Source organism: Bartonella callosciuri (genome assembly GCF_014203215.1).
Lineage (GTDB): Bacteria > Pseudomonadota > Alphaproteobacteria > Rhizobiales > Rhizobiaceae > Bartonella > Bartonella callosciuri.
Window position 1 is genome coordinate 28082 of record NZ_JACHIM010000003.1, and the last position, 115343, is coordinate 143424.

85 protein-coding genes, 1 tRNA gene and 11 pseudogenes (1 of these 97 cut by a window edge) are annotated in these 115343 nt (G+C 37.9%); 37 read left to right on the forward strand and 60 right to left on the reverse strand.

Features of this window, described 5'->3' with window-relative positions; all coding sequences use genetic code 11:
* Positions 1 to 131: 131 nt before the first annotated feature.
* The 4 genes from rpsP to HNQ69_RS03625 form a co-directional block, all read right to left on the reverse strand.
* Complete coding sequence (rpsP, locus tag HNQ69_RS03610) at positions 132 to 473, reverse strand: 30S ribosomal protein S16 (protein WP_183228727.1); 342 nt, start codon at positions 471 to 473, stop codon at positions 132 to 134.
* A gap of 33 nt (positions 474 to 506) precedes the next feature.
* A complete protein-coding gene (locus HNQ69_RS03615; protein WP_183228728.1) occupies positions 507 to 818 on the reverse strand; it encodes a chorismate mutase in 312 nt (103 codons plus the stop codon).
* A 24-nt stretch (positions 819 to 842) separates the two neighbouring features.
* Positions 843 to 2411 (reverse strand): signal recognition particle protein, encoded by a 1569-nt coding sequence (gene ffh, locus HNQ69_RS03620; RefSeq protein ID WP_183228729.1) that lies wholly within the window; start codon positions 2409 to 2411, stop codon positions 843 to 845.
* Positions 2412 to 2633: 222 nt separating this feature from the next.
* Entirely contained in the window at positions 2634 to 3284 is a 651-nt protein-coding gene (locus HNQ69_RS03625) for a carbonic anhydrase (RefSeq protein WP_183228730.1), read from the reverse strand.
* A 264-nt stretch (positions 3285 to 3548) separates the two neighbouring features.
* Between HNQ69_RS03625 and HNQ69_RS03630 the strand changes: the two genes are divergently transcribed.
* On the forward strand, positions 3549 to 8237 hold the full coding sequence (locus HNQ69_RS03630; RefSeq protein ID WP_183228731.1) for an NAD-glutamate dehydrogenase domain-containing protein: 4689 nt from the start codon (positions 3549 to 3551) through the stop codon (positions 8235 to 8237).
* Between the two features lie 16 nt (positions 8238 to 8253).
* Here HNQ69_RS03630 and HNQ69_RS03635 read toward each other — a convergent pair.
* The 4 genes and pseudogenes from HNQ69_RS03635 to HNQ69_RS03650 form a co-directional block, all read right to left on the reverse strand.
* Positions 8254 to 9240 (reverse strand): annotated as a pseudogene (locus HNQ69_RS03635) (DUF2125 domain-containing protein).
* Positions 9241 to 9453: 213 nt separating this feature from the next.
* A complete protein-coding gene (locus tag HNQ69_RS03640; RefSeq protein ID WP_183228732.1) occupies positions 9454 to 10200 on the reverse strand; it encodes a glutamine amidotransferase in 747 nt (248 codons plus the stop codon).
* A gap of 96 nt (positions 10201 to 10296) precedes the next feature.
* Positions 10297 to 11859 carry a heme biosynthesis protein HemY gene (locus HNQ69_RS03645; RefSeq protein WP_183228733.1) on the reverse strand — a complete coding sequence of 521 codons (1563 nt, stop codon included), beginning with the start codon at positions 11857 to 11859 and terminating at the stop codon, positions 10297 to 10299.
* 15 nt (positions 11860 to 11874) lie between these two features.
* A pseudogene (locus HNQ69_RS03650) lies at positions 11875 to 13063 on the reverse strand (COG4223 family protein).
* Positions 13064 to 13447: 384 nt separating this feature from the next.
* Between HNQ69_RS03650 and tsaD the strand changes: the two are divergent.
* Both tsaD and HNQ69_RS03660 read left to right on the forward strand, forming a co-directional pair.
* Positions 13448 to 14542 (forward strand): tRNA (adenosine(37)-N6)-threonylcarbamoyltransferase complex transferase subunit TsaD, encoded by a 1095-nt coding sequence (gene tsaD, locus HNQ69_RS03655; protein WP_183228735.1) that lies wholly within the window; start codon positions 13448 to 13450, stop codon positions 14540 to 14542.
* Positions 14543 to 14938: 396 nt separating this feature from the next.
* Complete coding sequence (locus tag HNQ69_RS03660; protein ID WP_183228736.1) at positions 14939 to 15373, forward strand: EVE domain-containing protein; 435 nt, start codon at positions 14939 to 14941, stop codon at positions 15371 to 15373.
* Positions 15374 to 15384: 11 nt separating this feature from the next.
* Here the strand turns inward: HNQ69_RS03660 and HNQ69_RS07825 are convergent, their stop codons facing one another.
* Complete coding sequence (locus HNQ69_RS07825) at positions 15385 to 15552, reverse strand: hypothetical protein (RefSeq protein ID WP_246348479.1); 168 nt, start codon at positions 15550 to 15552, stop codon at positions 15385 to 15387.
* A 432-nt stretch (positions 15553 to 15984) separates the two neighbouring features.
* Here HNQ69_RS07825 and HNQ69_RS03670 point away from each other — a divergent pair, with 432 nt between their 5' ends.
* Positions 15985 to 16668: a response regulator transcription factor gene (locus HNQ69_RS03670; RefSeq protein WP_183228737.1), complete on the forward strand. Its 684-nt coding sequence runs from the start codon at positions 15985 to 15987 to the stop codon at positions 16666 to 16668.
* 556 nt (positions 16669 to 17224) lie between these two features.
* Here the strand turns inward: HNQ69_RS03670 and HNQ69_RS03675 are convergent.
* The 5 genes and pseudogenes from HNQ69_RS03675 to argH form a co-directional block, all read right to left on the reverse strand.
* The gene (locus HNQ69_RS03675; RefSeq protein ID WP_183228738.1) at positions 17225 to 18007 is read right to left on the reverse strand and encodes a methyltransferase domain-containing protein; all 783 of its coding nucleotides are present in this window, start codon (positions 18005 to 18007) and stop codon (positions 17225 to 17227) included.
* Between the two features lie 230 nt (positions 18008 to 18237).
* Positions 18238 to 20673 carry a TIGR02302 family protein gene (locus HNQ69_RS03680; RefSeq protein WP_183228739.1) on the reverse strand — a complete coding sequence of 812 codons (2436 nt, stop codon included), beginning with the start codon at positions 20671 to 20673 and terminating at the stop codon, positions 18238 to 18240.
* Positions 20674 to 21093: 420 nt separating this feature from the next.
* Positions 21094 to 22374, reverse strand: coding sequence for a diaminopimelate decarboxylase (gene lysA / locus HNQ69_RS03685; RefSeq protein ID WP_183228740.1), 1281 nt, complete (start codon positions 22372 to 22374; stop codon positions 21094 to 21096).
* A gap of 9 nt (positions 22375 to 22383) precedes the next feature.
* The gene (lptM, locus tag HNQ69_RS03690; protein ID WP_183228741.1) at positions 22384 to 22563 is read right to left on the reverse strand and encodes an LPS translocon maturation chaperone LptM; all 180 of its coding nucleotides are present in this window, start codon (positions 22561 to 22563) and stop codon (positions 22384 to 22386) included.
* A 59-nt stretch (positions 22564 to 22622) separates the two neighbouring features.
* A pseudogene (gene argH, locus HNQ69_RS08135) lies at positions 22623 to 24040 on the reverse strand (argininosuccinate lyase).
* A 20-nt stretch (positions 24041 to 24060) separates the two neighbouring features.
* Here argH and HNQ69_RS03700 point away from each other — a divergent pair.
* Positions 24061 to 24735: a TlpA family protein disulfide reductase gene (locus tag HNQ69_RS03700; protein ID WP_183228742.1), complete on the forward strand. Its 675-nt coding sequence runs from the start codon at positions 24061 to 24063 to the stop codon at positions 24733 to 24735.
* A 13-nt stretch (positions 24736 to 24748) separates the two neighbouring features.
* Here HNQ69_RS03700 and HNQ69_RS03705 read toward each other — a convergent pair.
* The 7 genes and pseudogenes from HNQ69_RS03705 to HNQ69_RS08140 all read right to left on the reverse strand — a co-directional run bounded on the left by HNQ69_RS03705 (position 24749) and on the right by HNQ69_RS08140 (position 32204).
* Positions 24749 to 25203 (reverse strand): annotated as a pseudogene (locus tag HNQ69_RS03705) (DUF188 domain-containing protein).
* A 10-nt stretch (positions 25204 to 25213) separates the two neighbouring features.
* A complete protein-coding gene (locus HNQ69_RS03710) occupies positions 25214 to 26068 on the reverse strand; it encodes a YihY/virulence factor BrkB family protein (RefSeq protein ID WP_183228743.1) in 855 nt (284 codons plus the stop codon).
* A 641-nt stretch (positions 26069 to 26709) separates the two neighbouring features.
* Positions 26710 to 27642 (reverse strand): prephenate/arogenate dehydrogenase family protein, encoded by a 933-nt coding sequence (locus tag HNQ69_RS03715; protein ID WP_183228744.1) that lies wholly within the window; start codon positions 27640 to 27642, stop codon positions 26710 to 26712.
* Positions 27643 to 28492: 850 nt separating this feature from the next.
* On the reverse strand, positions 28493 to 29533 hold the full coding sequence (gene holA / locus HNQ69_RS03720; RefSeq protein ID WP_183228745.1) for a DNA polymerase III subunit delta: 1041 nt from the start codon (positions 29531 to 29533) through the stop codon (positions 28493 to 28495).
* Between the two features lie 4 nt (positions 29534 to 29537).
* Positions 29538 to 30337 (reverse strand): annotated as a pseudogene (locus HNQ69_RS03725) (ABC transporter ATP-binding protein).
* A gap of 13 nt (positions 30338 to 30350) precedes the next feature.
* Positions 30351 to 31228 (reverse strand): annotated as a pseudogene (locus HNQ69_RS03730) (ABC transporter permease).
* A gap of 62 nt (positions 31229 to 31290) precedes the next feature.
* Positions 31291 to 32204, reverse strand: a pseudogene (locus HNQ69_RS08140) (ABC transporter substrate-binding protein).
* A gap of 258 nt (positions 32205 to 32462) precedes the next feature.
* On the opposite strand from HNQ69_RS08140, the gene HNQ69_RS03740 reads away from it, so the two are divergent.
* Together HNQ69_RS03740 and HNQ69_RS08230 are read left to right on the forward strand one after the other, a co-directional pair.
* Positions 32463 to 32537, forward strand: a tRNA-Gly gene (locus HNQ69_RS03740).
* A 972-nt stretch (positions 32538 to 33509) separates the two neighbouring features.
* Positions 33510 to 34117, forward strand: a pseudogene (locus HNQ69_RS08230) (fumarylacetoacetate hydrolase family protein).
* Between the two features lie 860 nt (positions 34118 to 34977).
* Here HNQ69_RS08230 and thiD read toward each other — a convergent pair.
* Positions 34978 to 35841: a bifunctional hydroxymethylpyrimidine kinase/phosphomethylpyrimidine kinase gene (gene thiD / locus HNQ69_RS03750; RefSeq protein WP_183228746.1), complete on the reverse strand. Its 864-nt coding sequence runs from the start codon at positions 35839 to 35841 to the stop codon at positions 34978 to 34980.
* Positions 35842 to 35973: 132 nt separating this feature from the next.
* Between thiD and HNQ69_RS03755 the strand changes: the two genes are divergently transcribed.
* From HNQ69_RS03755 to HNQ69_RS03765, 3 genes and pseudogenes are all read left to right on the forward strand, one after another.
* On the forward strand, positions 35974 to 36780 hold the full coding sequence (locus HNQ69_RS03755; protein ID WP_183228747.1) for a lysophospholipid acyltransferase family protein: 807 nt from the start codon (positions 35974 to 35976) through the stop codon (positions 36778 to 36780).
* A 664-nt stretch (positions 36781 to 37444) separates the two neighbouring features.
* Positions 37445 to 38534 (forward strand): annotated as a pseudogene (locus tag HNQ69_RS03760) (D-alanyl-D-alanine carboxypeptidase family protein).
* A gap of 19 nt (positions 38535 to 38553) precedes the next feature.
* Positions 38554 to 39615, forward strand: a complete 1062-nt coding sequence (locus tag HNQ69_RS03765) for a CobW family GTP-binding protein (protein ID WP_183228748.1) — start codon at positions 38554 to 38556, stop codon at positions 39613 to 39615.
* A gap of 468 nt (positions 39616 to 40083) precedes the next feature.
* Here HNQ69_RS03765 and HNQ69_RS03770 read toward each other — a convergent pair whose 3' ends face one another.
* From HNQ69_RS03770 to HNQ69_RS03780, 3 genes are all read right to left on the reverse strand, one after another.
* Positions 40084 to 40827, reverse strand: a complete 744-nt coding sequence (locus HNQ69_RS03770; RefSeq protein ID WP_183228749.1) for a L,D-transpeptidase family protein — start codon at positions 40825 to 40827, stop codon at positions 40084 to 40086.
* 38 nt (positions 40828 to 40865) lie between these two features.
* Complete coding sequence (locus HNQ69_RS03775; RefSeq protein ID WP_183228750.1) at positions 40866 to 41822, reverse strand: acetyl-CoA carboxylase carboxyltransferase subunit alpha; 957 nt, start codon at positions 41820 to 41822, stop codon at positions 40866 to 40868.
* A 79-nt stretch (positions 41823 to 41901) separates the two neighbouring features.
* Positions 41902 to 42840 carry a site-specific tyrosine recombinase XerD gene (locus HNQ69_RS03780; RefSeq protein WP_183228751.1) on the reverse strand — a complete coding sequence of 313 codons (939 nt, stop codon included), beginning with the start codon at positions 42838 to 42840 and terminating at the stop codon, positions 41902 to 41904.
* Positions 42841 to 43097: 257 nt separating this feature from the next.
* Here HNQ69_RS03780 and HNQ69_RS03785 point away from each other — a divergent pair, with 257 nt between their 5' ends.
* The 4 genes from HNQ69_RS03785 to HNQ69_RS03800 all read left to right on the forward strand — a co-directional run bounded on the left by HNQ69_RS03785 (position 43098) and on the right by HNQ69_RS03800 (position 46061).
* A complete protein-coding gene (locus HNQ69_RS03785) occupies positions 43098 to 43733 on the forward strand; it encodes a shikimate kinase (protein ID WP_183228752.1) in 636 nt (211 codons plus the stop codon).
* Complete coding sequence (gene aroB / locus HNQ69_RS03790; RefSeq protein WP_183228753.1) at positions 43708 to 44841, forward strand: 3-dehydroquinate synthase; 1134 nt, start codon at positions 43708 to 43710, stop codon at positions 44839 to 44841. The genes HNQ69_RS03785 and aroB overlap by 26 nt, the downstream gene beginning before the upstream one ends.
* Before the next feature lie 414 nt (positions 44842 to 45255).
* Positions 45256 to 45651 carry an MliC family protein gene (locus tag HNQ69_RS03795; RefSeq protein WP_183228754.1) on the forward strand — a complete coding sequence of 132 codons (396 nt, stop codon included), beginning with the start codon at positions 45256 to 45258 and terminating at the stop codon, positions 45649 to 45651.
* A 17-nt stretch (positions 45652 to 45668) separates the two neighbouring features.
* Positions 45669 to 46061 carry an MliC family protein gene (locus HNQ69_RS03800; RefSeq protein ID WP_183228755.1) on the forward strand — a complete coding sequence of 131 codons (393 nt, stop codon included), beginning with the start codon at positions 45669 to 45671 and terminating at the stop codon, positions 46059 to 46061.
* A gap of 17 nt (positions 46062 to 46078) precedes the next feature.
* Here HNQ69_RS03800 and mnhG read toward each other — a convergent pair.
* The 7 genes and pseudogenes from mnhG to HNQ69_RS03835 all read right to left on the reverse strand — a co-directional run bounded on the left by mnhG (position 46079) and on the right by HNQ69_RS03835 (position 52864).
* Positions 46079 to 46490 (reverse strand): annotated as a pseudogene (gene mnhG / locus HNQ69_RS03805) (monovalent cation/H(+) antiporter subunit G).
* Positions 46487 to 46768, reverse strand: a complete 282-nt coding sequence (locus tag HNQ69_RS03810; protein ID WP_183228756.1) for a K+/H+ antiporter subunit F — start codon at positions 46766 to 46768, stop codon at positions 46487 to 46489. The pseudogene mnhG and the gene HNQ69_RS03810 overlap by 4 nt, the downstream one beginning before the upstream one ends.
* Positions 46768 to 47250, reverse strand: a complete 483-nt coding sequence (locus tag HNQ69_RS03815) for a Na+/H+ antiporter subunit E (RefSeq protein WP_183228757.1) — start codon at positions 47248 to 47250, stop codon at positions 46768 to 46770. The genes HNQ69_RS03810 and HNQ69_RS03815 overlap by 1 nt, the downstream gene beginning before the upstream one ends.
* Entirely contained in the window at positions 47247 to 48869 is a 1623-nt protein-coding gene (locus HNQ69_RS03820; protein WP_183228758.1) for a monovalent cation/H+ antiporter subunit D, read from the reverse strand. The genes HNQ69_RS03815 and HNQ69_RS03820 overlap by 4 nt, the downstream gene beginning before the upstream one ends.
* Complete coding sequence (locus tag HNQ69_RS03825; RefSeq protein WP_183228759.1) at positions 48869 to 49210, reverse strand: Na+/H+ antiporter subunit C; 342 nt, start codon at positions 49208 to 49210, stop codon at positions 48869 to 48871. The genes HNQ69_RS03820 and HNQ69_RS03825 overlap by 1 nt, the downstream gene beginning before the upstream one ends.
* Entirely contained in the window at positions 49210 to 52131 is a 2922-nt protein-coding gene (locus HNQ69_RS03830; protein ID WP_183228760.1) for a monovalent cation/H+ antiporter subunit A, read from the reverse strand. Before HNQ69_RS03830 ends, HNQ69_RS03825 begins: the two co-directional genes overlap by 1 nt.
* Positions 52132 to 52375: 244 nt before the next feature.
* Positions 52376 to 52864, reverse strand: coding sequence for a BA14K family protein (locus HNQ69_RS03835; RefSeq protein ID WP_183228761.1), 489 nt, complete (start codon positions 52862 to 52864; stop codon positions 52376 to 52378).
* Between the two features lie 170 nt (positions 52865 to 53034).
* Here HNQ69_RS03835 and HNQ69_RS03840 point away from each other — a divergent pair, with 170 nt between their 5' ends.
* A complete protein-coding gene (locus HNQ69_RS03840) occupies positions 53035 to 54132 on the forward strand; it encodes a carboxynorspermidine decarboxylase (RefSeq protein WP_183228762.1) in 1098 nt (365 codons plus the stop codon).
* Positions 54133 to 54187: 55 nt separating this feature from the next.
* Positions 54188 to 55426 (forward strand): saccharopine dehydrogenase family protein, encoded by a 1239-nt coding sequence (locus HNQ69_RS03845; protein WP_183228763.1) that lies wholly within the window; start codon positions 54188 to 54190, stop codon positions 55424 to 55426.
* Positions 55427 to 55564: 138 nt separating this feature from the next.
* On the opposite strand, the gene lpdA is transcribed toward HNQ69_RS03845, so the two are convergent.
* From lpdA to HNQ69_RS03885, 8 genes are all read right to left on the reverse strand, one after another.
* Complete coding sequence (gene lpdA / locus HNQ69_RS03850) at positions 55565 to 56971, reverse strand: dihydrolipoyl dehydrogenase (protein ID WP_183228764.1); 1407 nt, start codon at positions 56969 to 56971, stop codon at positions 55565 to 55567.
* A gap of 32 nt (positions 56972 to 57003) precedes the next feature.
* Entirely contained in the window at positions 57004 to 58242 is a 1239-nt protein-coding gene (gene odhB, locus HNQ69_RS03855) for a 2-oxoglutarate dehydrogenase complex dihydrolipoyllysine-residue succinyltransferase (protein WP_183228765.1), read from the reverse strand.
* Positions 58243 to 58274: 32 nt separating this feature from the next.
* Positions 58275 to 61274, reverse strand: coding sequence for a 2-oxoglutarate dehydrogenase E1 component (locus HNQ69_RS03860; RefSeq protein WP_183228766.1), 3000 nt, complete (start codon positions 61272 to 61274; stop codon positions 58275 to 58277).
* A gap of 155 nt (positions 61275 to 61429) precedes the next feature.
* Positions 61430 to 62332: a succinate--CoA ligase subunit alpha gene (gene sucD / locus HNQ69_RS03865; RefSeq protein WP_183228767.1), complete on the reverse strand. Its 903-nt coding sequence runs from the start codon at positions 62330 to 62332 to the stop codon at positions 61430 to 61432.
* Between the two features lie 3 nt (positions 62333 to 62335).
* The gene (gene sucC, locus HNQ69_RS03870; protein ID WP_183228768.1) at positions 62336 to 63532 is read right to left on the reverse strand and encodes an ADP-forming succinate--CoA ligase subunit beta; all 1197 of its coding nucleotides are present in this window, start codon (positions 63530 to 63532) and stop codon (positions 62336 to 62338) included.
* Between the two features lie 96 nt (positions 63533 to 63628).
* Entirely contained in the window at positions 63629 to 64591 is a 963-nt protein-coding gene (gene mdh / locus HNQ69_RS03875; RefSeq protein WP_183228769.1) for a malate dehydrogenase, read from the reverse strand.
* A gap of 281 nt (positions 64592 to 64872) precedes the next feature.
* Complete coding sequence (gene zapE, locus HNQ69_RS03880) at positions 64873 to 66054, reverse strand: cell division protein ZapE (protein WP_183228770.1); 1182 nt, start codon at positions 66052 to 66054, stop codon at positions 64873 to 64875.
* Between the two features lie 103 nt (positions 66055 to 66157).
* Positions 66158 to 66703: an AprI/Inh family metalloprotease inhibitor gene (locus tag HNQ69_RS03885; RefSeq protein ID WP_183228771.1), complete on the reverse strand. Its 546-nt coding sequence runs from the start codon at positions 66701 to 66703 to the stop codon at positions 66158 to 66160.
* 228 nt (positions 66704 to 66931) lie between these two features.
* Here HNQ69_RS03885 and dapF point away from each other — a divergent pair, with 228 nt between their 5' ends.
* The 6 genes from dapF (at position 66932) to HNQ69_RS03915 (ending at position 72225) form a co-directional block, all read left to right on the forward strand.
* A complete protein-coding gene (gene dapF, locus HNQ69_RS03890; RefSeq protein ID WP_183228772.1) occupies positions 66932 to 67783 on the forward strand; it encodes a diaminopimelate epimerase in 852 nt (283 codons plus the stop codon).
* Positions 67783 to 69066, forward strand: coding sequence for a tRNA (N(6)-L-threonylcarbamoyladenosine(37)-C(2))-methylthiotransferase MtaB (gene mtaB, locus HNQ69_RS03895; RefSeq protein WP_183228773.1), 1284 nt, complete (start codon positions 67783 to 67785; stop codon positions 69064 to 69066). Before dapF ends, mtaB begins: the two co-directional genes overlap by 1 nt.
* Positions 69067 to 69080: 14 nt before the next feature.
* Positions 69081 to 70295: a signal recognition particle-docking protein FtsY gene (gene ftsY / locus HNQ69_RS03900; protein WP_183228774.1), complete on the forward strand. Its 1215-nt coding sequence runs from the start codon at positions 69081 to 69083 to the stop codon at positions 70293 to 70295.
* Entirely contained in the window at positions 70292 to 70981 is a 690-nt protein-coding gene (locus HNQ69_RS03905; protein ID WP_183228775.1) for a septation protein A, read from the forward strand. Before ftsY ends, HNQ69_RS03905 begins: the two co-directional genes overlap by 4 nt.
* Positions 70982 to 71050: 69 nt before the next feature.
* The gene (gene gloB, locus HNQ69_RS03910) at positions 71051 to 71812 is read left to right on the forward strand and encodes a hydroxyacylglutathione hydrolase (protein WP_183228776.1); all 762 of its coding nucleotides are present in this window, start codon (positions 71051 to 71053) and stop codon (positions 71810 to 71812) included.
* 17 nt (positions 71813 to 71829) lie between these two features.
* On the forward strand, positions 71830 to 72225 hold the full coding sequence (locus tag HNQ69_RS03915; RefSeq protein ID WP_246348489.1) for a hypothetical protein: 396 nt from the start codon (positions 71830 to 71832) through the stop codon (positions 72223 to 72225).
* 106 nt (positions 72226 to 72331) lie between these two features.
* Here HNQ69_RS03915 and HNQ69_RS03920 read toward each other — a convergent pair whose 3' ends face one another.
* The 6 genes from HNQ69_RS03920 to rho form a co-directional block, all read right to left on the reverse strand.
* Positions 72332 to 73237 (reverse strand): ParB/RepB/Spo0J family partition protein, encoded by a 906-nt coding sequence (locus HNQ69_RS03920; RefSeq protein WP_183228777.1) that lies wholly within the window; start codon positions 73235 to 73237, stop codon positions 72332 to 72334.
* 46 nt (positions 73238 to 73283) lie between these two features.
* A complete protein-coding gene (locus HNQ69_RS03925; protein WP_183228778.1) occupies positions 73284 to 74081 on the reverse strand; it encodes a ParA family protein in 798 nt (265 codons plus the stop codon).
* 6 nt (positions 74082 to 74087) lie between these two features.
* On the reverse strand, positions 74088 to 74735 hold the full coding sequence (gene rsmG, locus HNQ69_RS03930) for a 16S rRNA (guanine(527)-N(7))-methyltransferase RsmG (RefSeq protein WP_183228779.1): 648 nt from the start codon (positions 74733 to 74735) through the stop codon (positions 74088 to 74090).
* Positions 74735 to 76603, reverse strand: coding sequence for a tRNA uridine-5-carboxymethylaminomethyl(34) synthesis enzyme MnmG (mnmG, locus tag HNQ69_RS03935; RefSeq protein WP_183228780.1), 1869 nt, complete (start codon positions 76601 to 76603; stop codon positions 74735 to 74737). The genes rsmG and mnmG overlap by 1 nt, the downstream gene beginning before the upstream one ends.
* 113 nt (positions 76604 to 76716) lie before the next feature.
* Complete coding sequence (mnmE, locus tag HNQ69_RS03940) at positions 76717 to 78024, reverse strand: tRNA uridine-5-carboxymethylaminomethyl(34) synthesis GTPase MnmE (RefSeq protein WP_183228781.1); 1308 nt, start codon at positions 78022 to 78024, stop codon at positions 76717 to 76719.
* A 32-nt stretch (positions 78025 to 78056) separates the two neighbouring features.
* On the reverse strand, positions 78057 to 79322 hold the full coding sequence (gene rho / locus HNQ69_RS03945) for a transcription termination factor Rho (RefSeq protein WP_183228782.1): 1266 nt from the start codon (positions 79320 to 79322) through the stop codon (positions 78057 to 78059).
* A gap of 621 nt (positions 79323 to 79943) precedes the next feature.
* On the opposite strand from rho, the gene HNQ69_RS03950 reads away from it, so the two are divergent.
* The 6 genes from HNQ69_RS03950 to polA all read left to right on the forward strand — a co-directional run bounded on the left by HNQ69_RS03950 (position 79944) and on the right by polA (position 86799).
* Positions 79944 to 80768 (forward strand): pyruvate, phosphate dikinase/phosphoenolpyruvate synthase regulator, encoded by an 825-nt coding sequence (locus HNQ69_RS03950; RefSeq protein ID WP_183228783.1) that lies wholly within the window; start codon positions 79944 to 79946, stop codon positions 80766 to 80768.
* A gap of 12 nt (positions 80769 to 80780) precedes the next feature.
* A complete protein-coding gene (locus HNQ69_RS03955; protein ID WP_183228784.1) occupies positions 80781 to 81377 on the forward strand; it encodes a Maf family nucleotide pyrophosphatase in 597 nt (198 codons plus the stop codon).
* The gene (locus tag HNQ69_RS03960; RefSeq protein WP_183228785.1) at positions 81370 to 82251 is read left to right on the forward strand and encodes a shikimate dehydrogenase; all 882 of its coding nucleotides are present in this window, start codon (positions 81370 to 81372) and stop codon (positions 82249 to 82251) included. Before HNQ69_RS03955 ends, HNQ69_RS03960 begins: the two co-directional genes overlap by 8 nt.
* Positions 82248 to 82835, forward strand: a complete 588-nt coding sequence (gene coaE / locus HNQ69_RS03965; RefSeq protein WP_183228786.1) for a dephospho-CoA kinase — start codon at positions 82248 to 82250, stop codon at positions 82833 to 82835. The genes HNQ69_RS03960 and coaE overlap by 4 nt, the downstream gene beginning before the upstream one ends.
* A gap of 4 nt (positions 82836 to 82839) precedes the next feature.
* Complete coding sequence (dnaQ, locus tag HNQ69_RS03970; protein ID WP_183228787.1) at positions 82840 to 83547, forward strand: DNA polymerase III subunit epsilon; 708 nt, start codon at positions 82840 to 82842, stop codon at positions 83545 to 83547.
* A 342-nt stretch (positions 83548 to 83889) separates the two neighbouring features.
* Positions 83890 to 86799, forward strand: a complete 2910-nt coding sequence (gene polA, locus HNQ69_RS03975; RefSeq protein ID WP_183228788.1) for a DNA polymerase I — start codon at positions 83890 to 83892, stop codon at positions 86797 to 86799.
* Positions 86800 to 86809: 10 nt separating this feature from the next.
* Here the strand turns inward: polA and HNQ69_RS03980 are convergent, their stop codons facing one another.
* From HNQ69_RS03980 to ihfB, 7 genes are all read right to left on the reverse strand, one after another.
* Complete coding sequence (locus tag HNQ69_RS03980) at positions 86810 to 87673, reverse strand: endonuclease/exonuclease/phosphatase family protein (RefSeq protein WP_183228789.1); 864 nt, start codon at positions 87671 to 87673, stop codon at positions 86810 to 86812.
* Positions 87674 to 87785: 112 nt separating this feature from the next.
* Positions 87786 to 88559, reverse strand: coding sequence for a Bax inhibitor-1/YccA family protein (locus HNQ69_RS03985; protein WP_183228790.1), 774 nt, complete (start codon positions 88557 to 88559; stop codon positions 87786 to 87788).
* 1122 nt (positions 88560 to 89681) lie between these two features.
* Entirely contained in the window at positions 89682 to 90185 is a 504-nt protein-coding gene (gene lspA / locus HNQ69_RS03990; protein WP_183228791.1) for a signal peptidase II, read from the reverse strand.
* Positions 90175 to 91029 carry a TrmH family RNA methyltransferase gene (locus HNQ69_RS03995; RefSeq protein WP_183228792.1) on the reverse strand — a complete coding sequence of 285 codons (855 nt, stop codon included), beginning with the start codon at positions 91027 to 91029 and terminating at the stop codon, positions 90175 to 90177. Before HNQ69_RS03995 ends, lspA begins: the two co-directional genes overlap by 11 nt.
* Before the next feature lie 2 nt (positions 91030 to 91031).
* A complete protein-coding gene (locus tag HNQ69_RS04000) occupies positions 91032 to 91964 on the reverse strand; it encodes a class I SAM-dependent methyltransferase (protein ID WP_183228905.1) in 933 nt (310 codons plus the stop codon).
* 168 nt (positions 91965 to 92132) lie between these two features.
* Complete coding sequence (locus HNQ69_RS04005) at positions 92133 to 92429, reverse strand: LapA family protein (protein WP_183228793.1); 297 nt, start codon at positions 92427 to 92429, stop codon at positions 92133 to 92135.
* Between the two features lie 8 nt (positions 92430 to 92437).
* Positions 92438 to 92716: an integration host factor subunit beta gene (gene ihfB / locus HNQ69_RS04010; protein ID WP_183228906.1), complete on the reverse strand. Its 279-nt coding sequence runs from the start codon at positions 92714 to 92716 to the stop codon at positions 92438 to 92440.
* Between the two features lie 198 nt (positions 92717 to 92914).
* Here ihfB and lptC point away from each other — a divergent pair, with 198 nt between their 5' ends.
* The 6 genes from lptC (at position 92915) to rlmN (ending at position 99886) form a co-directional block, all read left to right on the forward strand.
* Positions 92915 to 93559: an LPS export ABC transporter periplasmic protein LptC gene (gene lptC, locus HNQ69_RS04015; protein ID WP_183228794.1), complete on the forward strand. Its 645-nt coding sequence runs from the start codon at positions 92915 to 92917 to the stop codon at positions 93557 to 93559.
* 78 nt (positions 93560 to 93637) lie between these two features.
* Positions 93638 to 94246: an LptA/OstA family protein gene (locus HNQ69_RS04020; protein WP_183228795.1), complete on the forward strand. Its 609-nt coding sequence runs from the start codon at positions 93638 to 93640 to the stop codon at positions 94244 to 94246.
* A 6-nt stretch (positions 94247 to 94252) separates the two neighbouring features.
* Entirely contained in the window at positions 94253 to 95047 is a 795-nt protein-coding gene (gene lptB, locus HNQ69_RS04025) for an LPS export ABC transporter ATP-binding protein (RefSeq protein ID WP_183228796.1), read from the forward strand.
* A gap of 1193 nt (positions 95048 to 96240) precedes the next feature.
* Positions 96241 to 96705 carry a PTS IIA-like nitrogen regulatory protein PtsN gene (gene ptsN / locus HNQ69_RS04030; protein WP_183228797.1) on the forward strand — a complete coding sequence of 155 codons (465 nt, stop codon included), beginning with the start codon at positions 96241 to 96243 and terminating at the stop codon, positions 96703 to 96705.
* Positions 96706 to 98136: 1431 nt separating this feature from the next.
* The gene (locus tag HNQ69_RS04035; RefSeq protein WP_183228907.1) at positions 98137 to 98640 is read left to right on the forward strand and encodes an invasion associated locus B family protein; all 504 of its coding nucleotides are present in this window, start codon (positions 98137 to 98139) and stop codon (positions 98638 to 98640) included.
* Positions 98641 to 98680: 40 nt separating this feature from the next.
* Positions 98681 to 99886, forward strand: a complete 1206-nt coding sequence (rlmN, locus tag HNQ69_RS04040; RefSeq protein WP_183228798.1) for a dual-specificity RNA methyltransferase RlmN — start codon at positions 98681 to 98683, stop codon at positions 99884 to 99886.
* A gap of 6 nt (positions 99887 to 99892) precedes the next feature.
* On the opposite strand, the gene HNQ69_RS04045 is transcribed toward rlmN, so the two are convergent.
* Positions 99893 to 100531 (reverse strand): LysE family translocator, encoded by a 639-nt coding sequence (locus HNQ69_RS04045; RefSeq protein ID WP_183228799.1) that lies wholly within the window; start codon positions 100529 to 100531, stop codon positions 99893 to 99895.
* 212 nt (positions 100532 to 100743) lie between these two features.
* Here HNQ69_RS04045 and HNQ69_RS08145 point away from each other — a divergent pair.
* A pseudogene (locus HNQ69_RS08145) lies at positions 100744 to 101909 on the forward strand (argininosuccinate synthase).
* Positions 101910 to 102005: 96 nt separating this feature from the next.
* On the opposite strand, the gene HNQ69_RS08150 reads toward HNQ69_RS08145, so the two are convergent.
* Positions 102006 to 102137 carry a hypothetical protein gene (locus HNQ69_RS08150; protein WP_281380901.1) on the reverse strand — a complete coding sequence of 44 codons (132 nt, stop codon included), beginning with the start codon at positions 102135 to 102137 and terminating at the stop codon, positions 102006 to 102008.
* A gap of 200 nt (positions 102138 to 102337) precedes the next feature.
* Here HNQ69_RS08150 and HNQ69_RS04055 point away from each other — a divergent pair, with 200 nt between their 5' ends.
* Positions 102338 to 103999 (forward strand): lysine--tRNA ligase, encoded by a 1662-nt coding sequence (locus HNQ69_RS04055; protein WP_183228800.1) that lies wholly within the window; start codon positions 102338 to 102340, stop codon positions 103997 to 103999.
* Positions 103999 to 105576 (forward strand): peptide chain release factor 3, encoded by a 1578-nt coding sequence (locus HNQ69_RS04060; protein ID WP_183228801.1) that lies wholly within the window; start codon positions 103999 to 104001, stop codon positions 105574 to 105576. The genes HNQ69_RS04055 and HNQ69_RS04060 overlap by 1 nt, the downstream gene beginning before the upstream one ends.
* Positions 105577 to 105675: 99 nt before the next feature.
* Here the strand turns inward: HNQ69_RS04060 and trxA are convergent, their stop codons facing one another.
* The 5 genes from trxA to HNQ69_RS04085 all read right to left on the reverse strand — a co-directional run.
* On the reverse strand, positions 105676 to 105999 hold the full coding sequence (gene trxA / locus HNQ69_RS04065) for a thioredoxin (protein WP_183228802.1): 324 nt from the start codon (positions 105997 to 105999) through the stop codon (positions 105676 to 105678).
* Between the two features lie 110 nt (positions 106000 to 106109).
* Positions 106110 to 109583, reverse strand: a complete 3474-nt coding sequence (gene addA, locus HNQ69_RS04070) for a double-strand break repair helicase AddA (RefSeq protein WP_183228803.1) — start codon at positions 109581 to 109583, stop codon at positions 106110 to 106112.
* A gap of 2 nt (positions 109584 to 109585) precedes the next feature.
* Positions 109586 to 112702 carry a double-strand break repair protein AddB gene (gene addB / locus HNQ69_RS04075; protein WP_183228804.1) on the reverse strand — a complete coding sequence of 1039 codons (3117 nt, stop codon included), beginning with the start codon at positions 112700 to 112702 and terminating at the stop codon, positions 109586 to 109588.
* 613 nt (positions 112703 to 113315) lie between these two features.
* The gene (tsaE, locus tag HNQ69_RS04080; RefSeq protein WP_183228805.1) at positions 113316 to 114809 is read right to left on the reverse strand and encodes a tRNA (adenosine(37)-N6)-threonylcarbamoyltransferase complex ATPase subunit type 1 TsaE; all 1494 of its coding nucleotides are present in this window, start codon (positions 114807 to 114809) and stop codon (positions 113316 to 113318) included.
* Positions 114810 to 114860: 51 nt separating this feature from the next.
* A protein-coding gene (locus HNQ69_RS04085; protein WP_183228806.1) for an ATP-binding protein crosses the window boundary here: on the reverse strand, positions 114861 to 115343 show its 3' portion. 1989 nt of this gene lie beyond the right edge of the window; 483 of the gene's 2472 nt are visible here — the last part of the coding sequence; the start codon falls outside the window, past its right edge; it ends in the stop codon at positions 114861 to 114863.

Here is a 115343-nt window from a genome sequence, read left to right on the forward strand (position 1 = left end):
TTTAAAAGATTTATACTGACTTAAAAAATCAAACACCTTTTAAAGAAGATCCGTTTTTAACAAAAAACGGAGAATAATCACTCTTCTCTCTAAAAGTTTTTAAAAGCATAGGTGACTAAGTTTTAAAATAATCATGCTTCCTCAGCAGCTTGCTTTGCAGCAGCTATGCGTTCTTGTGCCTTTTTGCCAGGTTCACCTTTATGTGGATTATTGCGAGCTGGACGTTTTTTTAAGCCAGCTGCATCCAAAAACCGTAAAACGCGATCTGTTGGCTGAGCCCCTTGACCAAGCCAATATTGGATACGTTCTTCATCAAGTTTTACACGTGGTGCATCTTTAGGCAACATTGGGTCCCATGCACCAACACGTTCAAGAAACCGTCCATCACGGGGGCTACGAGCATCCGCAACAACAATATGATAGTAAGGACGCTTTTTTGACCCTCCACGGGACAAACGAATTTTCAATGCCATATTTTATCTCCTATTATTAGTCCTGGCTTTCGTTTAAATTGATTTACTTTGTTTTTGCTCTTGAACAATCACCTCATGGTGATGCACAACTTCTTTAATGACAAACCTTAAAAATCTTTCAGCAAAATCGGGATCGAGATGACTATCTATAGCCAATTGCCGCAACCGCGCAACTTGACGCTGCTCACGCAAAGGATCGACTATAGGCAAATCATAACGGGCTTTTAAATGCCCAACAGCCTTTGTACAACGAAAACGCTCTGCCAAAATATGAATCAACGTTGCATCAAAATTATCAATGGACGCTCGTAAATGCTCCAATTCATCCAATATTTTTTCTCGCATCACATTTCTTTCCCTCTTTGCATCTTATTTTTTCTTGGAATGCTGAGGAAATTTTCCCCTATCGGCAATGCTTTTAGAAAGACCAGGAAATGTAAGCCCACGCCCTGGAAGGCCAGGCAAAACTTTCCCTCCATGGTCACTTTCAATCTGCTTTTGAAATGTTGAGAGTTGCTTTGAATCAAACCCCGATAAATCAGGCAATGTTCCAGAATCTCCACCAACAGATCCCACACCACCAAGCCCCATTTTAGAGCCAAGTCCTCCCAACATTTTTCCCATCAAACCACCTTTGCCTTTACCTCCCATAGCTTTTATCATCTCAGCCATTTGGCGATGCATTTTCAAAAGCTTATTAATATCAGCAGCACTTGTACCAGAACCTTTAGCAATTCGTTGTTTACGACTATGTTTCAAAACTTCAGGATTAGCGCGCTCTAAGGGTGTCATTGAAGAAATAATAGCCAACTGACGATTAAACAAACGATCATCAAGTCCCGCAGCGGCAATCTGATCTTTTACCTTACCCAAACCGGGCAACATTCCCATAATGCCACCCATTCCTCCAAGTTTTTTCATTTTTTGTAATTGGTCTGCAAGATCATTGAGATCGAATTTTCCAGCCTGCATCTTTTTTGCAAAAGCCGCTGCTTTTTCATGATCCATTGTTTCAGCAGCTTTTTCAACCAAAGAAACAATATCGCCCATTCCGAGAATACGATCGGCAATGCGACTGGGATGAAACTCTTCCAGAGCATCTATTTTTTCACCGGTTCCAATTGCTTTAATTGGTTTTCCCGTAACAGCACGCATTGAAAGAGCGGCACCACCACGGCCATCACTATCCATACGTGTTAAGATAATCCCTGTAATTCCCACACGTTCATCAAAAGAACGGGCAAGATGAACAGCATCTTGACCAGTAAGACTATCGGCAACCAGCATAATTTCATGAGGAAGGGAACAGGCTTTAATTTCAGCCAACTCACACATCAAAGCTTCATCAATATGGTTACGCCCTGCCGTATCAAGAAGCAGCACATCATAACCACCTATTTTAGCTGCTTGCACCGCCCGTTTTGCAATATCAACAGGGAACTGCCCAGCAATAATGGGCAAACTTGCAAGTTTTGCCTGTTCTCCTAATTGACGCAATTGTTCCTGTGCAGCAGGACGGCGCGTATCTAATGACGCCATGAGAACTTTTTTATTATTTTTATCAGTTAAACGTTTTGCAAGTTTTGCAGTTGTCGTTGTTTTTCCGGATCCTTGCAACCCGACCATCATAATAACAACAGGTGCCGGTGCATTTAAGTCACTCAGAACGCTTTCATTTCCAAGAACACGAACCAATTCATCATGAACAATTTTAACAACCATCTGGCCAGGTTTAATTGATTTAACAATTTCAGCACCAACGGCTTTTTCACGAACCCTATCAGTAAAAGAACGGGCGACATCAAGTGCAACATCGGCTTCCAATAAGGCGCGACGAATTTCGCGCAATGCCGCTGCGACATCCTGATCTGACAAAGCTCCACGCCCTGTCAAATGAGACAGTATGGAGCCAATCCGCTCTTGTAAGGATTCAAACATTCTCTACCTCATTGCTGCATAACAAACAAACCAAAATGGCATCCGAGAACGCATCGCGCCGTCGGATGTTGACCTCTGAGATCTCTTTATACCCTTAACCGGGGTCTCAGTCGGTGGCTCCAAGTTAATTTGGTCACTGAAAGCTCGCTCTTTCAAACAATAAAACCCCACCTTTGTCAAGATTTATCATAACAATAGCCCAAAAGACAGCAAACATGACATTCATCTCCCTCTAACCTCAACACGCACAAAACAATCTGTTTCCTGTTTCATACTCCATAATTCACCACTTGAGATATCAAACCAGACCCCGTGCAAAGTCAAAATACCCTGATCTTTGCGTACTTTTATCCATGGAAATGTCTCTAAATTCTTCAACGAGCGATGTATAGAAAGCTGTTCTAATGCAATCTGCTGTTCTTGGGCAGTCAGCGATTTATTGCCAATAACTGTTTGCGCTGCTGGTGCCAAAAGACTTATCCATTGACCAACAAAATCATTTGACGATAAAGACTTGCATGTCTCCTTAAGGGCAGTGCTCACCCCTCCACAATGCGCATGGCCAAAAACAACAATATGCTTAACCTCAAGCAATTCCACAGCATATTCAATCGCTGCTGATGTTGCATGATATTGGTCATCAGGAGAAAAAGGGGGAACCAAATTTGCCACGTTGCGCAGGGTAAAAATTTCACCTGGCTTAGCATCAAAAATCGTTTCCGGTACTGCCCGAGAATCACAACAAGCAATGACCAAAACTTCAGGTTTCTGCCCTTCAATTGCCAATTGCTGATAACGAGCTGTTTTATATAAAAAATGATTTTTTACAAAGGATTGGTAACCATTTAAAAGTCTTGCAGGCAAATGCGTCATTCTCTCTTTACTTTCATTTTTTATATTTCTAAGAATAAACCATTAACATAAAAAATATTAAAAATGTTTTTTACCTATTATCGACGCGAACTTTTTCCTCAAGGTAACAGATTATTACTATAAAACTATTAAGAAACAAGTTTATCCTTTGCAAATAAATAACTATTCCCTGCAAGAAGAAGGTGCTAAACTGGAGGACATAGTATAAAGCCTAATTATTATGATGATGAAAAAAACACCAAGAACAAAAAAGGGAAAATCACTGTGTTAAAACAACAAACATCAGAGACAAAAAGTAATCAAAATAAAATAGAACAAATTCTCTTTGCTCATACCGATAAAGAAGATATCAACTGTTACAAAAACAAAGAACTCCAAAAAGCCACAACCATTGCCATTGAAGCTTTTAATCTCCATAAGGCAGGAAAAAGTATTATCTGTTTTGAACAAAATTTGACCCGCAACAACAAACCTATAACTGTTATCACACTCGTCAACGACAACAAACCCTTTCTCCTTGATTCTATTTTAAATATCTTTAATCAGCACAAAAACCACATTTATTTGATTGCACACCCCGTTCTTGATTGTGCCTCCGGACAACGCATCAGCCTTATGCAAATCCACATCGATTTCTTAAACGAACAACAGATAAAAAAGCTCAAAGATGAACTTACCTTGGTCCTTGAGCAAGTTAAGTCCGCTGTGCAAGACTGGCAACCTATGCTGGAAGAAATTAGAAAGCATATCCATGCCTATCAAACAAGCCTCCCACCACACTACAAACAAGAAGGTGAAAAAGCCGTTGAACTTCTCAACTGGTTGATGGATGATAATTTCATCTTTCTTGGCATGCGCACTTATGACTTTATCAAAGATCAGGAACCTACAAAAGCCTTTAAAGCTAGCAATATTGAACTTGGTATTCTCACCGATGCTTCTATTCGTATTATTGGCGATGCACGTGTGGAAGAACCTCCCCAAGAGATTCTCTCCTTTATGGAAAGTGATGACCTGTTTATTGTAACGAAAGCCAATAGCCGCTCAAAAATTCACCGTTCTGTTTGGCTGGATTATATTGGTCTTAAAATCTTTGATAAAGAAGGCAAACTGTGTGGAGAATTACGCATTGTAGGATTGTTTACCTCTTCAGCTTATACCCGCTCTATTTTGCAAATTCCTTTCTTAAAAGAAAAAGCGCAAATCATCATTAAACGCCTTGGATACAACCGGACTGACTATTCTGGAAAAGCACTGATAAGTGTTTTAGAAACCTATCCAAGAGATGAAATGTTTCGCTCCAACATTGACACATTGACAGAAAATGCCAAACTTATCCTGCAATTAGATGAACGTCCACGTTTGCGGGTGCTCGCCCATACGGATTCTTTTGGGCGCTTTGTTTCTATACTTTTCTACGTACCCCGTGACCAATACAGCAGCAATATTCGCGAAAAAGTTGGCGAATATTTTGTTGAACTTTACAAAGGTGATTTTTTTGAATCTTATCCGCTGTTTTTGGAAAGCAGCCTCATCCGTGTCCACTATATTATCCATCGCAAAGGGAGCGAAAGTGCTCCTTTTATCGAGCGTACCACACTTGAACAACATGTGCATTCTATCACACGAAGTTGGGAAGAATGTGTTCAAACTATAGCTCTTAGTCGTAAAACAACCGAGCAACAAACGCATTTGGCTAGCCAATTTCCCAACAGCTATCGTGACTTATTTTCAGCAGAAGACGCCATTGAAGATGCCGGCCATATTTTAAGTCTTCATGATAAAAAAACGCTTTTCGTTACTTTTTATCATACACACAACAAAGACAAACAAAGCATTTCTCTCAGGCTCTTTCACCGCCACGAAGCACTCGCCCTTTCCAGACGTGTCCCACTCCTTGAAAATATGGGATTTCGGGTTATTGCTGAACAAACCCTTGAATTACCAGATGGCAAAGGACACTCTGTGTATCTTCATGATACGCAACTAGAAAGCGCTTTCCAACTGTATATTGATTTCAACAAAAGCGGTAAAAAGCTCGCCGAAACATTCGAAGCCATTTGGGCCCAAGATGCTGATAATGATGCCTTTAATGCTTTAACCCAAACAGCCGGACTTAATTGGCGCGAAATTGTCATTTTGCGCCATTATGGACGCTATCTTCAACAAGCTGGAATTCCTTATTCACAAGACCGCGTTGCTCAAACTTTAAACACCTATCCTGACATTACTCAAGATCTTTATGCTTTGTTTCATTTGAAGTTTCATCAAAGCCATACAGAAGAAGAGCGAAAAAAAAACCAACCGGTTATTCAACAACGCATTGAAGAAAAATTACAGAAAGTCTCAGGTTTAGATGATGATCTCATCTTACGCCGTTATCGTAATCTTATCGATGCGAGTTTACGAACTAATGCCTTTACCCCTCTTGCAAATGGTCATCCTCGGCGTATTTTAGCAACCAAATTGGATCCGCGCCAAATTGAAGGCTTACCTGAACCACGCCCTTATCGAGAAATTTTTGTTTATGGACCAGAAGTTGAAGGCGTTCATTTACGCTTTGGTCCTATCGCTCGCGGTGGAATCCGTTGGTCTGATCGTGCACTCGATTATCGCACTGAAGTGCTCAGCTTAGTCAAAGCTCAACAAGTCAAAAATGCGGTTATTGTTCCTGTTGGCGCAAAAGGTGGATTTTATCCTCATCGCCTTCCCCAAACCAGTGATCGTGCCGTAATCATAGAAGCTGCACGACAAGCTTATATTGACTTTATCACAGCTCTACTTTCCATCACCGACAATCTTGTTAACGGCAAAATAAACGCTCCTCACGACATCATCTGCCATGATGAGCATGATCCTTATTTCGTTGTCGCTGCAGACAAAGGTACAGCAACCTTCTCTGATACAGCCAATGCACTCAGCCAAGCGAACCACTTTTGGCTCGATGATGCTTTTGCCTCTGGAGGATCAGCAGGCTATGACCACAAAGCCATTGGGATTACCGCGAAAGGTGCATGGGAAGCAGTTAAAAGACATTTTCGAGAATCTTTTAATCACGATATTCAAACAACCCCCTTCACCTGTGTCGGCGTTGGTGATATGTCCGGTGACGTTTTTGGTAATGGAATGCTTCTTTCCAAACAAACAAAGCTCATCGCCGCCTTTGATCACCGCGATATTTTTATTGATCCAGATCCAGACATAGCCGAAAGCTATACAGAACGTATGCGCCTCTTTAAACTTCCTCGTTCAAGTTGGCAAGATTACGATCAAAAAAAATTATCAAAGGGCGGTGGCATTTTCTCACGCACAATGAAAACAATTAAGCTTTCACCCGAGGCAGCACAAGCTATTGGTTTTGAGAAACAAATAGGAACACCCCTTGAAATTATCTCTGCACTTCTCAAAGCACCTGTTGATCTTTTATGGTTTGGTGGCATTGGTACATATATCCGTGCAACAACAGAAACTGATGCACAAGTAGGGGATCGTGCAAATGATACAATACGCATTACGGGTGAACAAGTTCGTGCAAAAGTCATCGGTGAAGGGGCTAATCTTGGCGTTACACAACGTGGTCGAATTGAATATGTCTTAAATGGTGGGCGATGCAATACGGACGCCATTGACAATTCCGCAGGTGTTAATTGTTCAGATATTGAAGTTAATATCAAAATTGTTCTGGCATCAGCACTTCGTGCAAAAAAGCTTACCCACGAAGCACGCAATGAACTCTTGAAAAAAATGACTCCACAAGTTGAGCAATTGGTCTTGCGCAACAATTATCTGCAACCTCTTGCTCTTTCTTTAGCTGAAAGCCAAAGCGTTGTTGATTTACCGTATCAAATACGCTTTATACATGATTTAGAACAGAAAAATCTTCTAGATCGTAGAATTGAAATTCTCCCTGATGAACAAATTTTGCGGCAAAGAATAGCACAAGGTCAAGGGCTTATACGTCCAGAGCTTGCCGTCATTTTGGCATATGCTAAATTAACTCTAAAAGAAGAAATTGCCCACAGTCCCATTGTTGATGATGATTATTTTGACACAATTTTGTTGAATTATTTTCCAACTCAAATTCAGACAAACTTTACGAAAGAAATCATTCATCATCAGTTGCGTCGCAATATTATTGCAACCATTATTGCCAACGATATTGTAAACCGTGGAGGGCCTACTTTTGTTAGTCGGTTACAAGATGCAACAGAACAAAAGATTGAAAATGTTATTCGCGTTTTCATCGCACTTCGCGATGGCTTTGAAATATTCCAATTGTCTGATCAGATTGATAAGCTTGATAATAAAATACCCGGTCTTGTCCAAAACAAATTCTACGCAGCCATTACGTCGATGCTCTTTGAAACAACAAATTGGGGGTTGCGTAATATGGATCCTTCTGTTCCATTAGAAGAACTTGTGAAAACAATAAAGCAATCTCGTACTGTTATTGAAAAATTGCTTACACATTCCAATGATAAAGATATCAATAAAAAAATTAAAGAAAAAGCGATGCATTATAGCGAAGAAGGCGCGCCAAAAGCTTTAGCAAAACAATTGGCTCTTTTGGAAGCTGCTCTAATAATTTGTGATATTTCTTTAATTGCTAAACAAAGCAATAGTGACCTTGTTAAAACCGCAGAAATCTATTTTTCACTTGCTCAAACCATGCGTATAAACCGCATTAATGAAGCAAGTCGGACAATTCCTGTACTTGATTATTATGATAGTATGGCTTTAAGCCAAGCTAAAGAAAATATTGCAGAAAGTTTACGGAAAATTGTTATGAAAATCCTGAAAAATTATGGAGCAAAAGAGGATTCATTCGCAATCTGGAGTAAAACAAAAGAAGATCAAATTCATAATGTAACAAACCGCATTGGTGCCCTCATTGAAAGCGATCTCAATATTTCTCGCTTTACTTTTGCAGCAAGCATGATTGCGCAACTTTAAAACACACCTTTCCAACTCAAAGCGGTGCAAAACGACCAAGTTTAAAGAATTTTGTTTTGCCCGCCCATGGGTAATCAGCAAGGAAAGAACGGGAAAGCCATCTGCATTTTTAGGCATAGCGCTCAAAACAAAAAATAAAGCTTGCAGATTGTTAGCTTGCTCAGGAAACAAGCGCTGTAGAGTCTTAAGAAGCTCCATATGTTGAACAAAGACAAGTTCAAATTTTGCTGTCAAATATCCCTCATCATCAAAAGAAAAAGGCCCATTGACACGCAAATACCACCTGTATGAAAAATTAATTCACCGCGCTTTAAAAGTCTACTTTTCCCATATAAATGCTGTTTCCAATTGCCTTCTCTATTTTCAAACAGATGAGGTAAATCATTGAAAATCCATTTTAAGTTGCCATCAATTTTTGGAACATCAACAAAATAAGGTGTAAAAAACATCGAATAGTCAAAATCATAGAAAGTTATATATCCCAATAAACTATTCTTCTTCTGTTTAAGATCAAAGTCGCAAAAATTCTGCCGTTATTTTTTTGGGCGCATAGTCTAACGGAGGCATAACCACATTCGAAGCATCTTTTAAAGGTGCTTGATTTCCAACATTTTCTTGTGTCGCCTTCTTGTTTTTCGTCTGTGATCCAAATTTTTCTTGAAGTTTCTAATCTTCAAGAGATGAGAAAATAGTGGAAATTTCAAGCCCTTCAGCCATCAATTTAAATGTTTTACCCGTTCTCCAATAAGGTTCTGTTTCAATCACCAGATTGCGCCAGTGCTACACAATAGAAGTTTTTCCAGCAAAAACAATTGATGCAGGAGAATGAACATTAAATTCTACCCAATGAGATGCATAAATTGGTGCACCAACCGTCAACCCCCCCAGTTGATAAGGAAAGCACATGCAAAGGCCAAGCAAACTGAAATTGATCACAAGCAATACCGATACGTAACGGATAACTATTCTTACGTAGATGCTCGCAACCAACGACCATATTCATGGACAGATGTCCTTGCGAATAAATCAGAAATATGGTCTTCTATTTTACGTGAAAAAAAACCAGAGCGAACTATAAATGAGTATCAGAATAAAACACAATAGCCCACAAAACAAATAACGCAAAGAAAAGTTTTTCCGTATTAATGTTAATTGAGAGAAGATAAACAAAATTAAAACTTTCCTTATCTCATGATATGATTAAAACTCTCAACTCTCACGTCTGTATGACAGAAACACAAAAGATCTGTTGCAATGCATTTTCAAACCATTGGCTCAAAGCCTGATCATAGATTAAACGACCTTTCAAATGTGCCGAAGCAGGTTGTGCACCTTTTTCAGTCAATTTATGTGCCGAACGAACCACTAAACGCCGCATCATAGCACGCGTAAACTCAGCATGAAATTGCCATCCCCATGCATTTTTTCCATAACGGAAAGCTTGTGTAGGATATGTGTGTCCTGTTGCCAAAAGCACTGCTTCTTTAGGTAAATCATAAATGCCTTCATCATGAAAATGATAAACCATTTCTGGCCAATTCATCAATGCCTTTCCTTGTGAGGTTGCTTCCAGTGGATACCAGCCAACTTCAACAATTCCATCACTTCTTGTATTAACACGCCCCCCCAGATTTCGCGCTAACATTTGTGCTCCAAGACAAATACCCAAAAAAGGCTTATCCTCTTTCAGTGACAAAGAAATCCAATCAATTTCCTCAGCAATATAAGCTTCTTTGTCATTCACACTCATCGGTCCCCCTAAAATAACGACACCGGCATAATGCTCCAATGTATCGGGGAGCTTTTGTCCCAAAATAGGGCGATAAATATCAAGAACAAAACCACTTTTTTGCAAAAATTTTTCCAAACGGCCAGTATATGTAGATCGACGATGAATAACCACCGCAATTCTTGGTTTGCTATTTCTTTGCTTTTTACCAAGACACCTTTGATTTAAAAACATCTTTTAACCAATCACTTTTGCAACCAAGTAGAGTTTTATTTTTTAAACACAAAATAATAATTCTAGCGAATAATATTCCAACTATAACCTTCTTTTTTAAAATAAACGAAATCTCTTTCTTGACAAAGATTCTCTCAGTTCTTCTGTTTTAATCCCTGGATCATCAACATTTAAGCGTGTTTGGCTGAATGTATTGACATCTTGTTTTTTTGTATCTTGTTTCTTTGTATGCGCATTCTGCAAAAGAGCATCCTCTATAGGAGGTAATTCTTTAAGCATCTTACCTTCAGCGCCAGTAGATTTTCCCGCAATATTGTCTTTATCTTGTTTTTTCGGCACAATATTAGCAGCTTCTAATGTCAAGGGAGGCATGCGGGGAGGTGCTTTCCATTCAAAGCAGCCCAAACGTCCACTTATTGGAGAAACTGCTGACCAACAAGGAAAAATAACACCATCACACATCCATACCGGATCACGTTCGGCACGAAGTGCCAAGGAAAGCCATTGTCGCACAGCTGCCTGATTATTCCCTTGTACTTCTTCAATATCTGCTAACAATAAATAAACACTTTCCCGTTGATGATACTGAAGTGCTTTTCGTGCCTGTTCCCTTGCAAGCCCTATCTCACCAGCATCCAAAGCAGCTTTGGCAATAAGGAAAACCGATTCAAATGTGTCTTTATTATAAGAAGAAAGTGTTTTAGCTTTTTTTAATCGCCCAACGGCTCCTTCTTCTCTTCCAAGATAGAGCGCACTCAAATCAGGATGAGGTTCTTTCTGCCAAGCCGTAATAATCATTTTATCAGCTTTACGTGATTCATTGAGTTTATAAAGAATATCGGCAGCAATAACCGTTATCGGCATAAAATCAGGCACCAATTTATGTGCTTTCAAAATGGCTGCACGCGCTTGTGCTGGATGTGTCTCAAACAGATGAAGAGCCTGCCCACTTAACAGCAAAGCCTGAGTATGTTGACGCTCTACAGTTGAACGGGTTGAGCGCGGTAAAGCTTTTTGCGCACGTTCAAAAACAGCAAGTGCTTTGTCCCATCGCCCGCTCGAGCTCAGCTGATCAAGCACAGCTTGATACGCCCACAAAAGTGCTGGTGATAAAGCCAGTGCTTCTTCTGCATATTGTTGTGCTGCTTCATAAGCCTTGCTCTTTATAGCTTCGCGAAATAAACCGTAAAGTCCAGCTAATTTTGTCGATGTTTCTTTTCTCATTTCTTCATAAAGACGGATGGCAGAAGCAGAATTATTTTGCAAAGACAAAGTTTGTGCTTGTAAGAGTTTTACCAACGACTCATCTCTACCTGCAAGATATTTGTCAACACGTACTTTCATTTGTTGCGCCAAAACACCATCGCCCGCAAAAGCTGCAAGAATCCCTTGTGAAAGGGCTTCATAACCGCGTTTTTTATGGCGTTTATAAAAATAATTGGAGAGGACACTCGGGATAGAAAAAAATACAGATAAAAGCCACCCTAAAAGCGCCAAAATTCCGAAAAATAAAATAACAACACTTAAAACTGTGAGCAGCGAAGCAGAAAAACGAAAATGCAAAAATGTTAGGATAAAAATACCATTGTGATTAGCAACCCACCCGAATGCGAGACCGAGCACACATACAACAAAACTATAAATAAAAACACGTATCATCTATCTGGAGCCTATTTACATCTTTGTTGCCTTAAAAAGACCCTTGTTGCGCAGACACCAACAACTTCTGAAGAAACTGATGAACAGCAATGTGTGTTTCAAGCTGATGAACAAAATCCACCGAAACATTTTTTGCATTTTGAGGCAATGTTTGCCATTCGCTCAAAGCCTTTTCATAATCACCTGCTTGGATAGCAACTTCCATCCGCGCCGCAATTGCCCCTAGGGTCATACCTTCAACATTTCCAATCGGCCTTGAAACAATGAGACCCTTTATCCATGCTAAAATCCGTTCAAAAAAACCAACATCTGAAGCAACGCTATTTTGCGTACCAACGATTGCATCTGCAACACGAGCAAAATGACTTGAAAGTTGCGCTGAACTTGGAAGACCTACAGTCGCTGTCTTTTGCAACAAATCAAGTCCATCAATCGAAGGTGATAGTTGCTGTAATAGTTTTAATTCATCGCTATAAGATCCACCACGCTCTACGGCATTTTTTAGAGAACTAATTGCAATAAACAAGGCAGTGTTCATTTCTTTTTTTGAATGTGTTTTAACAGCAACTTTTTCCTGCAGTGTTTCTAACCGTTGTTTTAATACAGCAAGAGCATTTGCATTGCTTTGTCCAATGGACAAAGCCGTTGCTGCCTCTTTTGAGACTTCAACGAAAGTTTGCACAGTCTTTTCAAGATCTTTTATTTTTTCCTCTAAGACAGTAAAAGCTTTTCTGCTTTCCTCTTGCGAGGTTTCATCACTTTGAATTGTTTCAACCTGTTGTGATGAAAAAGAAGAAAACTTTGTTTTCAAAGAATCAATTTCTTGAAGCACACGCCCCAATTGCTCTCTTGTTTCTTCACTTTGACTTTTGGCTATTTCAGCAATTTGTAAAGCTTTTTCCCCTCCAACACGATTTTCCACAAAAAAAGAAGGAAGAATACTCGCCCATTGAAGCCCCACCAAAAGCCCCAAAGCGATAAGACCACCCAAAATTCCTGAAATAAGCAAGTAAAGCCAAGCCATATGAGACATGCACTGCTTCTTCGTGCTTTTTCCCTTCTGTTTTTCTATTGCACTCAATTCTGCTGAAGTTTGCATTATTTGTTCTGAATCGTGGTTCACAGCTTCATGTTCAATCACCGGCTTTTTACGGTGCGTACCAGCGTAATGTGGTTTAACTTTTGGTTTTGAAGAATCCACCATATTAGTCACTTTTTGTGCACAATTTTTTTAACGATAAAATAATAAAATAAAAAAAGCTTTAAAAAATTAAGAATTTCTCAAATAAAATCACTCGTTTTAAACAATTTTTACAAATAATCTCCCTTCACAGAAATTTTCAACTCTGCATCTTCATGGAGAACATTTAAAATTATATAATTTAATGGACAAGACTTTAGAAGCATATCTGCATTTTACCCTGAAAAACACAGTTTTATTTTTAATCAACAGAGCAATTATATTAAAATAGCGCGTTAAAACGCATTTTTGTATAGAAAAAACAATTTCAAGAGAAGTTCTTTGCATCTTTGTCTGTCCATGATACCCACTCAAGGAAAGAAACTTTAACATAAGGTTTTGTCTGAAATGCGCCTATTAGGAATAGAAACAAGTTGCGATGAAACTGCTGCTGCTGTTGTTGAATACAATAATGAAGGAAACAGCCGAATTCTTTCCAATATTGTTTGGAGCCAAATTGATCATCATGCACCTTACGGCGGTGTTGTTCCTGAAATTGCTGCCCGTGCCCATGTTGAAATTCTTGATAGTTTAATTCTAAAAGCACTAACAGAAGCAAACACAAAATTAAAAGATATTGATGCCATTGCAGCCACAAGTGGCCCCGGTTTGATAGGAGGACTTTTGGTAGGCGTTATGAGTGCAAAAGCACTCTCTCTTGCCACGAAGAAACCTTTTATTGCCGTAAATCATCTTGAAGGCCATGCATTAACAGCCGTGCTAACGCATAATGTCCATTTTCCTTATTTACTGCTGTTGGTCTCAGGTGGCCATACACAAACAATCCTTGTTCACGAGGTAGGCAACTACCAGCGTTTAGGAACCACCATTGACGATGCCTTGGGAGAAGCTTTTGATAAAACAGCAAAACTCTTAGGTCTTCCTTATCCTGGTGGTCCAGCACTTGAAAAAGCTGCTTTATTGGGTGATAAAAATCGTATCCCTCTTCCACGACCTTTAAAAGGTGAAAAACGATTAGATTTTTCTTTTTCAGGTTTGAAAACCGCTGTTCGGAAAGCGGCAACAGCCATGGCTCCTCTTACAGAAAACGATGTTGCTGACATTGCAGCAAGCTTTCAAGCAGCAGTTACTGATACAGTGCATGATCGCGTTCATTTGGCTTTGCAACACTTTACCCACCAGTATCCCCTCTCGCATTATCAAGGGCGTCGACCTTATGCTCTCGTTGTTGCTGGCGGAGTAGCTGCTAACCAAGCCATTCGATTGACATTGCAAGAACTTGCGCATCAACATGGTTTTGAATTTATAGCTCCCCCTCTTTCCTTATGTACCGACAATGCTGCAATGATTGCTTTTGCTGGTGCACAAAAGCTTGCACGAGGAGAAACAAGCCCCCTCGATATTGTCCCTCGCTCACGCTGGCCATTGGATGAAAAATCCGTTCCCATCATTGGAACGGGACGTCGTGGAACAAAAGCATAACAAAAACAGATTGGTGTTTATACTCTCTAAAGCACAATATGAATCACCTTCATTGAACATCTTATCTGTGGCTATTGTTATTGCAGTCTTTGAGCTTCCTAGAAAGAATTTTCCTGATCCATTTTTTTCAACTCAACACAATCATAGACTGATCTTTCTAGACTAAAGTCAAAAAAAGACACCAAAGACAAAATACTTTCACGCAATCCACGCAATCATTAGAAGGAATCGCATATTATTCTAACACAATTTGATTCTTGCTAAAAAGAAGGAACAAATCAGTAAAGTGCACTCTTTAGCCCATTTTAAATTAAAAATCATACTTAATGGTGCTATACAGATGCATAGAAAATGCGTATCTTGTGAAAGACAGATAATCTATGAAAAGGAGGTTTCATGGCTTATTGGCTTTTTAAATCTGAACCCCATAAATGGTCATGGGACATGCAGAAGCAAAAAGGCGCTGAAGGTGAACAATGGGATGGTGTACGCAATTATCAAGCACGTAACAACATGCGCGCCATGAAATATGGCGATAAAGGCTTTTTTTATCATTCTAATAAAGGATTAGAAATCGTGGGCATTGTAGAAATATGTGCTGAAGCACATCCTGATTCTACGACCTCTGATCCACGTTGGGAATGTGTCGATATTCGTGCACTTTATGATATGCCAACCCCTGTTTCATTAAAACAAATTAAAGCGAACCCAAAACTGAAAGATATGGTGCTCGTCAACGCCAGTCGCTTATCAGTACAACCCGTAACAAAAGATGAATGGAACGAAGTCTGTTTTATGGGTAACCTTAAGAGAGAAGTGCTTTCAAGCTAAAACAATGTTCTTTATTCGTCGACTAATATACAGCAAGAGCTATTCCATATTACAGCGGGCAAATGCAATATATCCCCTTGTGGTTGCATATAATTTTCTCGTGCTAAATGCATAAAAACAGCACTCCCCCTTGCTATTTTCCGTTCTGTCATAATCGAATCAAGAGCCCAAAATTGCATAGAGGACACCTTCACGATATATCTTTTTAGCTCTCTACCATAAAGAAAACAGATAAAACGATTATAATTGGCATCACAACGCGCATTGCACAAACCATCTTGCATTCAAATACGGCAAAATAAAAATCAAACGTCAGAAAGAATGATTAAGAATTGCCACAAAATACACTTAAATAGCACATATATGTTAAAGGTGTTGCATCATTTCCTTCGCACTTAAAAGCACAAATACAACCCGCCCTAGAGAACAAGAAAATGATATTGACCAATGTACAAAATACCCCACACATCGGTACCCGTTTGCCGTTAAATAATCACAGAAATAACACAAGCCGGTTTTTTTTAAGGCTTTCTGTTTTAATTTTTCTTTCATGAAATTACTCTTCAACAATCGGTAGATCACCGTATTTTATGAATCTTATGAGCAAAAAAATGAACCGCTATACCCTTTTAATCGTTGAAGAAGACAATGATCTACGTCCCATTTTGGTAGAACAATTGCAAATGCATAAGGAGTTTGAAATATTCCAAGCAAAAACAGCTGAAGCAGGAATAACCATAATCCAAGAGAAAAATGTTGATCTAGCCATTTGGGGGATTGAACTGTCTGATCTTGATGGCTTACAAGCCGTTAAAAAGTTACGTTCTCAAGGATTTAGCGCTCCTATTATCATGATCACAAATCATGATACTGACTGCGATACCCTTTTAGATCTTGAAGCACACGCCAATGATTATGTAACAAAACCCTTTCCCTTTGCAGTACTTTTAGCGCGAATTCACGCCCAATTACGTCAATATGAACAAAATGATGATGCGATTTTTTATATTGGTCCCTATACTTTTAAACCCGGACAAAAACTCCTCATTGATCAACATAACAACAAAATACACCTTACAGAAAAAGAAACAGCGATTCTTAAATACCTCTATTACACCAATGCCAAAACTGTGAAGCGTGAAACGCTGCTAGAAGAAATTTGGGGTTACAATGAAAACATTGTTACTCATACCTTAGAGACCCATATTTATCGTTTGCGACAAAAAATCGAAAAAGATCCTTCCAATGCACAGATTCTCATTACCGATCAAAAAGGCTATCGCTTAAACCTTTAAAGTTTTTCCAACATTAACATCTTTACAAACGATTTTGATATCTTCAATTTTTCTGAAACATAATGAGGCCGAAAAAAGATAAAGTACATTTTTATAAAGATAATTCATCATTTTCTCACTTAAATAAAAGCCTAGAATAGAACAAGTTCTCTCATTCTAAACCCCTCTTATGATGAATTAATCAAAATCGTTTCTTGCACATTATAAATGGGATCTGCATTTGGATAAAATCATTTGAACCCAGACTCAATATACCTCTCATGAACCATCTCAATGCAAAAGTTATCGCAAGATTGGAAGCTGACAAATAAAATTATGGTGTCGGCTTGTTTCAAAATCCCATCTCATAATGCTCTCTATCCACAATGGTTAACGCAAAATTCATTGGATATCATCATTTTACTTCTGCAAAATACACCGGCGTTATCATTTTATTTGTCAGCTTCCAATCTTGCGATAACTTTTGCATTGAGATGGTTCATAATAAGCTAGCTTTAAAATGAAAGAATTTATGATATTCGGAACTCTCGTTCAACATGCAGCATGATAAATTATTTTATAAATCAATATTTTGTACAAGGTGAGAAGATCTCTTATAGGCTTGAGGCGATAATGCAGGAATAAAAACACGCCGTGACTGACGGCGCTGTACAAGCAAACCTTGATAAACACGTTTCTGCGCTTGACACATTAAAAGTCCACCAAAATAAGGCAAAAGATGACGTGCAAACGGCTCATAAAAAAATGAGAATAACTGCGAAATATAACCTGAAGAAGGCGTATAATATATAATTTCTTGTATTGGCCCAGAAATAAAATTTGTTTTTTCAAATAAACGAACGATCTGTTGTCGACTATAAGGCTCGCCGTAACCAAAAGGTGTGCAAGCATTGCGCGCCCAAAAACCAGAGCGATTAGGAACAATAACAATCAAACTGCCATTGGGCGCTAAAACACGCCATATTTCATTAAGCGTTTCGCATGAATTTTCTGTATATTCCAGTGCATGTACCAATAAAATACAATCAATCGAAGCATCGGGAAGTGGCAAATCTTCTTCAAAAACGAGCACTGCAGCAACCTTATCAGCACAAGGCCAAGGGGAAGCACCTTGAGAAGCGGGCATAAAAGCAAAACATTGTTGTGCACGTGCACGCAACATAGAAAGGTAAGGAAGCGCATACCCAAACCCCATCACCCGTTTATCAGTAAGATCCGGCCACCATAAATTTAATTGGTCACACAACGTCCCCTGCACGCGCAGCCCAAGTGTAGAAGCGTAAAAATCTCTCAGTGTGACTATATCCAACTCAACATACCGTGTAGAAAAAAACTTCAAACATCATAGGCTTTCATATACCCAACTTATATGGACTTCTGCCTTTTTTCCGCAATGGCAAAAACTTTAATATTTCATATTTTAAACTTAAATAACAAAAAGCGTACAGAACATTTTTTATAATCACTTTAAACAAACACTTAATAACGCTTTTTATTCTTGAACCCTGTGTATTATAAAGGCATCCCAATGTGCTTTTTTTGACATTGGTTAAAAGAAAGATGGAATAATTAATTAAAATGAAGCAGCCTTTCAAGATAGTTTTTTTCTACTTCTAGAATATGCTCCTTACCAAGACGTTTGCGGATTTCTTCCAAAATCTGCCGCGTACGCATTTGATCGCTTTCTTGCGGTATAACTACATCTTCCTGTCCTTCTTGATCTATTTTTGAAGAAAGTGGACGTCCTAATGGATCTTTAGGACCAGAAGCAGCATCTTGATTGTCTCCTGCTTCTTTAATAGTTTCACGTATTTTTTCTAAAACATTTTGCGCGCCTTCTCGCAAAGATTCTAAAGCATCCGCCTGATTCTGCATAGATATTTGATTGTTTCCGTGATCAAGAGCATCTCCAGCAGAATTCATTTTTTCTTCTGCTTTTTTGAATGCATCACTCGGTCCAAACCCTTGCTCTGATAATTCTTTTTCTAATTTAGATAATTCAGACTGCAACTCAGCCTGACGTTTTTTTAGAGATTTTCTTTGTTTTTCAGGTGCAGTTTTTCCACGTTGTTGTTCCATTTCTAATTGATGTGTTTCATTGAGAATTTCTTGCTGACGACGCATAAAATCCCCAAGCTGATCCATTTTTTCTTTCATGTGTGCAGATTGGCTCTGACGTTTCTCCCCACCTTGATCGCTTTTTTGAACGTGCAAATGATCAAGAGTCTTTTCAACTTCAGCCAACAATTGTTCAGCTGCTAAAGAAGAGCCCATCTTGGCCATTTCTTCAATTAAATTCAGCTTTTTTTCTAATGAATCCTCTGAAAGATTGGGACGGCTAAAATTATTATTGTTAAGATTGCTCTTATCTTGTGCTTTTTCAGCTAAAGCGTGAATATACGCATCCATAGCTTGGCGTAAATCTGCCATAAGCCGTTCAATTTCTGTAGATGGAGCACCATAACGAAGTGCATCACGTAAGGCAGCTTGCAGTTGTTTTAAATCTTTTTGAACGGATTCAAGCTGATTGCCTTCAATACCCAAAGCAATCTGCCATAAATAATCGACCACACCGCGCAAATCATCTTCTGTTTCTACCATAGAAAGTCTTGTCCATGCACTCTGTAGAATAAGAAAATATGTAAAATTTTGCAGCCCTTCTTCTGGACGCACAAGCAAAGCAGCAAGCATATCAAGTACACGCTCTTGCATAGAAACATCCAAAGCCAATAAACGACGCAATTCACTCACTGCACGTGCAACAGGATTCGAAAAAACACGCTGTGGTAATGTCATAACAAAGGTTTTGCTCCGACCTTTCTGCCCTGCACCATCTTCTGCCACCAAAGTAATTTTGACTGCCGAACCAGCCCATGGATGCGCTGAAACATCTTGTACTGTCCGCATTTTACCCTTTCCACCACGTGGTAAAAGAAGCTCGATTTCAGGTGCCTTATAGAGAGAAAAAGTGTTTTTTTGTGAATTAAAAAAAGGTTCAATTTCAACAAAAGTCTTTGTCACACCATAATCATCATCCAGCTCATATTGAAGTTCTAATGAACCAGTTAAAATCCGCCCTGGCTTTTCCAGCCAACGAATTGTTGGAGGCCGATCTTTAATCACTTGCAAATGCCATTGCTGCTGCTTATGACGTGATGAAATAAACAAAGTTATTGAATGTTTTAAGTGTGTTTCAAAATAAATGATGGGATCATTTAAAGCTGTTTTTTCACTTTTTTTTGAAAATAAAACTTCATGCGCATCCTCTTCAGAGATTGCTTTTACTGTAATGCCAACAGCATTGACAACACGTACAACCACGTTACTCCCTTCAGGAATTGTCAACTGTTTTTTTTCATCTTTTGTTAAATAAAGAGGCGCAAAACCAGTATAAGCAGGAGGTGTCACCCAAGCATCAATCCTCATTGAGGTTTCATCAACGATAGGACGAAAATCAAATGCATCTGCCAAACGTCCCCCTAAAGAGCCAAAAGAAAAACTAAAAGCACACACACAAAGAAGAACAAATACAGTTCTCAGAGCCAGAGGATCAAAAGCCGCACTATTAGGATAGATAAATCCGGTTTTTAAATTGTATAATTGTTTTGCCATGCGACATTGATGTTCACGCCAAACAATTGCACGAAAATCTTCATCATTTTCGAGACATAAATGATCTGTTTGAACGCTTAAAGGCTGGTTTTTAAGGTCGTTTTCTCGTTCAAGACGCTGATTAACTTCCCTCATTGTGGGAAATCGAAAACGAATAAGAAAAAACAAACTCCCCACAACAAAAAAAAGCATAAGCCCAAGTAGGATCAAATGTAGCCAATAACCTAGAATGCTAAAAATACCAAACCAACTAAGCGAACAAAAAAGACTAAGAACGAGAAAAAGTGGCAACAACCTTACCCATATGCGCTCAAATGATAGAATAAACCACATTACAATGCGCACACACAAAAGCTTTATGATCACAAAACTTTCGATGTTTTCATTTTTCATAGACAAGCATCTGTCCCCTTTTCAGTGATGAATTAAAATCTTGTACACCCCTTCTCGGCCTAAAGAACGAAGATTTTCACCCCCCACAAATCGTAATCAGATTAGTTTCTCGCGAGACAAATTTTACCCCCTGACCACTTATGTGATTCACTTCATAGCCTTACCAAGCAAATCCTGCTCTGAATATTTTGTTCAACTTTACACTTGGTTGATACAAAAGAAAACTGAAATTAGAGAGAAACGACACTGTATTTTTAATATGCATGAATGTACCTTATATCACCGTATTGAAAGGAAATGTTTTTATGACATTAAGGATCAAACCCTATAAAACAATTTCCATAAAATCTATTATTTCACCTAAAATCCATTATTTCACCAAAGTTTAGTAAAAATAAGACCAAAAATACTTAACAATGCTTAATCTAATCTAGGCTCGATCCAATCTGGAATGTAATCACATCCTATCAATTGCGCATAATCAAGACGTGGCCGAATAACCGCATAACGTTTATCCTGCACAAGAACTTCCGGCACCAAAAGCCTGCTATTATAGGTACTGGCCATCACTGCACCATAAGCACCTGCCCCCGTAATCGCTAAAAGATCACCGGATGCCAAAATTGGCACACAGCGATCTAATGCCAAATAATCACCGGTTTCACAAACTGAACCAACAATATCTGCCCGAATGAGTGCTGCATTTGCTGGTGCTTGTTTCACAAGTACCACATTCTGCCAAGCATCATACAGTGTTGGGCGCATAAGGTCATTCATCGCCGCATCAACAATAACAAAATTCCGCCCTTCCCCCCTTTTTAAATAGAGAACAGATGTCACCAACACACCAGCTTCACCAACAATGCTACGTCCCGGCTCCACGATAATATTGATGCCTAGAGGTGCAATATGCTTTTTTACAAGTGCTGCATAATCAAAAAAAGAGGGGACAACATGTTGTTCATTACCATATGGTATACCAAGCCCTCCCCCAATATCTATATGCTTTATTGCATAACCATCGCTCCATAACTGACGCACAAAATCTGTAATAATAAGGAAAGCATCCTCAAACGGTTTTAAATCACAGATTTGACTGCCAATATGGATATCGACACCACAGATAGACAATCCAGGCAAAGAAGCCGCTTTTTTATAAGCTTCTCTTGCAAACAACAGTGGGATACCGAACTTATTTTCAGACTTTCCTGTTGTAATTTTCTTATGAGTCTTCGCATCAACGTCTGGATTAATGCGCAGTGAAACACTTGCTGTTTTTGAAAGCGCAACAGCGCGTTGCGATAATTGTTCAAGTTCTGGTTCTGATTCAACATTAAAACAATAAATACCCTGAGAAAGCGCAAAATCTATCTCTCTTGCTGTTTTACCAACCCCAGAATAAACAATATGATTCGCAGGAATACCAACAGCAAGCGCACGCCGCAACTCACCTTCTGAAACCACATCAGCTCCCGCTCCATTTGCTGCTAAAAGCTGTAAAACTGCTTGATTGGAATTTGCTTTGACCGCGTAAGCAATCAGACTAGGCATCCCTTGAAATGCCTTTTGATAGTCCTTAAAACGTGTGACCAATGCGTTAGCCGAATAACAATAAAAAGGTGTTCCCACTGCCTGCGCAAGAGCAGAAAGCGAAAGACCTTCAGCATAGAGCGTACCTTGATGATAAGGGAAAAAATGCATACCCTTCTCCTATTTTATCAAACGATCAAGAATAAAAGGTTTATCTTCTTCACTTTTGGCAACAGACGCTCCTTGCACAGACTTTTTCACACTTGGAGAAGGCATCTCCAATGGTCCTTTACGCCCACATCCAACAATAATAATGCTCCCCAAAAGGATAATTGTTAAATTTTTTAAGATGATTTTCATACGCCTTTTTTCTCCGATGGATTTTTCTTTTTATTTCATTGGATTTACGATCCAACCATTCAGGCTGTAATAAGGCATTTTTTCCAATAAGCAATTTTATAAAGTACTTTTGACGGTACCGTCCCACCAAAACTTGTACGGCTTTTAACGGATTTTTTAACCGTTAAAGCATCAAAAAGTGCTGCATTAATCTCTGGACATATTTTTTGAAGTTCATCCAATGACAAATCATCGAGGCAACATTTTTTCTGATAATGTCACATCACGGTCCCGCAACATGGTGTGCTTCACGAAAAGGAAGCCCCAATTCATGCACCAACCAATCAGCAAAATCTGTTGCGGTTGTATACCCAGCATCAGCTATTTGTTTCATAACGTCTTTATTGACTTGCAAATCATCTACAATTCCTATCATTGCTGTCAGCGATAATTCTAAATTCAAAGCTCCATCAAACACATATTTTTTATCTTCTCGCATATCTTTTGAATAGGCAAGAGATAATTCTTTCATCACCGCTAACGACCCAAGCAGTGTACCATTCAGCTATCCACTTTTGGCACTCACAAGTTCTGACGCGTTAGGATTTCTCTTTTGTGGCATAATGGACGAACCAGTTGAAAAAGCATCCGATAAAAGGATAAAATGAAATTGTGCACTTGACCAAAGGACAATATCTTCTGCTAAACGCGAAAGATGCATTGCACAAAGAGCACTAGTGCTTAAAAATTCCAATGCAAAATCACGATCCAAAACACTATCAATCGAATTGCGTGTTGGTCCCGAAAACCTAGCGCTTTTACTGTCATAAAACGATCAATGGGAAAGCTTGTTCCTGCCAAAGCAGTAGCTCCTAAAGGCGATTCATTCATTCGCTCAATCAGCATCACGCATTCACGATAAATCTCAACCAAACATTTCAACATAAGCCATCAATATAGTGGCCAAATATTACAAGTTGTGCCGATTGTAAAGGGGTAACGCCTAGCATAAAGATATCGACATGTTGTTCTGCTCGAATAAGCAATTGCTCTATCAATCTTTTTAAAGCTTGCGCTATTCTGTGTAATGCCTCACGCACCTATAAACGAAAATCAACGGCAACTTTATCATTGTGTGAACGTGCCGTATGCAAACACCCTGCTACAGGATCAATCAATTCATTCAGCCGCGCTTCAATATTCATATGTAAAGCTGAATATTCTAAAGCTGTTGTGAAAAAATAAATGTACCGTTCTCAATTTCTTGACGAATACACTTTAACCCATGATCAATTTTTTGATAATTTTATTGTGAAATGGTCTTTGTTTACGCTAATATTGCAGTATGAGCAAGGGAACCTTCAATATCTTGCCGATAACGTTTTTGATAAAAATCAATTGAGGTGTTAATTTTTTCTATAATTTCAGTATGTCCTGCTATAAATCTGCCACCCCACATTTGGTTTTTAACTTTTCGTCGATCATATTCTGAAAACATCCATAAAAAGGATAAAAATCATGATTCCTCAAACTCTTACCAGCAAAAAAACACAGTTTTTCATCGCATCCTTTATCATTGCTTTGTGTTTATACGCAATAATAAACCACCATAACAAGAGAGAGTCTTTCTTTTCGCATTTCATTTCAGTAGCAATAGCACAAGAAATAAATACAGAAAAAATGATGGCAATTCGAAAAGCAGCAAAAGGATTTTTCACTCATATACGATTTGCTGATACACCCTCAGATATGAATCAACTCTCTTTCAAGGATATTCAAGGAAAAGACCACAAACTCGTTGAATTTACCGGCAAACCGATGCTGATCAACCTATGGGCTATTTGGTGTCAACCTTGCCGCGCAGAAATGCCTGAACTTGCACAATTAAAACGTGAATTTGGTGGAGAAAATTTCGATGTAATAGCTATTAATACCGATAAAACGGCTTCTCCTGAAAAAATTCAGCAATTTTTACAGGATGTTCATGCTGATAATTTGCTTTACTACCGTGATGAAACAATGGCTATTTTCAACAACGTTCGAAAACAAGGGCTTGCTTTAGGACTGCCTATCACACTTCTGATTGATAAAAATGGTCGTCTCATTGCTTCATTCAACGGTGCAGCTCCATGGGCAAATGACGATGCTAAAGCGCTTATAAAAGCAATCATTAAAGAAGGTCCGATAACCTAATAAACGCTTCTTTTTAACGTTGTACAGCCAAATCCAGTGCTGATAAAAAAGCAGAATGATCTTTGCCACAGAAAGGGCGGGAACCACCTATCATATTGCCCTGTCTTCGTAAATCTTCCAGCACATTGCACATTGCCAAAGCTTGACCAATTGAGTTTTCATTAAAAATACACCCCCCAGCCCGCACAACCCGTGCTGCTAAAGGAATATCACTAGTAATAACGATACTAACCTCATGTACATGCTCAACAATGCCATCAGGCACAATCGAGTCCATCAGAAACAACAATTTTTTGGATAAGTTTTCCATCTGGAAGAGTAAAAAGGCGATTTGTCATAACAAATGTTTTTAACTGATAGCGATTCATAACACTGTAAACTTCAGTTTTTACAGGACAAGCATCCGCAGCAACTAAATAAAGTTATAGCAGGTTTTATTTGTTTATTCGTCTCTTGTCTTTCACCCAAAAAAGCCCTTTCACGTATCTGAACCTTGCAAATGATTGCGATAAAACATTATCGCCGCGTTTATTTCACCTCCAAAAATAAAAATAGCGCTTAATATGTAAAGAAAAATAATGGCGACCATAATAGACGCTAACCCCGCATAGGTAGAAATATAATCAAACATGGTCAAATACTGCGCAAAAGCAATGGAAGCCATAAACCATACGAACATTGTCACCACAATTCCTGGTAAAATATCCATAAATTTCCGTCGTTCTGCTGGGAGCCACTTATGAACAATCAAAAGACTTACAAAGAGAACAACTGCCGCAATTATGTAGCGCCATAGACGAATGATCCCGATATATTCAGTAATGAAAAAAGGATGATTTTGCGTAATTTTTATCAGCAAAGGTGCCAAAATCAACAAAAAGCTGATCATGGCAAAACCAATCGCTCCGAGGATCACAAAAAACAAACTTTGAAACCGACAAAACAACAAACTCCGCCGATCAACAACGCGATAAGCTTTATTTAAAGCTGTACGCAAAGCCTCTATTCCATTAGAAGCAAAATAAGCTGCCCCAATGACCGAAATCGTCAACACCCCTCCCCGCTGAATGGTTAAAACATTGATAATTTCTTTAGACAAAGGCTCTGCAATGACATCTGGCAATAATTGTACAAGCGCTTTGATTTTTTGCGGTGTGTATGTAAAAGCGCCAAGAAAACTCGCAAGGGATGTCCAAAAAATAAAAAAAGGGAAAATTGCTAAAAGCCCAGAAAGCGCTATATGACTGGCAAAAGCACTGCCATTATCACGCCAATAATGGCTCACTGCATCAACAAAAATACGATAGCTATACCAAAAGATATTTTTTAACAAATCTTAATACTTTCTGGTAACACTCTTTCTAAGTCTATCCAAATTTTATAAAATAATTAAAACCTATTTTTCAATATAGAAGGCAATGATCCATAGGGTCAAGTCTAACTCCTTACAAAAATTGAAAAGAACAAATCAATTAGCTTTATACATCAAGAACCAAAGACAGACGAAAATCTGTAGACATTAATTTTCGTTTATCGAAGCAGTTTATGTATCTACATAAATTAACACAAGGCAATACATTACCTTTATTGCAAGCTTACACACCCCAGATAATCTTTTTCACATCTAAGGTATATAACTATCTGAGTATATACCTACAACTAAAGAACAATATAAGCAAAATGCACCAAACGATATTAGTCGAAAACAATCCTTATATGAAAACAAAAAAGCAGTGCATTATACAAAGAGATATAACAATTTACTTCTTAGGTTTCTCCTTTACAAAGAAACAATCTCTTGTGCACACCCTATAACATAGAGAGTCACAGATGATAATCTTTACACACATAAAACCCTTTTAAACCATGATTATCTAAACCCAAACAATTACACCCTTTTTGACAGCAATCCATGACCTAAAAGAATAACAGATTTCTGAAAAAACAGCAAAATTCAACCCTCTCCCCTTGTTTTTACCCACTTTCTTTAGAAACAGTATGACGCCCAAAATCAGGGGCATCAATTTCCTGTCCTGCAGCAATAATATTACGACGTACAGCACGCGTACGCGTAAAAAAGTTAAACAGTGTTTCACCATCTCCCAAACGAATTGCCTGTTCTAAAAAAGTAAGTCCTTCACTAAAACGACTCAACATTTCTAAAATGGCATCCTTATTATGTAAACAAATATCTCGCCACATAACAGGATCAGAAGATGCCAAACGGGTAAAATCACGAAAACCAGAAGCGGAATAAGCAATCACTTCTGAATTTGTTACCTTTTCTAAATCACTGGCTGTCCCGACAATATTATAAGCAATCAAATGCGGCAAATGCGACACAACAGCCAAAACAAGATCATGACGTTTAGGATCCATCTTTTCAACACACGCACCACAAGCTTCCCAAAACGCTGTTAATTGCGCTATAGCCACAGCATCACTTTCAGCAAAAGGCGTTAGAATACACCAGCGATTCATAAACAAGTCAGCAAAACCAGCATCCGGTCCTGAGTACTCTGTTCCAGCAATCGGATGACCTGGAATAAAATGAACTGATTTTGGCAATAAAGGTGCCATTTCTGCGATGACCACCTCTTTTGTAGAGCCGACATCACTCACAATCGCTCCAGGTTTTAAATAATCACGAATGTCTTTTGCGACTTCTGCACTTGCTCCCACAGGAACAGAAACAATAACAAGATCTGCATTTTCAACAGCTTCTGCATTATCGGTTGTATAAAAATCTCCAAGTTCCAATTCACGCGCTCTTTTCAATGTTTCTTGACGACGCGTTGCAATAGAAATATGAACCGCGAGATTTTTCTTTTTAATCACTCTCGCTAAAGAAGAGCCTATAAGACCAATCCCAATAAGTGCTATTTTTTCAAACCGAATATGGAACATCTTTCACCTTTAAAGACTCTTTGAAAACAGTAACAAAACTCCGGTTTATCTGCCTGTTTGTTCAAAAGTTATGTATCAAATATTTTAAAAACCACAACCAACAAAAGAATAAATAACAAAGTCACGCGGGCTATCTAATAATCACCTGCGCAAACCAAAAGCAGATCATTTTTACCTAGAAAATACACCCCCAAAAATAAACGATAAAACGTGTAACATCAGGCTCTAAAATTTATCGATTCATTGCTTACAAGTATGCATCATGGTATAAAATACAAATGCTCTCTCAAATTTTTAAGCAATAATACGAACGACTCTCTAAAAAATATCATTCGTTTTATTCCCAAAAGCTTCTCAGAAGAGTAAGCAAATATCACTTCTTTGCATAAAACTGGGATTACATTGCGCTAAATTCTCTAACTTTATCAATCAATACAAGTTTTTCCCCTGTTGAAAATTCCACCAAACAACGCGTATAAAAAGATACGATAATTCTAAAAGCATTTTCCCCTGTTTTCATACATCAAGCTAATATGAATCATATTCCCTTTACGAACAAAGAAAACTTGAGAACAATAACTTAATATACTTGTTATGAAACAAGTTGATTGATCAAAATAATATTCTCCTTTTATCGAATGTAATAAAAACAACAAGTTCTCTTGTCGCAATTCTCTCACTTTAACTATAAAAACTTATACGAATGATAGATGCAAACTCTATAAAATCCGTCTTTTAGAAACTGCTCTCTTTATTTATTTTCCAAAAAACAAATAAATCTTATGAAAAAAGTTCACTTCAAAAATTTTCAAGGTTTACAAATAAATCTTTATAAATACAGCCTAATATTTTAAGCAGCCATTTGGCGCCGCGCAACAAGTGTAAGTCCGAGCAAAGCTTGGCGAATGATTGCTTCTCCTAAAAGCGGATTTTTACGGCTTTCTAAAACAGCACTTTGAATTCTTTCCATAGCATAGGCAATATGTTTTAATTTCCAATATTTTAAAGCTTGCTCAACTATTTTTTTCCGTTGAAAAAAAATCGGTGGCCGTGCTTGAGAAATTACTATAGAAGGCGATTTTCCTTCGACCTCTACTTGATAACGCAAAAGCTGTAATTGTTGAAAATGTCTTTGTGCCGTACTCAAAATAAAAAAAAGTGTATTATGCAATGATGCATGTCGGCTAAAATGAGTCTCAAAACCTGCGATATCGCCTAATAAAAGAGCATCAACTACTTCATCGAGAGAAACAGCATTCACATTGCTCACAACAGCTTTTACGTCTGCAAGAGTAATAGAGCTATCTGAAGCATAAAAACAAAGCTTCTCCAATTCACTCCGGGAAACAAGACGATCTCCTCCCAAACTTTCATGCAACCACTTGCGTGCTTCCAAAGAAAGGGTCTTCTTAAAATGCGCCAAAACCTCATCAATCAAACTATCAAGAGAACGAGTATCATCGGCAAAACAGGGAAGAGCCATCGCTTTTGATGCCGTTTCAACAACACTGCGCAGCCCTGTTCCTTTTTTCAAATCCCCTGCCTCAATGAGAATAAAACAGGCTTCTGGTGGTTCCTCAATTAAAAGCTTCAAGGCTTTAAGAAAACCTTTCTGGTTAGCACCATGAGAAACCCATATCAAACGATCCCCTCCAAAAAGCGACAAAGTACGCGCTTCATTTTCCAAACGGGCAGGATCTTTATCGATCTCAGCGGCATCCACACGAATCGTTGCAAATGGATCTTCTATCGCTACCTGTGTAAGCTTCGCAAAACGCTGTGCACGTTCACAAACAAGACCACGATCTGGCCCGTAAATGAGAACAATAGGAAAAGCACGAGAAAGACGCGTTAGAAAATGGTCAACTTCATGTGCTTTTTTCTGAGCCAAAATATTAATCCATTAAAAGTTCATCATCATCAAGAACTTCCCCACGAACTTTCTGAAACATGCCAATGAGATCATTTATATTCAAACCCTTACATTCTTCTTGATACACATCCAAAATCGCTTTTCCACCATGTAACATCAATTTTGCGATCTCCGTAATCAAGAACCTGACGCATAGAATGCATTACCATAATAGTTGTTAATTTTTTCTCTTCAACGATTTTTTCAGTTAACCTCAGCACAAAATTAGCCATTCCTGGATCCAATGCTGAGGTATGTTCATCAAGTAATAAAAACATCCGCATGCGCTAAAGTTACCATTACGAGACAAACTGTTTGACGTTGTCTACCTGATAAACTGTCCATAGGATTATGGATATATGCTTCAAGGCCAATCCCTAATTGGGCAATTTCATTTCGAAAAAATTGCCGTTTTTCATGATTTAGAGCTGAACGCAAATCACTGCGTTTTCCCCGAAGAGCAGCAAGAGCCAAATTTTCTTCAATTGTTAAAGAACCGCAACTTCCTATTAACGAATCTTGAAAAACACAAGCAACAACCCTCCCAGCCCGCTTACTTATTGATTACCTGGAAACATTTTGTCCATTGATCAGCACTTTTCCCTCTGTAGGAAGAATCGTGCCTACTAAAACACTAAGCAAAATTGATTTACCAGAACCATTTGACCCAATAATGGTAACAAAACTGCCCCGATCAATTTTGAGGTTAATATCAATTAATGCTTGTTTTTCGAAAGACGTTTGCGGTTTAAACGTGATCCCAATATGAGAAAACTCAATCATATTTACGCCTCCCTCAATAGCGTGGTACAATAAGGACTGAAGCAACTAACAAAGCTGTGATCAACTGAAGGTCTGTCGACGCATCAATACCAATCCCGTTCGCCTCAAAGGCAAACCGCACTGCAACACGATGCAATACTGAACCCACAATACAACTAACAATAATCCAAAAAAATATTACGCGTACGAAAGAGAGTTTTACCAATAATAACCGCTGCTAAACCGAAAACAATCGCACCAACTCCACCGGTAATATCGCTAGCAATCGCAGCTTGAATATAAAGGGAACCACCAAGCGCAACGCATGCATTTGAAAGCCCCATACAAAAATAAGTCAACGCGGACGTATGAACTCTTTGCTCCGTAGCCATACGTGGATTAGCTCCCATTGCTCGCATAGCAAGACCTATTTCACTTTCCAAAAAGCGCCAAATAAAAAACACGACAACCAGCAATACAGCTAGCAACAAAAAGAAGACGTACAAAGATATCAGATAAGCCAAACAGATTATAAAAAGGCGTTAAAGCAGTATAGCAATCGCCAAATTAACATTAGACTCTCCCATAATCCCTATAATACGAAGATTAATTGTATAAAGTGCTGACATTCTCAAAATGGAAGCTAAAAGATTTAAAATACCAAAACACAACTTCAGCAAAGCTGTTAATAAACCAACTGCCATGCCTGCAAAAAAAGCACATGCCATAGCGACCATACATTGAAACCTAAAAGAGAATCAAAACACCACAAACACATGACCCAAGAAGAAATGAACCATCAACAGTTAAATCAGGAAAATCTAAGACGCGAAACAAGAGATAAATCCTTATAGCAACAAATGCATAAATAAGACCCAATTCCATAGCACCAGAAAATGCAAATATACTTATTCAAAATGACCCCATGAAAACTTAACGTCCTTTTATCATCTCAACATAACATCAATGAAAGTCTATTGAATAACCTTTGTTGCGCATTCCATCACTACCTGCGGGATAACAATACCAGCTTTTTAGCTGCTTCCATATCAATTCTAATGTCATTATTAGCGGCCTGTATAACATCAATATCGCCAGGCTTTTCACCCTTTAGAATACGCACAACCAGTTTCCCAGCTTAAACTCCAACATCGTAAAAATTTACCCCCTGTGTCATAAAAAGGCCGCATCCAATAGAACTAGAATCTACAGTAAATACGGCGGATTCATTTCCTGTGTGACTTTTACTGCACCCTCTAAAACAGAAAAAACCGTCTTATCAGCTGGAATAAAAATGACATCCACTTTATCAACTAAAGCCCGTGTTGCCGCCTGAACATCAGAAGGTTTAGGTGCCGATAAGGGAATAACTTCAATTCCAGCTTTATCCACTACCTCTTGCAACATCTTAAGTGTTGAAACTGAATTTGCTTCAGAAGCATTATAAAGATAACCAATTTTTTTAAATCTGGTTTTACTTCCTGCAAAAATTAAAGACTTTCTGCAACATCAATTCGATCAGAAGTCCCTGTAACATTGCCATCGGGTTGGGTAAGCGAAGACACGATCTTTGCTGCAATAGGGTCAGAAATCGCAGCAAAAATAATAGGAATTTTTTCGTTGCTGCAAGCATTGTCTGTGCTGAAGGTATACTAATAACAACAATTACATCAGACTTATCACCAACAAATTTACGTGCAATTTGCGTTGCTGTAGAGATATTGCCCTGTGTTGATAAAAAAGTGAGTTCGAAATTTTCACCTTGCTTCTAACTATTTTCTGCAAGCACATCTATTACTCCTCTGCGAACCGTATCCGCAGCGGGGTATACCATAATTTATGTAAGTGCAATTTTGACATGACAACCTGCTCTTGCAAGACTATTCATGACAAAAATAATTGCAATTGCAATACATACATTCACTATCTTCGACCATTCACTATCTTCGATATTGTATTGCGCCCCTCTTTGCAATAATTAAAGATGGCGTAATCTATTGAAGAACAATTCCAAAATCAATTTTTATTTTTATTTCTGAAGCATTCGCAAAATAAATCAAACTAAAATGTTATTTTTTTGTTGCAATTCGCCGAATCCTAAGCCATACAAGCAGCATCTGAAGCACAATATGTTTCGAATCGGTGAGCGGGTGTAGCTCAGGGGTAGAGCACAACCTTGCCAAGGTTGGGGTCGTGGGTTCGAATCCCATCGCCCGCTCCAGTTTATACTTATTGGTTTTCATATTTATCAGACAACATTTATGTGTTTTTGTAAACCGCAAAACAGAACAGAGCTGTTCGACAAGCTGTATAGTGAAGATTTATCTAGCTTATCATCAGACTCAGCTAAAATTTATCACGAAGTTTTGTCCCTGTAGCTTGTCGGTAGGTTTTGTATAATTTGGGATGAGCTTTTGCACCAATTTATCTTCTCAAAAGGTTTTAAAGGAGTTCTCAAAGGGTCTTCAAAAATATTTCAAAGGTTACTTTGAGAGCATAATCTCTTTTTCACTATCAGATTTTGATTTTTGCAATTTTTCGCTTTTTTTAATCTTCTACTATCAAGACCCAATTCGATAAACAGTCCATTAGTGGTAAAAATAGCCATAAAAACAAAAAATTATCACCTATTCTTCCCTGATCCCATCTTTTCCCACTAAATATAAACTCGTGTTAAACTACCCTATGTGTAAGTAGCTTAAAAGAAAAGTATGGATAGGCCCTGTCGCAATATATATGACAAAACAACCCATGCATAAAAAGAGTTGTTATCTTTATAAGATTTGTTTTAATCTTAAAAGTGACACATCAAAACTGTTTGAAAAAACATATTTTAAAAATATAGCCAAAATTCATTAACATAACAGAGGGGATTTGTGTGTTTGTACACATGGATAAGGTTACTGAAAAATGAAAACGAATTCTCTTACATATCTTCTGAAAAAATCAACATCAGAATTAATCAGATAAACAATTTAGCCAAACGGAAAAGCAGCTGAGACTATTTACTAAGAGATCTTTCCATGAAAAAAGATGATACCTACAAGAAAAATGCTTTGGCAAGTTTATCGTAGCTGTAGCCAGCAAAACGATAGCTTTTTAGAAAACAAACATATTTATACAAGAAAAAATATTGTTTCCACAGTTGTACCTTTGGTGTACAAAAACAAAATAAAAAACTTAGTGGTCTCCTATGATTAATAACATTTACGGTGTTGGACTCAATTATATTGAGCATGCTCATGAACTAGGCAATGTTGTTGAAGATAAACCCGTTATCTTTAGTAAGCCGAATAGTCACTCATTTTAGGAAATGACGTTTATCTCCCTGATTTTTCCAAAGAAATTCATTTCGAAACTGAAAGTGTTCTTAGAGTCTCAAAGGACACTTTATGGTTGATGAGGTGGAAGCTGAAAAATGCTACGATGCTGTAGCGATAGGTCTTGATCTCACAGCAAGGAATTTGCAAACAAAACTGTAAAGAAAAAAACTTCCTTGGCTTTTTTCTAAAGGATTTAAAGGAGCCGCATACATCTCTGATTTTATAACCAAAGAAAAAATAAGCGACCCAATAACCTTTGAAATGAAGTTGAATGGTGAAACGAGGCAATTTAGCAATACAGGAAATATGGTCTTTAGCTTTGGAAAAATAATATCCTTCTTGGGCAGCTACATTCAGCTAGAGAGTGGAGATATAATATAATACAGGCACTCCACAAGGAGTAGGCAAACTTTCTAAGTCTGATAGAATGGAATTATATATAAAAGATAAATTAATTTCAGAAATAAAAGTAAAATGAATCATCAAATACGCATTTTTTCATAGTTTCATTTTTTCGCCATCTTATCTGAACCGGCTATGGACCTTATAATCGATAATGCAATGATATTGAGAAAAAAGAGAACGGTTTTGCTAAAATTACAGATTTGTGTACAACAGCATATGCGTATAAGCATTTTCCATATTGGGTGTATCGGTGATCATTCTCAACGACAAAATGCTGTTTTTTAGTAAAACGAATGGGCAACTGCTCTTTTTTATACAGAGCAGTTAAATCGCTTAAATCTGAAATTAACAGTTTAAATTCAGAAAAATTAATACCAAAGAATAAAAATAATGCTAAAAGGAAAGCAAAGATTTTAACAAGCTACAGAGAACAATTTTACGACATAAATATCCAACCCTAAAATCTCAATATTCTTTATAGCGGCTTTCCTAAAATTCTTATCTTCTGACTGTAGTGTTAAAAAAGGATTTGAACTTGTAACAATATATTGCTTCAACATATTTGCATAATTTACCTTGATAATCATTTTTTCATATCATTTGCGAGCGTCACTTTAAAAAGCAATGCGTAAAAGGCTATATTAATATAGCAATAGGAACAGTTTTATCTTTGTTTACATTTTTCATTTTCTTTGGATAACTTCATCTTTGTTCGTAACGAGTTACACGATTAACAGATAAATCTTCCCATAGTCTTAATCTCTTTATCGTTCATAATAGCGTGAATCACCACTTATTTTTCTCTCAGCTCACGAAATACAAAAACGACTGTCAAACGACAATCAACTAGTCTTTATAAGCTTTTGTATAACTGCAAAATAAAATAGAGCGACGAGACAAGCCACAGAGTGAATTTTTTTTACATCAATTGATTCATACATTCTTCCATAAAACATAAAAGTGATGAAGTGGTCCTCTTCCTTTCCCTACTTGCAACGCGCTTGAGGCAGATAAAGCACCATTCAGATAGTCTTTTGCTTGTTTAACGGCACAGACCAAAGGTTGTGTAGGCAACAAGGCTGCAATTGCAGCTGAAATGGTACAACCAGTACCGTGATTATGAGTGGTTATGATACGAGAAGCTTCAAGCACGAAAAGATTTTCACAATCACAATAAAGATCTGGACTAGAACAATCGTAATTCGCCGTACCCTTGTTAGCAAGAGTACTTAAATGCCCACCTTTTAACAAAACTGCATTACAACCTAATGCCAAAAGCTGTGGAGCATATTGATACATAGCATTTAACGACCATTGCACTTTACGTCCCAACAACAGTTCTGCTTCAGGCAAATTGGGCGTAATTAAAGTTGACATTGGCACAAGAACATCACGCATAATTTCCACCGTATCAGATTTTAAAAGGATATCGCCACTTTTTGCCACCATAACAGGATCAAAAACAATAAAGCGCGCTTTATGATAAGCAAGACGCTCTGCTATAATCTGCGCAATCTGAGCATTTGCCACCATACCAATTTTAACGGCATCAACTTGAATATCCTCAAAAACAGAATCAATTTGATCAGCAACAAAAGAAGCGTCTAATGCCTGAAAAGCACGCACACCTTGTGTATTTTGTACAACAACAGCTGTAATCACACTCATGCCATAGGTTTTCATGGCTGAAAACACTTTTAAATCTGCTTGCATGCCAGCGCCACCAGAAGGATCAGTTCCTGCAATAGATAAAATTCGTGGAATAAAAAGCTTGTCTTGGCCAACTTGCAATTTCATTAGCCTCTTTCCTTATGTTTCTAAATGTCAGAAAATAGATTCTCTAAAAAAGGGTATTTTAAAAAATATAAAAAGAGAGATGTTTTCTCATATTAAAGTAGGCTATATATACAGTTTCCTTGCAAATATAAAATGGAAAATATAGTGCTTATTCTTCGTTCTCTTCTTTTTACGTTCGCTTTTTATACGACAACTTTTGTACAAATGATTCTTTACGCTCCTATTTATTTTTTAATGCCACGTAAAAAAGCGTGGATTGTGCCTAAAACATGGGCGCGTGTCACACTCTTTTTGCAAAAATACATTGCGGGCACAAACTATGAAATTGAAGGATTAGAAAATCTCCCCAAAGGAGCCTATATCATTGCTCCCAAACATCAATCTGCATGGGAAACCTTCAGTCTTGTCCCCTATTTTGATGATCCAGCTCTCATTCTAAAACGTGAATTGACGTGGATTCCGTTTTTTGGCTGGTATATGGCAAAAACACAAATTATTCCTATTAACCGAACAACACCCATTAAAGCTTTAAAAACTATCATACAAAAAGCAAAGGAAAAAGCAAAAGAAGGGCGCCAAATTCTCATCTTTCCCGAAGGGACACGCCGACAGCCAGGTCAAGAACCAGATTATAAATCAGGGATTGTTGCTCTCTACAATGAATTGGGACTTCAAGTTGTTCCCATTGCACACAATGCCGGTTTATATTGGCCACGAAGTAATTTTCGTCGCTATCCCGGAACAATCCGCGTTCGCATTCTTCCCCCCATACAAGCTGGTTTAAGTAAACGTGATTTCCTAAATCAACTGGTTCAAAAAACAGAAGAAGCCTGCGATGAATTGCTTTTATTAGCAGCCCAAGATCCTAGCCCTCCCCCAATGCCTGCCTCCGCAGTTAAAAAACTTCAAAAACTAAATCATTATAAATCAACACATTGATTTATAATGATTTATTGCTTTTCATATTGAGTCGAGAATATCAAATATTAAGGAATATTTTCTCGTTTTGCCCCTTTATGATGAATCATCAAAAAAATCGTTCGCCTGCACGTGACAAAAGAGAGCAGCATATCAACAAAAAACATTTGAATAGAAGCCAAGATACCTCTTATTAAAAGTTTAAAAATAATTAAGGATGGTCGCAACATTGGGAGCTTGTGAATAATGCGACGCTAATCTGCACCTTCATAAAAACAATAATTATGATGTGCAATACGCTTCATGTTATACTATTCACGGCTTTTTGCTAAGAGATGGAGTGGAGAGCAAAATAAGATATCTCTTTAAAGCAAACACCTGGATAAGCAGCACAATGGTATATTATTCTTCATGAAATGCAGTTCCATGAGCAGTATAATAACGAAAAGATGAGATATTGTGCACTATCCATTGTTGAATAATGATCTTACTCGAGAGAACTTTTGCAAAACACAAAGGTAAATTTAAGGGGTAAAAATAAAGAGTGATACTGTTTTATCCAAGAAGAAAAACTAACACAGTATTAACCATCGACCGTCTATATCATGATCATAGATAAAAACTTTGTGTACTTACACTAAGGCAGTTCTAAATCACGAATAAGAAAGTATTGAATTTAAAATTAATGCAACGACTCTTCATTCACCTATTTTTGTTTTTTATTTTTAGTTTGACAAGCACGCTTTCTCTGGCACAACCTTTTATATCTGTTGATGTTACGACGGGACGTATCTTAGAGCATCATAAAGCTTTTGAGCGTTGGTATCCTGCTTCTTTAACAAAGTTAATGACCGCTTATGTCATTTTTCGTGCCATGAGCCGAGGGGAAATCTCACCCAATAAACACATCACCATCAGCGAATATGCAGCAAAAGCTCCCGCATATCGTTCAGGCTACAAAGCTGGTTCCGTTCTCACACTTGATACAGCCCTCAAAATCACCATGGTTAAATCCACCAATGATTTGGCCATTGCCATGAGTGAAGCAGTTGCTGGATCACAAAAGGCTTTTGTACAACAAATGAATGCTGAAGCGCAACGTTTAGGAATGTTTGGAACGCATTTTGCCAACGCAAGTGGATTACCAAACACACAAAATTACTCCACAGCGCGCGATATTGCTCTTCTAGCAGTTCAAATTCGTCGTGAATTTCCTCAATATGCTCATTATTTTTCTATCCCCGCCATTGATTTTGGTAACAAACAAAAAATCCAGTTTAATTCAAACAACCTCATTGGTCGTTTTAATGGAATAGATGGTATGAAAACAGGCTTTATTTGTGCTTCTGGCTTTAATCTTGTTGCCTCGGCCACCCGCAATAAACGCACAATCATTGCTGTCATTTTAGGAGCTAATAATGTAAGTGAAAGAGAAGAAAAAGCTGCCCAACTACTAGAAACAGGTTTTTTTCATAAAGGTACGTCTCAATTAATAACATTAGCAACCCTTAAACCCTATGGCACAAAAATGGCGCAAGCAACGAACATGAGACAACAAACATGCACACCTGAAGCCTTTAAAATGCAGGCAAATTCTTTTGACGATCAAGGAAATATTATTCTCATTTCACCTTTTATCACTACCACACCTCCTGCTATTCTTCCTTTACCAGTACGACTTATTAGCACACCACAGACAGGTAAAATTAAAAAAACCGCTAAAAAAACCACATTCCGTACAAAAACAAGTAAAGCGCCCTCTAAAAGGGTCGTAAACCAAGATTGATGATAAGCATGAAAACAAAGCGCATTCCTCTTACACTTATTACTGGCTTTTTAGGCTCTGGCAAAACAACTTTGCTTAACCGTATGCTACGTGATCCTTTTTTGGCTAAGTGTGCTGTTATAATCAATGAATTCGGTGAAGTAAGCATTGACCATCTTCTTGTTGAAAAAACAACGGAAGGAATTATCGAACTTGCAAATGGTTGCATATGCTGCAATTTGCGTAGTGATCTTATTGATACATTAATAGATTTAAGTCAACGCATGCAAATGGGAGAACTCAAACAACTCAATCACATTATCATCGAAACAACAGGGATGGCTGATCCAGCCCCTATTTTACAAACTCTTCTAAGCCACCCACTCTTAATTCAAACATTGCCTATCGAGACTGTTCTTGCAACATGTGATACATTAAACACACTTTCCATACTCGAACGCTATCCTGAAATACACAAACAATTGGCACTTGCTGACAAAATAATCCTCACAAAAACAGACCTTATTGATCCCAAAACGCTTTCAAATACGCTTCTCAATACACTCAAAACAATTAACCCTACAGCGCAAATCATCGATGTCCATTCTGATAAGTGGACTTCAAGTGCATTAATAAGTAAAATATTATGGGATGAAAAAGAAAAAAATACACAACTTCAACAACTGTGCTCCCTTTCCCACAACGATCATGCCCATCACGGGACCATTCGCGCCTTTTCATTAGACTGTGAAGAGCCTATGGATTACGCGACTATTGAAGCTTTTTTAGACCTTTTAAAAAATCTTTATGGCGCGAAATTATTACGTATTAAAGCAATTATTGCCTTGTGTGATGACCCACAGCGCCCACTTGTATTACACAGTGTACAGACATTTTTCCATCCACCAATAAGACTTCCAGGATGGCCAAAAGGAACAATAAAAACGCGTTTTACTATTATTGCTGATGGTGTTGAAAAAGAAGAAATACAAAAACTCTTCGATGCCTTTTTAAACAAACCAGCAATAGATACTGCAGACAAAACCGCCATCTTGGATAATCCCCTGATTATTCCAGGAATAAAATTCTAATTTTTTCTCTAATCTTCAAAGCAGAAAAGTCATTGATGAACAATACTTCCGCCTTTTGAATACGCTCTATGATTCTTCATCACAAGCGCTCATACACCATTTTCATTTCCTCTTCGTCCTAAAGCCCTAAAAGATTATGATTTTACCCACCCATCAATCTGTAATAAGATTTATTTTTCTTGAATATTTTGTACCTACTAACTCACTTATGTGATTCATTTCATAGGTTTTCTACAGACAAATCGCCCTGAAAATATTCCATTCAACTACACAGTTTTTCACTTGGTTGATGCAAAAAAAAACAAACCTCAGATAGAGATGACATGGTATTTTATATGGGTAAATACACCTTATAGCCATTATACTGAAAGACAATATTTTAAATTTTAAACTTTAAAGCATTATCAATAAAGACACAAAACATTCTGAAAAAAATAAAGAGAAGTTCATTTTATGATAAAATAATACTTATGGTGCTAGAGCAACTGAAGTTTTATCAGTAACACGATTGAAAACGTAACGTTTTTCATAAACGTCAACTGTTGGGGGCGTACGATTTTTCTCAAAGAAATCATAACCTTCCTTAAGCATAACCCAGAATTTATAATGAGGGTGAGAGCTATAGCGTGCCATAGTCGCATCAGTCATGCGAAAAGGAAAAGCTTGCAATTGAAATTCTTTTTGTCCACCTCTAAATGCATCCCGTGCAAAAGCATAAATCTGTGCCATATTTTTATCACTCATGGAATAACAACCAGCGGAAAAACAAGAACCGTGTACCATAAGATTGCTTCCTGTGCGACCATGCGCTTGATCATAAAGGTTTGGAAATCCTATATTAAAAGAAAGATAATATTTCGAATAAGGATTCATTTGGTTTGCGCTAATAGTATAAAAACCTTCCGGCGTCTGAAGATCGCCTTCTTTATATTTAGGTCCAAGCTGACCAGACCATTTGCAAATTCCATAGCGCGCCACTAACACAAAAGGCCCTGAACGAGACTGTTTCCAAATTTCAGCAACATTTTCTTCCTTAAAAAATCGCATCATAATCGGCGCATATGGATTTATATTATGCAAAACCATTCTATTTTGGATTTCTTGAGGTAGTGGCTGCTCAACTTTAGCACGGATAGAAGCTGGCAATCTTCCTTCACATGCCGTCAATATTCCAACAGCAAAAAAAACCGCGAGGAACTTGTTGAATATCATCGAATAAAACTCCAATCTATCCCCTCACAAAAAATGATTTATGCTAAAGATCTACCAATTTGAAGATATTTTTCCCAACGGTCTTTTCTAATAGCTTCACCATCTTTACCAGCCATAGACTCTAAAGCAGCAGAAATAACATCGCCCGTTTCATCAATCACAGTCTCCTTGCCTCTATGTGCGCCTCCTAAAGGTTCAGGAATAATGCCATCAATAATCTTTAACTGATACAAATCTTGAGCAGTAATACGCAGATTCATTGCAGCATCTTTCGCACGAGTTGGGTCACGCCATAAAATAGAAGCAGCCCCTTCTGGAGAAATAACAGAGTAAATCGCATGTTCTAGCATATAAACTTTGTTAGCTGCAGCAATTGCTATTGCCCCACCTGAACCGCCTTCTCCAAGAACAACCGAAACAACAGGAACTTTTAAACGCAAAGTTGCTGCCGTTGACTGGGCAATTGCTTCTGCTTGACCACGTTCTTCAGCACTCACACCAGGATAAGCGCCTGCTGTATCAACAAAAGTGAGGAGTGGCAAACCAAAACGATCTGCCATTTCCATGATGCGCACAGCTTTGCGATAGCCTTCCGGACGTGCAGAGCCAAAGTTATAGCGTAAACGTGTTGGCATATCGTGACCTTTTTCTTGACCTATGTATGCAACTGCTTCACCCTTAAAACGTGCAAACCCCGCTTGAATAGCTTGATCTTCAGCAAATTTACGATCTCCTGCCAAAGGTGTAACATCACTCAACAGTCGCGCAGCATAGTCCATAAAATGGGGACGATCAGGATGGCGAGCCACTTGTGTTTTTTGCCAAGGCGATAATTTTTTATAAATATCGTGCAACGCCGTTTTGGAACGCATTTCAAGACGCGCAATCTCGTCGCTCATATCAAGACTGCCTTTTTCCTGAGAAATCTGCTTCAATTCGAGAATTTTCCCATCGAGATCAGCGACCGGTTTTTCAAAATCAAGATAATTATACATTGTACCCAACTTATTTGGTGGAAGTTATACCCCTAGTAATTCGCTTTATAAAGTATTTTTCAAAAACATCACCTTTTCTTTACCCAGCCTTTTTCTCATCGGCAAGCGGATGATGCTCGTTAACTAAACGATAAAGACCTGCTTCCAACACATGTGTATAAATCTGAGTGGTAGCAATATCAGAATGACCTAACAAATGCTGAACTGCACGCAAATCAGCACCATTTTGCAAAAGATGACTAGCAAAAGCATGACGCAACACATGAGGAGAAAATCTACTACTTTTTATTCCTGCTCTTCTGGCAAGACTTTTCAACTCCCGTGCAACAACTTGTCGAGCAATATACCCTGTCTCTGAACGTGCAGGAAAAAGATAAAGACTTGCTGCATCCTTTCCTTGATTTCGCAAATCTAACCACTGTGCAAGTACTTGGCATGCTTTTTTTGATAAGAGGACCATTCGTTCTTTTTTGCCCTTACCGCGAACCAAGATACTATACTCTTTCCCCCGGACAGCCTGCACTGGAAGACTCACTAACTCACTAATACGTAGTCCTGTTGCGTAAAGCATTTCAGTCAACAATTGAAGACGCAATGCACGAAAATGATCCTTTGACCCATAATCTGCTTGATTCACTTCTAACTGCGCCAAATCAAGCAATTTTATCACGTCATCTTCACCGATGATTTTCGGCAAAGAACGCCCCTGACGAGGAGCATCAATATCATGGGAAGGATCATCTTCTCGCAACCCCTCTGCATAAAGAAATTGATAAAACTGACGCAAAGTTGATAAACGGCGCGCTTGCGAAGACGCCGCAAAACTAAGAGTGTGCATAAGCGACAAAAGACCAATTAAATCTTCTTTTTGCGCTGAAAAAAGTGAAACAGAGTGCGAAGATAATTCGTCTTGTGCCCACTGCAAATCATGCTGATAAGCTGCAAGCGTGTGTGCAGAAGCTCCTCGCTCAGCACTCATCATCTCAAGAAAACGATCTATCACAGTATCACTTTTCATTTCATTGATTCGATTTCAAAGAAAGGTCCGATGAATCCAAAGGGACATCAACATACATATCCACAGTTACTGGTTTAACAAAAACGACAAGAGCAGTCATTATACTGAAAAGAATAACAAGTGAAATAAAAAGAATCATTAAAAATCTGGTCAATGTTGGCATAAGACAATAAACTCTCCCCCAATGCTCCATTTATCATACCTTACAAAGATTAATAAGAATTGACTTTAAAGCAGATAAATGCCGAAATAAAATCATGAAAAATAATCGGCCTAAACATCTCCCAATGCCACAGATAAAAAATCAACTCTTATCGTCTCTTGATAAACGAGCACTTGCATTCGTTGGTATGATGGGTGCAGGCAAATCAGTAATCGGAAAACGCGTTGCCACAATGCTCCGTTTACCCTTTTATGATTCCGATGAGGAAATTGAAAAAGCTTCAAAAATGACCATCACTGAACTCTTTAAAATTTATGGTGAGCCTGAATTCCGTGCTCTTGAACAGCGTGTTGTCTTAAACCTCATAAAAAAAAGTCCTCTTGTTTTGGCAACAGGCGGTGGTGCCTACACAAATCCAGATATCCGAAAAGCCATTCATCAAAATGGAATATCTATTTGGCTCAACGTTGATCTTGATATCCTCATGGAACGTGTCTCAAAGAACTCAACGCGCCCTCTCCTTCAAACAGAAAACCCGAAAGCAACCATGGAACAGCTCATAGCACAGCGTTATCCTCTCTATGCAAAGGCAAATTTAACAATTAAAATTCATAAAGAAAGCCCCCATACCATAGCAAAAAATGTCATACGATCTGTAAAGCACTACTTCGATACAGAAAATAACAACGATAGGAATAATAAGCATGCATGCCAAAACCGTTACTGTTAAACTGGATAAACACTGTTACGATATCATCATTGGCCCAGATCTTATTACACAAGCAGCTTCACAGATTAAGCATTCTCTTCACCAAAAAGATTTTCATCAAATGCGTGTGGCACTTATTACAGATGCGAATATTGCATCCCTCCATTTGGATACATTAGAGGCAGAATTAACAAAAAATAAAATTCATACGGTTCCAATTGTTGTCGAAGCAGGAGAACAGTCAAAATCATTTTCAACTTTGCAAACTGTTATAGATAAAATTCTCGCTACACGTTTAGAAAGAGGCGACTGTGTTATTGCTTTTGGTGGTGGTGTCATTGGTGACTTAGGAGGATTTGCTGCAAGCATCATACGGCGCGGTATGAATTTCATTCAAATGCCCACAACGTTACTTGCACAAATTGACTCCTCTGTTGGTGGAAAAACTGGAATCAATAGTCAATATGGCAAAAATCTTATTGGTACTTTTTATCAACCACGATGTGTTATTTCTGATACTTGTCTCCTTGATACACTGCCATTGCGAGAGTTTCGCGCCGGTTATGCAGAAATGGTCAAATATGGTCTCATTAACCAGCCTGATTTCTTTGAATGGCTTGAAAAAAACGGGCAAAAAGTTTTTTCCAATGGCTCAATACGAACAGAAGCCATTATCCGTTCATGCCAATTTAAAGCCGATATTGTAGCACGGGATGAACACGAAACAGGGGAACGTGCACTCTTAAACCTTGGTCATACATTTGGACATATGCTTGAAACAGCAACTATTTATGACTCAAACCGTTTAATCCATGGGGAAGCTGTAGCAATTGGAATGATTCTAGCCCACCAACTCTCTGCTCAACTGAATTTAATAAACTCTACACTCACACATCGTATTGAAACTCACTTTAAAGCAGTAGGATTGCCTACACAACTAAAAGATATCCCGGGCACACTACCAGATGCTGAAACGCTGATGACTCTCATTGCTCAAGATAAAAAAGTTTCGCAAAACAACCTAACTTTTATTTTAACACGTGGACTTGGACAATCATTTATTGCAAAAAATATTTCATCAAACACAATTTTGACCTTTTTGGAACAGAAATTAGCAGAAATTCGTTAATTCATATGGAATATAATTGATTCGTTTTTATAGTTCTATTAAAGGAATAAGCATGATGATGTCTGCGTAGCTCAGTAGGATAGAGCACAGGATTCCTAAAGAAATTGGGCGCCTTAAGGAGAAATCCTCAAAGTGGATCTGCTCAAATTCGGGGAAAGCTTCATAGGAGACTATATGCCAATCCCGAACCAAGTCTCTCTTCAAAGGAGAGAAAGGTGTAGAGACTGAACGGGCAGCACCTAAAAAGCATAAGCTTTACGGTGAAGAGACAGTCCAGACCACGAACAGTTTTTAAAGCTGGCGATGAAAGTCGAAGTGGTATGAATCCTGGGGTCGCAGGTTCGAATCCTGCCGTAGACACCATCGCATCAGTCAAATTATTCTTCTGCGTAATATGCAATATAGGGAAGCATTATGAAAAAAACTCTACATATTTTAGGATTTTTGGCCGCTTCAAGTCTATCACTCTTTAGCTCAGATAATGCCTTGGCCGGTTCTTTAAGCTTTGAGGTACCAGACAATCCAGAACCAACAACAAAGATCATTACCTATCAATGTGATACAGGAATAAGTAAAGAGCGTGTTGAAGCAACTTATCTCAAAGCTGATAATATTTCATTGGTTGATTTCAAATGGCAAGGTGATCGTGTCATTGCTGCGAATGTCATCTCTTCCACCGGAACAAAATATGCAGGAGCCAATTATATCTGGTGGGAGACTAACAATGAAATCACACTTTATGATCTTGCCCATGACCCAGAAAAGAAAAAACCTATCCTCTGTAAGGATGAATCAATATTATTATTCTAGATAACGAAGGAAATATCATGAAAAAAACTTCTTTTACCGTACAATTTCTCACCACTTTAAGTTTATCACTCCTCGGCTTAACCAGCGCTTTCGCAAGCTCTTTAGTCATTGAGGTCCCAGATGATCCAGAACCAACAATTCAAACCATTGCTTATCAATGTGATATGGGAACAAGTAAAGAGCGTTTTGAAGCAACCTATCATAATGCTGGTACTATTTCGCTCGTTGATCTGAAATGGAAAGGGAAGCGCATGATCGGTTCCAATGTCATTGCTGCTTCAGGAGCGAAATATGTAGGAGGGCCATATATCTGGTGGACACAAAAAAACGAAGCCACATTTTATGATCTCATGAATGATCCGAATGAGGAAAAGCCCATTAACTGTGTAGAAGAACAAGGCACAGAATAAATAAAAACGATTGCATATCAAAAATCGCGCTGGCTTTTATCGTATGCTCTTTCTTCTAACGTGAGCATTTGTTCTTTCGTCTGACGTGATAAAAGAGCCAGCGGTTTTTTTTATTGTTTTTTCTGAGTGGTCGCGATAAGCCGCTGCTTGTGATACCAACATGGAAGCCACCGGTATTGTTAAGAGTAAAAAAATCATCAATAATATTTCATGAAACACAAAATTATGATCCACAAACATTGAATAAAGAAATGATGAGATAAGAATACTGCCAGCGCCCCAACTTGTACTTAATGAAAGCATATGCAAACGCTTATAAAAACTTGAAAGACGGACTAACCCTATCATCCCAATCAATGTGAGACCAGATCCTAATATTAAAAAAACTGTAACAGCAATAGCCGCAACAAGCGATATCTCATCCTTCATTCAATAATTTCTCCCCGCATTAAAAATTTTGCTAAAGCAATACTTGAAACCGGACCCAACAACCCAATAATGAGAGCAGCAACAAAATAAATGGTTGTCCCTGAACGAATATCAAAAGTAAGAAACAAAAGAATAGTAGTTATATAAACAGCATCTAAGCCTACTATCCGATCTTGCGCTCGTGGTCCACGAATCAAGCGAAACAACGCGAGAATCATTGCTAAACTTAAAAAAAACTGTGAAAGAGAAATCCCCCAATAAAGGATCATCATACTCATCAGAAAATCTCCAAAAGCAATTGCTCATATCGTTGTTTGATCAACTTTTGGTAATTATATCCGTTTTTAAAGTCTAAAATATGAAGTAAAAGTTCACTATTTTTTCTATTATAAGCAATCCAAACGGTTCCTGGAGTTACTGCAAGAATACATGCTAAAATAGCCAAAGCCGTACGACTCTCAAGTAAAAGAGGCACCACAATAAAACCAGACAGCTGCTTTTGAGATCTTTTTGTCAAAACAAAGCAAGCCACCGAAAAACTTGAAATTACAGAATCGATGAATACGCGAAAAATGAGACGAAACATTGCCCGCCAACTTTTAACAGCGATCCTTTCCAGTTCAAGAAACCGCATCATCCAACCACTGAACAAAGCAATTATAATGCCTAAAAGCAATTGGCCTAAATTAAAACCATTTAGCGTCAACCACATAAAAACAATTACCACACTTAAAAAAGGGAAGGGACAAAAATAGTTCATCGATTAATTTCCCTATTTTTTAGAGAAAAATCATCTAAAACACTCTCAATATAGTTTTGAGGATTATACAAAGTCTTTGCTGTCTCAGACATATAATAGCTCACAGGAGCAGCGACAATTGTTATAAGGAAGCACAAAGCAAGGAGAATAGCAATAGGAGCAAGTTCAATCGCCTGCACACGCGGAACCCTCCCTTCAAGAGAAATCCAAAAAGTTCGAATACCAGTTCGTGTCAGAGCAATCAAAGCTGCAAAACCAGATAAGGTGACAAAAATCATAAAAAGCCAATCATAGTAAACCGGTAGAGAAACAGACACCTCCTCCTTCCCGTGATTTAAGATTGCCATGAACATCATAAATTTAGCAACAAAACCAGAAAAAGGCGGTAGCCCAATAATTAAAATAGCACAGATACCAAAACAAGCCCCAAGAATTGCCAAAGTTACCGGCAAATAGTTACCAACTTCATCTTCTTCCTCCTCTTCATCATCACCATACACTTCCATTGTAACCGTCAAAACATTCGCAGCGACATCTTGACAGCGTTCCACCAATTCCACCAGAAGAAAAAAAGCGCCAAGTGCTAAAGTTGAAGAAATAATATAAAAGAGTGCGCCTGCTATCAGTTCTGTATTCCCTATCCCAATTGCTGTCAACAATGTACCAGAAGAGACAAGAACACTATAAGCTGCCAAACGAGCCAAAACTTGGCTAGCCAAGATCCCAATAAAACCAAAAACCATGGTGGCAAGCCCACCATAAAATAAAACCATATGACCAAAATGGCTAAAATGTCCGCTTTCAGGACCAAACCATAGCAACATTAAACGTAAAATAACATAAATACCCACCTTACTTAAAAGTGCAAAAGAAGCTGCAACAGGCGCTGCTGCCGCACTATAAGTTGGCATCAACCAAAAATTAAGCGGCCACATACCCGCTTTAAGCAAAAAGGCAATACCCAAAAGCACAATACCTATTTCAAATAAAACAATATCCGTCGAAGCTATATGTTTTATTTTTACAGCTAAATCAGCCATATTTAGGGTGCCAACGATTCCATAAATGAGTGCCGTACCGACTAAAAAAAATAACGAAGCGACAAGATTAACGACAACATAATGCAACCCCGTACGCACACGTAACTGACCAGAACCATGCAACGCAAGTCCATAAGAAGCGGTTAACATCACTTCAAAAAACACAAATAAATTGAACAAATCACCGGTCAAAAAAGCACCATTTATTCCGACCATAAAAAATTGCATCAGCGATTGAAAATGAGGACCAGCTTTGTACCAATGAGCATGTGCAAAAACCAACGCACTCGTCACCACTAAACTGGAAAGTAAAAGCATCATAGCGCTTAAGCGATCAACGACTAAGACAATGGCGAATGGAGAAGGCCAATTGCCAAGCCGATAAACATCTGAAACCGGTGCAACTTCAAGAGCACGTATAATCAATAAAACAGCAATAACAACCAACAGTGCCGAAGAAAAAAGACTTATGAATGATTTAAGTTTTGCACGACGTTCATCATAAAAAAGAAGGAGTGCTCCAGTGATTAACGGTAAAAGAATAGGCAAAATAAGAAGATGATGCACAAAGGCTCCCATTACTGCACCTCACGTCCATCAACGTGGTCTGAACCTGTTAATCCGCGTGAAACCAGAAGAATAACCAAAAATAAAGCTGTCGTTGCAAAACCAATCACAATTGCCGTTAAAACCAAAGCCTGCGGAAGAGGATCAACGTAATTCTCTGGATTTATAACGGTAGAAGGATCAACAATGGGTGCAGCATTGCTACGTGGTCTGCTCATTGAAAACATAAAAAGATTGACACCATAAGAGATCAGAGATAAACCAAGAATGACTTGAAAAGTTCGTGGACGTAAAACAAGCCAAATGCCTGATCCCACAAGAACACCGATGCCTAAAGAAAGAACAATTTCCATTAATTTTCCTTTTTGTTCAAAATAGGTTTCTTACCGATTCGGTAACTCCGAATTGACTGATGTGCAAGTGCAATTAAAATGAGTACAGTTGCTCCCAAAACAAGAGAAAACACGCCAAAATCAAACAAAAAAGCAGATGCTATGGGAATGTTTCCAATCAACGAGAGATGTGTATATTGAAAAAAGGAGGTTAAAAAAGGATACCCAAAAAACCAAGAACCCATCCCTGTTACAACTGACAATAACAAGCCAAAGCCCATCCAACGCAAAGGCAAAACCCTCAAACGACTTTCTACCCAACGAATATCACGCGCAAGATATTGCAAAATAAAACCTATCGCTAAAGTCATACCACCGACAAACCCGCCCCCTGGGAGATCATGTCCTCGCATAAATAAATAAACCGAAAAAGCGATAATAACCGAAAAGAGCCAGCCCATAATAACAGCAGGAATAGTTAGATAATTCAATACTGTATCCCCTACATTCCGATCGGGCTGTGCCATATCAAAAGCTTTCTGAATACGTTGTTGAAAAGGCGCATCAATGCTTTCAGGAGCAGGACGAAACCGTCGTAAAAGGGCAAAAACAGTGAGGGAAACAACACCCAAAACCACAATTTCTCCCATGGTATCAAAACCACGAAAATCAACCAACAACACATTCACAACATTGCAACCACCAGCATCGCTGTAAGCATTTTTCAGGAAAAAATCAGAAACTGTTGTACCTTGAGGGCGTGTCATCACTGCAAAGGAGAGCCAAGCTACACCAGAACCTCCCACAAGTGCTATGACGAAATCACGAAGACGACGCAAGCACACAAAAAAACGAAAAGACGTCGGAGCAGGATTATGCAAACGCTTAGGCAACCACCGCAAACCAAGCAGTAATAAGACGGCAGTCACCACTTCAACAACCAATTGTGTTATGGCCAAATCCGGTGCAGAAAGCCATAAAAAGGTCGCACAAGTCATCAGTCCGGCTCCTCCCAATAGCATGAGTGACGCAAGGCGGTGAAATTTTGCTTGCCAAGCAACTAAAAGCGCACATAATCCACCAATCAACCAAAGAGCAAGAAAAGGAATATCAAGCGGAAAAAGCGGTAACGAACCCGCTGAAATGAAATCACTATACCAAAGCAAAAGACCAACAAATGCAAAACATAGTAAAAAAATCCAGTGCAACTGTGGTTGCAAACGACGTGTTGACAAAACAGATTCCACAGCACGTGCCCATTTCCAAGAAATAATTACGAGAACGCGTTCAAAAATACGGGGACCTTTCAAGTGACGAAAAAAAGGAGGCCCATCATCACAGGATAAAAAATAACGACGCCCAACAACATAGAGCAATGCACCTCCTAATAAAGCTACCAAACTCATCATTAATGGAGTATTAAAGCCATGCCAAACAGCTAAACTATAAGGGATTGTCATCGCCCCTAAAACAGAGACAACCGCATTATCCAAAATAGGCCCGATCGTTAAATTAGGCAAGACACCAACTGCCAAACAAATAAATACTAAAAGTTCCATTGGTAAACGCATAAAATGCGGTGGTTCATGGGGAACTTTGGGTAAATTAACGGGGTTTTGCCCTAAAAAGACACCATGAATAAAACGTATAGAGTAGGTGACACTAAACAGGCTCGCCAACGTTGCTACATAAGGTGCAATCCAATCGAGCCATGATTCCATATGCGTTTCAACCGCTTCAGCAAAGAACATCTCTTTTGATAAAAAGCCATTCAACAAAGGAACGCCAGCCATCGCTGCACTTGCCACTAAAGCCAGAGTTGCTGTAATAGGCATAGAACGATAAAGCCCTGTCAACTTACGCATATCACGTGTTCCCGTTTCGTGATCAATAATGCCAGCAGCCATAAACAAAGAAGCTTTAAAAGTAGCATGATTGGCCATATGAAAGATCGCAGCAACACATGCAAGTGGGCTATCAAGGCTCAAAAGCGTAGTAATCAATCCAAGATGGCTAATAGTTGAGTAAGCAAGAAGCCCTTTCAAATCTTGCTGAAACATGGAAAAATAAGCACCAAGCAGCAATGTTGAGAGTCCTGAAAAACCAACTAGCCAAAACCAAGATTCTGTTCCTGAAAGAACTGGCCATAAACGAACAAGTAAAAACAACCCTGCTTTTACCATTGTTGCTGAATGCAAATAAGACGATACGGGCGTTGGAGCAGCCATCGCATTGGGTAACCAAAAATGAAAGGGGAATTGCGCGCTTTTTGTTAATGCTCCCAGCAAAATACAAATGAGGATAGGACTATAAAGAGAACTGGATCGGATCAAATCCCCAGACTGCAGCACCTTATCCAAATCAAAACTACCAATAACGTGTCCAATCAATAAAACCCCAATAAACAGGGCAAAGCCACCAAAACCTGTGATCGTTAAAGCCATACGTGCCCCTTCACGCGCACTCGCATTATGATACCAATAACCGATCAACAAAAAAGAAAAAATACTGGTGAGTTCCCAGAAAATAACCAAAAAGACAAGATTGCCTGATAAGACTATTCCCGTCATTGATCCCATAAAGGCCAGAAAAAAAGAAAAAAAACGTGGTACAGAATCCGCCGGATCCATATAATAACGCGCATAGACAACAACAAGCAGTCCAATTCCTGTAATGAGCAAGCAAAAAAGCCATGATAGTCCATCTAGACGGAGGATAAAATCAACACCCCACTCTGAAAGCCAAGAAATATCTAAACGCACTACACGATTTCCGTAAACCGCTGGATAAAGCATAATTGTAAAAACAAGAGTGAAAAGTGCAATAACCCCAGCAAACCAAGCTTCATTATTTTTTGCTGTCGAACGAAAAAAACCAATAACAGCACTTCCACCAAAGGGAAGCAAAACGAGCAACATCAACATTGCTTCCCGTGTTGTCATTCTTTAAGCTCCATATTTCCCTTAGTATTTTGTTATCTAAAAAATAAAATTTATATTGTTACCCTCTTATCCTGCACTTAAGGATAATAAGATTTAACAAAACTTAAAAGCATTTAAAATTTTTAAAAAATAACTTTTGTACGAAAAACGACATAGCACACCAATTCTCTCTTTATTCCAGAAACGATAAATGATAACGAGCATGACAAGGTTTAACAGAAATTTTTCTACAACTTGATAATCTCTATCCTTTTAAAAAACGCGAAAAACACTGCTTCCGAGGTCCATGAAAGGGCTGATAACTATTATCATTTTTATTATAAGAACGATAACGCGCACGACAAGCTTCAATATGTTGTTTAAGCATCCACGTCTCCATTTTCTCTAAAGAAGAGAGGAAAAGTACCTTTTTCGCATCTGACACAACTTTTAACGACGCACGTTTTGTGTTTAGATGTGGTAATGTAACAAAAGCTGCTTTAGGATACCACCAATTATCTCTATATTTACGATAACCAGGCCGATAATTATGATAACCCTTAAAACCATTAAGCTCTCTACGACCCGTAAAAATCAAAGGCACCAAACTCTCTTGAGTAAAAGCTTGAGGAACGACTTTGGCTTCAACATTACTCTTATTTTGTACCCAATCAAGAATATCGATTGTTATAATGAAAAAACTGCCAACCAATACAAAAACTAAAATATAATATAATTTTTTGTTTATACACATAACGCAAATCTTAAAATAACAAAAACAAAACGCAGTTACAGAAAGTCTCTCTCATGCTAAACAGAAGCAGATTTTTCTTTTAAGATTCCTTTTTCTTGAGACATTCTGTTTCTCTTCGTACTAAACGTGAATCTTAAGAATAAGATCCTTCAAAAGAGAATGGATAAACAATGACAAGAACTCCCTATTATCTTATAGATAAATCGAAGCTTATAAAAAATATGGAAATTATCTCCCGCTTACGCGCAATGTCTGGAGCGAAAACTTTGCTTGCTTTGAAATGTTTTGCCACATGGGGTGTTTTTGATTTCATGTCTGAGTTCATGGATGGAACAACATCATCATCTCTTTATGAACTGCGTTTAGGAAGAGAAAAATTTGGTAAAGAAACCCACGCTTATTCAGTTGCTTGGGCAGATCATGAAATTGATGAGGCCTGTAGCTATGCAGATAAAATTATTTTTAACTCCATCCAACAACTTCAACGTTTTGCTAATGCAACAAAAACCATTCAACGAGGTCTAAGATTAAATCCAGGAATCAGTGCATCCAATTTTGATCTCGCAAATCCTTCACGCCCTTTTAGCCGTTTAGGAGAAACCAATAAAAGCGCTATTAAAGAAGTTCTGCCTCTCATAAACGGTTTGATGATCCACAACAATTGCGAAAATGCTGATTTTAATCTTTTCAACCAAATGCTGAATCACATGGAAGAAAAATTTGCAGAACTTTTCGTTGCAGTTGATTGGATAAGCCTTGGTGGTGGAATTCATTTTACAGCTGAGAATTATCCTCTAGAGACTTTTGCAGAACGCTTAAAACATTTTTCAAAGACCTATGATGTCACTATTTTTCTAGAGCCAGGAGAAGCCGCTATCACAAAAAGCACGACACTCGAAGTAAGTGTTTTGGATACATTATATAATGAAAAAAACCTCGCTATTGTTGATAGCTCAATTGAAGCGCATATGCTTGATCTTTTAATTTATCGTGAAAATGCTAAATTAGAACCAAATAAAGGACCACACGAAATTATGGTTTGCGGGAAATCTTGCCTTGCTGGTGACATTTTTGGAACATTTCAATTTCCTCAACCTCTTAAAATAGGTGACAAACTGTCTTTTCAGGATGCTGCGGGCTATACAATGGTTAAAAAGAATTGGTTTAATGGCGTTACAATGCCTGCTATTGTTATTAAAGAACTTGATGGTACCCTAACACTTCAACGTCAATTTAGCTATAATGACTATCAAGAAAGCCTTTCATAAAAAATAACCGTAAAAAACCATCATATAACAGTGTTAAAAAGGAGATGAGCCTACAATGAAGAAAAATATTCTCATTATTGGTGCTGGAGGTGTTGCACAAGTTGTCGCGCATAAATGTGCTCAAAACAACGATATTTTCGGTGAAATTCATATTGCTTCACGAACACTCAAAAAATGTGAAGCCATTATTGCTTCCGTTAAAGAAAAAAACACAATGAAAGAACAAGGTGTTTTTCAAGGTCATGCATTCAATGCAATGAATATAAAAGAGACTGTGCAACTCATCCAAAAAACAAAATGCGAAATTGTTATCAATGTTGGATCGGCTTTTCTTAATATGTCTGTTCTCTCGGCTTGTATCGAAACAAAATGCGCTTATATTGATACTGCAATTCATGAAGACCCTTTGAAAATTTGTGAAACACCTCCTTGGTATGGCAATTATGAATGGCCTCGACGTCAAGAATGTGAAAAAGCTGGTATAACTGCTATTTTAGGAGCAGGTTTTGACCCAGGCGTTGTGAATGCGTATGCAGCATTAGCGCATGAGTATTATTTTGATAAAATTACAGATATCGATATTATTGATATTAATGCTGGAAACCATGGACGTTGGTTTGCCACGAATTTTGATCCAGAAATTAACTTTCGTGAATTTACAGGACAAGTATGGTCTTGGCAAAATAAGAAATGGACTTCCAATAAAATGTTTGAAGTCAGCCATGAATGGGATCTCCCCGTTGTTGGAAAACAAAAAGCCTATATGACCGGACATGATGAAATTCATTCATTATCCAAAAATCTTGATGTTCCAAATATCCGCTTTTGGATGGGATTTAGTGAACGTTATATCACTGTTTTTACCGTTTTAAAAAATCTTGGACTCTTATCTGAACAGCCCATTAAAACAGCAGAAGGATTAGAAGTTGTTCCTTTAAAAGTTGTAAAAGCCGTCCTCCCCGACCCCTCATCTTTAGCACCAGACTACACGGGAAAAACCTGTATTGGCGATCTTATTAAAGGTGAAAAAGATGGACAACAAAGAGAAATTTTTATCTATAATATAGCCGATCACAAACAAGCTTTTAACGAAACGGGAGCACAAGGCATTTCTTATACAGCTGGTGTACCAGCAGCAGCAGCAGCTCTTCTTATTGCCACCGGTGAATGGGACGTTAAAACCATGGCCAACGTAGAAGAATTACCACCCCAACCCTTCTTGAAATATCTCGATCACATGGGCCTTCCCACCTGGATAAGAGAACAACAAGAAGAAAAAAAATTACAGTTCTAAACTTTTTATATATCAATGGAAAAGACAGAAAAACCGGCCTTTTGGGAGCGGTTTTTTTTCAAAAACATATAATATATAAAGTCACAAAAATATCTTTTAGGCTTTTCCAAGAAGCATCATGAAATGCTAAAAACTCATCTAGATATGAAGTGGTTTAGCGAATGTTGCGAGAGCTGCTTCCCGAACAGATTCTGATAAAGTGGGATGCGCATGGCAACAACGCCCTAAATCTTCTGATGAACCACCAAATTCCATTAAAACTGCAATTTCATGAATCATTTCACCAGCACCAAATCCAAGAATATGGCCACCTAAAACCCGATCTGTCTTTTTATCAGCCAGGATTTTAACAAACCCATCACTTTTTTGCATTGCACGTGCACGACCGTTGGCCATGAAAGGGAACTTTCCAACATTATAATCAATTCCAGCAGCTTTAAGCTCTTCCTCTGTCTTGCCGACACTAGCAATTTCTGGCTGTGTATACACGACACTAGGAATGACATTAAAATTAACATGTCCCTTTTGACCTGCTAAAATTTCAGCCACAGCAACACCTTCTTCCTCCGCTTTATGAGCTAACATTGGTCCTTTAACGACATCACCAATTGCATAAATTCCTGGAATATTTGTCTGCCAGTGTTCATCAATAGCAATAAAGCCACGTTCATCCAACTGAATACCAGCCTCGCTCAAACCAAGTCCCTCCGTATACGGAGAACGTCCAGTAGCAATAAGTACAACATCAGCCTCTAAAGTTTCAGAGACACCATCCTTAACAGCTTCAAAAGTTACCTGAGCCATTGAACCAGATTGCCTAATAGCTGTTACTTTTGCACTTGTCTTATATTCGATACCTTGTTTTTCCATTAATTTTTGGAATTGCCGTGAAATTTCACCATCCATTGATCCTAAAACCTTATTAAGATATTCAATAATGGTAACTTTAGCACCCAAACGGCTCCAAACCGAACCAAGCTCTGAGCCGATAACCCCAGCTCCAATAACAATCATGTGCGTTGGTACTTTTTCAAGGGCAAGCGCTCCTGTAGAAGATACAACAACCTTTTCATCAATTTCAACATTCACACCAGGAATGCTGGAACTCTCTGAACCTGTAGCAATAATAATATTCTTTGCTTCAATCGTTTGTGTGCTGCTATCCCGAGCAACAACTTCAATTCGGCCTGCGCCTAAAATTTTTGCTGTACCAAAAAAAGTATCAACTTTGTTCTTTTTCATCAAAAAAGAAATACCACTTGTATTGGTTGTTACAACAGCTTTTTTATGAGCCATCATCTGCTCAAGATTAAGCTTAGATTTTGAAATGGAAATACCAAGTGTTTCAAAACCATGTTGTGTTTCAGCAAATACTTCTGAAGCATGTAACAACGCTTTAGAAGGAATACAACCAACATTCAGACACGTACCACCGAGTGTCGTACGTTTTTCAATAATTGCTGTTTTAAGCCCCAGTTGTGCAGCTTTGATTGCTGCGACATAACCACCTGGCCCCGCTCCGATTACAACCACATCATAAGACATCCGTTTTTCCTTTCATCCTGAAAACTGTACTTTTACAAGTCAAGAACAAGGCGTTCCGGATCCTCTAAACTTTCCTTAATACGCACAAGGAAAGTCACAGCCTCTTGCCCATCTACAATACGGTGATCATAAGAAAGTGCCAGATACATCATGGGGCGGATTACAATTTGTCCCCCGATAACCATTGCGCGCTCTTTAATCGCATGCATTCCGAGGATACCAGACTGTGGTGCATTCAAAATTGGTGTTGACATTAACGACCCATACACTCCCCCATTGGTGATGGTGAAAGTTCCGCCTTGCATATCAGAAACAGCTAATTTTCCATCACGAGCAAGACGCCCCAAACGGCCAATCTCTTTTTCAATCTCTGCGAGTGACATCTGATCTGCATCACGAACGACTGGAACAACAAGCCCTTTATCCGTTCCAACAGCAATTCCAACATTGACATAGTTCTTATAAACAATATCTGTTCCATCAATTTCTGCATTAACAGCAGGAAGTTCTTTTAATGCATGACAAACAGCTTTAGTAAAAAATCCCATAAAACCAAGCTTAACACCATGCTTCTTTTCAAAGAGATCCTTATAACGCTTGCGCAAATCCATCACTGCAGACATATCAACCTCATTAAATGTGGTTAACATGGCAGCTGTATTTTGTGAATCTTTAAGACGACGCGCAATTGTTTGACGCAATTTCGTCATCCGAACTCGCTCCTCAAGCCTTTCCTGAACAGAAGCAGCTGAAGAAGCGCTGGATCCAACGGCAGATACAGAGCTAGCTGTAGAAACCGTTGGAAGAGGTTCTTTTGTTCCTTTTGTCAAAACATTAAGAACATCTTCTTTGAGAATTTGTCCACGTTTTCCAGAACCTGAAACATCACTTTTTGCAATATTATTTTCCGCCATCAATTTTTCTGCTGAAGGTGCAGGAGGCATTTTATCGCTTGCAGAAGACTGATCCAATTCAGATGGAGCGGCAACCACAGGTGTATCAGAAGATGGTAATGATTTTGAAACACCAGCTGCTCCAGCTTCAACGGCTCCCAAGAGCGCATTTACTTCAACTGTATCGCCTTCCTTTGCGGTGATTTCAGATAATTTTCCCGCAACAGGTGAAGGAACCTCAACTGTCACTTTATCAGTTTCTAATTCAACCAAGGGCTCATCCATAGCAACAGCTTCACCAAGCTTTTTAAACCATTTACCAACTGTTGCTTCGGTAACCGATTCGCCTAAAGTAGGAACACGGATTTCAGTAGTCATAATATTTTTCCATACATCAGAGTAATCATAAGTTAAGAACCTAACGCGTCTTCAAGAAACGCAGCAAGCTGTTCAAGATGTTTCACCATTAACCCAGAGGCCGGTGATGCACTTGCAGGACGCCCTGCATAACGTGCACGCGAATATTGCGCATTAAGATGCGTCAAAACCCACTCCAAATAGGGCTCAATAAATGACCAAGCCCCCATATTTTTTGGTTCTTCTTGGCACCAAACAACTTCTGCCTGTAAAAAACGCGACAATACGTCCACCAAAGCTTTCGCCGGAAAAGGATAAAGTTGTTCAACGCGCAACAAATAAACATCATCAATACCCTTTTTTTCACGTTCCTCATAAAGGTCATAGTAAACCTTCCCCGTACAAAGAACAATACGGCGGATTTTATTGTCTTTTTGCAATTTAATGACAGAGTTTTTGAGACATTCTGCATCATCAAGTAACAAACGCTTAAAACTGGTTTCTGGTCCCATTTCATTAAGAAAAGAAACAGCCCGCTTATGACGCAAGAGTGATTTTGGTGTCATTAAAATCAATGGCTTACGAAAATCACGTTTAATTTGCCGACGCAAAATATGAAAATAATTCGCAGGCGTTGTACAATTAGCGACCTGCATATTATCTTCCGCACAAAGTTGAAGGAAACGTTCCAAACGCGCTGAAGAATGCTCTGGTCCTTGTCCTTCAAAACCATGCGGTAACAAACATACAAGACCAGACATACGAAGCCATTTACGCTCAGCAGACGAAATAAATTGGTCAAAAATGACCTGTGCACCATTAGAAAAATCACCAAATTGTGCTTCCCAAAGTATTAATCCTCTTGGTTCAGCAAGAGAATATCCATATTCAAAACCAAGCACAGCTTCTTCAGAAAGCATAGAATTAACAACCTCATAAAGAGCCTGTCCCTTTTGCAAATTATTTAAAGGGATATAACGCGCTTCATTTTCTTGGTCGTAAAGAACCGAATGACGTTGTGAAAAAGTTCCACGTTCAACATCCTCACCGGAAAGACGCACCGGTGATCCTTCTAAGCAGAGCGAACCAAAAGCTAACGCTTCAGCTGTTGCCCAATCAACGCCTTCACCGGTCTCAAAAATTTTAGCACGGTTGTTCAAAAAACGTTGAATGGTTTTATGAACATGAAAATCTGACGGAATTTGGACAAGTTTTTCACCAATTTCCTTTAAAGTTTTTAACCCCACACCTGTCTTTCTAGAATTTTGCTCATCCGCATTATTGAAAGCTTTTATTCCCGTCCAGCTCCCATCAAGCCAGTCTGCTTTATTGGGTTTATAAGAAGCGCTTGCTTCAAACTCAGCTTCAAGTTTATCACGCCATTGTTTTTTTTGCTGTTCAATCTCTTCTACAGTAATCACCCCTTCTTCTACCAACTGCTCACCATAAAGCTGTAGAGTCGTTTTGTGATTACGGATAGCCTTATACATAAGCGGCTGTGTAAAGGAAGGCTCATCACCTTCATTATGTCCATAGCGGCGATAACAGAACATATCAATCACCACCGGTTTATGGAAAATTTGACGAAATTCTGTTGCCACTTTTGCAACAAAGACAACAGCTTCAGGATCATCACCATTCACGTGGAAAATGGGTGCATCGATCATTTTTGCCACATCTGATGGATAAGGGGAAGAACGCAAAAAACGTGGATCCGTTGTAAAGCCAATCTGGTTATTGATAATGACATGAACAGAGCCGGCAACGCTATAACCTCTAAGACCTGAAAGGCCAAAAGTTTCCTGAATAACACCTTGCCCAGCAAAAGCAGCATCACCATGAATAAGCAATGGCAAGACCTTTGAACGCTCATTCAAAAGGAGTTCATCAGTGTGCGTACGCTCTACAAGCTGATCCTGTTTAGCACGTGCTTTTCCAATAACAACTGGATCAACAATTTCAAGATGAGATGGATTCGCTGAAAGCGATAAATGGACTTTTTTACCATCAAATTCAAGGTCAGCTGAAGTTCCCAAATGATATTTGACATCACCTGATCCTTCTACATCATCTGGTTTATAAGACCCCCCTTTAAATTCATGAAAAATAGCTCGATGTGGTTTGGCGAGAACTTGTGAAAGAACATTTAAGCGACCACGATGAGCCATTCCTAGAACAACTTCCTCCACACCCAAAGCACTACCGCATTTAATAATCTGTTCAAGAGCAGGGATCAGCGATTCACCACCATCGAGGCCAAAACGCTTTGTTCCTTTATACTTTATATCTAAAAACTGTTCGAATCCTTCTGCTTCAATAAGCTTATTAAGAATAGCTTTTTTGCCTTTCTGTGTGAAGACAATGCGCTTATCTGGTCCTTCAATACGTTCTTGAAGCCATGCTTTTTGAGCAGGATCAGAAATATGCATATATTCTATACCAATTGTTGAACAGTAGGTGCGATTGAGGATCTCAAGCATTTGTGGAATAGTGGCGTATTCCAACCCTAAAACATTATCAATAAAAATTGGTCTCTCATAATCAGCAGGTGTAAAACCATAAGCTTCTGGAGAGAGCTCTTTATAATCTTCAAATTTTTCCGCCAATTTAAGAGGATCAAGTCGTGCACGAAGATGCCCACGTACACGAAACGCACGAATCATCATGAGAGCATGGACAGAATCACGTGTTTCTTGAATAATATTTTGTCCGCTAGAAGCTATTCCTTTTTGTGGAGCAGCGGTTGCTGCCTTTTCCTTTAATTTATCACCAACATGCTTTTCAAGAGCAGACCAATCGCCATCAAGAGCAGAAACCAATTCACCATTTGCCTTTAATGGCCAATGATCACGTTGCCATGTTGCGCCTTTAGCGTTTCTGAAAACATCTTCTTTTTTATCATGAAGATTTTCAAAAAAAGCACGCCACTGTGAATCTACACTGGTAGGATCTTTTTCATATTCGGCATAAAGCTGATCTATATAATCCGCATTCCCACCATACAGAAACGACGTTTGTGCAAAAAGACTATTTATTTCGTCCTGCCTTGCCATATACCTCTCCGGAACATCTATTCCGTCTCCTTCTATCTTTTTTCAACCTTTAAATATTTACAAACAAAACAAAGGCCAGAAAATTCAAAAAAGCTTCACTTTTTTATACTCAATGCTTACTTGAATAAGAATATATTCTCACTCAAGTGACGTTTTTACCCCCTCAAAACTGACATCAAGGTTTTACCTATCTGTGATGGTGAAGGAGAAACCCGAATCCCAGCTGCTTCCATTGCAGCAATTTTATCCTCTGCTCCACCTTTTCCACCAGAGATGACAGCACCTGCATGCCCCATTGTACGTCCTGGAGGAGCTGTACGACCAGCAATAAAACCAACCATCGGTTTTTTACGACCTCTTTTTGCCTCATCCTGGAGAAACTGTGCTGCTTCTTCCTCAGCGGAGCCACCAATCTCACCGATCATAACAATGGATTTTGTTTCATCATCAGCTAAAAACATTTCCAACACATCAATAAACTCAGTACCCTTAACAGGATCGCCACCAATACCAATAGCTGTTGTCTGTCCAAGACCCTCATTACTTGTTTGAAAGACAGCTTCATAGGTTAAAGTTCCTGACCGTGAAACAACTCCCACAGAGCCTTTTCTAAAAATAGAGCCAGGCATAATTCCGATTTTACATTCATTTGGTGTAAGAATACCAGGACAATTAGGACCAATGAGGCGTGATTTTGTTTTTTCTAATTTCGCCTTGACTTTAACCATATCCATAACGGGAATACCTTCTGTAATACAGATAATCAAACGTATCTCAGCATCAATAGCCTCTATAATAGCTGCCGCTGCCCCCGCAGGAGGAACATAAATAACGGAAGCATCTGCGCCTGTCTTTTCCTTTCCTTCTGCCACATTGGCAAAAATAGGAAGAGTTTCACCTTTTGCCCCTTTCCATGTCTCACCACCCTTTTTAGGATTGACACCACCAACCATTTGTGTACCATGATAATCAAGCGCTTGTTCTGTATGAAACGTTCCTGTTTTTCCTGTAAGCCCTTGAACCAGAACTTTTGTATCTTTATTCACAAGAATCGACATCTCTTAAGCTCCCTTCACGGCTGTAACAATTTTTTGAGCAGCATCATCTAAATCATCAGCGGGAATAACGTTCAAACCACTGTCATTGATAATAGCTTTACCCTGCTCGACATTTGTACCTTCAAGACGAACAACCAAAGGAACCTTTAAACCAACTTCCCGAACAGCAGCAACCACACCTTCCGCAATAACATCGCAACGCATAATACCACCAAAAATATTGACCAAAATGCCTTTAACATTCGGATCAGCAGTGATAATTTTAAAAGCAGCAGTTACTTTTTCTTTTGAAGCTCCACCACCCACATCAAGGAAGTTTGCTGGCTCAGCCCCATAAAGCTTAATGATATCCATTGTCGCCATAGCAAGACCTGCACCATTGACCATACAACCAATCGTGCCCTCAAGAGCAACATAAGCAAGATCATGCTTTGATGCCTCAATCTCTTTTGAATCTTCTTCTGAAGTATCACGCAATTCCAAAATGTCTGAATGACGAAACAGCGCGTTATTATCAAAAGAAACCTTCGCATCAAGAACGCGCAAATGACCATCTTTCATCACAATAAGTGGATTGATTTCAAGAAGACTCATATCTTTCTCACAAAAAACTTTATAGAGAATTGGAAAAAGCTTTTCACCATCTTCCCGCGCACTATCGCGCAATTCTAGAGCATCACAAAGCCTTGTACAATCGGCAGAGGTAACGCCCTGTGTAGCATCAATGGGCAGAGTTAATATTTTTTCTGGTGTCTCTTCAGCAACCGTTTCAATATCCATTCCCCCTTCCGTTGAAACAACGAAAGCTACCCGACCAACACTACGATCAACCAAAAGCGAAAGATAAAGCTCCCGCTCGATATCAGCACCATCCTCAATGTAAAGACGATTGACTTGCTTACCCTCTGGACCAGTTTGTTTGGTTACCAAAGTTTTACCAAGCATTTCTTGGGCATTTGTAATAACTTCTTCAACGGATTTTGCAAGCCGAACACCACCCTTTGCATCAGGACCAAGCTCTTTAAACTTTCCTTTACCACGACCACCAGCGTGTATCTGACTTTTAACCACATAGAGCGGCCCAGGCAATTTTTTTGCCCATTTTTCAGCTTGCTCGACAGAATAAACAGCAACACCGTTTGCAACGGGTGCTCCGTATTCATGAAGCAAACGCTTAGCCTGATATTCATGGATATTCATGCATTTTTCCTTTTCTTTTACGGGATCAGTTAATCGATCCGCGAATCGATCTAATTATTTTAAAACTCTGTTTTAATGAACAAAACCTTGCTCAATTTATTTGAGACTAGGCATAAGAGCGATACAAGCTTCACAAAGCTTCTTAACCGCATTTACTGAGTGCTCAAAAGCACTTCTTTCCTCTTGATCAAGATCAATTTCAATAATCCGTTCAACACCACCTGCACCAAGTACAACGGGAACACCAACATAGGTATCATTAATCCCATATTCCCCTGAAAGATAGGCTGCGACAGGAACAACACGCTTAGTGTTTTTCAAATAGGCTTCAGCCATAGAAACAGCAGAAGCTGCAGGCGCGTAAAAAGCAGAACCTGTTTTTAACAAACTAACAATTTCTGCACCACCATCACGGGTACGCTGGATAATTTGATCGATTCTTTCTTGTGTGGTCCAACCCATCTTCACAAGATCAGGCAAAGAGATACCACCAACTGTTGAATAGCGCACCAAAGGCACCATTGAATCACCATGCCCTCCTAAAACAAATGCTGTCACATCTTTAACAGAGACTTTAAATTCCTCAGACAAGAAATGACGAAAACGTGCCGAATCAAGAACACCAGCCATACCAACCACTTTATGTGTAGGAAGACCTGAAAACTTCTGCAATGCCCATACCATTGCATCAAGGGGATTGGTAATACAAATAACGAACGCTGAAGACGCATATTTTCTTATCCCAGCACCAACTTGTTCCATAACTCTTAGATTAATACCCAAAAGGTCATCCCGGCTCATACCAGGCTTTCGTGCCACACCTGCTGTTACAATAACAACATCAGCGCCTTCAATAGCCTCGTAAACATTCGCACCTTTTAAATTGATATCAAAACTGTCAACAGGTGAAGATTCGGCAATATCAAGAGCCTTACCCTGTGGTATTCCTTCCGCAATATCGAATAAGACAACATCACCCAGTTCTTTAAGCCCAATAATATGTGCTAAAGTGCCACCGATCATACCCGAACCAATAAGAGCTATTTTTTTTCGTACCATTTTGTTTCTCCTAACGTTAGAGGGCTCAGCGTACACTTACCAGCGCCGATATATTAAGTATTTTTTTGACCTTAGCCATATTTAAACGTATCTTTAAAAGAAGAAGTTCACTAAACTTCTTTAATTTCACAAGATTCGCAATCCTCTACGGAAATGCGCTCCTAGAAAATCATATAATATATCGATAAAATGAATTAAAAAAAAATACAACAGAATTATTACACTTCTTTTAATTTCAAAGAGTTATTATTTTTACAGTTTACGTAAAGGTAAAGTTATAATCAGCTTCTTCCTTTCAAAAGAAAACGCTCTGCCCAAAGTTTTAAATAATCCTGACTTTGCATCTCGAAAAGGCGCGATTGTGTTCTCTGAAATTCAAATGTTTCCGTCGTCTGTGCATGCCCCTTATACAAATCTTCAAGTTTCGCTGCTGCTGACATAAACAATCTTATGTTGCGTTCATAAAAAACATCAATAAGTAAAATAAACCGTTTCGTTTCATTGCGACATGTATCATCCATCACCGGTACATTATCGATAAAAATCGTATGATAACGTTTCCCTAATGCTAAATATTCAGCCGCTGCAAAAGGTTTTGCACATAAATCTTGATAATCAAAGCGTGCACAACTCGCTCCAGTGCGTGGAATATGAACAAGACGCCCTCTTATAGAAAACTCATCAGATGTTTCTTTTTGTCCTTGCAGTACCATTGCCCATGCTTGATCCATACATTCATTTGCTTTCAACCCTAATGGCGTTGTATACACATGTTGTAGATTTGATTTTTCAAGACGATAATCTGTTTTTGTATCAAGATTGAGAACGCGAACATGTGCTTTCAAAACTTGGATAAAAGGCAAAAAAAGCTCTCGGTTTAGACCATTATAATAAAGATTATCAGGAGCAACATTTGAAGTAGCAACGAAAAAAACCCCTTTTTTAAACAAAACCGAGACAAGGCGACCAAGCACCATAGCATCAGCAATATCTGTTACACTAAATTCATCAAAACAAAGAACCTGGACTTCTCGTGCAAGATCTTCAGCAACAGCTAAAATAGGATTATTTTGTCCGGATTTTGCATCTTTTGATGCTTTACGATAAATGTTAATGCGCTCATGCACCTCAGCCATGAAATCATTAAAATGAGCGCGCTTTTTACGTTCCTGTGGCAAACAAGAAAAGAACAAATCCATCAACATGGTTTTTCCTCGTCCTACTTCACCATAAATATAGAGCCCCTGAAAAAGGCTATCCCCATCACCTTGTCCTGAAACAAGAGAAAAAGTTTGTTTTTTTCTTTTAAAGAGATGCCAAAACGCCCAAGAGCGGGAAATATTTTTCTCCGAAATTTTTTGCAATAAACTGTCAAAATGCTCTGTTAAATCCAGTTGAACTGAATCAAAACTGATTTCCCCTTTGGAAACTAGTTCTTTATAGCACGTTGAAACCAAAATCATCCAAACAACCTTATTCAAACCGTCTTCAATAAAAAATACATATTTTCTTTACAGACCTTGTGCATCTATCTCTTAGTTTTTTTCAAAAACGGTTTAAAATGACCTAACGGCTTAAAACAACTGGATAATTATCAAGAGTAAGTCCTTCAAAACGATCAACATTGGAAGAATAAAGAGTAACGATAACGCGTCCTGAGTTATTATAGAAATATAATTTTTTTCCTTTAATAGCCCACGAATTTACCTGAGAAACGATTCCCGGACAGTTCAAAGGACCAGCACGGTACCCTTGACCAAATTTTGTTTGTGGCGTTGCAATTCGGCAAACTTTACCACCCACAGAAAGATTCCACACTCCAGCAATACTTGCAGGAAACAAATCAATGGCATTACTTGGCAGTTCGAGATTAGCTATTTGTCTATCACTTTGAGAATCCTCTTTTTCATATCTCGAAACATCTGCTGCTTTAGATGTTGACAAACGAGAAGATGATATCTCAGTCATTACTTCTGTTGGTAATTGTTGAAGTGGATAAAAAACTTCTGATGTATGACCACTATTATCGCTGTCAAACCGTGATGTTGAACATCCTCCTAAAAGTATTATAGTTGACATTGCAACGAAAAACAAAATTTTTGAAAATGACATACCTATACTCTCTCTCAAAACAGTAAATAAGCCCACTCAAAAAATAGGTGAATACTTGTTATATAGTATTTTACAAAGATAGATTAACAAATTAAAAAAACAGGATAAAAATTGCCTATTTTAAACGATAATAATTTTTGCACCCGTTTTATATCTATAAACACTAGAAATTTATAAGATTTTTAGTCATATATCTTTTGTGGACAGTCACTAAAATAGGGAAGTTTCATGAAAACGCCATTCAGTAAAATGAACGGTCTTGGAAATCAAATTATTGTTGCTGATATGCGTGAAAGTATGCATGCACTCACGCAGCAAGCAATCTTTGCTTTATCGGCAGATCCCGAAACATATTTTGATCAAATTATGGCTATCCATCCAGCGACCCAAAAAGAAGCTGACTTCCGCATCGAAATATGGAATGCTGACGGTTCAATGGCTAAAACCTGTGGTAATGGTACCCGTTGCGTGATCGCATGGCTCATTGACCACAATCTTGGTGAAACTTTTCGATTGGAAACACCCGCTGGAATTATTGAAGGTAAACGCCAAACCAACGACCTCATCTCTGTTGACATGGGGTGCCCAAATTTCAATGCAAAAGAGATGCCTGTTTCACGTGAAATAGTCGATACCAATCACATTGAAATTACTGCTGGTCCCTTAAAAGATGCTTGTCTTGTCTCTGTTGGCAATCTCCACGCTATTTTTTTTGTTGAGAGCAATATTAAAAATATTCCGTTAGAAAAATATGGACCACAACTTGAACATGATCCCCTTTTTCCAGAACGGTGTAATATTTCCATTGCTTATGTAACGTCAAAGAAAAGCCTAAATTTACGAACATGGGAGCGAGGAGCTGGATTAACGAAAGCATGCGGCAGTGCTGCCTGTGCGAGTGCGGTAGCTGCCTATCGACGTGGACTCACAAAACGCTCTATTAATGTAAATTTACCAGGGGGAACACTGAATATTTTTTATCGGGAAGACAATCATATTATCATGACAGGTCCAATAAATTATGAGTTTAGTGGTTTTTTTAACCCTTTAACAGGGAGTTACAAAAAGGATCACTTTTAATGGCAATAGAAATTGTAACATTTGGTTGTCGACTAAACAGTTACGAATCGGAAATTATACACAAAGAAAGTACCTCTTCAGGGTTAGATCAACTCAAAGATGGTGCAATCATCTTTAATACCTGTGCTGTTACTGCTGAAGCCGTGCGACAAGCAAAACAAGCTATCCGCAAAGCAAGACGTGAAAATCCTCACACCCGTATTATTGTGACAGGATGTGCTGCACAAACAGAACCACAAAGCTTTGCTTCAATGATAGAGGTAGATCTTGTCTTAGGAAATGAAGACAAACTCCATGCCCATTCTTATCGTCAACTCCCTGATTTTGGCATCAACCATTCTGAAAAGTTGCGTATAAATGACATCATGGAAGTACAAAAAATTGCTCCCCATATGGTAAGTGCAATGGAAAAACGCACACGTGCCTTTGTACAGGTGCAAAATGGATGCGATCATCGCTGTACATTTTGCATTATTCCTTATGGACGCGGACCATCACGTTCCGTCCCCATGGGGGCTGTTATTGAACAAATTAAGCAACTCATAGATAACGGTATTCAAGAAGTGGTTCTGACAGGAGTTGATCTTACAAGCTATGGTTATGATTTGCCTGGAAAAGCAACCTTAGGAAAGTTAACTTCAGCTATTTTGCATCACGTTCCTGACTTACTGCGATTACGACTTTCATCGATCGATTCTATTGAAGCAGACGAAGAACTCTTTAATCTGTTAGCCTATGAAAAAAGAATTATGCCACATTTGCATTTATCCTTGCAAGCAGGCGACAATATGATTTTAAAACGCATGAAACGGCGACACTTGCGTGAACATGCAATTCAATTTTGCCAAGATTTGCGTGCCAAACGTCCTACAATGGTTTACGGTGCAGATCTAATTGCTGGTTTTCCCACTGAAACAGAAGAAATGTTCCAAAATAGCCTCTCTCTAATCAATGATTGCCATTTAACACATCTCCATGTCTTTCCTTTTAGTCCAAGAGAAGGAACACCTGCCGCACGTATGCCACAAATCAACCGTAAAATAATTAAAATGCGTGCGGAAAGATTGCGAAAAGCAGGGGATGAAGCTTACAAAAAACACCTTGCCAGCTTACAATATAGCCAGCAAAGAGTCCTCGTTGAAAAAAATGAAATCGGACGAACAGAAGATTATACTCTTGTGCAAATCAAAGGTGCAAAAGCGGGAACAATTATTCAAGCTCTTATAATTGACCATGACGGTAATAAATTGATTGCTTCTCCCCAAAAATTAAATGCAGCTTGAGCAGGAAAGTCCTTATGACAAAATCTTTTATCAAAAAATTTTTTTCTTTTAACAAATCCAAAGAACAGGAAATGGAACAAGTTTCCCCTCCTTATGAAGCTGATATGGTAGAAAAAAATGAAAGCATACAAAACAACCAGACCTTCGTAGATATAGAAAAAAAAGAAGAAAGTCAAAATATAACACTTGCAAAATGTGATGAGAAAACTTCATCTTCTGAAGCACGCTCTAGTAAAGTAATCGTCACAGATACAATCCGTGAAAAAAAAATTGAAGAAATTTTATCGATATTTCCTGTTGAACAAAAAAAAACAGCATGGTTTGGTCGCCTAAAAAAAGGGTTAGCTCTTTCTTCACAACGCTTAAGTGAGTCGATTGGTGATCTCTTTGTTAAAGGGAAACTTAATGAAAATACATTACAAGAGTTAGAAGATATTCTTATTCAGGCTGATTTTGGTGTGGAAACCGCTACACATATCACTGATATCTTAGCCTCCAGTCGTTACGAAAAGAATTTATCTCCAGATAGCATTCATACCATTGTGGCTGATGAAATTAGAAAAGTCTTGGAACCTGTTGCGATTCCACTAGAACTTGATCTAAATCATAAGCCTCACGTTATTTTACTGGTAGGTGTAAATGGTACGGGAAAAACGACGACTATTGGAAAACTTGCAGCAAAACTCACCGCAGGAGGATTAAAAGTTATGTTAGCTGCTGGCGATACATTTCGCGCTGCTGCCATTGAACAATTGCATGTTTGGGGTGAACGTACAGGATCTCCTGTTATTTCTACAAAACTAGGTGCAGATGCTGCAAGCTTAGCATTTGATGCCTATGAAAAAGCCAAAAAAGCAAACAGTGATGTCTTGATTATTGATACAGCTGGACGTCTACAAAATAGAACTGAATTGATGGACGAATTAGCAAAAATTATTCGTGTTTTAGGAAAAAATACCCCCCATGCACCTCATACAATCCTTCAAACACTTGATGCAACCACTGGACAAAATGCACTTAATCAAGTGGATATTTTCCGTGATATTGCTGGTGTTAATGGTTTAGTTATGACAAAGCTCGATGGCACTGCACGGGGAGGAATTCTTGTCGCCATCGCAGCAAAATACAAATTACCCGTTTATTTTATCGGTATAGGAGAGAACATTGAGGATCTTCAACCTTTTTCTGCTTCTGACTTTGCCGAAACTATTGCAGGAAAATACACATGAAAAAAAAATTCTCTGAGTCCCATTCACATAAGCGTCCCGATTCGACAAATAAGGATGATAATCAAAAAAAATCTCTTTCACCAACCCTCAAATTTTTCTTGGAAATGGGACCATTGGTTGTCTTTTTTCTTGCTAATTATAGAGGCGAATGGCTGATAAATAATATTGGGTTTTTTAAAAATTTCAACAAACCTATTTTTCCTGCAACAGCTATTTTCATGGCAGCAATTATTGTTGCACTAAGTTTATCATGGATCCTTGCACGAAAAATTCCCATAATGCCTCTTATTTCAGGAATATTTGTTCTGGTCTTTGGATGCTTAACTCTTTGGCTTCACAATGATACTTTTATAAAAATGAAACCAACAATCATTAATATCATATTTTCTCTTATTCTTTTTGGTGGCATATTTTTTAAAAAACCACTTTTGCGTTATGCACTCGATTCTGCTTTAAAACTTGATGATTTAGGATGGCACAAACTCACCTATCGTTGGGCATTCTTTTTCATTTTTCTTGCTCTCTTGAATGAAATAATTTGGCGCAACTTTAGCGATGACTTTTGGACCAGTTTTAAGGTATTTGGTGTTATGCCCATAACAGTTCTTTTCATGACTACTCAAATGCCTCTTATAGTTAAACATTCGCAGGGGCTTTTTACAGAAAAGGATAAATCTGATTCTTAAACTGTATGCATTCATCACTATAGATTATTTTCTAAATTTATTGTTGCATATTGTTCATGGAGAAAATACATGCTGATTGAACAGTTTATCTGTCGAGAAGATAATTTTGGTGTAATCATTCATGATGAAAAAAGCGGCTACACAGCCGCTATTGATGCCCCTGAAAGCGAAGCAATTCATAATGCTTTAAAACGTCGCAACTGGACACTTCAGACTGTTTTTATAACGCATCATCATCATGATCATGTCGAAGCACTGGTAGAGTTAAAACAAGTCTATAAGGCTACAGTTATTGGACCAGCAGCAGAAAAAGAGAAAATTCGTTACCTTGATCAAACACTTCAACCTGATGAAAACCTTTTCTTTGGTACATACACGCTCTTAGCTCTTTCAACACCTGGTCATACACTAGGAGCTTTGTCCTACTACCTTCCTGAAGAAAATTTACTCTTTGCCGGGGATACACTTTTTTCACTCGGCTGTGGACGTCTTTTCGAAGGAACGCCCGCACAAATGCTGAGTTCTTTAAAAAAACTTCGTCAACTTCCCAATGAAACACTCCTATATTGTGGACATGAGTACACAAAAAATAATGCTCTTTTTGCATTGACACTTGATCCACACAATCAAAAACTTCATCAAAGAGTAGAAGAAGTTTTTTTGTTGCGGGCAACAAATGCTATGACGTTGCCTGTCACTTTAGGGCAAGAAAAAACGACAAATCCCTTTCTTCGTTGGGATGATAAAACTTTGCGAGAAAATCTTTCTATGGTAGATGCAACAGATGAAGAAGTCTTTTCTGAAATCCGGAAAAGAAAGGATAAATTTTAACTCTGTTTAAGTTGGTATTGCGTTTATTTTTCCTTTTTCTCTTTTTAATATATGCTCAAGAAATAACAGCAAAGAAAACAAAAAATCAGTTTGAATTTCTATATATAATTACAAATTATTCCTTAACAGAAAACTTCCTTTTAAAAATGGAACAAATTGGAAAAGAATGTGAAAATGCACCGCCAGAGCCAGAAGCACCTAATATCACTTATGACAGTAGTCTTGAAGAACTCATAGCTTCTATTTCTAATCAGCCGAAACTAATGAACATTTTAAGAAAAACTAATATTACACTCAAAGATTTTGCTGTTGGTTCCTTGGTACTTCAAGAAACAATAATAATGCTTACTGAAGACATTTCTTTTGAAAAAGAAGAGCTTTCTTTTGATAAAAAATATTATCGTTTCAGATAATTTAGAATTTGGTAAAAAATATATTTATAACACTTACTGCTTTAAGAAAAAGTTGTAGATAAAATCCCTGCTATTTTGAACAATCGATTAATTTTGCAAATGCTCTTTAATTTTGTAAACGGCGACAAATATCGTCCAATTGTTCCAGTGAAGAGTAATGTATTTTTAAATCACCACCTTTTTTACCATGCCGAATGATAACTTTCATTCCTATCACATCTGAAAGCAATTTTTCCAAAGATTTTGTTTCTGCATTTTTTTCTACAGTCGTTCGTTTTTTGACTTTAGGATTTGCCTGCTCATATGCAAGCATTTCTGTTTGGCGCACAGAAAGTCCTTCACGAATAATTTTTTCGGCCAAATCTTGTGGATTTTCAACGGTTATAAGGCAGCGTGCATGACCAGCAGAAAGTTGCCCATCGGTTAAGAGTTGTTGTACTTTTGATGGCAATTTTAATAAACGAAGCGTATTTGCAACATGACTTCGACTTTTTCCAATCACTTGTGCTAAATCTGTTTGCGTATAACCATGCTCATTCAGTAAAACTTCGTATCCCTTTGCTTCTTCGATAGGGTTAAGATCAGCACGTTGAACATTTTCAATAATTGCTAATTCCAAGGCCGTTTTATCATCCACATCACGAACAATAACAGGCAATTTACTTAAATTAGCAAGTTGTGCAGCCCGCCACCGCCGCTCTCCAGCGATTAATTCAAATCGATGAGGATGGTCATGTAAAGGTCTTACAATAATAGGCTGAACAACGCCATGTTGGCGAATTGATTGTGCTAAATTATCAAGTTCCAATTCGGTAAAATGGCGCCGTGGATTATGTGGATTACAAGAAATAGATTCAAGTGGAACAAATTTTTCAGAAAGAGTAGGGGTTGCAATGGGCACTGTCAATTTGTCAGTATTTGATGAACGTGCAAGATTGTTGTTTAAACTGATATCCCCAATCAATGCTGCTAATCCACGCCCCAGTCTTTTTTTTGATTGATCATCGTTCATAATTTTGCTCTTCGAAATATTTACAAAAATTACTTTTATTACATTTTTAAGCAGCAACGCGTGTTTGTTTTTCACGTTGAATAACTTCTGATGCTAGACGCAGGTAAGCCTGACTACCCGCGCACTTGAGATCATAAAGCAATACTGGTTTACCAAAAGAAGGCGCTTCTGAAACCCGCACATTTCGTGGAATAACAGTGCGATAAACTTTATCTCCCATAAAAGAGCGTACATCTTCTACAACTTGGTTTGAAAGATTATTACGTCCATCATACATGGTTAAAACAATCCCTTGAATTTCTAGAGATGGATTAAGAACAGATTGTACTTGCCTTACTGTTTCAAGCAATTGGCTTAAACCTTCAAGTGCTAAAAATTCACATTGCATGGGTACCAAAATAGAATCCGCAGCTCCCATAGCATTAAGTGTTAAAAGATTTAGTGACGGGGGACAATCAATTAAAATATAATTGAATTTTTTTTCCATTTTTGGATCATCATAGAGTGCCTTACGTAACCGTTGAATACGATCTTGCGATGAAGAAATTTCCATTTCTACTCCTAAAAGATCAAGGGTAGAAGGCACTATATGGAGATTGGGTACAGCTGTTTTTAAAGCTGCTTTTGCCACTGAAATACCTGAAACAAGAACATCATAAGAGGATAAAGGACGATTATTACGATCAATTCCCAATCCTGTACTAGCATTACCTTGTGGATCAATATCCATAATAAGAACATTTTCACCAATAGCAGCTAAAGCTGTGGCAAGATTAATTGCTGTGGTTGTTTTTCCGACCCCACCTTTTTGGTTTGCAATAGCGATAATCCGTGTTTCGCCCATTTAGCTTTACCCTCTACATGATCTGATATGAGAAATTTCTAAAATAACAGAATTTTCATCAATTTTACTTTTATGTTTTAGCAGATCAAAAGCCCAATTGGCAGAGGCATTTTCTATTTCTTTAGAGTAATCCTGACCTTTTTGCAAAAGAGCTATTGTTTTTTTTGCTAATAGAGGAAAAATGAGCTTTAAGAGGGCATCAAGAGAAGCTAATCCCCGAGCTGTAATAATCTCTGGTGTGTCTATTTTTTTGTACACATCCTCAATTCTACAGTGGTGAACTGTTGCTGGAAGATTAAGTTGACTAATAACCGTTCGTAAAAAAGCTATTTTTTTTCCGTTGCTTTCAACAAGATCAATATGTCCTGCTTTTTTTTCTTTCATTAAAATAGCAATAACGATTGCAGGAAAACCTCCCCCTGATCCAAGATCACACCAACGCAGAAAATCACTGTGTAAAGGATAAATTTGCGCCGAATCCAAAATATGACGTGTCCATAGAATTGGTATTGTTGCAGCAGATATTAAATTAATATGCATATTCCACTGAGTGACTAGAGTTTCAAATTGTATTAAATCCTCCATCGTTTCACGTGAAACAGAAGGAACAATATTTAACAATGCTTGATATTTTTGTTCTATAGAAATATTCATCAAGCTGATTTAGCCTTTTCACGTTTTTGACGTTGAATGTAGGTAATAATAAGCGATAATGCCGCTGGTGTCATACCATCAATTTTTTGTGCATCAGCAATTGAACGGGGTGACATTTTTTGAATCTTTGTTTTCAACTCATTTGAAAGACCTGAAATTGACTGAATATCAAGAGAAGAAGGAATTTCTAGACGTTCATCGCGCCTAAGAGCGGCAATATCTTGAGCTTGTTTATCTAAATAAACTGCGTATTGTGCTTCAATTTCTAAGGATTCAACGGTTTTAGAATCTATTGACCGTAATTGTGGCCAAAAATGTGAAAGACGCTCTAGTGTCATGTGAGGATAAGCAAGAAAATCATAAGCCGAACGCCGAATTCCATCGTGATTTACTTGTAATCCATATGCACAGGCTTCATTAGGGGTTAGAAAAAGTTTCTTACACATTGATCGTGCTTGGTCAAGACGTTGCTGTTTTTTTTCATAACAGTCCCAACGTAATTTACTTATAATCCCCCATTGCTGTGCTAAAGGTGTTAAACGAGCATCAGCATTGTCAGATCGTAGAGACAAACGAAATTCAGCACGTGATGTAAACATTCTATAAGGTTCACAAACCCCACGCGAGACTAAATCATCTACCATAACGCCAATGTAAGCTGTAGAACGACTTATAAAGACTTCATCTAATTTACCTACTTTACGAGCGGCATTTAACCCAGCCAAAAGCCCCTGTGCTGCTGCTTCTTCATATCCTGTTGTACCATTAATCTGGCCTGCTAAAAATAATCCTGGTAAAGAGCGTAACTCTAAGGTTTTAGTTAACTGTTGCGGATTAACAAAATCATATTCAATAGCATAACCAGGTTTTAAAATTTTGACATTTTCCAACCCTTCAATAGTTCTTAATAAAGAAATTTGTGCATCTTCAGGGAGGGAAGTAGAAAGTCCATTTGGATAAACAGTATCATCATTTAATCCTTCTGGTTCCAGAAAAATTTGATGACCATCACGTTCTCCAAACTTAACAATTTTATCTTCAATTGAAGGACAATAACGTGGTCCTAATCCTTCAATATTTCCAGAATATAAAGCAGATCGATGAATATTCTCACGAATGATTTGATGTGTTTGTATATTTGTACGTGTTATTGCACATTCAATTTGTGGCTGTTTAATTTTTTCTGTTAAAAAAGAAAAAGGAACGGGATCTTCATCAGCTTGCTGTTTCGAAAGTAAATCCCAATGAATTGTTTTTTTGCTAAGACGGGCGGGAGTTCCTGTTTTTAATCGACCAAGATTTATATTATAACTTTTTAAGCGTTCAGCAAGTTGTACACTTGATTGATCTCCCATACGTCCAGCAGCCCATGTTTTATCACCAATATGAATAAAACCATTTAAAAATGTACCTGTTGTTAAAACAACAGCTCCAGAACAAACTTTCTCTTGATTTTTTAAAATAACACCTGAAACACAATTATCTTTTACAATCAGATCAATTACTTCATCTTCAAGTAGAACGAGATTATCTTGTTCTTGCAAGAATTTTTGAATTGCTTCTTTATAAAGTTGTCTGTCTGCTTGTGTACGTGGTCCTCTTACTGCTGGTCCTTTACGTCTATTAAGAAGTCTAAATTGAATTCCAGCAGTATCTGCTGCTTTTCCCATAAGACCATCCAAAGCATCTATTTCACGAACCAGATGCCCTTTTCCAAGTCCACCAATAGCAGGATTACACGACATTGTTCCCAATGCTGATATTTTATGTGTAATAAGAGCTGTCCGTGCTCCAGTGCGTGCTGAAGCTGAAGCGGCTTCACAGCCAGCATGCCCGCCTCCAACAACAATAACATCATAAAATTGCATTAGGATTCATCCCATAGAGAATCTACTCTCAAGTTTCACGTGAAACAGAACATATAAAATACATAATCTTTTAAATCTGTCCATTGAAATAATCAATGTTTCACGTGAATCATTTATTTACCAATACAGAATTCTGAAAAAATAATATCAAGCAAATCTTCAACATCTATATCTCCCGTAATTCTCCCAAGAAAGTCACTTGCACGACGAAGATGTTCTGCACGTAAACTTAAATCAAGAGAATCATAATTAATAGAAGCTTCAATCTCTTTAACAGCCTCTTTTAATAACTGGAGTTGCCTTTTACGTGCTGGTACAAGATTACCAATTTCAGTAGCACGACGTGAACAAAATAATTCGAGTTCTTTAATAAAACAGTCAAAATTTAAACCGGTTAATGCGGAAAACCGTATAAACCAATTGGTTTCATTCTCTTCATAAAGATCAAGCTTATTACCAACACACCATATTTCAGCCGATGTTTTTGGTAAATCAATCTCTTTAGGATTTCCCATATCATAAACTAAAATAACTAAATCAGCATCCCTAATATGCTGCTTTGCAACTTCTATTCCTAATTGCTCTATTTTATTTTTTGTTTCTCTAAAACCAGCAGTATCTGTAAAAAAAATCGGTAAACCGCCGAGAATAAGTCTTACCTCTAAAGCATCACGGGTTGTACCTGCTTCTTCTGTTACAATAGCAACAGGTTTTCCAACCAACCGATTCAGAATACTTGATTTTCCAGAATTTGGAGCACCCGCAATGACAATTTTTAAACCATCACGTAAGATATTTGCACGTTCTCCTTCATCAATATGTTCTCGAAGAGAAGTACAAAGATCTTCTACATCTTTCCAAACTTTATCAGATACTGAATTTGGAATATCAACTTCATCAGAAAAATCAAGTTCTGCTTCAATAAAAGCACGCGCTTTTATAAGTTTATGCCGCCAATCACGATAAAGCGTTGTTAAACGCCCGCTCGTCCCCATAACTGCTAAACGCCGTTGGCTTTCTGTTTCTGCTTCTATTAAATCAGCAAGACCTTCTGCTTGAACAAGATCTAATTTTCCTTCCATAAACGCGCGACGTGAAAACTCACCCGCCTCGGCCATACGACATCCAGAAAATGTAGATAATTCATCGAGAAAACGATTAACAACCGCTTTTCCTCCATGTAAATGAAACTCTGCACAATCTTCTCCAGTAAAACTATGAGGAGCAGGAAAAAAAACAGTCAAAGCAGAATCTAAAAAACTACCATCACGAGCAGTAAGATTTCCATAATGCATGAATCGGGCTTTTGGTAAACAACCACAAAGTGTCTTAACTATATTCACAACATGAGGGCCAGAAAGTCGTATGACTGCAACCCCTGAAGGCAACAATCCACTCGAAATAGCAAAGATTGTATCCACAGGATATATCCTAAACAAAAAACTCAATATTTCTAAGTATTCATTGAGTCAAAGAATTCACTATTGTTTTTTGTTTGTTTTAATTTATCAATCAAAAATTCAATTGCATCTGTTACATTCATTGGTGCTAAAATACGACGAAGCACAAAAATTTTATGTAAGTCTTGTCGTGCTACTAAAAGCTCTTCCTTACGCGTACCTGACTTCAAAATATCCATAGCTGGGAAAATACGCTTATCAGCAACTTTGCGATCGAGAACAATTTCTGAATTTCCTGTTCCTTTGAATTCCTCAAAAATAACCTCATCCATACGACTACCAGTATCAATCAAAGCCGTTGCAATAATGGTTAAAGACCCACCTTCTTCAATATTACGTGCTGCACCAAAAAAACGTTTAGGACGTTGTAGGGCATTTGCATCTACACCACCTGTTAAAACCTTACCCGATGAAGGAACAACCGTGTTATACGCACGCCCAAGGCGCGTAATAGAATCGAGTAAGATAACAACATCCCGCCCATATTCAACAAGACGTTTTGCTTTTTCAATAACCATTTCAGCGACTTGTACATGACGAATTGCTGGTTCATCAAAAGTAGAAGAAACCACTTCTCCTTGCACCGAACGTTGCATATCAGTAACTTCTTCTGGTCGTTCATCAATTAAAAGAACGATAAGATAACATTCAGGATGATTAGTCGTAATAGAATGCGCAATATTTTGAAGTAAAACCGTTTTCCCTGTTCGAGGAGGTGCTACAATCAACCCTCGCTGCCCTTTTCCCAAAGGAGATATCAGATCAATTACTCGTGACGACATATCCTTTTCTGTAGGATCCTGTATTTCCATTTGAAAACGTTCATTTGAATAAAGGGGAGTAAGATTATCAAAATGAATTTTATAGCGAATTTTTTCAGGATCTTCAAAATTAATTGTATTTATTTTAAGAAGAGCAAAATAACGCTCTCCTTCTTTTGGACTACGTATAGGACCTTCAATGGTATCACCTGTTTTTAAAGAGAAAGATTGAATCTGTGCAGGTGAAAGATAAATATCATCAGGTCCCGGAAGATAGTTAGCATCAGCCGATCGCAAGAAACCAAATCCGTCCTGTAAAACTTCAACAACTCCCTCTCCGATAATTTCTACATCTTGCAAAGCAAGTTTTTTCAGAATAGCAAACATTAATTCTTGTTTACGCATCAGAGAAGCATTTTCAACTTCTAACGTTTCAGCGAAAGAAACGAGTTCAACTGGATTTTTACTTTTAAGTTCTTGTAATTTCATTTCTTGCATAAAACATGCTCTTTAATATATGAAAGATTGTTTTTAAATAATTTAGGAAAACTTAGAGAATAGAAAATTCTTAAAGAAAAAATTATTGTACACTTACTTTTTAAAATCCGCAAGCATCATTCATACGATTATATTGATATAGTATTAAGCAATAAAATAATAAAATAAAATATACAAATCAAAAAAAATTAAAATTACCTAAATTATAATATATTTTTGATGTTTACCATCATAAGATGAATTACAGAATAATTTTATAATATTTTAAATATTATATATAGATTTTTTTGTATTATTAAAATGATATTCAATTTCTTAGATTTTCCAAAAAATTCTATATTATAGATATTAAAAGGGAATATTCTTTTTATTTTAATTTGTGTTTAACGTGGATTATTAATTATCCTTTATTAGTCCTCAATTTTATCAACAAATAAAAAAGAAAAAAAATAAATAGAACATTACTTTAAAGATATTATCCCCGTTATTCTCTTATAAAAGCAGTTCAATTATCACAATTTTAAAATTTGTGTATAACAATGGAGAAGTTCTTCTAAATTTTAGTTTTATAAAACCCTCTAAGTATATATACACATTTATTAACAAGGAGTTAAAATTTTTGTGATAAGAAAAAAAAAGTCTTTTCATTTACATATGTTATCTGATGCAACAGGGGAAACATTAATCTCAGTAGGAAGGGCTGTTGCAGCACAATATACGATGAGCCAAGCAACAGAGCATATCTATCCAATGATTCGCAATGAAACACAGTTGCAGAGAGCTCTTGACGAGATACAACAAGAGCCAGGTATTGTTCTTTACACAATCATTGATGAAAAAATTAAACTCCTTCTTAAGAGAAGATGTAAGAAAATGGAAGTTCCCTGTATTGATATATTGCATCCTGTTTTTGATGCTTTTCAGTCTTATCTTGGAATACCAACAAATTTACGGGCGAGTGCACAACATGATCTTAATGCAGGTTACTTTCGCCGTATTGAGGCGTTGGATTTTACAATAGAGCATGATGATGGGCAGTCTCCTAATAGTTTATCGAAGGCAGATGTGATTCTTGTAGGAATTTCAAGAACCTCTAAAACACCCACTAGTATCTATTTAGCAAATCGTGGAATCAAAACTGCTAATGTCCCTCTTATTCCGGGAATTGATTTACCAGAAGCTCTTTTGGAAGCAAAAGATGCTTTGATAATCGGTTTAATTGCTTCAGCTGAAAGAATCTCACATATTCGTCAAAATAGATATTTTGGTGACAATTTAACCATTGAGAGTTATACTAATCGTATCAGTATAGCTGAAGAGTTGACTTATGCAAAACGCATTTGCGAACGTTTTGGCTGGCCTACTATTGATGTTACAAGACGCTCTATTGAAGAAACTGCTGCGGCTATATTTGAACTTTTATCGCGATTTCGTGAAGGAAAATGAGAGAAATATTCTATGGCAGCAGATAGATTAATATTAGCATCTCTTAGTCCTTATCGTGCACAACTATTAAAAAAAGCAGGTTTAAGTTTTTCCATTAAAGGAGCCTCTTTTTGTGAAAGGGAAGCAGAAAAAAAAAGAAAAACAAAGAGTTCTAAAGAGCTTAGCTGTTTTCTTGCAAGTGCAAAAGCAAAAAATGTTTCTGATCGCTTTCCTGATACTTTGGTTCTTGGTTGTGATCAAGTACTTGATTTGGAGGGGCAAGTTTTCCACAAAGTCACAAGTAGCAGAGAAGCACGTCAACGTTTACATGATTTATCAGGAAAAACCCATTCTCTTCATAGTGCGGTGGCTTTATTTAAAAATGGAAAAGAAATCTGGGTGGAAGCTTTTAGTGCATATATGTCAGTCCGCCCTCTTTCATCAGAGTTCATTGAACGTTATTTAGCACGTGTAGGGACAGATGCTTTAAACAGTGTAGGAGTGTATCAAATTGAAGGAGAAGGAATCCATCTTTTTGAAAAAATTGACGGAGATTTTTTTACCATTATTGGTTTACCTTTATTGCCTTTATTAGTAAAACTACGTCATTTGAGGGTCATTGATGGTTGATTTAACAATAAAGAGCGAAAAAATAATTTTTCCACGTGCTTTTGTTGTTGGTACTCCTGTTCATCATTCAAAATCACCAAAAATTCATAATTTCTGGCTTAAACAATATAATTTACAAGGTGAATATCTCGCACAAGAAATAAAATCTGAAGAATTTAGAGGTTTTTTAGCGTCTATAAAAAGGAAGGGATTTTGTGGAGGTAATGTCACTCTACCCCATAAACAAGAAGCCTTTCATTTAGTCAATTATAAAGATGACATAGCAACAATGATTGGTGCTGTTAATACGCTTTGGTATGAAGGAGATAAACTTTGTGCCACAAATAGTGATGCCTATGGTTTTAGTGCTAACCTTGATGATTTTGCTCCTGATTGGGTCGGGGAAACAGCTCTTGTTTTTGGTGCAGGTGGTGCTGCACGCGCTATCTTATACGCCTTAAAAAAACGTGGATTTGAACGGATTTTCTTAGTTAATCGTACAAAGCAACACGCAGATGATTTAGCTGAATACTTCGGAAAACCTATAGAAGTTCACGATTGGTATAATATGCATGAAATACTTTATCAAGCTGATTTAATTGTCAACACAACTTCTATAGGTATGGCAAATCAAAAAGAGAAAAAAAATGATTCTTTTTTTTGCGATTTTCATAAGATAAAGGCAACAGCGTTAGTGACAGATATTGTTTACACGCCATTAATAACGCCTTTTTTACAACAAGCAAAGATGTACGGTTTAAGAACAGTTGATGGGCTTGGTATGCTTTTACATCAAGCTGTTCCTGGTTTTGAAAGGTGGTTTGGAATAAGACCACAAGTAACAAAAGTATTACGCAATGCAATTTTAGAGGATATGAGTGAAGAGAGAGGATGAAAATCATAGGACTGACTGGATCAATTGCTATGGGAAAATCAACAGTTGCTGATTTTTTCAAGCAAGCAGGTATTTCCGTTTTTAGTGCTGATGAGGCAGTGAACCAACTTTATAAGAGTGAACCAACTTTATCACTTATAGCACGTACATTTCCTGGTGTTGTTGAATACGGTAAAGTTAATCGCCTAAAGCTTTCTGAAATTTTGATAAATGATAATAAAAAATTACAAATATTAGAAAAAATAATTCATCCTTTGGTGCAAGCTAAGGAAAAAGAATTTATTGCTACAGCGCGCCAACAGGGAAAAAAGTTGGTTGTTCTTGATATTCCGCTTCTTTTTGAAACAAATGCTGAAAAACGTGTAGACAGCGTGGTTGTTGTCTCTGCTCCACTGGCAATACAAAAAGAGCGTGCAATGATTCGTCCGAATATGAATGAAAAAAAATTTGCTTTTATTAATGCTAAACAAATGTCTGATAAAAAAAAACGAGAACGTGCTGATTTTATTATTGATACGGGAAAAGATTTAAAGAATACACGTCAGCAAGTTTTTTGTGTGATAAAAAATTTGCTAAAGAATTAAAGTAATGCGTGAAATTATTTTTGATACAGAAACAACAGGTTTAGATAAAGAGAAAGATCGCATAATCGAAATCGGTTGTGTAGAGATGATTGATCGTTATCTCACAGGACGCCGATTCCATGTTTATTTGAACCCGCAAGGTGTTATTATTCCTGATGAAGTCGTAGCAATTCATGGATTGACCAATGAACGCTTAAAAAATGAAAAAAGCTTTAGTGATATCGCTGATGAATTTTTGGAATTTATCAATGGTGCAACATTGATTGCCCATAACGCCAGTTTTGATATTGGCTTTCTTAATGCAGAATTAGAACGAGCGAATAAACCCCTTATCAGGGTTGATCATATTCTTGATACATTGGCAATGGCACGGCGTAAGTTTCCCATGGGTCCTAATTCTCTTGATATTTTGTGCAAACGTTTTGGAATTGATAATAGTCATCGTGTTCTTCACGGTGCTTTACTGGATGCGGAGATTCTCGCCGATGTTTATATTGAGCTCATTGGTGGAAAGCAGGGCGTATTGGGTTTTGATAACAGGGACAGTTTTGATGCTAATACCCAAAATGATGAAAATGTCCCCTATGCAGCTAAACTTCGGCCACAAGCTTTACCTTCAAGATTAAGTGCGCAAGAAAGAAGTATGCATGCTGATTTCATCAAAAAAATGGGTGAAAAAGCCCTGTGGAATAGCTTTAAATTCCCTCAATAAATTCCCATTCTTTTCCTTAAAAAGATGATTCAAAAATCTAAGAAACAAGATCTTTTAAAATATGGTTCTCAAAAAAAATATGGTCGTTGTGGGGAGGGGAACACCACAACGACCCTATCGTTACATCGTACCTCAGCTATCATAGGAGGAGCAAAATGAAAGCTATTATATCCTGTAACAGCAAAGAAAAGCTCTAGGTACCGAATATAAAGTGTAACGACATATGCTTTATGAAAAGAAAAAATGGCTTTTTAGAGGCAATTCGATAATTTTTAAAATAAGAATGAAAAAAATATATAAAAGGAAATTATTTTTTGAATAAAAAGGAGAAATGAAATTGTTATGAAAGCAAAAGATCATCTGTTTTTAATTGATGGATCAGGCTATATTTTTCGTGCTTACTACGCTTTACCACCTTTAAAGCGTAAAAAGGATGGACTTCCTGTAGGAGCTGTGGCTGGTTTTTGTAATATGCTGTGGAAATTGCTCTGTGATGCACGCAATACAGCTACCGGTGTTGTTCCAACACATTTTGCTGTTATTTTTGACTATTCATCCGATACATTTCGGAAACAAATTTATCCACAATATAAGGCTAATCGGGAGGCACCTCCTGAAGATCTTATCCCTCAATTCGCATTAATACGCCAAGCAACAAAGGCTTTTAATTTGCCTTGTATTGAAAAGGAAGGGTTTGAAGCGGATGATTTAATTGCTACCTATGCACAATTGGCAACAAAGGTTGGAGCAAAAACAACTATTATCTCTTCTGATAAAGATCTTATGCAATTGGTGAATACGCATGTATCCTTGTATGATGCAATGAAAGACAAACATATTGGTGTTTCTGAAGTTGTAGAAAAATGGGGTGTTACGCCTGAAAAAATGGTTGATTTGCAAGCTTTAATTGGAGATGCAACAGATAATGTACCAGGTATTCCAGGCATTGGTCCAAAAATTGCAGCACAATTGTTGGAGCAATTTGGCTCTCTTGATCTTTTGTTACAGCGTGTAATAGAAGTCAAACAAACAAAACGGCGTGAAAATATTCAAGCTTATAGTGAACAGGTAAAAATTTCTCGTGAACTTGTTCGGCTTAAAACAGATGTTCCTATAGACAATGATTTAGATGATTTTATTTTGGAACCTCAAAATGGTCCACGTTTAATCGCTTTTCTTAAAGCTATGGAATTTTCGACACTAACACGTCGGGTGGCAGAGGCGACGACATGTGACGCAACGGTTATTGATGCACTTGATATAGATGATGTTGAGTGGGAAAAGTCTGGATATGAGCGTGATCCTAATATCAAGAAAGCTGATAGCATATTCCTACATGATTTTTCTGAAAATTCTCCACAACGGTTGGCACAAAAACGTAAAGATCAAGCAGTATCGCAAAAAATTATAAGGAGTGCTTATACAACGATTCTTGATGAAGAACTTTTGAGAGAATGGCTATCGGAGGCACAAGAGCAAGGATTTTTTGCTTTTGATACTGAAACAACATCACTTGATCCTATGCAAGCAAAGCTTGTGGGTTTTTCTTTGGCATTACAACCGGGGAAAGCAGCTTATATACCACTTGAACATGTTGAGGGGGGAGATGATCTTTTAGGAGGAGGACGCATTGCTAAACAAATTGAAACACAAAAGGCTTTGACGCTTTTAAAACCAATCTTAGAAAATCAAGCGGTTTTAAAAATTGGTCAAAATATAAAGTATGATTGGTTGGTGATGAAACAACAGGGTATTGTGATACGCTCTTTTGATGACACAATGCTTTTATCGTATGCTTTAGAAGCTGGAGTTTTAACGCATGGTATGGATATTTTGTCTGAACGTTGGCTTGGGCACAAACCAATTGCCTATAAGGATTTAACAAATAACGGAAAAAAGATCACTTCTTTTGCAGAGGTAGATTTGAAACAAGCAACCCTTTATGCCGCCGAAGATGCTGATATAACGATTCGTTTGTGGCAAGTTTTAAAACCGCAGCTTGTGGCTCAAGGGATGACAAAAATCTACGAGCGTCTTGATCGACCACTGATAGAAGTTCTTGCAAAAATGGAAGAACGTGGCATCCTCGTTGATCGGCAAATTTTATTACGTCTTTCAGGAGAGCTAGCTCAGACTGCTATTATTCTAGAAGAGGAAATTTATCAACTAGCTAATGAGAAATTTAATCTTGCTTCGCCAAAGCAATTAGGTGATGTCCTTTTTGACAAAATGGGATTGCCTGGAGGCACTAAGACCAAAGGTGGACAGTGGTCAACTTCTGCACAAGTTTTAGAGGAGTTGGCTGCTGAAGGTCATATTTTGCCGCGTAAAATTATTGATTGGCGTCAACTTGCAAAACTAAAATCTACTTATACAGATGCTTTACCCTCTTATATTTTGCCAAAAACAGGGCGTGTTCATACAAATTACTCTTTGACTACAACATCAACAGGACGGTTGTCATCATCAGATCCCAACTTGCAAAATATTCCAGTGAGAACCACTGAGGGACGTAAAATCCGAACAGCTTTTATTGCTCCAGAAGGACATGTATTGCTTTCAGCTGATTATAGTCAGATTGAATTGCGCATTCTTGCACATATTGCCGATATAAAGGCATTAAAAGAAGCTTTTGCTAGCGGTCAGGATATTCACGCAATCACGGCATCGCAAATGTTTGGGGTTGCTATAGAGGGCATGCCTTCAGATATACGACGACGTGCGAAAGCGATTAATTTTGGTATTATTTATGGCATTTCAGCTTTTGGATTAGCTAATCAATTAGGGATTTCACGGCAAGAAGCCGGGCGTTATATTCAACTTTATTTTGAAAGGTTTCCAGGAATTAAAAATTATATGGAAACAACGAAAAGTTTTGCACGCCAAAATGGTTATGTAGAAACAATTTTTGGACGTCGTATCCATTATCCGGAAATAAAAACGGCAAATCTACAAGTACGTTCCTTTAATGAACGAGCTGCTATCAACGCACCAATTCAAGGATCAGCAGCGGATCTTATTCGCCGTGCCATGATTCAAATGGAAGATGCTTTAGAAAAAGAGAAGTTATCAGCAAAAATGTTGCTGCAAGTGCATGATGAATTGATTTTTGAGGTCCCAGAAGACGAAAGCGAGAAAACCATGGCTCTTGTGAAAAAGGTTATGGAAAATGCTACAATGCCAGTTCTCTCTTTGTCGGTCCCTCTTGAAGTAAAAGTAATGATTGCGCAAAATTGGGATGAAGCACATTAGTCTTTTCTACTTATTGGTTTTTAAGAATGGTCATGGCATTTGAAAGGTCAAGATACGCTTTGATAGGCAAGTGATCTGAGGCAATGCGTGCAAGTGGTGAATGATGCGTTTCGATATTTGTCACTAATTGATGAGGAAACGAAAGAATTCTATCAAGGGCTAGAAAGGGAAAACGAGAGGGAAAACTTGGTATAATTCCAAGTTTATTATCAAAATAAGGAGAAAAATGGTTTAAAGATGAGCCTTTTCCTACCCGCCATTCATTTAAATCACCAACAAGGAGTGTGGGCATAAGGGAACGTTTTTGCAAAAGTGCAAGGAGCATTTTTGTTTGCTGATTGCGAGAGTGTCGTAATAAGCCAAAATGAGCGGCAATAACACGAATAAAACCAACTTCCATTTCTAGCTCTACAATTACAGCGCCACGTGGTTCAATCCCAGGAAGAGTGATTTGTAAGATGTCGTGTATATGTCCTTTTCGCAAAAAAAGAGCGTTGCCATGCCAGCCATGACCTTGAGGTGACATGGTATTCAGGGGCACTGGAATCAGACCTGTTTTATCTTTTAACAGTTTAAGATCAATCAAACCAATGCGTTCACCAAAGCGTTTATCTGCTTCTTGAAGGGCAAGAATATCAACTTGTAGTTCAGTAATAACACGTACAATACGCGTAGGGTCAAAAACTCTATCAACGCCGACGCATTTATGGATATTATAAGAAGCAGCAGTGAGGTCATAATGATGATTCCGATTTATTATGTCTAAGCGATGACAAGAACGTTTGCGAATTGCATTAAAAAGAGGGCTATGAAGCCTTTTCTGCATAAATGTAGTAAAGCGGGGAAACTCTTGTTTGTAAGGTTTCTTTGTCATTTTTATGAGATAGATGTGCCAAAGAGGTAAAGGGCAAATGCTTGGCTAAAAACAAAAGAACCCTGTTTCCTTTGAGAAACAAGGTTCTTTAATTGAGTTATGATTGTTGCAATCAATCACGGTTTGAACCAAGAAATTGTACCAAGAAGACAAACATATTGATGAAATCAAGATAAAGACTAAGTGCCCCCATAATAACTTTACGACCTCGGGTATCGATTCCATCCCCTTCGTAATACATTAATTTGATGTTCTGTGTGTCATAAGCAGTCAAACCAGCAAAGATGAAAACGCCGATAACAGAGATAGCAAATTGTAAGGCACTTGATCCAAGAAAGATATTAACGATCATGGAAAGTATCAAGCCAACCAAACCGATCAAAAGAAATGAACCCATCGCTGTGAGGTCACGCTTTGTTGTATAACCATAAAGTGAAAGAGAACCAAAAGCTGCAGCGGTAATAACAAACGTTTGCACAATACTTTCTGTTGTGTAACGCAAAATTATTGAGGACAGTGAAAGTCCAACGAGGGCAGCATAACCAAAAAAGAGGCTACGAGCAGCACTTGTACTCAATGTGTTAATTTTAAAACTTAGGAATAAAACCGCCACAAGTGGTGCAAACATAACAAGGTAGGAGAGTGGCGATGTGTAAAAGGTTACTCCGAATGGAGTTAAATAAATACTGTTATTGATTTGAGCGGCTGCCTGGCTCATATCTGTTGTCGTTGCTAATGATGCAATTGCATAAGCAGCAGCAGCTGTAATAAGCAAACCAATAGCCATTGTATTATAGACGCCCAGCATATAGCTGCGCAGTCCTTGATCAATTGATGCATCGGCACGGGAAACAGACGCCGAACGTAAATTTTTAAAATCAGCCATAATATAAAGTCCTTTAGCATATGTTCCACCAGATGTCGGGGTTAAAAAGAGTTTCTATCATTAAAGCACCAGCTTTGTATAAGCTTTTACTTAGCAGATACAAACAACCCCAGGTGCCGCTGGTGGAATCCCAGCATACCTCCCTTTATTATGGAGATTTATTTTAAAATTACAAGAGACTTATCTTTGGAAGAAACCTTACAAATTAGTAAGGAAAAAGCTTGTTTTGATTAAAAGCGTTAAGTTTTTTAAGACTTTGTGCGAAAAAAATGAGAATATGAGCTTTCCTTTATTTCTTATGGAAAGTTATAATGTAAAATTCATTGGAACGATCACTTTTGTGTTTATGAAAGTGCAATCCTGCACCAATTATTATATTTGCCAGTTCTTAATGTTGCTTCAGTTCTTGCATTGAGATTGCTCATAAGAGGCATTTTTAGTCCTTGCTAAAACGTTTTTATTCACATGTTGGTCCCGCTTATGATGCGCAAGCGAATAGTTTTAATTGATTTATCATCAAAAAGATTGAAATGATAGAATCTGATGATATTCGAAGCTCTCATTCAACATGTAAAATGATGATTTACCTTTATAAATCAGTATATTGCTAATATTACACTTACACGGTTCATGAGAGGCATCTAAAGTTTTTTCAAAACAGTATTTTCAAAACATATGCCAATTTATTTATTAATTTATTATGGAGCGGATTTTTCTGTTTCAACATGAGACGGGTTGAAACGACAAAATACGACAATATCAAGGAGTCTAAACTCAAGATTAAAAATTATTATTTATGTTTAAAATCAATTACTTAGATTTATAATTTGAAAATATGTAAAAAAGGATAGAAATAAAATATTGGGCACAAGTATTTTAGCATAATAACTGTAACCATCATTAAAAAGGTGACGTCGAGAATAAGAAAGTGAGAAAATGCTGTTTTAAAAAAGCAAACAAACTGTATTTAATAATCTAACAGCGTCGGTATAAATAAAAAACAAATTTTTTTAACAAAACTCTTATGAAAAATGGTAAAAAATAATCTCCAAAATAGGAGATGTAAAGATGTACACATTTTTTTCATATATCGTATGTGGTTGCTTGAGTGAGTGAAGGCTTTTATTTAGAAAGTGTACGGTTGGAGTACCGTTTTGCTTTTATCCATATACGCAATTCTTCAATAAGAATAGCAATAACGCCAAGTGTGATAAAAGTATCGGCAAGATTGAAAATAGCAAAATAAAAAATTTCATCAACATGAAAGAGGATATAATCAGTGACATGATGAAAACGGATACGGTCAATAAGATTACCAATTGCTCCGCCAATGATAAGAATAAGACCAAAGCGTGTTAAAGACTTGTTATATTCAACATTTTTCCAGAGCCATAAAAGAAAAACAATAATAAAAAGCGTAATGGCAATAAGTCCCCAATGAGAAAAGGACGAGAGAAAGGAAAATGCGATACCAGAATTACGCACATGGTAGAGGGAAAGAAAAGGAAGAAGAGGGCTTTCTGTTCCTAAGGGCATAGTGTGCACAACCCAATATTTGACCGCTTGGTCAAGTCCTACTGTAAACACTAAACCAAGAAGAAAAAAGGGCAGTGATTTACGTATCATATTCTGGCCTCACATGTTCTAGTTTTAAATAAGGGCGGCGGATTTCATAAAGCATGACAGCTGTCGCTACCGCTAAATTAAGCGAATCAGCTCGCCCATTTTGTGGGATACGAGCAAGTTTATCACAACGATTTGCAAGAATTTCTGATAAACCTTCTTTTTCATTTCCCATGAGAAGTACGATGGGTCCATCTTTGAAGTCAATTGTACGATAATCGGTAGCTCCTTTAAGATGGGTACCAACAATCATGCTTTTAAAGTTTACAGACCAGTTTAAAAACGTGCTTTCATCACAGCGATAAAGTGGTATACAAAAAATTGATCCCATTGTTGCACGTACTGTTTCAGGTGAGAAAGGATCTGTTGTCTCGCCAATCAAAATAACACCTTTGGCTCCTACGGCATCAGCCGTGCGAATAATGGTGCCAAGATTTCCGGGATCACGGATCCGGTCAAGCGCGACGTAAACATCCTCAACCCGTCCTTGTGTCATTTCAAGCGGTTGCCATTGTTGTTTAAAAATACCAATAACTGTTTGTGGATTATCACGGCGAGTAATGGATTCCATGACCTTTTGTGAGGCTTTAATGACAAAACCACCATTTGCTACAGTGCGTGCGGCAGTATTTTCAGTAACGGTGTTACCAATTTTGCTTTTAGAAAAAATGAGTGTTTGTATTGTCCAGCCAAGATTGAGAGCATCAATGACCAATTTCAATCCTTCTGCCATGAAAAGACCTTCTCGATTACGGTTTTTCTTTTGACTGAGCGCGCGAAGGTCTTTGATGATGGGATTGCTAAGGGAGGTGATTTCTTTAACCTTACCGATTTTGGGTATAGACATATTCAGGCAATCCAACGGCTAAAAAGGGAAGTAGAAAGGGCACGTCCAGCGATTTCTTCACGCAAGATCAATTCTCCTGATTCGACCGTGCCGCCAAGATTTATGAATTCATCACGTATTAAAGCATGGAGTGCATAGAAAGAAGCGCGAATAGAATAAACTGTAAGCACGATGGCAAGCGGTTTATCGGAAAGAAGTTTACGACAGTTTGTGATCATAGTTGGTAAGTGATCAAACAATTGCCAAATTTCGCCATGAGGTCCACGCCCGTACGCAGGAGGATCAAGAAGAATCATATCATAGTTTTTTTTACGACGCAGCTCGCGTTCGACAAATTTTACGGCATCATCGCAAATCCAGCGAATAGAGCGATCTGATAATCCTGCTCTTTCTTGGTTGGCTTTTGCCCAAGCAATGGCTTTTTTAGAGGCATCAACATGGGTAACATTTGCACCCACGCGTGCGCCAATCAGAGAAGCAATACCTGTATAACCAAAAAGATTGAGCAATTTTATCGGACGTGTCGTTTTAGAAATTTGTTCTTCCATAAAGCGCCAATGGGCATCTTGTTCAGGAAAAACACCCACATGACGAAAAGAAGTAAAACGACCTAAAAAAGACAATCCATTCCAAGTAAGAGGCCAGGTTTCACCAAGTGGTTTTTTTGGAAAATGCCAACGACCAACACCTTCTTCATCTCGATTGCCTGTGAAAATAGCATCAACATCAGCCCATTTCTTTTGTGATAATGCGGGTTTCCATAATGCTTGACCTTCTGGTCGAATAATACGGCAAGTCCCATAACGCTCTAATTTTTGTCCATTACCAGAGTCAATAAGAGCATAATCTGTACTGGATCCAGTTTCTAAAATCAGAGGCAATTTTTCCTGCGGGTACACATTGTTGTAGTGAGGTTGAAAACATTGTGCAGGCATGTTCTGTGTCACGATACAGGTTACTTTGAAAGTTTATGTTAAAAAGTTCTTGAATATCTCGTAAGAGTGCAAAATTTTAAAGTCAATTAAAGCATGTATAGGAAAAAAGAGAAAGAGCACTTTTAATTTTGTGTAAAACACAATAAAAAAAGTTTCACTAAAATAATCTTACACGATATTTGCAATCGACATTTTTAACTTTTCAAGCTCAGCTTTGCTTTGTTTGAGTGCTTTTTTGCATTTATGATACGCAAGCCAATTAATAAAGGTTCCTAATAGAACACCAAGAGCGAAAAAAATCAAGAGCCATATAAAAAAAGGAGCGCGGTAAGTAAAACTTTCAGAGCTGATTCGAAAAGGATCCAATGTTAACATAACCATTTGACTATTAGCTACCATGAAAGCAACCAAAAACGCTGTGGGAATCACCAAAAAAATTGCTAAGAGGGTATGTTTAAGTGTCATAAATTTACTCACTGATTGAGTCTATCACGCAAATCTTTACCAGTTTTGAAAAAAGGAATCCATTTTTCTTCAACGGCAACAGCATCACCTGTTCGTGGATTACGCCCGTTACGGGCTGAACGGCTTTTAACAGAAAAAGCTCCAAATCCACGAAGTTCAACACGATTACCATTTGCAAGTGCTGTTGAAATTTCCTCAAAAATGGCGTTCACAATATTTTCCACATCACGTTGAAAAAGATGCGGGTTCTGACGGGCAATAATCTGCACAAGCTCTGATTTAACCAAAATAGCCTCGCTTTCACACAAAAAAGGTTTCTATAATTTTGCATTTCATTTATGCACATTACAATATATATAAATATATATAAATGAAGGCAAAATAAAACCAAGAACAAACAAATTGCAAGAAACAAAATTTGAAAATACCTCTCATAAAAGGTATACAGGTTGGAAAACGCGGAACATTTAAGAGCTTAGGGTAGTATGTTCGTACATAATCATTATGAAGTCTTTTCAACAAAATCATCTTTTGGTGATGTTTTTAAAAAAGCATCCCACCATTCGCGTCGTATTCGTATATTAAAGTTTTTTTTACCTATTTTGGCATTGGCTGTAGCACTCGTTTTTTGTTGGTTTACATTTTTCTTTTCTCCCATTGCTTGTGATCCTGTGGCTTTGAGTAATGAAGAGGGAGAGATAATGAAATTAACGATGCTCAATCCAAGATTAGAGGGTTATACACGTTCTCATGAACCTTATTGGCTTAAAGCAGAAAAGGCATTTCAAGATCGTACACGTTCTGGAGTCATTGGGTTACAAAATATTACTGCTGAAGCGCTTATAGGCAAACAAAGACGGGTTTTTCTCGATGCGCAAGGGGGAGTTTACGATAATATTCATGGTTTTTTGCAATTGGATAAGCCATTCACCATTACGACCAATGACGGAATGACTGCACAATTTATGGCAGCAAATATTAATTTATCTGAGGGGCAATTAAACACAGATAAACGTGTCAATATGCAACGAACAGGTTTTCATCTTGCAGCAAATTCTTTGCAAGTTCGAGAAAAAGGACAAAAAATGTACTTTCATGGTGGTGTACATTTAGTGCTTGACAAGCAATGAGAGAGTTTCAATACGAATTTTAAATGATTTTTTTATGAAAGGGAGTGATGTGTCTATAGAAGAGTTGAGAGTGATGAAATGAAGCCGAAAGGATCATACAAAAAGTGGATGGGTATTGCTTTGACTTTGAGTATGAAAATGTTAGGATTTGGAACAGTTTTTGGATATGCTGAAGTGGCTCATTTTGGAATTAGTTTATCAAACGATAAAAAACCGGTAGAACTTTATGCAGATTCTTTAGAAATAATTGATAAAGAAGGAGTGGCGCTCTTTAATGGTGATGTTTCGGTAGTTCAAGGTGAATGTCTTCTGCGAACGGAAAAATTAGTTGTTTATTATGATAAAGCGCATAAATTAGCTAATAGTGACAAAATAGATATGAAACCATCGTCACCTGCTTGGTTTGATTCAGCAGGTGTTAAGAAAGTGGAAGCTTTAGGAAAAGTTTACATAAAGATTGCCACGCAAATTGCTACGGGTGATAAAGGCGTTTTTGATGGAAAGTCAAAAATGATGAGCTTGACAGGGAATCGTGTTGTATTAACCGATGGCGATAATGTGGCAACGGGGTGCAAACTAACGGCAGATATGAAAAGCGGAAAGGCTTTTCTAAAAGGTTGTGAGACGTCTGAAAAAAAGGACCGTGTTTCCATCATTTTTAAACAAAGTCAAAAGAATGGCCATTAAGGTTTCATGTTTGGAATCAAAAGAAAAAAACAGACGGATAAACATAATTTAGCAAGTGAAGCTTTAAGAAAGCGCTTAAAGGGGACTTTAATTGCCAGTCGTTTGATTAAATTTTACCGTGGAAGACAGGCTGTTAATGGTGTTTCTTTTGGTATTCGTACTGGAGAAGCCGTTGGTATTTTAGGTCCCAATGGTGCGGGAAAGACGACTTGTTTTTATATGGTTACGGGTCTCATTAAATCGGATGGAGGGTCCATTAAAATTGATGGGTTTGATATTACTCATCTTCCTATGTATCGACGTGCTCGTTTAGGTATTGGATATCTTCCCCAGGAAGCCTCTATTTTTCGTGGTCTTTCAGTAGAAAATAACATTAAAGCTGTATTGGAGGTTGTAGAAAAAGACCGCATTAAGCGCCGTGAAGAGTTAGATGCTCTTTTACATGAATTTAAAATTGATCATTTACGTAAAATGCCTGCACTTTCCTTATCAGGGGGTGAGCGTCGACGACTTGAAATCGCGCGTGCTTTAGCCTCTCGCCCCAATTTTATGTTACTTGATGAACCATTTGCAGGAATTGATCCTATTGCTATTTTTGATATTCAGCAGCTTATCCGTCATTTAACCAAACGCGGAATTGGTGTTTTGATAACGGATCATAATGTGCGTGAAACACTGGGTCTTGTCGACCGCGCCTACATTATTCATGCAGGACAAGTTTTAGTTCATGGTCGTCCTCATGATATTATAAACAACGCTGATGTACGCAGAACTTATTTGGGAAATCAGTTTTCTCTTTGATTTTAAAGCTTCTATGGAGTCTTATTTAAGTCTAAATGGATAAACATAGTGAACATGAATGCCATTTCCACACATTTAGGCAATCAATCAAATACACTTCACAAGGCGAATGCTTCATTTTGATTCTTCAGCTATTATCGGTATGCATTTTCATTCCATTAATAAAAAAATCACTGTTGTTTCGTCGCAGAAACTATGTGGCTTTTTAATTAAGAATTTCAACATAAAAAATGAAATACAATTGCTTTGTGTCAAAAGGTATTTTTAGGTGGAGGTGCAATAAAAGCTTCTTAGCGGATTGTGTTTATCATTTTATTGCTAAGAAGCACCTTAACTTCTTTTATAATTATAACTTTAAACTGAGTTTTTTATATGAGTAAAAAGATTTCATGAGGCTGAGGTGAGCTTATTGTTTTACTGGTTTATTCTGTTTTTGATTGTTTAATAGAAAATATATTACTAGATTAACCTTATAATGAATGATAAATGATATTAAATAAACACGCGTATTGTTGAAAGATATCTAGATATTAATAATGCTTTTCTTGGCCGATTCAGACAACATATCGATATATAGATGATGCTGTTTCGGATATTTTTATGGTAGCACCATGGGTTATATATATTATGGTTGTCAAATAAGGTTTGTGGTGTTTTGTTGGTTTGCATTGCGTATTTAAAAGCAGATGTGCGAGTGCAAATATCATGTCCAATATGCGAATCTCTTTAAAATATCTGTTAAGCGAATTTAAAGCTTTTTAGATCGTTTGAATTAACCATCGTTCAAGCTACACAATAATTGTCAAAGTAAAGTGCCATTTTACTTCAATCTGTTTCACATTTTGTGGGAGTTAGTTTTTAAAAGGAACAAGAACAATGGATAAGAAATTTTATGCTACCTTTTTTGATTATTATCTGTGAATTTATGAAGGATGGTCTTTGCTGGTATCATAGGAGAATTACTTTTATGGACAACGTCATTTCCTTGTTTTCTCATACTGTTAATTAGGAGTTGAATCCTATTTATTGTTGAGCTGAGAGCGATATTTGATGGATTAAATCATCATCTGTTGTGGATTGAAAAGTAAATATACGTGTTATGATGCAAAAAGGCGACAGAGCTTTTGTAGGTATTTATTACCTTTTACGGGGTTGTTGATAGGCATTTGAGCGTGCAAAAGGAAAATTGAAGTATGAATTTGAATGAGTTAATTACACCGGAAGCAATTATTCCGGCTCTTAAGGCGAATTCGAAGAAACAAGTTTTGCAAGTTTTAGCCGGAAAGGCAGCCGAGTTAACAGGTCTTGATGCGTGTGTAATTTTTGATATTGTTTTACAACGTGAAAAACTAGGGTCAACAGGTCTGGGTGGTGGTATTGCGATTCCTCATGGGAAACTGTCTAATATTAACCGAATCATTGGTATCTTTGCGCGTCTTGAAAGCTCCGTTGATTTTGAAGCTCTCGATGACGAACCAATAGATCTTGTTTTTCTTCTTTTGGCACCTGAAAATGCTGGTGCAGACCATTTAAAAGCTTTGTCGCAGATTGCGCGTGTCTTGCGTCATACTGATGTTGTGCAAAAATTACGCAATACCCATGACGCTAAGGTACTTTATAATTTATTGATTCAAAGTTCAGCAACAACCATAGCCTAAAAGACGTTGTAGTATACGTTACGGATAGTGCAGCACAGAGTAAATTAGAAAGTGATATAATCTAAGTGATATAATATACTTGTAAAGAATTCAGAACTATTAATAACATCCTATGATTTTGAAGGAATCGCTTCTAAGGGAATTTTCACTTTAAAAAACAAGAGACAGAAATAGTTTCTGACTTTTGTTACTTTTATGGATGCAGCATCCATTGTCATTATCATGTTTTTTTGTCCATTTAATTTGGATTCTTATCTGTGAATTGGATTTTTTCGTACATTAAAGATAGTTTGAATTTACAGTGATATTCGGATTTAAGGTCCAAAAGAGTGATAATGAGTATCACGGACTTTTTTGTATGAAAGGGTAAGAAAAGTTTACTGTTTAAGGACAGGTTTTGTTTAGATGTCAGCGACAGCAAAAGCCAATATTAAAAACAGTTTGTAAGAATGAAAACTGTGAATTGTGTGTTGAGGAAAGGGGATTCTTTGTGCGTATACAAACCTTTTAATTGTATTTTATTGATTGAAAGGTCTTTTAAAAAAACTATAGAGCGGAAAGTTTAGAAACTGTTGTAGAAAGAGAAGAGAGGTTGATGTTTATAAATACCATCAGAACAAAACTATGGTATTTGTCAAATAAACGCCTCAAAAGTTTTTAGTTAAGGAGAGTGGATATTATTGAGCACATCAAGCAATAGGATTTGATTGGTTTAGATTTTTGGAATCATTTCAAAAATTAGCAATTTAAGATTGTAAGATATATGGCGAGAGTAATTGGCATTAAAATAGGTGAAGTTCTATGCGGTGATTGGGGGTACAGGAGCTATACGCTCTGTTTTTCATGGCAAATATGCTGATAGTATTTGATAATTTTTTATAAAAAGGCATCAATATCGTGCAAAGATGGTATCTAGACAATGTTGAATCAAAGTACGGAGACACTATAATTGGTGAAAAGTAGAATATTTTGCGATTTTTATTAACACAAATGTGTTGAATATGTTAGGTTTGCAAATGATATTCGAAAGGCTATAAAATGTGGAGTGTTTCTTTATGGGATGCAGTTCCAAGACTTTGCAACAAATTGCCTACGGTAAAAGGGTGTCGTTTATTTCTTAGCAGGATTATAGTATGTTCATACTCTGTTTTTAGGTTCAATTACTTAAAAAATGAGTTTTTTACGCGGAAAACAAAATTGGTAGCATAAAATCAAAATGTTGTTTTTTAAAAATCTTGTTATTGAATAAAAAATTCATGTTTTAGTAACAGCTAAAAGATCATAATTGAACGCAAAAATCTGTTATGGTTGAGGTGGAACCATTTTGCTTTTTAAAGGGGTTTGAACAACTATACTAAGGTATCGATGAACTTTTGTTGGACTTTTCCAATGAAGAGAATCTTTTTAGAGACTAAAGAAGGCTAAATGAAGATGTTTGAAAAAACTGTTATGGTTGCATCGGTAGTGGTTCTAACTACTGCGGGAGCGGCATGGGCACAAGCGCCAAAACGTTTAAATCAATTTGAGGCGTGGGGGACCTATTCTTATAAATCGCCACAAAATACAATTTGCTATGTATTATCGGTACCTTTGGAGTCACTCCCGACAACGGTTAATCATGGTGATAATTTCTTTTTGGTAACCAAGCGTTCTCATTCTCCTGTCTCGTTTGAACCACAATTTATGGCGGGTTATACACTTAAAGAAGGGTCGAAAGTTACTGTAACTATTGGAGATAAGGATTTTGATTTTTTCACGAAAGATTCGTCAGCTTGGTTAGCTTCATCAGCGTTAGAAAAGCAGCTTGTTTCTGCAATGCGTTCTGGGTTAAATATGACAGTGAAAGCTCTCTCAAAACGGGGAACGCATACGACCTATACTTATTCCTTAAAAGGAATCACGGCTGCATTAAATGCGACTCATGACTGCCATTAAGATCTCTACAGTTCTAAACTAGTGACATAATTGGAAAAAAATGGCGATTTCCTATGACCTGAGACCTATTGGTTCATGTCCGGCACGAGAAACAAATAATGTTGCCGTAAAGGAGAGTTCTAAGCTGTCTTTGATCGGCTTATCACAAGATGAAATGCGACAAGCTTTAGAGACAGTTGGTGTACCAGAACGTCAAACGCGTATGCGTGTACGTCAGCTTTGGCATTGGCTTTATGTCCGTGGTGTTTCAAATTTTGATGAAATGCTGAATATTTCTAAATCAATGCAAGAAATGCTTAAAAACCATTTTTCCATTGCTCGTCCGGAAATTATTGGAGAACAAATATCAAAAGATGGTACACGTAAATGGCTCTTGCGTTTTCCAGCACGTGGAACTGGCAGGCCTGTTGAAATTGAAACGGTTTATATTCCCGAGGAAGGGCGTGGTACTTTATGTCTTTCATCGCAAGTGGGATGTACGTTAACCTGTTCTTTTTGCCATACAGGAACACAGGTACTTGTTCGCAATCTGACAGCGGAAGAAATTTTAGCACAATTATTGGTTGCGCGTGATTGTTTGGGTGATTTTCCGGATAAGAATACTCCTGATGGAGCGATTGTTCCAGTTGAAGGGCGCAAGATTACCAATATTGTTATGATGGGAATGGGAGAACCACTTTATAATTTTGAAGCAGTCAAAAAAGCTTTATTGATTGCTTCCCATGGAGATGGGCTTTCTTTATCTAAACGTCGGATTACGCTTTCAACCAGTGGGGTTGTTCCTGGAATTATCCGAACGGGAGAAGAAATTGGCGTTATGTTGGCAATTTCACTCCACGCAGTGCATGATGCACTACGGGATATGCTTGTTCCAATCAATAAAAAATATCCGCTTTCTCTGTTAATGGATGCTTGCCGTAATTATCCTGGCCTTTCCAATGCTAAGCGAATTACATTTGAATATGTTATGCTAAAAGATATAAATGATAGTTTAGACGATGCTAAACGATTGATTCAATTGCTGAAAGGGATTCCTGCGAAAATTAATTTGATTCCTTTTAATCCATGGCCGGGGAGCAATTATCAATGCTCTGATTGGGAACAAATTGAGCGTTTTGCTGATGTGGTTAATCAAGCAGGCTATGCTTCTCCTATTCGAGTACCACGTGGACGCGACATTTTGGCTGCGTGTGGTCAGCTTAAATCTGCTTCAGAACGTTTACGTAAATCTGAACGTTTACAATGAATGGTTTCAATTTTCATTAATAAGAATACGTAGAGCGAAACTTGTAAAAACGCCTGCGATAAGCCAATCAAGAAAACGGATATAAGAAGGATTTTGCTTAAGTCCATTGAAAAATTTGTGAGCCATAAAAACTATGGAAATGTTAATAGGTAGAGAAATAGGAATATAAGAGAGACCCAAAATGAGCAATTTTTGCGTAGCCATGGGATCATTTGCATTGATAAATTGTGGCAAGAAAGTCACGTTAAAAAGAATGGCTTTGGGATTTAAAAGATTAATTACAATAGCATTAAAATAATTGCGTCTAAGACTTTTGTGTTTTAAAGATGTCTTTTTTAAAGAAAATGTCGAATGTTTCCGCAATGCTTGAAAGGCAAGCCATAAAAGGTAAAAGGCACCCACAACTTTAAGAAGGAAAAAAGCGAACGGTGAAGCAAAAATAAGAGCTGATAAACCAAGTGCTAAAGCGGTAACTTGAAGGGCGAAACCTGTTGCACTCCCTAAAACACACATAATTCCAGCTTTTTTGCTTTGTGTAATAGTGCGTGTCACTGATAGGATAATATCAGGTCCTGGAATAAGCGCTAAAATCAACGCTGCCGCATAAAATTGTATCAAAATAGACCATTCAGGAAGAAACGACATATAAATCTCCTCTTATTTGCGAGGTATTACCTCACAATTTTTGTCTCTAACGTAGTATCTTAACTTACACCATTTCGTTTTTTGCGTCTTTATTAATGTTGCTTAAAGAGAGTTCACTTTCATTTCTTGTATAATTTTATTTTTTATTAAAAAATAAAGCGAAAAATATAGAATTTTAAGATGAAAAAGAGGCAAAATGTTAGAAAGTTGTTTTGGCTTATTCAGACGGATTGGATACGTCAATTATTCTTAAACTGTTGCAAAGTGATTTAGGGTTGAAGTTGTAACTTTTACAACCGATTTAGGTCCAGGAAGAAGAGTTGACATTGGTCCGCCGTAAGGCTGAAATATTTGGTATTAAAGAAATCTATACTGAAGATTTGTATGAAGAGTTTGTACGTGTTTTGTCTTTCCAATGTTTGGGGCTAATGCAGTTTATGAAGGAACCTATCTTTTGAGAACGTTGCTCATCCGCCTATTTCAAAACGCATTATTGAAATTGCTAAGAAAACAGACGTAGATGCAATTGCCCATAGGATAACAGGAAAAGGCAATGATCAAGTACGTTTTGAGCTTTCTACTTATGCACTTAATCCTGATATAAAAATTATTGCTCTATGGCAAAGGTCGTACGGGTTTGATTAACTTTACGCATGCACATCAAATTCCAGTAGAAAGGAATAAGCAAGGCGAAGTGCCATTTTCGATTGACGCAAATTTATTATACTCGTTATTAGAAGGAAAAATTTTTGGAGGATCCGGGACTTCCTGCTTCTGAGTATGTGCATATACATATTATTTTTCCTGAAGCTGCTCCAGACTGAGTAACTAGAAACACACTTGGCTTTTAAAAAGGCTATTCCATATCAACCAATGGGAAAAATTTATCTCCCGTGAATTTACTTGCTGAATTGAATAATTATGGATGCGACAACGGTATTAGGTCAATTAGATTTGGTAGAAAATCGTTTTGTTGGTATGAAGTCACGTGGCATTTATGAGAAACCATCCTTTTGACTGCTTATTAGGCGATAGAATCTTTGACATTAGATCGGGAAGTGGCTTATTTGAAAGATGAATTAATGCCGCGTTATGCAGAGCTCATTTATTATGGTTTTTGGTTTTTACTTGAGCGGAAAATATTTAGGCTGCTATTGATTTATCTCAAGAAAATTTTGAAGGCGAAGTTACATTAAAGCTTTACAAGTATAATGTAATTGTTGAAGAATGCTAAAGTAAAAAGTCGCTTTATTCCGATAAATTTGTCACTTTTGAGGGTGATGAGGGTGCTTATGATAAAAAAGATGCTGCCGGTTTTATTAAATTAAATACCTTGCGTTTACGTACATTGGCAGCACGTTCGTTAGAATATAAATAAATAACTCGATAAAAACCACTCTTACAATCAATATAATAAAAGGGAGTTTTGTCTAAGACATTTAATTTTGTCATTTTTCTAACTTATATATGTTTTTTAATAGATTATTTGTCCGATTTTTATTTCGATGTTAGAGGGTTTTTTTTCTTTCTGATAAGTGTAGTAGACAAAGCCTAGAATAATGGCAATTAAGGCACCAATAACCCAAATAAATAAATTATATTTCATGATATTTATACTTTATTAATATAAAAATAAAAGAAAAAATATAAAAAAAAGAAAATACGACGGAAAGAATAAGGCAGAGACTCATCATAACAAGGGTATAATAAGAAAATTTTGATAGCTTTTTGCTTTCTATTATTGACGAATAAATCCAAGAACCATACACCATACCATTAAAGAGTTTAGTTTTTAGGATGAAGATGATGATGCGTGATCCTTGTAATGCCCTTAGCCTTGCACCAGAATTAAGAGATGCGGCTTTTCAATCAAAAGTTTGGCCATTTGAAGAGGCACGTAAAATTATTAAACGGTATGAAAAAATAGGTTATCCAGAGAGTGTCATATTTGAAACAGGTTACGGACCTTCTGGTTTACCGCATATTGGAACATTTGGGGAAGTTGCCCGTACAACCATGGTGCGCCATGCTTTCCATATTCTCACAGAGAATAAGGTTAAAACAAAACTGCTTTGTTTCTCCGATGATATGGATGGTTTGCGGAAAGTTCCGGATAATGTGCCTGATCGCGAGAAGATGGAAAGCTATCTTGGTCAATCACTTAGCCGCATACCGGATCCTTTTGGCGATGGCTATCCTTCTTTTGGAGCAGCAAATAATGCGCGTTTGTGTGCTTTCCTTGATCGTTTTGGTTTCGATTATGAATTTGCAAGTGCTACTGATTATTATAGTTCCGGGCATTTTGATGAAACACTTTTAAAAATACTTGCCTGTTATGACAAGGTCATGGCGATTGTTTTGCCAACATTGGGTGAAGAACGCCGCGCCACTTATTCACTCTTTTTACCTATTTCTCCATTTTCTGGAAAAGTATTACAGGTTCCGATGGTTGCTCGGAATGTTGAGAAAGGCACTATTACTTATATTGAACCTGAAACAGGGGAAACCATTGAAACAGAAGTCACAGGTGGTAAAGTTAAGTGTCAGTGGAAAGTGGATTGGGCAATGCGTTGGACAGCGCTTGGTGTTGATTATGAAATGGCCGGAAAAGATCTTATTGATTCCACTAATCTTTCTTCTAAAATTTGCAAAGTGCTTGGTGGGAATCCGCCAGAAGGATTTAATTATGAGCTCTTTTTGGATGATAAGGGGCAGAAAATTTCAAAATCCAAAGGAAATGGCTTAACCATTGATGAGTGGCTAAGTTATGCTCCAACAGAGAGTCTCGGGCTTTATATGTTTTTAAAGCCCAAAACAGCAAAACGGCTTTATTTTGATGTTATTCCCAAAGCCGTTGATGAATATTATGCGCATCTTTCAGCCTATGGACGTCAGAAATGGCAAGAGCGGCTTAATAATCCCGTATGGCATATCCATAATGGTTGCCCTCCACAGGTTGATTTGCCTGTATCCTTTGCTATGCTACTGAATTTGGTGAGTGCTTCAAACGCAGAAAATAAAGAAGTCCTTTGGGGTTTTATTTCTCGCTATGCTAAAGGAGCAAATGCGCAAACTTATCCGGAACTTGATCAGTTGGTGCAATTTGCCATTAAATATTTTGATATTTTTGTCAAACCAAACAAAAAATTTCGAACACCGGATGACAGTGAACGCACAACATTAGCGCAAATTGATACGAAATTAGCCAGTTTACCTGAAGCTGCAGATGGAAATACACTTCAAAATGCGCTTCTTGATGTTGCACGTTTAACGGAACGCTATCAAGATCATAGCAAAAAAAGTCCTGAAGGGGGCCCAGGTGTTTCAAATGTCTTTTTTCAAATGCTCTATGAAGTTCTTTTAGGGCAAGAACGAGGACCACGATTGGGATCATTTATTGCGTTGTATGGGATTAATGAAATGCGTGCACTGATTGCTGAAGCGCTTGCGCGACCTCAGGGGAAATGATGGAAAAGAGAGTGCAAGAAGTAAAACGGCGCCGCACGTTTGCAATTATCGCTCATCCAGATGCAGGGAAAACAACGCTGACAGAAAAGCTTTTATTATTTGGTGGAGCTATTCAGCTTGCTGGTGAGGTGAAAGCAAAAAAAGATCGTATTCAAACCCGTTCTGATTGGATGCATATTGAACGGGACCGCGGCATTTCGGTTGTGACATCGGTGATGACGTTTGAATATGAAGATCATATCTTTAATCTTTTAGACACTCCAGGGCATGAGGATTTTGCGGACGATACGTATCGTACTCTCACAGCCGTTGATAGTGCTATTATGGTACTAGACGGTGCACGCGGAATTGAGCCGAGAACACTGAAATTGTTTGAGGTGTGTCGAATGCGGGATATTCCTATTGTTACTTTTATCAACAAAATGGATCGCGGGGCGCGTGATCCTATAGAACTTTTAGATGAAATTGAAGAAAAACTTGCTCTTGATACCGCGCCAATAACCTGGCCGATTGGTACAGGTAAAGATTTTGTTGGAACATTTGATCTTCATCATAATCGTTTTCGTCAAAAAGATGATGAGGTAACGCAACATATGGTTTCTGGGCCCGATGAAGTTGCAAACTTGCTTCCTGAAAACCAACGCTTTTCTTTTATTGAAGGAGTAGAACTTGCGCGAAGTGCCTGCAAAAATTTTGATCTTCAAGCGTTCCGTGAAGGACATATGACACCAGTTTATTTTGGTTCGGCTTTACGAAATTTTGGTGTTCGTGATTTGATCAATGCGCTCATTGATTTTGGTCAAAGTCCTCGTGATCAGAGTGCAGATAAACGCAATATCATAGCAACTGAATCTAAAATGACAGGATTTGTTTTTAAAATTCAGGCTAATATGGACCCTAATCATCGTGATCGTATTGCATTCTTTCGGGTATGTTCGGGAACACTTGAACGTGGCATGAAGACAAAGTTAGTACGAACAGGAAAGCCCATGACCCTTTCGGCACCACAATTTTTCTTTGCGCGTTCACGTCAGATTGCTGATCAAGCCTATGCCGGTGATATCGTGGGGATTCCTAATCATGGAACGTTACGGATTGGTGATACCTTGACGGAAGGAGAAGATATTCTCTTTAAGGGAGTGCCTAATTTTGCACCAGAAATTTTGCGTCGTGTTTGTTTAGGCGATCCGATGAAAGCAAAAAAACTGAAAGAAGCTTTGCAACAAATGGCTGAAGAGGGGGTCGTGCAATTATTTATTCCCGATGATGGATCGCCTTCTCTTATTGGTGTCATTGGTGCTTTGCAAATTGATGTTCTAAAGGAACGACTTAAAATAGAATATGGTTTGCCAGTGAGCTTTGAACCAGCACGCTTTAATGTATGCCGTTGGATTTCAGCACAAAGCAAAGCTGAGCTTCAAAAGTTTCTTATCAATAACCGTTCTGCCATTGCTCATGACCTAGAAGGCGATCCTGTTTTTTTAGCAGAAAATTATTTTTCATTGAATTATGAAGCAGAACGGGCGCCGAAAATAAAATTTGCATCTTTTAAGGATTATCAAATACGCTCTGAATAAACAAATACTCTTTTGCAAGAAAAGAATTATCCTTAAAAAATCAAATAAGGAGGAGAGGTAAAACTCCTCTCCTTTGTAAAAAAATCACTCTGAATAGACTTAACGAAGCCCATCTTTTATCCATTCAGAAACACGTGTTTTAGAAGCAGCACCAACCATATTTGATGCGACATTCCCGTTTTTAAACATCAATAAGGTAGGGATTGAGCGTACTCCGTATTGGGTAGCCAATTCTGGATTTTCATCAATATTTACTTTGACAATTTTAACTTGATTTTGCATTTCCGTTGAAATTTCATCCAGAATTGGAGCAATCATTTTGCAAGGGCCACACCACTCTGCCCAAAAATCAACTACAACAGGCGTAGAAGAGGTCACAACTTCATTTTCGAAATTGTTCTTATTAACTTTTATACATGTCATTGACTTATCCTTTATATTCACTTCTATAGATTGGTACGATAACGATTTATATCAAGTTATTGCACAGATAAATTATAAGGAACTTTGTGGAAAAAGATTTTCTCGATTTATTAAGTAATTTCATCAAGAAGTGCATCGAGTCTTTCCGGAGGAAGCTTAAAAACTTTCACTTCTTGACTGTAGACAAGAAGAGCTTGAACATCTTTGTTAGGATGAATAGCTTGCAGCAATTTTCGGTAAAGGGCCATTTGCAACAAATGATGCGGGGCAATAGTGGCTTCGTCTGCTGGCGGGATTCCTGTTTTAAAGTCAGCAAAAATAATGCTGTTTTGTGTGATATAGAGACGATCAATTTGACCGGAAATTGCTTGTTCTTTTCCACGAATTTTTACAATACCCATTAAGGGAACCTCAGCACGTGAATGGTCAGAGAAGAGATGAGTGAGATAGGTATGATCTAAAATCTGCCAAACATGGCAAAGTGCTTTTTCTTTTTGGGTTTCCTGCCAGTGAGAGGCTTTGGTGTTGAGATAGTGTTGAGCATAATCTCGACGTTTTTGGGGAGGGCAATTGGGCAAATATTGCAGCAATCGGTGAACAATATTACCATATTCAATGAAAAAAGCTCTGTTGGTATTTGTTTCTCCTAATACAGGTGAAATAGTAAGATATTTTGGGTTGGAGGAAATTTCATTGTCAGCTTCAATAGAAAGGCTAGCAACAGAGGGCCTTAATGGTTTTGGTAGGGCAGGTTCTGCTGGTATTTTATGGGAAAAGAATTCGGGCAAGGATGGGAGTGTTTGGCACTCAGCGCAGGATACTTTCTGGTTTATAGGGGCAGAAGAAGAAGGTGTAATGCAATAACGCCAAGCCGCAATATCTTCTGCCGGACCTTTTATAGCAACCGCGTGCGGTTCGAGAGCTTTCTTTACCAATTTTAGCCATGTGTTGGAGGGGGATTTCTCACCGCTATATCCACAAACAAATAATCGGTCTTCAGCGCGTGTCATTCCTACATAGAGAAGGCGCTTGTATTCTTCTTCTGCACGCTCTTTTAAATGCGAAAGTGCTTTTTCGGAAATTTTTGTGTTGAATTCTTTGTTGGGACGCCAGATAAAAGCTTGTTGATTACTCAATTGTGTGTTGTTTAAGGGAACTTTAAGAAGATGTGGTGCATGTTGAGGCTGCCAAATAGCACTTCCTGGATCAATTAGAAAGACAATAGCAGCTTCTAATCCTTTAGCAGCATGAACAGTCATAATACGGACTTCATTATGATTTTGATCAAACTCGCGTTTAATTTCTGGTTCGTTTGCGCTTAATATTTCCAAAAAAGCCTGCAACCCTGGTAAACCGGTTTTTTGAATAGTGAGTGTATAATCCATAAAAGCATCAAGCACGTCATTTGCTTCAGATCCTAAGCGAGCTAAAATTTTTTGTCGTCCTTTATCATTGTTTAAAATATGGCTATAGAACTCGAAAACTGGTATTTTATCCACGAGAGTGCGATAGTGACTTAGGTTTTCAAAAGCATCTTTAAAAGATATATGTGATGATGCATGTACACAGAGGCTTTGCCAAAGAGAGCTTGTACGGTGTGCTGCAAGCTGATAAAGTTCTTCTTCGGTAAGCGAAAAAAGTGGACTTTTTAAAACACAAGCAAGAGAAAGATCATCTTGTGGTTGCAAGACAAAACGTGCAAGTGCCATTAAATCACGCACACTAATATGATTGGTGAGTTGTAAACGATCAGCACCTGCTACGGAAATGTTACGTTGTTTAAGCGCACGGGAAAGGGCTAAGACAAATTGATCACGTTTACGAACCAGAATCATAATATCACTGGCACGTATTAAGCGTCCTTTTGCTGAAAGTATTTCTCCGTTATGTAACCAGTCAGCAATGGTTTCAGCAATTTTTTCTGCCAAACGCACTTCAGGTGTATCTAAATGATCAACAGCTGCATGCCAATCATCAGGAAATTCGCTTTTTTCTTTAGAAATAGCATCCCATACAATAACATCACCTGGGCTATGAACACGAATAGCTTCGTGCACTGTTTTTGTATTTTCTGCTGAAAGCCCTTTGTAATTTTCTGGTGTTTCAAAAACGAGATCAACGCTTTTAAGGACATCAGCTGTAGAGCGAAAAGAATAATTCAGTTGTACTTTTTCAAACTTTTGATTGACCTGCTGTACCTTTTTTTGAATCATTCGTCCATTTGCGGCAAAATTTTCTGGTGCAGCACCTTGAAAAGAATAGATGGATTGCTTCTCATCTCCAACAGCAAAAAGAGTGCGTATGTTTGTACGTTGACTATGGCCTGTAAAAAATTCTTGCGCTAAAAGTTGAATAATTTGCCATTGCTCAGGGTTGGTATCTTGTGCTTCATCAAGCAAAATATGATCAAGACCACGATCAAGTTTATAATGCACCCATTGGCTTGCTCCTTGACGCTGCAACAAATGGAGTGTGCGTTCAATGAGGTCATCAAAATCTAACAGGCCATTGGCTTTTTTTAAATTTGTATAGATTTTAAGATATATAGCACAAAGCTGAAAAGCAGCCATATTGAGTGTGGCTATTTTTAAGCATTGATATTTTTCTAAAAGAACAGAAAGTTTGTTTTGTTTATCTTCAATAATTTGTTGAATGACGGGCCAAATTTCATCTGATTTTTTACAAAATAAACGTGAAAAATTACGTGGTTCGCCTGTCGTTTTAAAATAGATATCGGAAATAATGTTGATAATGGTTGTTTCATCACAAGCTGTTTTTAATTGGGAAAATTCCGCAATCATATCCTTGAGGGATTTGTTGCCGTAGGTTTGGCAATGTGTAAGAGCATAAAGAGGCAATTGAGCAGTTTGTTGAATTTTTTCCAGCAACTGTTGGTTTGTTTCATCGGGCGCTAAATTAAAGAACGCACGCAATTTTTCTTCTCCATTTTCAGACAGAAGAGAGGACAAAAAATCAGACAGTTTATGTTGTTTTTCAGTTGCTTCATACAGCAATTGGTTAAAAGTGTGTTCACTGATAACTTTAAGCAGCTGTTTCAAAGCGCACTGTGCATCCTTATGCTCCAAAAGTTGGCGACGCGATTCTTGTAACAATTTTTTTCGACTAATATCATCGATGAGTTCGAAATGTCCCGCAATATTGGCTTCTAACATAAATTGATGCAAGAGAGATTCACAAAATGCATGAATAGTTTGGATTTTTAAGCCCCCCGGTGTTTCGAGGGCATGAGCGAAGAGTTGACGTGCATAGGTTAATTTTTGCGCATTGATGGGCTTCTTTTCAAGTTGTGACAAGATTTTTTGAAGTTGTGCATCATCAAGTTCATTCCAACTGGAAAGTGTGTGAAAAATCCGTGATTGCATAACAGCAGCGGCGGCTTTCGTATAAGTAAGGCATAAAATACGTGCTGGAGGAGTACCGTTTAAAAGCAAACGAATAACGCGTTCACTTAAAACGTGGGTCTTCCCAGACCCTGCATTTGCAGAAACCCACACGTTTGTTTTTGGATGCGTTGCTGTTGCTTGTGCATCAAGGGCTGCTTCAGGAATAGAAAAAAAAGTCATGATTAGTCTGCTTTATGAAAATTAGTTGACCATTCCCATAGGCGTGCAAGATGATCATAGTCACCTTCATATCGTTTTGTCATGGGGACTGCGTGTGAAAGATAGCCTTGTTGTGGATTTTTATAATAGTCTATTAATGCTATAAGATGTTCCCATGCTTTTTCACCAAGATTAATTGCGTTTTGATGATCTTTTTCTCCTTTCTTTAGAAGAATTGATTGGGGAGTGATTTTACCTTTTCCATTGAGGGGAATGTAAAACAAATCTGAGGGGGTAAGGCCTTGAAAATCTGTAAAGGCACCTTGCATGAGCAAAGCTGTTTCCAATGCCAATTGTGGAAATAATAAGTCACGAACTTGTTTTGATGAAGGCGGTGTATTGGTTTTAAAATCAAGAATTTCAACCATTTTACCTGGCAATACATCAATACGATCAGCACGTCCTGAAAGGGTTACACCTGTGGTACCTATAGGTATTTTTTGCGATACGACTTCGGCATATCGTTTTCGAAGCCCTAAACTTTGCTCCCATTGGAGTAAAAACGGAGCAAAATTTTCAAAGCGAGTCCACCAGATTGCTTCAATATCAGCAGGTAAATTGCATTTATTAAATTCTTTGCGTCCAAGAGTTAAAAGGACATTTAATGCATTTGCAGCTTTTGGGTCTTTTACTTGTGCACAAAAAGCAGCGAGAATAGCATGATAAAGTGTTCCACGCTCAACAGCATTAGGATCATGAATAAGAGGCTTAAGCGGTTTAAGACGCAATATTTTTTTGGCATAAATGGTATAAGGATCATACCGCAAGGTTGCTATTTCAGTGACTGAAAAATGACGTGGGCGCATATCAAGGGGGGGTACAGGGCAAGGGCGAGTTGCACAGGCAGTCATCTCTGTATTATCAAGCATTTTTGCCCAATGAAGCAAACTTTCACCTCGGGTACAGATTTGTTTCCAAACCTGTTTTCCTATAACCGTTTCTAGGCGCTGTAACCAGCGTGAAGGAAGTGAAGGAGCAAAATTAACGCGTTGTGCTCTGCTCATCACCACTTTATTCATTCCCATAGCCCACTGAAAATCATGTGCGGAAAGCCCAATACGCTGCTCAGGTGGTTCAAGAGTTAACATCATTTTCATGGGCCGTGATAAGAAGGCATCATTGCGGGTTGTGATCGGCCATGACCCTTCATTAAGACCACCGATAACCACAGTATCAACCGTTTGCAGACGTGATTCCAAAGTGCCCCAGATGAATAAACGCGGATGCCCTCCGGGAGAAGGTGTGACCCAACGAGTTGCCATCAGGGCTGAAAACATAGCGGGCCATTCGCAAAGATGAAATTTTAAACCTGATTTATCACTCACTAATTCACGTAAAAAAGTTAATAGAGCTTGTCCTGCTTCATGTTGATAAAGATAGGCAAGAGAATTGTTTTCATCACGCCCAAAATTTTCAAAAACTTCAACTGTTGCTACGGCAGCTTCGTTGATGGTGCATTCCTTCTCTTGTTTCATGAGAGATGCTAAAGGTTCGACAGCTTTGACCAAAAGATGACAAAGCAAACGTGCTTCTTCGCTTTTCTGTTGATCAAGAGTGTTGTTATCAGAAGTTTTTTGGGAATGTGTTGTTATCCATTTTTCAAGAAATTTATCACATTCGCAAAGATTAATATAGCTTGTGTTTCCTCTAAGAACAAAGAGTTCAAAGTTTTCTGCCATTTCGCGGAAACAATATCGGCTTTGTCCTAGCATTGTGAGTGGATGCTTGAGAAGAGAAAGAAAAGCAATTGGGTCATCAGGTTGAAATATATTTTCTAAAAGAAGCCGTAGCAGAGTTGAAGGGAGGGTTTGTGCAAGTGGTATTCCGCCTGAATCATTTGCTTCAATTCCAAAACGCTGTAATTCAGCGGAAACACGGCGTGCTAGATTACGGTCATTTGTAATAAGAGCTGCAGTTTTTTGAGGCTCTTCAATGGCATTGCGTAAAGCAACAGCAATAGCAAGAGCTTCTTCGCGCTCGTTTATAGCTTCAATGAATGACCAATCTGCGCAAAGATGTTCATAATCATCGCGGATAATTTGCACCCAGCGGTCTGTCGTAGAAGCTGGTCGGAGTGCTTCTGATAAAAGAGCAACACGTTTTCTCTTTATTACACTTTGTTGGCCAATTTCGCGAACATGAATGCGGTGACATTTCATCAGAGAGAGAAGTTTTTTTAAATGGTATTGAGGATGACTAAAAGCGTTAGTGGCATGATCAAAAAAATCACAAGTTGTTTTTTCTTCATTGATTGTGCCCAAAGCTTCCCATTGTTCTTCATCCATATGAAGATCAAGACCTGGAAGAACAACAGCTCCTTTTGGCAGGCGAGAAATTACCTTTAAAAGATGAGAAACTGCAGGAATAGAACCTGACACACCGGCTGCAAGTATAGGTTTATTCGGTTGTGTGTGGTGTAAAATCTCGGCGTGCATTTTGAGTGCTTGATTGCGCCATTCAGCTGGATTGCTTCGTTGTCTTTCTTTTAAGATTTTCGGCCAACTTTGTGTGACTATAGTGAGGAAATCAAGCGTTATTTGCCACCATTCGGCAACCATATCGGGTGCAATTTCTTTAAGTTTTGACCAATCTGCTGCTTCTGTTTCAATTTCATCCATCAAGTGTGCTAAGTCTTGAGCAAGCCAAATTGCATCAGCAGTATGAGAAGGAATAAGCCCATCTTCTAGACCAACCATAGCACGCAAATGGGCCGGTAAATTTTCACGCCAGGGACGAATGAGGCGCGCTAAAAGCAGAAGACGTTCACTTTCTCCAATGGGAGGATTCAGAGTGTTGGTATAATTTTTAACAAAAAGGAAACTGTCTTCGTCAACATCTCCTAAAGGGTGAATGGTCGGCAAGAAGGTTGATTTTGTGTCGCTTCTTTCAACAAATGCTGTACGCAAAGCACGGGCGGCGCGGCGTGTTGGCACATAAATGAGAGTATTTGCAAGAGCTGCTTGGACATTTCCACCGGGTGCAAAGTTATCAATAAGAGCGCCAGAGAGCAGTGCATCAACAAAATGCGGTAAAAAAGCAGTTCCCGGAGAAATCGAAAAGACACGTGGTTTATAGCTCATATAATCTCATTTGAGATGCGTGGAAGTATTCCATCTGATTAATTCTTTGTATTGTTTCTAGTGTATACAATTTTTATTGGGGACAAAACTGAAAAGAGCTATCTGTGCATGAGGTTTTTAGTTTGAACTTATAAAAATATTGAAGCACATTCTATGGTTTAAATTATTACGCAAAAATGGAAAGAAATTTTCTCATAATTTTTAACAAGAAATTGGCTACGATTTATTATTTAACACAAAAAGGCAATATAAGGAGCAAATGTTAAAGTTTAAAAGATTTTAGATTTGCAAGTATATGGAAAATTATTCTGTTACGCTGTAAAACCTGATCCTTTAAGATGGGGAGAAGATCAATAAATATAATAAACAAGAGATTTACTGTGCATTTACACGGTGCAGTATGAAAATGCTTCTTTCATAATACATTGTTTTCAAAAGAAATCAATCCATGATATTGCGACATTTAAGTAGCCAGTTTTATAAATAATATTCGTTAATTCTCATCAAAGATTTGGGAAAAGAAAATAAAAGTGGTATGTACTTATTTCATATTCTTCAGAAATAGATTGCTTTGGTGTGGAGGGTCTTTTACAGAATTTCACAGTGAAAATATCTATCCTGCTTTTTTAAGAAGACCCATTTCTCGATAAAAACTTTGTAAAGGCGCAAGCGTTGGGTGTGAGAGATTACGGGCAAGATAGTCTTGTAAATGGGGGAGATATTTAAGATAAAATGATCTTCCATCACGTTGATGGAGGCGTACAAAAATTCCCAGAATTTTTGAAATCCGTTGAGCACCCGCAAATGCGTAAAGCTTTCGTAATTCATTTTCATCAAAAGATCGTGGCGCTTTATGACGTGCAGTGCAATAAGCATCAAGAATTTTCTCTTCAAGTGTTGGTGGAATAAATACGCGTGCATCTTGTGCTAAAGAGACAAGGTCATAGGCTATTGGACCTTTTAAACCATCTTGAAAATCAATCAGACCAATGCGAGCCGTTCCTTCTTTATGCGCGCGCCAAAGAATATTAGGTGAATGATAATCACGCATAACAAAGGTATTTTCTCCTTGGGTGAGGGCATCAAGATAAGGCTGCCAACACGTAAAAAAGGCTTCACGTTGTTCTTGATTTAAGGTTTTTTGTGTTTGGAAAGGCAAGTACCAATCGAGCAATAAGGCAAGTTCTGATTGTAGTGCTTGACAATCATAGGAGGGAATTTGAAGCAAGAACGTTGCAAATTGTTTTTCGGATGGCCACGACTTTTGGTGAAAAGCAGCCAACAACTCGCTACAGACGATATAACGCTCTTCTAGAGGATTGCCATTCTGATCTAAAAGTCCTTCACGCCCGAAATCTTCTAAAATCAAAAGACCTTTTTCAAAATCTGCGACAAAAATATAGGGAGCAGAAAATCCATTATCTAAAATGATCTGGTTAATTCCTATAAATTGGTGGATATCTTTTGCAAGATGTGCCATTGTTATGTAGGAGGGATTTGTGTTTTGTGCTATTTGCATAGTTGGTGCATTCATGAGAACTTCTTGATGCTGTCCATCATCTAGAAGTTCATAGGTGCGTGTAGAGGCATCACCAGCCAAAAGATAACGATAAACGTGACCGCGTCCATGGTTTTTTAAAAATGTGCGAATTGCAAAAGATCGCTGTAGGCGCTCAATAGAGTGTTGTGATGATGTAAGAGTCACATGACGTCCACGTTCCTCATATTGTAAAGTGAGTCCAAAGGTAATCGGTCCTAAAAGATCAGCACTTTTTTCTGGCCATTCAATGAGTAAAATACTGTTCTCGCGTGCTTCATGAAGTCCTAATTCCTCGATTTCTTCTGCCATAGAAAGGCGATAAAAATCAGCATGAATAATTTCCAATTGTGGAAGTTGATAGCTTTGAGCAATAGTGAAAGTAGGACTTGGAACATCCAGAGTACTGTCGTTGGCAAGGGTATGGATGATTGTACGTGCGATGGTTGATTTTCCTGCTCCAAGATCACCTTGCAGTGTCACAAGATCGCCTGGCTTTAAAGCAAGGGCTAAATCTTGTGCAAAAAGCTTGGTTGCTTCTTCGTTTTCGAGAAAAAAACTAAAATTCATTAACAGTTCCACGAAATGGATGAAAAAATTTTGTAATAAGAAAGGACAAGATTAAAGAACTTTATCTCCTTTGGGGATCGGGAAAAAACATTTAACCGTTGTTCCTTGTCCAGCGCCGGTAAGAATTTCAACATGTCCACCATGGAGCTCAACAAAGCTTTTAACAAGAGACAGACCGAGACCTGCTCCAGCACGTCCGCCATGATGTGACTGGGAAGAAAAACGTTTGAAAATGCGATCAAGAATATCTTCTGGAATATCAGAGCCTTCATTGTGAACACTGAAAACAATGTTATCATCTTGTTCGTCTGCACAAAATTCAATCGTGCTTGCTTCTGTTGCGAAATTAATGGCATTACTGAGAACATTAACAAAGATTTGATGCAAACGTGTTGCATCAGCAGAAATAAAGTTCAAAGAAGGAGAAATTTGCTGTAAAAGTGTAATATAACGTCCGTTAAGACGCTCTTCCACGCGTGCTACTGCCTGCACCATAGCATCGGCAATATTAACTGGTTGTATGTCCAGCTCCAT

Excerpts from the sequence above, each read along its gene's own strand:
- rpsP (WP_183228727.1), bottom strand. The coding sequence starts at position 473 with ATGGCATTGAAAATTCGTTTGTCCCGTGGAGGGTCAAAAAAGCGTCCT.
- HNQ69_RS03615 (WP_183228728.1), bottom strand. The coding sequence starts at position 818 with ATGCGAGAAAAAATATTGGATGAATTGGAGCATTTACGAGCGTCCATT.
- ffh (WP_183228729.1), bottom strand. The coding sequence starts at position 2,411 with ATGTTTGAATCCTTACAAGAGCGGATTGGCTCCATACTGTCTCATTTG.
- HNQ69_RS03625 (WP_183228730.1), bottom strand. The coding sequence starts at position 3,284 with ATGACGCATTTGCCTGCAAGACTTTTAAATGGTTACCAATCCTTTGTA.
- HNQ69_RS03640 (WP_183228732.1), bottom strand. The coding sequence starts at position 10,200 with ATGTTTTTAAATCAAAGGTGTCTTGGTAAAAAGCAAAGAAATAGCAAA.
- HNQ69_RS03645 (WP_183228733.1), bottom strand. The coding sequence starts at position 11,859 with ATGATACGTGTTTTTATTTATAGTTTTGTTGTATGTGTGCTCGGTCTC.
- tsaD (WP_183228735.1), top strand. The coding sequence starts at position 13,448 with ATGCGCCTATTAGGAATAGAAACAAGTTGCGATGAAACTGCTGCTGCT.
- HNQ69_RS03660 (WP_183228736.1), top strand. The coding sequence starts at position 14,939 with ATGGCTTATTGGCTTTTTAAATCTGAACCCCATAAATGGTCATGGGAC.
- HNQ69_RS07825 (WP_246348479.1), bottom strand. The coding sequence starts at position 15,552 with ATGCAATTTTGGGCTCTTGATTCGATTATGACAGAACGGAAAATAGCA.
- HNQ69_RS03670 (WP_183228737.1), top strand. The coding sequence starts at position 15,985 with ATGAACCGCTATACCCTTTTAATCGTTGAAGAAGACAATGATCTACGT.
- HNQ69_RS03680 (WP_183228739.1), bottom strand. The coding sequence starts at position 20,673 with ATGAAAAATGAAAACATCGAAAGTTTTGTGATCATAAAGCTTTTGTGT.
- lysA (WP_183228740.1), bottom strand. The coding sequence starts at position 22,374 with ATGCATTTTTTCCCTTATCATCAAGGTACGCTCTATGCTGAAGGTCTT.
- lptM (WP_183228741.1), bottom strand. The coding sequence starts at position 22,563 with ATGAAAATCATCTTAAAAAATTTAACAATTATCCTTTTGGGGAGCATT.
- HNQ69_RS03700 (WP_183228742.1), top strand. The coding sequence starts at position 24,061 with ATGATTCCTCAAACTCTTACCAGCAAAAAAACACAGTTTTTCATCGCA.
- HNQ69_RS03715 (WP_183228744.1), bottom strand. The coding sequence starts at position 27,642 with ATGTTCCATATTCGGTTTGAAAAAATAGCACTTATTGGGATTGGTCTT.
- thiD (WP_183228746.1), bottom strand. The coding sequence starts at position 35,841 with ATGAAATTGCAAGTTGGCCAAGACAAGCTTTTTATTCCACGAATTTTA.
- HNQ69_RS03755 (WP_183228747.1), top strand. The coding sequence starts at position 35,974 with ATGGAAAATATAGTGCTTATTCTTCGTTCTCTTCTTTTTACGTTCGCT.
- HNQ69_RS03765 (WP_183228748.1), top strand. The coding sequence starts at position 38,554 with ATGAAAACAAAGCGCATTCCTCTTACACTTATTACTGGCTTTTTAGGC.
- HNQ69_RS03770 (WP_183228749.1), bottom strand. The coding sequence starts at position 40,827 with ATGATATTCAACAAGTTCCTCGCGGTTTTTTTTGCTGTTGGAATATTG.
- HNQ69_RS03775 (WP_183228750.1), bottom strand. The coding sequence starts at position 41,822 with ATGTATAATTATCTTGATTTTGAAAAACCGGTCGCTGATCTCGATGGG.
- HNQ69_RS03780 (WP_183228751.1), bottom strand. The coding sequence starts at position 42,840 with ATGAAAAGTGATACTGTGATAGATCGTTTTCTTGAGATGATGAGTGCT.
- HNQ69_RS03785 (WP_183228752.1), top strand. The coding sequence starts at position 43,098 with ATGAAAAATAATCGGCCTAAACATCTCCCAATGCCACAGATAAAAAAT.
- aroB (WP_183228753.1), top strand. The coding sequence starts at position 43,708 with ATGCATGCCAAAACCGTTACTGTTAAACTGGATAAACACTGTTACGAT.
- HNQ69_RS03795 (WP_183228754.1), top strand. The coding sequence starts at position 45,256 with ATGAAAAAAACTCTACATATTTTAGGATTTTTGGCCGCTTCAAGTCTA.
- HNQ69_RS03800 (WP_183228755.1), top strand. The coding sequence starts at position 45,669 with ATGAAAAAAACTTCTTTTACCGTACAATTTCTCACCACTTTAAGTTTA.
- HNQ69_RS03810 (WP_183228756.1), bottom strand. The coding sequence starts at position 46,768 with ATGAGTATGATGATCCTTTATTGGGGGATTTCTCTTTCACAGTTTTTT.
- HNQ69_RS03815 (WP_183228757.1), bottom strand. The coding sequence starts at position 47,250 with ATGAACTATTTTTGTCCCTTCCCTTTTTTAAGTGTGGTAATTGTTTTT.
- HNQ69_RS03820 (WP_183228758.1), bottom strand. The coding sequence starts at position 48,869 with ATGGGAGCCTTTGTGCATCATCTTCTTATTTTGCCTATTCTTTTACCG.
- HNQ69_RS03825 (WP_183228759.1), bottom strand. The coding sequence starts at position 49,210 with ATGGAAATTGTTCTTTCTTTAGGCATCGGTGTTCTTGTGGGATCAGGC.
- HNQ69_RS03830 (WP_183228760.1), bottom strand. The coding sequence starts at position 52,131 with ATGACAACACGGGAAGCAATGTTGATGTTGCTCGTTTTGCTTCCCTTT.
- HNQ69_RS03835 (WP_183228761.1), bottom strand. The coding sequence starts at position 52,864 with ATGTGTATAAACAAAAAATTATATTATATTTTAGTTTTTGTATTGGTT.
- HNQ69_RS03840 (WP_183228762.1), top strand. The coding sequence starts at position 53,035 with ATGACAAGAACTCCCTATTATCTTATAGATAAATCGAAGCTTATAAAA.
- HNQ69_RS03845 (WP_183228763.1), top strand. The coding sequence starts at position 54,188 with ATGAAGAAAAATATTCTCATTATTGGTGCTGGAGGTGTTGCACAAGTT.
- lpdA (WP_183228764.1), bottom strand. The coding sequence starts at position 56,971 with ATGTCTTATGATGTGGTTGTAATCGGAGCGGGGCCAGGTGGTTATGTC.
- odhB (WP_183228765.1), bottom strand. The coding sequence starts at position 58,242 with ATGACTACTGAAATCCGTGTTCCTACTTTAGGCGAATCGGTTACCGAA.
- HNQ69_RS03860 (WP_183228766.1), bottom strand. The coding sequence starts at position 61,274 with ATGGCAAGGCAGGACGAAATAAATAGTCTTTTTGCACAAACGTCGTTT.
- sucD (WP_183228767.1), bottom strand. The coding sequence starts at position 62,332 with ATGTCGATTCTTGTGAATAAAGATACAAAAGTTCTGGTTCAAGGGCTT.
- sucC (WP_183228768.1), bottom strand. The coding sequence starts at position 63,532 with ATGAATATCCATGAATATCAGGCTAAGCGTTTGCTTCATGAATACGGA.
- mdh (WP_183228769.1), bottom strand. The coding sequence starts at position 64,591 with ATGGTACGAAAAAAAATAGCTCTTATTGGTTCGGGTATGATCGGTGGC.
- zapE (WP_183228770.1), bottom strand. The coding sequence starts at position 66,054 with ATGATTTTGGTTTCAACGTGCTATAAAGAACTAGTTTCCAAAGGGGAA.
- HNQ69_RS03885 (WP_183228771.1), bottom strand. The coding sequence starts at position 66,703 with ATGTCATTTTCAAAAATTTTGTTTTTCGTTGCAATGTCAACTATAATA.
- dapF (WP_183228772.1), top strand. The coding sequence starts at position 66,932 with ATGAAAACGCCATTCAGTAAAATGAACGGTCTTGGAAATCAAATTATT.
- mtaB (WP_183228773.1), top strand. The coding sequence starts at position 67,783 with ATGGCAATAGAAATTGTAACATTTGGTTGTCGACTAAACAGTTACGAA.
- ftsY (WP_183228774.1), top strand. The coding sequence starts at position 69,081 with ATGACAAAATCTTTTATCAAAAAATTTTTTTCTTTTAACAAATCCAAA.
- HNQ69_RS03905 (WP_183228775.1), top strand. The coding sequence starts at position 70,292 with ATGAAAAAAAAATTCTCTGAGTCCCATTCACATAAGCGTCCCGATTCG.
- gloB (WP_183228776.1), top strand. The coding sequence starts at position 71,051 with ATGCTGATTGAACAGTTTATCTGTCGAGAAGATAATTTTGGTGTAATC.
- HNQ69_RS03920 (WP_183228777.1), bottom strand. The coding sequence starts at position 73,237 with ATGAACGATGATCAATCAAAAAAAAGACTGGGGCGTGGATTAGCAGCA.
- HNQ69_RS03925 (WP_183228778.1), bottom strand. The coding sequence starts at position 74,081 with ATGGGCGAAACACGGATTATCGCTATTGCAAACCAAAAAGGTGGGGTC.
- rsmG (WP_183228779.1), bottom strand. The coding sequence starts at position 74,735 with ATGAATATTTCTATAGAACAAAAATATCAAGCATTGTTAAATATTGTT.
- mnmG (WP_183228780.1), bottom strand. The coding sequence starts at position 76,603 with ATGCAATTTTATGATGTTATTGTTGTTGGAGGCGGGCATGCTGGCTGT.
- rho (WP_183228782.1), bottom strand. The coding sequence starts at position 79,322 with ATGCAAGAAATGAAATTACAAGAACTTAAAAGTAAAAATCCAGTTGAA.
- HNQ69_RS03955 (WP_183228784.1), top strand. The coding sequence starts at position 80,781 with ATGGCAGCAGATAGATTAATATTAGCATCTCTTAGTCCTTATCGTGCA.
- HNQ69_RS03960 (WP_183228785.1), top strand. The coding sequence starts at position 81,370 with ATGGTTGATTTAACAATAAAGAGCGAAAAAATAATTTTTCCACGTGCT.
- coaE (WP_183228786.1), top strand. The coding sequence starts at position 82,248 with ATGAAAATCATAGGACTGACTGGATCAATTGCTATGGGAAAATCAACA.
- dnaQ (WP_183228787.1), top strand. The coding sequence starts at position 82,840 with ATGCGTGAAATTATTTTTGATACAGAAACAACAGGTTTAGATAAAGAG.
- polA (WP_183228788.1), top strand. The coding sequence starts at position 83,890 with ATGAAAGCAAAAGATCATCTGTTTTTAATTGATGGATCAGGCTATATT.
- HNQ69_RS03980 (WP_183228789.1), bottom strand. The coding sequence starts at position 87,673 with ATGACAAAGAAACCTTACAAACAAGAGTTTCCCCGCTTTACTACATTT.
- HNQ69_RS03985 (WP_183228790.1), bottom strand. The coding sequence starts at position 88,559 with ATGGCTGATTTTAAAAATTTACGTTCGGCGTCTGTTTCCCGTGCCGAT.
- lspA (WP_183228791.1), bottom strand. The coding sequence starts at position 90,185 with ATGATACGTAAATCACTGCCCTTTTTTCTTCTTGGTTTAGTGTTTACA.
- HNQ69_RS03995 (WP_183228792.1), bottom strand. The coding sequence starts at position 91,029 with ATGTCTATACCCAAAATCGGTAAGGTTAAAGAAATCACCTCCCTTAGC.
- HNQ69_RS04000 (WP_183228905.1), bottom strand. The coding sequence starts at position 91,964 with ATGCCTGCACAATGTTTTCAACCTCACTACAACAATGTGTACCCGCAG.
- HNQ69_RS04005 (WP_183228793.1), bottom strand. The coding sequence starts at position 92,429 with ATGACACTTAAACATACCCTCTTAGCAATTTTTTTGGTGATTCCCACA.
- lptC (WP_183228794.1), top strand. The coding sequence starts at position 92,915 with ATGTTCGTACATAATCATTATGAAGTCTTTTCAACAAAATCATCTTTT.
- HNQ69_RS04020 (WP_183228795.1), top strand. The coding sequence starts at position 93,638 with ATGAAGCCGAAAGGATCATACAAAAAGTGGATGGGTATTGCTTTGACT.
- lptB (WP_183228796.1), top strand. The coding sequence starts at position 94,253 with ATGTTTGGAATCAAAAGAAAAAAACAGACGGATAAACATAATTTAGCA.
- ptsN (WP_183228797.1), top strand. The coding sequence starts at position 96,241 with ATGAATTTGAATGAGTTAATTACACCGGAAGCAATTATTCCGGCTCTT.
- HNQ69_RS04035 (WP_183228907.1), top strand. The coding sequence starts at position 98,137 with ATGTTTGAAAAAACTGTTATGGTTGCATCGGTAGTGGTTCTAACTACT.
- rlmN (WP_183228798.1), top strand. The coding sequence starts at position 98,681 with ATGGCGATTTCCTATGACCTGAGACCTATTGGTTCATGTCCGGCACGA.
- HNQ69_RS04045 (WP_183228799.1), bottom strand. The coding sequence starts at position 100,531 with ATGTCGTTTCTTCCTGAATGGTCTATTTTGATACAATTTTATGCGGCA.
- HNQ69_RS08150 (WP_281380901.1), bottom strand. The coding sequence starts at position 102,137 with ATGAAATATAATTTATTTATTTGGGTTATTGGTGCCTTAATTGCCATT.
- HNQ69_RS04055 (WP_183228800.1), top strand. The coding sequence starts at position 102,338 with ATGATGCGTGATCCTTGTAATGCCCTTAGCCTTGCACCAGAATTAAGA.
- HNQ69_RS04060 (WP_183228801.1), top strand. The coding sequence starts at position 103,999 with ATGGAAAAGAGAGTGCAAGAAGTAAAACGGCGCCGCACGTTTGCAATT.
- trxA (WP_183228802.1), bottom strand. The coding sequence starts at position 105,999 with ATGACATGTATAAAAGTTAATAAGAACAATTTCGAAAATGAAGTTGTG.
- addA (WP_183228803.1), bottom strand. The coding sequence starts at position 109,583 with ATGACTTTTTTTTCTATTCCTGAAGCAGCCCTTGATGCACAAGCAACA.
- addB (WP_183228804.1), bottom strand. The coding sequence starts at position 112,702 with ATGAGCTATAAACCACGTGTCTTTTCGATTTCTCCGGGAACTGCTTTT.
- tsaE (WP_183228805.1), bottom strand. The coding sequence starts at position 114,809 with ATGAATTTTAGTTTTTTTCTCGAAAACGAAGAAGCAACCAAGCTTTTT.